General features: G+C 46.9%; 110 protein-coding genes and 4 pseudogenes (2 of these 114 running past the window's edge). 36 read left to right on the plus strand and 78 right to left on the minus strand.

Annotation, left to right across the window (positions count from 1 at the left end):
- Nucleotides 1–515, plus strand: the end of a protein-coding gene (locus MKZ04_RS14310; protein ID WP_026580197.1) for a CDP-glycerol--glycerophosphate glycerophosphotransferase. It extends 649 nt beyond the left edge of the window; 515 of the gene's 1,164 nt are visible here — the last part of the coding sequence; its start codon lies off the left edge, out of view; its stop codon occupies nt 513–515.
- A 19-nt stretch (nt 516–534) separates the two neighbouring features.
- Here the strand turns inward: MKZ04_RS14310 and MKZ04_RS14315 are convergent, their stop codons facing one another.
- The 8 genes from MKZ04_RS14315 to MKZ04_RS14350 all read right to left on the minus strand — a co-directional run bounded on the left by MKZ04_RS14315 (nt 535) and on the right by MKZ04_RS14350 (nt 10,884).
- Nucleotides 535–3,174 (minus strand): N-acetylglucosaminidase, encoded by a 2,640-nt coding sequence (locus MKZ04_RS14315; protein ID WP_095291522.1) that lies wholly within the window; start codon nt 3,172–3,174, stop codon nt 535–537.
- 128 nt (nt 3,175–3,302) lie between these two features.
- A complete protein-coding gene (gene manA, locus MKZ04_RS14320; RefSeq protein WP_095291520.1) occupies nt 3,303–4,253 on the minus strand; it encodes a mannose-6-phosphate isomerase, class I in 951 nt (316 codons plus the stop codon).
- A 375-nt stretch (nt 4,254–4,628) separates the two neighbouring features.
- Nucleotides 4,629–5,075 (minus strand): anaerobic ribonucleoside-triphosphate reductase activating protein, encoded by a 447-nt coding sequence (gene nrdG / locus MKZ04_RS14325; RefSeq protein ID WP_095291510.1) that lies wholly within the window; start codon nt 5,073–5,075, stop codon nt 4,629–4,631.
- Nucleotides 5,072–6,940 carry an anaerobic ribonucleoside triphosphate reductase gene (locus tag MKZ04_RS14330; protein WP_023857167.1) on the minus strand — a complete coding sequence of 623 codons (1,869 nt, stop codon included), beginning with the start codon at nt 6,938–6,940 and terminating at the stop codon, nt 5,072–5,074. Before MKZ04_RS14330 ends, nrdG begins: the two co-directional genes overlap by 4 nt.
- A 158-nt stretch (nt 6,941–7,098) precedes the next feature.
- Complete coding sequence (gene kdgT / locus MKZ04_RS14335; protein ID WP_023857166.1) at nt 7,099–8,094, minus strand: 2-keto-3-deoxygluconate transporter; 996 nt, start codon at nt 8,092–8,094, stop codon at nt 7,099–7,101.
- 85 nt (nt 8,095–8,179) lie between these two features.
- Nucleotides 8,180–8,794, minus strand: coding sequence for a bifunctional 4-hydroxy-2-oxoglutarate aldolase/2-dehydro-3-deoxy-phosphogluconate aldolase (locus MKZ04_RS14340; protein WP_095291503.1), 615 nt, complete (start codon nt 8,792–8,794; stop codon nt 8,180–8,182).
- A gap of 5 nt (nt 8,795–8,799) precedes the next feature.
- Entirely contained in the window at nt 8,800–9,765 is a 966-nt protein-coding gene (locus MKZ04_RS14345; protein WP_341046207.1) for a sugar kinase, read from the minus strand.
- A 102-nt stretch (nt 9,766–9,867) separates the two neighbouring features.
- Nucleotides 9,868–10,884, minus strand: coding sequence for a LacI family DNA-binding transcriptional regulator (locus tag MKZ04_RS14350; protein WP_023857164.1), 1,017 nt, complete (start codon nt 10,882–10,884; stop codon nt 9,868–9,870).
- Nucleotides 10,885–11,139: 255 nt separating this feature from the next.
- On the opposite strand from MKZ04_RS14350, the gene kduI reads away from it, so the two are divergent.
- Nucleotides 11,140–11,967 carry a 5-dehydro-4-deoxy-D-glucuronate isomerase gene (gene kduI, locus MKZ04_RS14355; protein WP_020453163.1) on the plus strand — a complete coding sequence of 276 codons (828 nt, stop codon included), beginning with the start codon at nt 11,140–11,142 and terminating at the stop codon, nt 11,965–11,967.
- A gap of 15 nt (nt 11,968–11,982) precedes the next feature.
- A complete protein-coding gene (kduD, locus tag MKZ04_RS14360) occupies nt 11,983–12,747 on the plus strand; it encodes a 2-dehydro-3-deoxy-D-gluconate 5-dehydrogenase KduD (RefSeq protein WP_341046208.1) in 765 nt (254 codons plus the stop codon).
- A gap of 42 nt (nt 12,748–12,789) precedes the next feature.
- Here the strand turns inward: kduD and MKZ04_RS14365 are convergent, their stop codons facing one another.
- Nucleotides 12,790–13,923, minus strand: a complete 1,134-nt coding sequence (locus MKZ04_RS14365; protein WP_023857162.1) for a zinc-dependent alcohol dehydrogenase — start codon at nt 13,921–13,923, stop codon at nt 12,790–12,792.
- A gap of 141 nt (nt 13,924–14,064) precedes the next feature.
- On the opposite strand from MKZ04_RS14365, the gene MKZ04_RS14370 reads away from it, so the two are divergent.
- Nucleotides 14,065–14,202, plus strand: a complete 138-nt coding sequence (locus MKZ04_RS14370) for a hypothetical protein (protein ID WP_023857161.1) — start codon at nt 14,065–14,067, stop codon at nt 14,200–14,202.
- 56 nt (nt 14,203–14,258) lie between these two features.
- On the opposite strand, the gene MKZ04_RS14375 is transcribed toward MKZ04_RS14370, so the two are convergent.
- Complete coding sequence (locus MKZ04_RS14375; protein ID WP_020453166.1) at nt 14,259–15,632, minus strand: sugar porter family MFS transporter; 1,374 nt, start codon at nt 15,630–15,632, stop codon at nt 14,259–14,261.
- 298 nt (nt 15,633–15,930) lie between these two features.
- Here MKZ04_RS14375 and MKZ04_RS14380 point away from each other — a divergent pair, with 298 nt between their 5' ends.
- Together MKZ04_RS14380 and MKZ04_RS14385 are read left to right on the plus strand one after the other, a co-directional pair.
- On the plus strand, nt 15,931–16,887 hold the full coding sequence (locus MKZ04_RS14380; RefSeq protein ID WP_075212725.1) for an LCP family protein: 957 nt from the start codon (nt 15,931–15,933) through the stop codon (nt 16,885–16,887).
- Nucleotides 16,888–17,075: 188 nt separating this feature from the next.
- The gene (locus MKZ04_RS14385) at nt 17,076–17,936 is read left to right on the plus strand and encodes a Cof-type HAD-IIB family hydrolase (RefSeq protein ID WP_075212726.1); all 861 of its coding nucleotides are present in this window, start codon (nt 17,076–17,078) and stop codon (nt 17,934–17,936) included.
- 38 nt (nt 17,937–17,974) lie between these two features.
- On the opposite strand, the gene MKZ04_RS14390 is transcribed toward MKZ04_RS14385, so the two are convergent.
- The 5 genes from MKZ04_RS14390 to pgsB all read right to left on the minus strand — a co-directional run bounded on the left by MKZ04_RS14390 (nt 17,975) and on the right by pgsB (nt 22,663).
- A complete protein-coding gene (locus tag MKZ04_RS14390) occupies nt 17,975–19,219 on the minus strand; it encodes a C40 family peptidase (RefSeq protein WP_075212727.1) in 1,245 nt (414 codons plus the stop codon).
- Between the two features lie 444 nt (nt 19,220–19,663).
- Complete coding sequence (locus MKZ04_RS14395) at nt 19,664–19,831, minus strand: hypothetical protein (protein ID WP_096748356.1); 168 nt, start codon at nt 19,829–19,831, stop codon at nt 19,664–19,666.
- Nucleotides 19,828–20,997, minus strand: a complete 1,170-nt coding sequence (locus tag MKZ04_RS14400; protein WP_023857158.1) for a CapA family protein — start codon at nt 20,995–20,997, stop codon at nt 19,828–19,830. The genes MKZ04_RS14395 and MKZ04_RS14400 overlap by 4 nt, the downstream gene beginning before the upstream one ends.
- Nucleotides 20,998–21,016: 19 nt before the next feature.
- The gene (gene pgsC / locus MKZ04_RS14405) at nt 21,017–21,466 is read right to left on the minus strand and encodes a poly-gamma-glutamate biosynthesis protein PgsC (RefSeq protein ID WP_003185831.1); all 450 of its coding nucleotides are present in this window, start codon (nt 21,464–21,466) and stop codon (nt 21,017–21,019) included.
- A gap of 15 nt (nt 21,467–21,481) precedes the next feature.
- Nucleotides 21,482–22,663, minus strand: a complete 1,182-nt coding sequence (gene pgsB, locus MKZ04_RS14410) for a poly-gamma-glutamate synthase PgsB (protein WP_023857157.1) — start codon at nt 22,661–22,663, stop codon at nt 21,482–21,484.
- A gap of 819 nt (nt 22,664–23,482) precedes the next feature.
- Here pgsB and MKZ04_RS14415 point away from each other — a divergent pair.
- Genes MKZ04_RS14415 through rbsB form a run of 6 tightly spaced genes read left to right on the plus strand, consistent with a single transcriptional unit; the run spans nt 23,483 to nt 29,150 of the window.
- Nucleotides 23,483–24,463, plus strand: a complete 981-nt coding sequence (locus tag MKZ04_RS14415) for a LacI family DNA-binding transcriptional regulator (protein ID WP_023857156.1) — start codon at nt 23,483–23,485, stop codon at nt 24,461–24,463.
- Nucleotides 24,464–24,465: 2 nt separating this feature from the next.
- Complete coding sequence (rbsK, locus tag MKZ04_RS14420; RefSeq protein WP_179289514.1) at nt 24,466–25,347, plus strand: ribokinase; 882 nt, start codon at nt 24,466–24,468, stop codon at nt 25,345–25,347.
- Nucleotides 25,344–25,739 carry a D-ribose pyranase gene (gene rbsD / locus MKZ04_RS14425; protein ID WP_023857154.1) on the plus strand — a complete coding sequence of 132 codons (396 nt, stop codon included), beginning with the start codon at nt 25,344–25,346 and terminating at the stop codon, nt 25,737–25,739. Before rbsK ends, rbsD begins: the two co-directional genes overlap by 4 nt.
- Before the next feature lie 37 nt (nt 25,740–25,776).
- Nucleotides 25,777–27,258, plus strand: a complete 1,482-nt coding sequence (locus MKZ04_RS14430; RefSeq protein WP_080131519.1) for a sugar ABC transporter ATP-binding protein — start codon at nt 25,777–25,779, stop codon at nt 27,256–27,258.
- Between the two features lies 1 nt (nt 27,259).
- Nucleotides 27,260–28,222 carry a ribose ABC transporter permease RbsC gene (gene rbsC / locus MKZ04_RS14435; protein WP_020453175.1) on the plus strand — a complete coding sequence of 321 codons (963 nt, stop codon included), beginning with the start codon at nt 27,260–27,262 and terminating at the stop codon, nt 28,220–28,222.
- A 13-nt stretch (nt 28,223–28,235) separates the two neighbouring features.
- Nucleotides 28,236–29,150: a ribose ABC transporter substrate-binding protein RbsB gene (gene rbsB / locus MKZ04_RS14440; protein ID WP_025810678.1), complete on the plus strand. Its 915-nt coding sequence runs from the start codon at nt 28,236–28,238 to the stop codon at nt 29,148–29,150.
- A gap of 8 nt (nt 29,151–29,158) precedes the next feature.
- Here the strand turns inward: rbsB and MKZ04_RS14445 are convergent.
- Nucleotides 29,159–30,101: pseudogene (locus MKZ04_RS14445) on the minus strand (LysR family transcriptional regulator).
- A 110-nt stretch (nt 30,102–30,211) separates the two neighbouring features.
- On the opposite strand from MKZ04_RS14445, the gene MKZ04_RS14450 reads away from it, so the two are divergent.
- Nucleotides 30,212–30,979, plus strand: a complete 768-nt coding sequence (locus MKZ04_RS14450; RefSeq protein ID WP_033155066.1) for a class I SAM-dependent methyltransferase — start codon at nt 30,212–30,214, stop codon at nt 30,977–30,979.
- Between the two features lie 82 nt (nt 30,980–31,061).
- Here the strand turns inward: MKZ04_RS14450 and MKZ04_RS14455 are convergent, their stop codons facing one another.
- The 3 genes from MKZ04_RS14455 to alsS all read right to left on the minus strand — a co-directional run bounded on the left by MKZ04_RS14455 (nt 31,062) and on the right by alsS (nt 35,148).
- The gene (locus MKZ04_RS14455; protein ID WP_035338155.1) at nt 31,062–32,492 is read right to left on the minus strand and encodes an IS1182 family transposase; all 1,431 of its coding nucleotides are present in this window, start codon (nt 32,490–32,492) and stop codon (nt 31,062–31,064) included.
- Nucleotides 32,493–32,615: 123 nt separating this feature from the next.
- Complete coding sequence (budA, locus tag MKZ04_RS14460) at nt 32,616–33,377, minus strand: acetolactate decarboxylase (protein ID WP_023857150.1); 762 nt, start codon at nt 33,375–33,377, stop codon at nt 32,616–32,618.
- Nucleotides 33,378–33,429: 52 nt separating this feature from the next.
- Nucleotides 33,430–35,148 (minus strand): acetolactate synthase AlsS, encoded by a 1,719-nt coding sequence (gene alsS / locus MKZ04_RS14465; protein ID WP_020453180.1) that lies wholly within the window; start codon nt 35,146–35,148, stop codon nt 33,430–33,432.
- Between the two features lie 160 nt (nt 35,149–35,308).
- Here alsS and alsR point away from each other — a divergent pair, with 160 nt between their 5' ends.
- Nucleotides 35,309–36,187: an acetoin biosynthesis transcriptional regulator AlsR gene (alsR, locus tag MKZ04_RS14470; protein WP_149169773.1), complete on the plus strand. Its 879-nt coding sequence runs from the start codon at nt 35,309–35,311 to the stop codon at nt 36,185–36,187.
- An 85-nt stretch (nt 36,188–36,272) separates the two neighbouring features.
- On the opposite strand, the gene ggt is transcribed toward alsR, so the two are convergent.
- On the minus strand, nt 36,273–37,850 hold the full coding sequence (ggt, locus tag MKZ04_RS14475; RefSeq protein ID WP_149169772.1) for a gamma-glutamyltransferase: 1,578 nt from the start codon (nt 37,848–37,850) through the stop codon (nt 36,273–36,275).
- A 254-nt stretch (nt 37,851–38,104) separates the two neighbouring features.
- Between ggt and MKZ04_RS14480 the strand changes: the two genes are divergently transcribed.
- Genes MKZ04_RS14480 through MKZ04_RS14490 form a run of 3 tightly spaced genes read left to right on the plus strand, consistent with a single transcriptional unit; the run spans nt 38,105 to nt 39,702 of the window.
- Entirely contained in the window at nt 38,105–38,563 is a 459-nt protein-coding gene (locus MKZ04_RS14480; RefSeq protein ID WP_206761243.1) for an Lrp/AsnC family transcriptional regulator, read from the plus strand.
- Nucleotides 38,564–38,584: 21 nt separating this feature from the next.
- Entirely contained in the window at nt 38,585–39,169 is a 585-nt protein-coding gene (locus MKZ04_RS14485) for a chromate transporter (protein ID WP_023857146.1), read from the plus strand.
- A complete protein-coding gene (locus MKZ04_RS14490; protein WP_096748359.1) occupies nt 39,166–39,702 on the plus strand; it encodes a chromate transporter in 537 nt (178 codons plus the stop codon). Before MKZ04_RS14485 ends, MKZ04_RS14490 begins: the two co-directional genes overlap by 4 nt.
- A gap of 97 nt (nt 39,703–39,799) precedes the next feature.
- On the opposite strand, the gene MKZ04_RS14495 is transcribed toward MKZ04_RS14490, so the two are convergent.
- The 3 genes from MKZ04_RS14495 to MKZ04_RS14505 form a co-directional block, all read right to left on the minus strand.
- On the minus strand, nt 39,800–40,552 hold the full coding sequence (locus MKZ04_RS14495) for a tyrosine-protein phosphatase (RefSeq protein WP_020453186.1): 753 nt from the start codon (nt 40,550–40,552) through the stop codon (nt 39,800–39,802).
- 26 nt (nt 40,553–40,578) lie between these two features.
- Entirely contained in the window at nt 40,579–41,301 is a 723-nt protein-coding gene (locus MKZ04_RS14500; protein WP_096748360.1) for a YveK family protein, read from the minus strand.
- Nucleotides 41,302–41,526: 225 nt separating this feature from the next.
- A complete protein-coding gene (locus MKZ04_RS14505; RefSeq protein WP_020453188.1) occupies nt 41,527–41,670 on the minus strand; it encodes a hypothetical protein in 144 nt (47 codons plus the stop codon).
- 215 nt (nt 41,671–41,885) lie between these two features.
- On the opposite strand from MKZ04_RS14505, the gene MKZ04_RS14510 reads away from it, so the two are divergent.
- Together MKZ04_RS14510 and MKZ04_RS14515 are read left to right on the plus strand one after the other, a co-directional pair.
- A complete protein-coding gene (locus MKZ04_RS14510; protein WP_149169771.1) occupies nt 41,886–43,484 on the plus strand; it encodes an SWIM zinc finger family protein in 1,599 nt (532 codons plus the stop codon).
- A complete protein-coding gene (locus tag MKZ04_RS14515; protein ID WP_149169770.1) occupies nt 43,471–46,236 on the plus strand; it encodes a DEAD/DEAH box helicase in 2,766 nt (921 codons plus the stop codon). The genes MKZ04_RS14510 and MKZ04_RS14515 overlap by 14 nt, the downstream gene beginning before the upstream one ends.
- 38 nt (nt 46,237–46,274) lie before the next feature.
- Here MKZ04_RS14515 and MKZ04_RS14520 read toward each other — a convergent pair.
- From MKZ04_RS14520 to MKZ04_RS14590, 15 genes and pseudogenes are all read right to left on the minus strand, one after another.
- A pseudogene (locus tag MKZ04_RS14520) lies at nt 46,275–47,078 on the minus strand (YwqG family protein).
- A gap of 48 nt (nt 47,079–47,126) precedes the next feature.
- Nucleotides 47,127–48,074: an ATP-binding protein gene (locus tag MKZ04_RS14525; RefSeq protein ID WP_025810669.1), complete on the minus strand. Its 948-nt coding sequence runs from the start codon at nt 48,072–48,074 to the stop codon at nt 47,127–47,129.
- An 11-nt stretch (nt 48,075–48,085) separates the two neighbouring features.
- Nucleotides 48,086–48,751, minus strand: coding sequence for a hypothetical protein (locus tag MKZ04_RS14530; RefSeq protein ID WP_023857140.1), 666 nt, complete (start codon nt 48,749–48,751; stop codon nt 48,086–48,088).
- A 21-nt stretch (nt 48,752–48,772) separates the two neighbouring features.
- Nucleotides 48,773–49,750, minus strand: a complete 978-nt coding sequence (locus tag MKZ04_RS14535) for a tetratricopeptide repeat protein (RefSeq protein ID WP_328056240.1) — start codon at nt 49,748–49,750, stop codon at nt 48,773–48,775.
- A gap of 333 nt (nt 49,751–50,083) precedes the next feature.
- Nucleotides 50,084–50,962 (minus strand): Cof-type HAD-IIB family hydrolase, encoded by an 879-nt coding sequence (locus MKZ04_RS14540; protein ID WP_023857138.1) that lies wholly within the window; start codon nt 50,960–50,962, stop codon nt 50,084–50,086.
- Nucleotides 50,963–50,977: 15 nt separating this feature from the next.
- Nucleotides 50,978–51,748, minus strand: coding sequence for a DeoR/GlpR family DNA-binding transcription regulator (locus tag MKZ04_RS14545; protein WP_023857137.1), 771 nt, complete (start codon nt 51,746–51,748; stop codon nt 50,978–50,980).
- Between the two features lie 142 nt (nt 51,749–51,890).
- Complete coding sequence (locus tag MKZ04_RS14550) at nt 51,891–52,556, minus strand: transaldolase family protein (protein ID WP_023857136.1); 666 nt, start codon at nt 52,554–52,556, stop codon at nt 51,891–51,893.
- 20 nt (nt 52,557–52,576) lie between these two features.
- The gene (srlD, locus tag MKZ04_RS14555) at nt 52,577–53,362 is read right to left on the minus strand and encodes a sorbitol-6-phosphate dehydrogenase (protein WP_023857135.1); all 786 of its coding nucleotides are present in this window, start codon (nt 53,360–53,362) and stop codon (nt 52,577–52,579) included.
- Nucleotides 53,363–53,376: 14 nt separating this feature from the next.
- Nucleotides 53,377–53,748: a PTS glucitol/sorbitol transporter subunit IIA gene (locus tag MKZ04_RS14560; RefSeq protein WP_020453199.1), complete on the minus strand. Its 372-nt coding sequence runs from the start codon at nt 53,746–53,748 to the stop codon at nt 53,377–53,379.
- Between the two features lie 23 nt (nt 53,749–53,771).
- The gene (gene srlE / locus MKZ04_RS14565; RefSeq protein WP_020453200.1) at nt 53,772–54,779 is read right to left on the minus strand and encodes a PTS glucitol/sorbitol transporter subunit IIB; all 1,008 of its coding nucleotides are present in this window, start codon (nt 54,777–54,779) and stop codon (nt 53,772–53,774) included.
- A gap of 16 nt (nt 54,780–54,795) precedes the next feature.
- Nucleotides 54,796–55,344 carry a PTS glucitol/sorbitol transporter subunit IIC gene (gene srlA / locus MKZ04_RS14570; protein WP_020453201.1) on the minus strand — a complete coding sequence of 183 codons (549 nt, stop codon included), beginning with the start codon at nt 55,342–55,344 and terminating at the stop codon, nt 54,796–54,798.
- Nucleotides 55,341–55,784 (minus strand): transcriptional regulator GutM, encoded by a 444-nt coding sequence (locus tag MKZ04_RS14575; protein ID WP_341046219.1) that lies wholly within the window; start codon nt 55,782–55,784, stop codon nt 55,341–55,343. Before MKZ04_RS14575 ends, srlA begins: the two co-directional genes overlap by 4 nt.
- Nucleotides 55,781–56,743: a sugar-binding transcriptional regulator gene (locus MKZ04_RS14580; protein WP_020453203.1), complete on the minus strand. Its 963-nt coding sequence runs from the start codon at nt 56,741–56,743 to the stop codon at nt 55,781–55,783. Before MKZ04_RS14580 ends, MKZ04_RS14575 begins: the two co-directional genes overlap by 4 nt.
- Nucleotides 56,744–56,962: 219 nt before the next feature.
- Nucleotides 56,963–57,310 (minus strand): single-stranded DNA-binding protein, encoded by a 348-nt coding sequence (gene ssb, locus MKZ04_RS14585; protein ID WP_048350529.1) that lies wholly within the window; start codon nt 57,308–57,310, stop codon nt 56,963–56,965.
- Nucleotides 57,311–57,414: 104 nt separating this feature from the next.
- A complete protein-coding gene (locus tag MKZ04_RS14590; RefSeq protein ID WP_023857133.1) occupies nt 57,415–57,786 on the minus strand; it encodes a hypothetical protein in 372 nt (123 codons plus the stop codon).
- A 181-nt stretch (nt 57,787–57,967) separates the two neighbouring features.
- On the opposite strand from MKZ04_RS14590, the gene MKZ04_RS14595 reads away from it, so the two are divergent.
- The gene (locus MKZ04_RS14595; RefSeq protein WP_020453206.1) at nt 57,968–58,381 is read left to right on the plus strand and encodes a YwpF-like family protein; all 414 of its coding nucleotides are present in this window, start codon (nt 57,968–57,970) and stop codon (nt 58,379–58,381) included.
- 39 nt (nt 58,382–58,420) lie between these two features.
- Here the strand turns inward: MKZ04_RS14595 and mscL are convergent, their stop codons facing one another.
- From mscL to spoIIID, 6 genes are all read right to left on the minus strand, one after another.
- Nucleotides 58,421–58,801, minus strand: coding sequence for a large conductance mechanosensitive channel protein MscL (mscL, locus tag MKZ04_RS14600; protein WP_023857132.1), 381 nt, complete (start codon nt 58,799–58,801; stop codon nt 58,421–58,423).
- A 70-nt stretch (nt 58,802–58,871) separates the two neighbouring features.
- Nucleotides 58,872–59,306: a 3-hydroxyacyl-ACP dehydratase FabZ gene (gene fabZ, locus MKZ04_RS14605; protein WP_003185902.1), complete on the minus strand. Its 435-nt coding sequence runs from the start codon at nt 59,304–59,306 to the stop codon at nt 58,872–58,874.
- A gap of 181 nt (nt 59,307–59,487) precedes the next feature.
- Entirely contained in the window at nt 59,488–60,315 is an 828-nt protein-coding gene (locus tag MKZ04_RS14610; protein ID WP_341046222.1) for a flagellar hook-basal body protein, read from the minus strand.
- A 43-nt stretch (nt 60,316–60,358) separates the two neighbouring features.
- Nucleotides 60,359–61,198, minus strand: coding sequence for a flagellar hook-basal body protein (locus MKZ04_RS14615; RefSeq protein WP_023857129.1), 840 nt, complete (start codon nt 61,196–61,198; stop codon nt 60,359–60,361).
- 206 nt (nt 61,199–61,404) lie between these two features.
- Nucleotides 61,405–62,406, minus strand: coding sequence for a cell shape-determining protein Mbl (gene mbl / locus MKZ04_RS14620; RefSeq protein WP_003185909.1), 1,002 nt, complete (start codon nt 62,404–62,406; stop codon nt 61,405–61,407).
- Between the two features lie 185 nt (nt 62,407–62,591).
- On the minus strand, nt 62,592–62,867 hold the full coding sequence (spoIIID, locus tag MKZ04_RS14625) for a sporulation transcriptional regulator SpoIIID (RefSeq protein ID WP_003185911.1): 276 nt from the start codon (nt 62,865–62,867) through the stop codon (nt 62,592–62,594).
- A 336-nt stretch (nt 62,868–63,203) separates the two neighbouring features.
- Between spoIIID and MKZ04_RS14630 the strand changes: the two genes are divergently transcribed.
- The 3 genes from MKZ04_RS14630 to MKZ04_RS14640 all read left to right on the plus strand — a co-directional run bounded on the left by MKZ04_RS14630 (nt 63,204) and on the right by MKZ04_RS14640 (nt 65,557).
- Nucleotides 63,204–63,632, plus strand: coding sequence for a MarR family winged helix-turn-helix transcriptional regulator (locus MKZ04_RS14630; RefSeq protein WP_023857128.1), 429 nt, complete (start codon nt 63,204–63,206; stop codon nt 63,630–63,632).
- Nucleotides 63,633–63,635: 3 nt separating this feature from the next.
- Nucleotides 63,636–64,829 (plus strand): MFS transporter, encoded by a 1,194-nt coding sequence (locus MKZ04_RS14635; protein ID WP_035337863.1) that lies wholly within the window; start codon nt 63,636–63,638, stop codon nt 64,827–64,829.
- A gap of 149 nt (nt 64,830–64,978) precedes the next feature.
- Nucleotides 64,979–65,557: an undecaprenyl-diphosphatase gene (locus MKZ04_RS14640; RefSeq protein ID WP_023857126.1), complete on the plus strand. Its 579-nt coding sequence runs from the start codon at nt 64,979–64,981 to the stop codon at nt 65,555–65,557.
- A 46-nt stretch (nt 65,558–65,603) separates the two neighbouring features.
- On the opposite strand, the gene MKZ04_RS14645 is transcribed toward MKZ04_RS14640, so the two are convergent.
- Together MKZ04_RS14645 and MKZ04_RS14650 are read right to left on the minus strand one after the other, a co-directional pair.
- Nucleotides 65,604–66,533 (minus strand): manganese-dependent inorganic pyrophosphatase, encoded by a 930-nt coding sequence (locus MKZ04_RS14645; RefSeq protein WP_025810664.1) that lies wholly within the window; start codon nt 66,531–66,533, stop codon nt 65,604–65,606.
- Nucleotides 66,534–66,663: 130 nt separating this feature from the next.
- Nucleotides 66,664–67,485: a manganese catalase family protein gene (locus tag MKZ04_RS14650; RefSeq protein ID WP_101561377.1), complete on the minus strand. Its 822-nt coding sequence runs from the start codon at nt 67,483–67,485 to the stop codon at nt 66,664–66,666.
- A gap of 129 nt (nt 67,486–67,614) precedes the next feature.
- Here MKZ04_RS14650 and MKZ04_RS14655 point away from each other — a divergent pair, with 129 nt between their 5' ends.
- The 3 genes from MKZ04_RS14655 (at nt 67,615) to MKZ04_RS14665 (ending at nt 70,003) form a co-directional block, all read left to right on the plus strand.
- A complete protein-coding gene (locus tag MKZ04_RS14655; protein WP_079289446.1) occupies nt 67,615–68,343 on the plus strand; it encodes a YqjF family protein in 729 nt (242 codons plus the stop codon).
- A gap of 118 nt (nt 68,344–68,461) precedes the next feature.
- On the plus strand, nt 68,462–68,977 hold the full coding sequence (locus tag MKZ04_RS14660) for a TetR/AcrR family transcriptional regulator (protein ID WP_035400336.1): 516 nt from the start codon (nt 68,462–68,464) through the stop codon (nt 68,975–68,977).
- A gap of 78 nt (nt 68,978–69,055) precedes the next feature.
- Nucleotides 69,056–70,003, plus strand: a complete 948-nt coding sequence (locus MKZ04_RS14665; protein WP_075212906.1) for an NAD(P)H-binding protein — start codon at nt 69,056–69,058, stop codon at nt 70,001–70,003.
- 81 nt (nt 70,004–70,084) lie between these two features.
- On the opposite strand, the gene MKZ04_RS14670 is transcribed toward MKZ04_RS14665, so the two are convergent.
- Together MKZ04_RS14670 and MKZ04_RS14675 are read right to left on the minus strand one after the other, a co-directional pair.
- Entirely contained in the window at nt 70,085–70,492 is a 408-nt protein-coding gene (locus MKZ04_RS14670; RefSeq protein WP_328067340.1) for a CBS domain-containing protein, read from the minus strand.
- A 60-nt stretch (nt 70,493–70,552) separates the two neighbouring features.
- Nucleotides 70,553–71,509 carry a magnesium transporter CorA family protein gene (locus MKZ04_RS14675; protein ID WP_023857119.1) on the minus strand — a complete coding sequence of 319 codons (957 nt, stop codon included), beginning with the start codon at nt 71,507–71,509 and terminating at the stop codon, nt 70,553–70,555.
- A 160-nt stretch (nt 71,510–71,669) separates the two neighbouring features.
- On the opposite strand from MKZ04_RS14675, the gene MKZ04_RS14680 reads away from it, so the two are divergent.
- From MKZ04_RS14680 to MKZ04_RS14690, 3 genes are all read left to right on the plus strand, one after another.
- Nucleotides 71,670–72,968 (plus strand): hemolysin family protein, encoded by a 1,299-nt coding sequence (locus MKZ04_RS14680; protein WP_149169765.1) that lies wholly within the window; start codon nt 71,670–71,672, stop codon nt 72,966–72,968.
- A 148-nt stretch (nt 72,969–73,116) separates the two neighbouring features.
- The gene (locus tag MKZ04_RS14685) at nt 73,117–74,328 is read left to right on the plus strand and encodes an ammonium transporter (protein WP_023857117.1); all 1,212 of its coding nucleotides are present in this window, start codon (nt 73,117–73,119) and stop codon (nt 74,326–74,328) included.
- A 19-nt stretch (nt 74,329–74,347) separates the two neighbouring features.
- Nucleotides 74,348–74,698, plus strand: a complete 351-nt coding sequence (locus MKZ04_RS14690) for a P-II family nitrogen regulator (RefSeq protein WP_003185936.1) — start codon at nt 74,348–74,350, stop codon at nt 74,696–74,698.
- Nucleotides 74,699–74,745: 47 nt separating this feature from the next.
- Here MKZ04_RS14690 and MKZ04_RS14695 read toward each other — a convergent pair whose 3' ends face one another.
- From MKZ04_RS14695 to MKZ04_RS14705, 3 genes are all read right to left on the minus strand, one after another.
- Nucleotides 74,746–75,318: an ATP-dependent Clp protease proteolytic subunit gene (locus MKZ04_RS14695; RefSeq protein ID WP_026580222.1), complete on the minus strand. Its 573-nt coding sequence runs from the start codon at nt 75,316–75,318 to the stop codon at nt 74,746–74,748.
- A gap of 13 nt (nt 75,319–75,331) precedes the next feature.
- Nucleotides 75,332–75,937 carry an RNA polymerase sigma factor gene (locus MKZ04_RS14700; RefSeq protein ID WP_149169764.1) on the minus strand — a complete coding sequence of 202 codons (606 nt, stop codon included), beginning with the start codon at nt 75,935–75,937 and terminating at the stop codon, nt 75,332–75,334.
- Nucleotides 75,938–76,072: 135 nt separating this feature from the next.
- Nucleotides 76,073–76,948, minus strand: a complete 876-nt coding sequence (locus tag MKZ04_RS14705; RefSeq protein WP_023857113.1) for a M23 family metallopeptidase — start codon at nt 76,946–76,948, stop codon at nt 76,073–76,075.
- Between the two features lie 192 nt (nt 76,949–77,140).
- Here MKZ04_RS14705 and MKZ04_RS14710 point away from each other — a divergent pair, with 192 nt between their 5' ends.
- Complete coding sequence (locus tag MKZ04_RS14710; protein WP_023857112.1) at nt 77,141–77,638, plus strand: GNAT family N-acetyltransferase; 498 nt, start codon at nt 77,141–77,143, stop codon at nt 77,636–77,638.
- A gap of 51 nt (nt 77,639–77,689) precedes the next feature.
- Here the strand turns inward: MKZ04_RS14710 and MKZ04_RS14715 are convergent, their stop codons facing one another.
- Nucleotides 77,690–78,133: a YwnF family protein gene (locus MKZ04_RS14715; RefSeq protein ID WP_025810657.1), complete on the minus strand. Its 444-nt coding sequence runs from the start codon at nt 78,131–78,133 to the stop codon at nt 77,690–77,692.
- 247 nt (nt 78,134–78,380) lie between these two features.
- Here MKZ04_RS14715 and cls point away from each other — a divergent pair, with 247 nt between their 5' ends.
- Nucleotides 78,381–79,829: a cardiolipin synthase gene (gene cls, locus MKZ04_RS14720; protein WP_149169777.1), complete on the plus strand. Its 1,449-nt coding sequence runs from the start codon at nt 78,381–78,383 to the stop codon at nt 79,827–79,829.
- Between the two features lie 52 nt (nt 79,830–79,881).
- Here cls and MKZ04_RS14725 read toward each other — a convergent pair whose 3' ends face one another.
- From MKZ04_RS14725 to btr, 12 genes are all read right to left on the minus strand, one after another.
- Nucleotides 79,882–81,315 carry an MDR family MFS transporter gene (locus tag MKZ04_RS14725; protein ID WP_035337872.1) on the minus strand — a complete coding sequence of 478 codons (1,434 nt, stop codon included), beginning with the start codon at nt 81,313–81,315 and terminating at the stop codon, nt 79,882–79,884.
- The gene (locus MKZ04_RS14730) at nt 81,312–81,536 is read right to left on the minus strand and encodes an MbtH family protein (protein ID WP_023857108.1); all 225 of its coding nucleotides are present in this window, start codon (nt 81,534–81,536) and stop codon (nt 81,312–81,314) included. The genes MKZ04_RS14725 and MKZ04_RS14730 overlap by 4 nt, the downstream gene beginning before the upstream one ends.
- 2 nt (nt 81,537–81,538) lie before the next feature.
- Nucleotides 81,539–88,705 (minus strand): amino acid adenylation domain-containing protein, encoded by a 7,167-nt coding sequence (locus MKZ04_RS14735; RefSeq protein ID WP_341046227.1) that lies wholly within the window; start codon nt 88,703–88,705, stop codon nt 81,539–81,541.
- Nucleotides 88,706–88,719: 14 nt separating this feature from the next.
- The gene (locus MKZ04_RS14740) at nt 88,720–89,646 is read right to left on the minus strand and encodes an isochorismatase family protein (protein ID WP_023857106.1); all 927 of its coding nucleotides are present in this window, start codon (nt 89,644–89,646) and stop codon (nt 88,720–88,722) included.
- A gap of 25 nt (nt 89,647–89,671) precedes the next feature.
- Nucleotides 89,672–91,294: a (2,3-dihydroxybenzoyl)adenylate synthase gene (locus MKZ04_RS14745; protein WP_149169762.1), complete on the minus strand. Its 1,623-nt coding sequence runs from the start codon at nt 91,292–91,294 to the stop codon at nt 89,672–89,674.
- A 14-nt stretch (nt 91,295–91,308) separates the two neighbouring features.
- On the minus strand, nt 91,309–92,499 hold the full coding sequence (dhbC, locus tag MKZ04_RS14750) for an isochorismate synthase DhbC (protein ID WP_242653369.1): 1,191 nt from the start codon (nt 92,497–92,499) through the stop codon (nt 91,309–91,311).
- Between the two features lie 24 nt (nt 92,500–92,523).
- Nucleotides 92,524–93,303 (minus strand): 2,3-dihydro-2,3-dihydroxybenzoate dehydrogenase, encoded by a 780-nt coding sequence (locus MKZ04_RS14755; protein ID WP_035400343.1) that lies wholly within the window; start codon nt 93,301–93,303, stop codon nt 92,524–92,526.
- Between the two features lie 223 nt (nt 93,304–93,526).
- Nucleotides 93,527–94,375 carry an alpha/beta hydrolase gene (locus MKZ04_RS14760; protein WP_075212899.1) on the minus strand — a complete coding sequence of 283 codons (849 nt, stop codon included), beginning with the start codon at nt 94,373–94,375 and terminating at the stop codon, nt 93,527–93,529.
- A gap of 40 nt (nt 94,376–94,415) precedes the next feature.
- Nucleotides 94,416–95,435 carry a FecCD family ABC transporter permease gene (locus tag MKZ04_RS14765; RefSeq protein ID WP_075212898.1) on the minus strand — a complete coding sequence of 340 codons (1,020 nt, stop codon included), beginning with the start codon at nt 95,433–95,435 and terminating at the stop codon, nt 94,416–94,418.
- Nucleotides 95,428–96,432, minus strand: coding sequence for a FecCD family ABC transporter permease (locus MKZ04_RS14770; protein WP_075212897.1), 1,005 nt, complete (start codon nt 96,430–96,432; stop codon nt 95,428–95,430). Before MKZ04_RS14770 ends, MKZ04_RS14765 begins: the two co-directional genes overlap by 8 nt.
- 17 nt (nt 96,433–96,449) lie before the next feature.
- A complete protein-coding gene (locus tag MKZ04_RS14775) occupies nt 96,450–97,406 on the minus strand; it encodes an iron-hydroxamate ABC transporter substrate-binding protein (RefSeq protein ID WP_023857101.1) in 957 nt (318 codons plus the stop codon).
- Nucleotides 97,407–97,497: 91 nt separating this feature from the next.
- Nucleotides 97,498–99,093, minus strand: coding sequence for a bacillibactin transport transcriptional regulator Btr (gene btr / locus MKZ04_RS14780; protein ID WP_023857100.1), 1,596 nt, complete (start codon nt 99,091–99,093; stop codon nt 97,498–97,500).
- A 332-nt stretch (nt 99,094–99,425) separates the two neighbouring features.
- Between btr and MKZ04_RS14785 the strand changes: the two genes are divergently transcribed.
- Nucleotides 99,426–99,812, plus strand: a complete 387-nt coding sequence (locus MKZ04_RS14785; RefSeq protein WP_031305133.1) for a DUF5362 family protein — start codon at nt 99,426–99,428, stop codon at nt 99,810–99,812.
- A gap of 45 nt (nt 99,813–99,857) precedes the next feature.
- Here the strand turns inward: MKZ04_RS14785 and MKZ04_RS14790 are convergent.
- Nucleotides 99,858–99,947 (minus strand): annotated as a pseudogene (locus MKZ04_RS14790) (NAD(P)-dependent oxidoreductase); the annotation flags it as partial.
- A gap of 111 nt (nt 99,948–100,058) precedes the next feature.
- Here MKZ04_RS14790 and MKZ04_RS14795 point away from each other — a divergent pair.
- Nucleotides 100,059–100,571: a GNAT family N-acetyltransferase gene (locus MKZ04_RS14795; protein ID WP_025810650.1), complete on the plus strand. Its 513-nt coding sequence runs from the start codon at nt 100,059–100,061 to the stop codon at nt 100,569–100,571.
- A gap of 73 nt (nt 100,572–100,644) precedes the next feature.
- Here MKZ04_RS14795 and MKZ04_RS14800 read toward each other — a convergent pair.
- Both MKZ04_RS14800 and MKZ04_RS14805 read right to left on the minus strand, forming a co-directional pair.
- Nucleotides 100,645–100,814, minus strand: a pseudogene (locus MKZ04_RS14800) (SOS response-associated peptidase family protein); the annotation flags it as partial.
- A 69-nt stretch (nt 100,815–100,883) separates the two neighbouring features.
- Entirely contained in the window at nt 100,884–101,285 is a 402-nt protein-coding gene (locus MKZ04_RS14805) for an Rrf2 family transcriptional regulator (RefSeq protein ID WP_020453242.1), read from the minus strand.
- Between the two features lie 174 nt (nt 101,286–101,459).
- On the opposite strand from MKZ04_RS14805, the gene MKZ04_RS14810 reads away from it, so the two are divergent.
- On the plus strand, nt 101,460–101,843 hold the full coding sequence (locus MKZ04_RS14810; protein ID WP_224146338.1) for a GRAM domain-containing protein: 384 nt from the start codon (nt 101,460–101,462) through the stop codon (nt 101,841–101,843).
- Between the two features lie 38 nt (nt 101,844–101,881).
- On the opposite strand, the gene MKZ04_RS14815 is transcribed toward MKZ04_RS14810, so the two are convergent.
- From MKZ04_RS14815 to fdhD, 3 genes are all read right to left on the minus strand, one after another.
- A complete protein-coding gene (locus MKZ04_RS14815) occupies nt 101,882–102,361 on the minus strand; it encodes a hypothetical protein (RefSeq protein ID WP_023857096.1) in 480 nt (159 codons plus the stop codon).
- A gap of 152 nt (nt 102,362–102,513) precedes the next feature.
- On the minus strand, nt 102,514–103,539 hold the full coding sequence (gene moaA, locus MKZ04_RS14820; protein ID WP_023857094.1) for a GTP 3',8-cyclase MoaA: 1,026 nt from the start codon (nt 103,537–103,539) through the stop codon (nt 102,514–102,516).
- 14 nt (nt 103,540–103,553) lie between these two features.
- Nucleotides 103,554–104,345, minus strand: coding sequence for a formate dehydrogenase accessory sulfurtransferase FdhD (fdhD, locus tag MKZ04_RS14825; protein ID WP_023857093.1), 792 nt, complete (start codon nt 104,343–104,345; stop codon nt 103,554–103,556).
- 266 nt (nt 104,346–104,611) lie between these two features.
- Between fdhD and MKZ04_RS14830 the strand changes: the two genes are divergently transcribed.
- Together MKZ04_RS14830 and MKZ04_RS14835 are read left to right on the plus strand one after the other, a co-directional pair.
- Nucleotides 104,612–105,874 carry an L-lactate MFS transporter gene (locus MKZ04_RS14830; RefSeq protein ID WP_023857091.1) on the plus strand — a complete coding sequence of 421 codons (1,263 nt, stop codon included), beginning with the start codon at nt 104,612–104,614 and terminating at the stop codon, nt 105,872–105,874.
- Between the two features lie 33 nt (nt 105,875–105,907).
- Nucleotides 105,908–108,259: an FdhF/YdeP family oxidoreductase gene (locus MKZ04_RS14835; protein WP_161517456.1), complete on the plus strand. Its 2,352-nt coding sequence runs from the start codon at nt 105,908–105,910 to the stop codon at nt 108,257–108,259.
- A gap of 50 nt (nt 108,260–108,309) precedes the next feature.
- On the opposite strand, the gene MKZ04_RS14840 is transcribed toward MKZ04_RS14835, so the two are convergent.
- The 8 genes from MKZ04_RS14840 to atpD form a co-directional block, all read right to left on the minus strand.
- Entirely contained in the window at nt 108,310–109,002 is a 693-nt protein-coding gene (locus MKZ04_RS14840) for a VWA domain-containing protein (RefSeq protein ID WP_023857089.1), read from the minus strand.
- A 370-nt stretch (nt 109,003–109,372) separates the two neighbouring features.
- The gene (locus MKZ04_RS14845; RefSeq protein WP_341046230.1) at nt 109,373–110,059 is read right to left on the minus strand and encodes a VWA domain-containing protein; all 687 of its coding nucleotides are present in this window, start codon (nt 110,057–110,059) and stop codon (nt 109,373–109,375) included.
- 316 nt (nt 110,060–110,375) lie between these two features.
- The gene (gene spoIID, locus MKZ04_RS14850; RefSeq protein WP_023857085.1) at nt 110,376–111,392 is read right to left on the minus strand and encodes a stage II sporulation protein D; all 1,017 of its coding nucleotides are present in this window, start codon (nt 111,390–111,392) and stop codon (nt 110,376–110,378) included.
- A 196-nt stretch (nt 111,393–111,588) separates the two neighbouring features.
- Nucleotides 111,589–112,899: a UDP-N-acetylglucosamine 1-carboxyvinyltransferase gene (gene murA, locus MKZ04_RS14855; RefSeq protein WP_020453252.1), complete on the minus strand. Its 1,311-nt coding sequence runs from the start codon at nt 112,897–112,899 to the stop codon at nt 111,589–111,591.
- A 32-nt stretch (nt 112,900–112,931) separates the two neighbouring features.
- Nucleotides 112,932–113,675 (minus strand): YwmB family TATA-box binding protein, encoded by a 744-nt coding sequence (locus MKZ04_RS14860; protein WP_020453253.1) that lies wholly within the window; start codon nt 113,673–113,675, stop codon nt 112,932–112,934.
- 136 nt (nt 113,676–113,811) lie between these two features.
- Nucleotides 113,812–114,045, minus strand: coding sequence for a DUF1146 family protein (locus MKZ04_RS14865; RefSeq protein ID WP_003186001.1), 234 nt, complete (start codon nt 114,043–114,045; stop codon nt 113,812–113,814).
- 382 nt (nt 114,046–114,427) lie between these two features.
- Nucleotides 114,428–114,823 carry a F0F1 ATP synthase subunit epsilon gene (locus tag MKZ04_RS14870; protein ID WP_020453254.1) on the minus strand — a complete coding sequence of 132 codons (396 nt, stop codon included), beginning with the start codon at nt 114,821–114,823 and terminating at the stop codon, nt 114,428–114,430.
- 23 nt (nt 114,824–114,846) lie between these two features.
- Nucleotides 114,847–115,343, minus strand: the 3' portion of a protein-coding gene (gene atpD / locus MKZ04_RS14875; protein WP_020453255.1) for a F0F1 ATP synthase subunit beta. The gene runs 925 nt beyond the window's last position; only the last 497 of its 1,422 coding nucleotides appear in the window; its start codon lies beyond the right edge, outside the window; its stop codon occupies nt 114,847–114,849.

The raw sequence follows: 115,343 nt of genomic DNA on the forward strand, positions 1-115,343 counted from the left end.
ACCGGGACTATTGTTTGACGTCCGTTCGCCTCCCTTTCTCTAAGGAGCAGCTCTCCGGGGAACTGAAGGGAGAATTTCTGCTTTTGGTCAAACTGCATCCGGCCGTGCGGGAACAGGTTACTTTTGAAGAACATGAAGGGCTGATCAAAGATGTATCAGACGTTCCGCTAAAGGATCTGCTGATGGAATGCGACATTCTGATTTCCGATTATTCGTCAGTCGCCTTTGAGTACGCTTTGTTAAATAAACCGATTTTGTTTTTCACGTATGATATGGCAGAATATAATGAAAAGCGCGGACTGATCGATGATTTTGAAGCAGTGATTCCCGGCAAAGCCTGCATGGACAGCGACATGCTGCTGAAAGAAATCAAAGAAATGTCCATCACAAAGGAAGAGATCAAGAGGTTTGCACAAGAATGGCATCAATATTCAACAGGCGATGCCAGCATGCGCCTGTTGAACTTTTTAAGCGAGCATATGACGGCAAATGAAAAAAGACCGGCCGGTTCCTAATGGAACATGGCCGGTCTTTTTATGATGATGACCGATAAACCGGCACATCATAGTACAGCGTATATTGATCGAGCAATGTATAAAGACTGTACATTCTCCCCACCTGCTTATAAGCCCAGCCGACATCTGTCGCATATTGGTGAAGGGCGTTCGGAGACCATCTCATTTTATAGAGGGTATCCTGTTTGTAAGTCGGGTGGTGAATGTATTTTTCACCGATGAATTTGGCTCCGCCCATAATGGCGGCCTCAGGTGTGAACCACCCTTGTTCATAGGCGTATTTGGCACCGTAGTAAAGCGGGTTGCTGTCGTAAGCCCCGACGCCGTACATATTGTAAACCTTTTTGCCGTTGAACATCGTTCCTTTGGCCAACTCGGAAGTTCCGTTGCCCGTCTCAAGGAGCGAGTGCGAAATGAGGTACAGTTCATTGATGCTGTATGCTCTTGCCGCGTCGATGAACGCTTGGCCTTTGCCTGTCAAAATCCCTTTATTATAAAGGATTTTCGCATTGACTTCGGCGGCATTCAAGCCGGCCGTTTGCGAGAGTTTTAAAAATTGGAAGTATGCCGAGCTGTCTTGTGTAAAGTTTTGCGGGTTGACATATTTTTCGACTTCTTCTCTGCTGGCATTACGCCAATTCATTCTGATTTTTGCCCAGCCGTTTTCCTGGGAGATGATATTGACTTTATCCCCTTTTTGCAGCTGTCCAATGATGTTCCCGCTTGTCACAAGGGGGCTTGACCTGATATTCAGCAGATCAGCCGTAACGGTTTGGTTCGCCGTATTGATGTAGCTTAATGAAACATAAGCCGGCGCATCCGTTTGCGGGCTGACTTTCATCTGTTTGTCGACCATCTGGCTGAGCGTGATTCCGTAGTCAGTCGTTGTGATTTGCGGGCCGTTTTTCACTTTGATGACATTCACCGGCCAGCCGTAATTCGTTTTAATCCGATTAGCGGCAGCATCCGCACGGTCTTTCCCTGTAAATAGTTCATTGATTGAGATATGAAACAGGCTGACCGTCTTTGTTTGGTAAGTTGCGCTGATATTGTTCTTTTTAAAGACATTCAGTCCCTTGTCGAGATCTGCTTTGCTTGTGACCTGACCTGCCGTCACCCGGTACTGCCTGTAGCCGTACTCACCCGTTTGTTCAATCTTGCCCGGTATACTCCGCTTGCTGAAAAATTCAAGCGCATGCTGTAATTTCTCCGAGCCGATCAGAGCTTCCGAACTCAGTTTGTACCGGCTGTAATACTGGCCGGTCTTGACGGCCTCTGCGTGAATGCCTGTTTCTTTAAAGAAATTGAGCGCCTTCGTCACTTTGTCCTGTTCGTATACGGACTCCGTTGTCAGCTGATAATGGCTGTACACTTTTTTTCCCGTCGGTCCGGGCGTTCCCGCTGCACCGTTTTTCTTGAAGAATTCCAGCCCTTTATTGATTCGCGCTTGAACGGCTGTTTCGCCGGACGCGATCCGGAAGCGATTGACGGTCGTACCGCCGGCGTTTTGGGCGGAAGCCTGAATGTTTTTGTTTTTAAAAAACCGGATGCCGTCGTTTGCTTTCTTTTGATCTGAAACCGGGACGGAAACGATTCTGAAAGATGTCTGCTTTCTCCCTGCCTTTGCAGCAGTATAACGCCACGTTTTCTTTTTAAAAAAGGCGTCGACTTTTTTAAGGTTTTGGCTGTCTACGCTTTTCATGCTGACGATCCAGAAACGCGTGCCTTTTACCTTTTCCGTGCTTGAGGTGAGACCGGTATTCTTTTTAATTTGGCCGGCGGCATTTTTCGCGGTCTTTTCGTCATTAAAATATCCCGATTTCACATTGTAAAGCTGCGCCGGCTGACCGGCGGCTTCATATGCCCCTTTGACCTTGAGCTCTTTTTCAAACTGCTTCAGCAGATTTTTTGCGTTTGTTTCGCCTTGTATCGCACCTGTCACAATTTTATATCTGGGCTGTTGTTTCTTTACTGTTTCTATCGTTCCTTTAAGAGCGGTTTCTTTTTCAAATTGGACAAGCAGGCTTTTCGCTTTGCTCTCATCTGCGATTTCTCCTGAATAAAGCCTGACGATCGCTTGTCCCGCTCCGTATGGTGCGTACGACGCTTTGAGGCCGGTCGCTTTTTGAAAACGATCGAGGATGGCTTTCGTGTTGTCTTCGCCTTCGATTCCTCCGGTGGCAACCTTCACGTATGCTTCCCTATTCCCTGCAAGTGTATAGGTTGCTTTCAGCCCCGTTTCTTTTTCAAATTGGAGCGCCCATTCCTTGGCTTTTGCTTCACCGGCAAATTCCTTTGATACCGCTTTGGAAAACGGTTCTTTCTGTCCAATCGGACCATAGGACGCCTTCAAACCGGTTTCTTTTTCAAACTGCAAAAGCAGATTTTTTGCTCTGCTCTCCCCTTCTATCCCCCCTGTTGTCAAAACGTAAGTTGTGCCGTTTTTCCCTGAAGGTTTGACCTCGGCTTTCCATCCCGTGTCCTTTTTCAGTTGTTCGGCTGCTTTGAGCGCTTCGCTTTCGCTATTAAACTCTTTTGTTGTTTCGATTTTGTAGACGGAAGTATCGGTATATGCTGCTAAAGCAGGGATTGCCGGGACTGCCGTATGTATGAGCAAAATGATTGCAGCAAAAATAACGGTTTTTCTAATGTTTTTCACATTCTCTACTCCCCTCGACTATAAACCTCCTAATTTCAAAAACTTGCTTTCTCTTTTTATCGGCGAGCCGGACTATTTTTTCACAATAAAAAAGCTTAACGGCCTTCTTTTGAAGACCGTTAAGCTTTTTATATGTGAGACACGATTAATTCGCATGTTCCTTCTATCGTAAAGTCATTCGTTTCCGCCGGCAGGATAAAATTTGCTCCTTTGCTGATCGGAAATAATTCTCCGCCCTGAGTGAGCTTTCCTTCTCCTTCAATCACACTGCATAACAGGAAAGGGGCATCCTGGGTCAGCTCAGCGGCACCGTCGATCTCCCATTTATATACGGAGAAGTATTCGGCTTCTACAAAAGTCTTAATGGTAATCCCTTTTTGAGTTTCTGTCGATTCGTCAACATAGCTGTCAACGTGCGGTACTGTTGTGACATTGATCGCCTGTGTCAGGTGAAGCTCGCGCTTTTCTCCATTTTGATCGGTCCGGTCATAATCGTATACCCTGTACGTCGTATCAGAGCTCTGCTGTGTCTCCAAAACGACCGTCCCTTCGCAAAGAGCGTGAATCGTGCCGCTTGGCACATAATAAAAATCGCCCGGCTTGATTTTGATCCGCCTTAACAGGTTGTCCCAATCACCGCTGTTGATCATGGTGACCAGCTCTGTCCGCGTTCTCGCCGTATGGCCGTAAACGATCTCGGCACCTTCTTTGCAATCGATGATATACCAGCATTCCGTCTTACCGAGTTCCCCGTTTTCGTGTTCGCCCGCATAATAGTCATCGGGGTGGACTTGAACGGAAAGGTCTTGATTGGCATCAAGTATTTTCGTTAACAGCGGGAAACGGTCTCCCTCTGCACCGCCGAACAATTCGCGGTGCTCGTCCCAAAGCTCGGCAAGCGTTTTTCCTTTGTAAGGGCCCGAAGCAACGATGTTCGGCCCGTTTGGATGGGCGGAAATGGCCCAGCATTCACCTGTCAAATCAGAGGGAATGTCATAGCCAAATGTCTCGCGCAAAGCCGCTCCCCCCCAGATCCTCTCTTTAAACTCAGGCTGCAAAAATATCGGTGATTGAGTCATGAAGCCATCTCCTCCCTTAATTCGCGATTGTCTTATGTAAATAAAACGCTTTCTTTTATTGATAGACATGTATGATAAAATATAAACCTTTTCATATTTATTATGACGTTATCTCGATAGAAGTCAATGCCGGAAAGGAAAAACAGAAGCCCCAGAGGCTTCTGTTTTAGATTGTTGACAAAATCCCAAAACGGCTTTTTGTTTTGGGATTTTGTCATCCTTTCAGCGTGATTGAAAACCCTTGCAGTCTAGGAAGGCCGAGCATCGGAGCGGAGCGAATGTTGGAATTCGTGAGCACCGACGCGCAGGCCTGACAACGAATGCGAGGGTTTGTCGACACGCTGAAACAGAAGCCCCGGAGGCTTCTGTTTCAGATTATGCCAGCTCGATAATGCGCTGGTTTGAGCTTCCTCTGTAAAGGAGCGTCAAGTCCCTTTTTTTGATTTCGAACGGGCCGTCTACCAGGACATCACAATAGTCCAGCAAAGCGCTGTGCTTTTCATTTTTCAAGATTTGTTCGTACGTATAGCCGCTGTAAAGCCAGATGTCTTTTTCGGATTGCTGCTTAATTCTCTCAGACAGTTCGATCAGTTCGCCCGCATGCAAAAGCGGCTCTCCTCCTGAATAGGTGACGTTTGTAAGCGGGTTTTTCATAATTTCCTCAAATACTTCGTCTACACTCATATCAAATCCGTTATTGATATTCCAGCTTTGTTTATTATGGCAGCCTTCACACATATGCGGGCAGCCTGCTAAAAACACGACTGTTCTCAGTCCTTCTCCGTCTACGATGCTGTCATGGATAATATTCATCACTTTCATAGGTGCTTCACTCTGTCCTTTTCTTCTTGTCTTTTCGCCGAATTCCACTTTGACATATCTCCGACTAAATATCCCGTAATCCGTCTGATCCGTTCAATCAAAGCCTCATCTCGATTTTTGCACTGCGGGCACTCGTTATCGATGATTCCGGTAAATCCGCACGCCTTGCAGTGGTCGACAGGATGGTTGATCGAGGCGTAGCCCATGCCTGACCGGCGCATGGCGGTCACAATCATGTCCATCGCTTTAATGTTTTTTTTCGGGTCTCCGTCCAGCTCAATGTAGCTGATATGCCCGCCATTGCACATCAAATGGAACGGCGCTTCTTTTCTGATCTTTTCAACCGCAGTCAGCTTATAGTGAACAGGGATGTGAAACGAGTTCGTATAGTAGATCCGGTCTGTGACATTGTGGATCGAACCGAACTCCAATTTATCTTTTTTGACAAATTTCCCTGAAAGTCCTTCTGCCGGTGTGGCGATCAAAGAAAAGTTCAGCTTGTGTTTTTCTGTGGCTTCATCGGCCTTATCTCTCATCGACTGAACGATTTTTTTGCCGAGTTCAAACGACTCCTCGCTTTCTCCGTGATGTTTTCCTGTCAATGCAGTCAAAGCTTCAGCCAGTCCGATAAATCCGATGCTCAATGTTCCGTGCTTTAGCACATCCTCGAGCGTGTCCTCAGGATCAAGCTTCTCGCTTTCATGCCAGATGCCTTGCGAATATAGGAACTTAAAGTCTTTTGCTCTTTTTTTGCATTGAAAGGCGTACCGTTCAAGCAGCTGTTGAATCGTTAATTCCATGTAGCGGTTCAGCAAAGCAAAAAACTGTTCAACGTTTTCGCTGAGCAGCGCTATTTTGACAATGTTGATCGAGGTGAATGACAAATTCCCTCTGCCGATGCTGTTTTCTTTCCCATGAATATTGGACATGACGCGCGTTCTGCATCCCATATAAGCGATTTCGCTTTCCGGTGTTCCGTCATAAAAAGGTTTATTCACGGGCGAATCGATAAAGCTGAAGTTCGGAAACAGCCTTTCAGCGCTCGTTTCCAATGCAAGCCGGTACAAGTCATAGTTAGGGTCTGTTTGATCGACGTTGACGCCTTCTTTCATTTTGAAGATCTGAATCGGAAAAATCGGCGTCTCCCCCTTGCCGAGACCTGCTTTTGTCGCCTTCAGAATATTTTTGATCAAAAGGCGGCCTTCCCTTGACGTATCCGTGCCGTAATTAATTGAAACAAACGGAACCTGTCCGCCGCCCCGCGAATGCATGCTGTTGGCATTATGTATAAAGGCTTCGCACGCTTGGTAAGTTGTGTTGTCCGTTTCTTCCCACGCTCTTTCCCTTATCTCTTCTTCTGTCAAAGTTGTCGGGTATTGTTTGATTTTCACCAGATGCTTTTCGTACGTTTTGCGGACGTAAGGCGCCAGATCGTAATCGAACATCGGAAATGACTGGCCGCCGTGCTGCATATTTTGATTCGATTGAAAAATGATGGATGCGAGTGACAATGCGCTCATAATGTCCTTCGGTTCCCTGAGGGAGCCGTGGCCTGTATGGAATCCGTCTTTTAACAGCCGGCCCAAAGGGATCTGGCAGCAAGTCGTTGTCCCGCTCGGCATATAGTCTAAATCGTGCGGATATATCAAGTTGTCATCGACTGCTTTCTTGATTTCCGGCGACATTAAGTACTGGAGCGCATAATGTCTGGAACTCTCGGATGCAAACCGGCTCATTTGCCCCATCGGAGAGCGGCCGTCTACGTTGGCATTTTCCTGCATAATATCGTGATCTCCATACCCGACGATATCATGAAATGTTTCTGTCAATTGCAATAATCCCTGTTCTTTAAAGCCTGTTGTCATCCTAATCTCTCCTAAAAAGTAGCATATATAGTGCCCGAACTTTCGAAAGACACTACATATTGATATTAGCACAAATGATACCCGTTAAATTTAGCAATTTGGTGACGTTATTTCAAAACGGTCATAAAAAAACGCCCCGGACAAAATGTCCCGGTGCGTCAGCGGCGAAATGACTTGTAATCGATTGTCATTTGTTTCGGAGGTTTTCTTTGTTTTGTCCGTTTTTCGATCCAGACGGTTGCAAGCGGCGTCAGAAGCGAGGTGACAATGACGCTTGTCGCGATGATCGCTGTCGCTGAATCAGCCACCGGCGCAAACACGGGGTTTGCATCGGCAAGCGCATACGGCACGGCTACCGCAGCCCCGGCCGTTGACGATGCCGCGACGCCCGCAACGCCGTCTCCTCTTGCGACAAAGCGGTCCAGCAGGTATAGAGAAGCACCCGAGAGAACGACGACTGATACGCCGACAACAATACCTAAAAAGCCGGATTGGATTAACATTTTAAAATCGAGCGTGTTTCCCAGTGAAAATGCGAAGAATGGAATGATCGCCGGTACGACTTTTCCGAACAAATCGCGCAATTCAGGGTCAAGGTTTCCGAGAATACAGCCGAGTAAAAACGGGATAACGGTTGCAGCCAGCGTCTCCCAGGGAAATGCTGCGAGCCCTGTCACACCGAAAGTGACCATCGTCATAAACGGGCCCGATTCCGTGCTGATAAAGGCGAAAGCACCGGCGTCTTCCTTTCTTCCCATGTGGTTCATTAACGCCAAATACAGACCGCCGTTCGTTTCATTCATAACGGCTACAATAGCAAGCACTGACAGTCCGGCAAAAAACCCGCTTTGAATGCCTTCATCTGGAATGAACTGCGCTGCGATCAAACCCAATAATGCGGCAATGCCGACTTTGCCGATCAGAAGTGTCAGTCCCTTCCTCGCAATATATCCTGAAGAACGAAAATCTATTGTTGCACCAACGCAAAAGATAAATACTCCTAAAATCGGCAGCGTTCCGGTAATCAGGGCGCCTGTAAATCCGCCGAAAAACTCCGCGGTTCCCGGAGCAAACGTATTCAGCGTTGCGCCCAGAAAGAGCGGAATGATCATCATGCCGCCCGGCACACGTTCAATCGTTGCTTTAATTTTCATCATTTTTTCTCCCATTCTAGAAATTAATGAAAAAACAAAGCTGTCGATCTTGCAAAATCTGAAGTCTTTTCACGCTGTGCACGCTTTAATTCTGCCGAATCCGACGCTGAAAGATACGCTGGATATCCGCTTCTGACACTTTGTTCAGCTGGCTTCCCACTCCAACTGCCAATGCTCCGGCATCGAGCCATTTCTCCACATCGCCCGGATGGATCCCCCCGGTTGGTATGAAACGAACCTTCGGAAAGGGGCCCGCGAGGTTTTTCATGTAAGGAATCCCGGAAGTCCCCCCTGGAAACAGCTTAAGAACCCGAAAACCCTTTGAGACCGCTTCCATAATTTCGCTCGGTGTTAATACGCCGGGAATAAAAAATGTATGCAATGAGGCGGCTTCCTCAGCCAATTTTTCTGAAAAACCCGGACTGACGAAGAATTTTGCCCCCGCTGCCGCGGCTTCCCTCGCCTGTTCGCTTTCAACCACCGTTCCGGCTCCGACAAGGAGGCCGTCTTTTCCTGCAAATTTTTCAATCAGCTCAGACGCTCCCGGCGTCGTATATGTGATTTCAATCGCAGTAATTCCTTTGTCGATCAATCTGTGAATGCTTTCCTCAGCAGCTTCCTTATCGCCTGCGCGGACGACCGCGATCAGCCCGGCCTCGGCCAGCTGCTCCTGCACTTTTCCGATCATAGACATTTCCATTACGGTCAACCTCCTGTTTTTTGGTTGTTTGCCTCTGCGGCCATAAAAGCTTTCAATTGATCCCTTGACGGCAGGCCGTCCATATCACCCGGAGCCATGACGGCCAGAGCTCCGATCGCATTTGCCCTCTGAACTGCTTCTTCAAGCGGCAATCCGTCTAATAGACCGCTGATCATGCCGACGGCAAAACCGTCACCAGCGCCAACGGTATCAACAACCTTTTCCACCTGATAACCCGGCACATAACCCTCTTTGTCCGGTGTCCGGTAATAAGCCCCCTCTTTTCCAAGCTTGATGACAATGACCTTGACCCCCTGCATCACATAATATTTAGCGATATCCTCGGGAGAATTGCAGCCTGTCAGGAGTTTTCCTTCATTGATCCCAGGCAGAAACCAGTCTGCTTGCGCGGCGATCTCATGAATCGTGTGAACCATTGTCTGCTGGTCCGGCCAAAGCTGGAAGCGGAGATTCGGGTCAAACGAAATCGTCTTTCCATCTTTTTTCATCTGGTGAACGGCGTGGCGGGCGAAGCCCCGCATTTCCCTTGAAAGGGCAGGAGGTATGCCTGTCACATGCATATGTTTGGCTTCTTTGAAATACTCTGCCGGGTAGTCATCAATGCTCATCGTGCTTGCGGCTGATCCTCTGCGGTAATACGTGACATCAGGGTCCCCGCTTTCAACCTTTGACTTGAGCAGGATGCCTGTCTGTCTGTCTGCACTGCGTTTGACTTCAGAGATGTCGACGCCTTCTTTTTTCAATTCATTTAAAATAAAAGTTCCAAGCGGATCGGCGCCGACCTTGCTCATCCAGCCGACTCGAAAGCCCAGGCGCGACAGTCCGACGGCAACGTTTGTTTCCGCTCCGGCAAGAGCCTTGGAAAACGAAGAAGCCTCATGCAGTCCGCCTGTTTCATTTGCGTAAAACATAGCCATCGATTCTCCGAATGTCATCACATCAAGCGACATGATTTCACTCTCCTTTCGAAATGGTACCGGTTTCAAAAAAAGTTGCAGAAAAACACTCTCCCCGAAATTGTCGGGTGTATGAGTGTCTCCATTTGACGAGTTCTACAGCGACTGTCTGAGAACAAGCTCTGCCTCAAGCTGAATCGTCTGCGGTGCACTTTCATCTCCTTCAATCCGTTTGATGATCCGCTCCATGGCGGCTCTGCCCATTTCATGCGACGGCTGGGCGATGGTGGTAATGCCCGGACCGATCAATTTATACCATTCCGTATCATCAAATCCGGCAATTCCGACGTCTTCCGGAATCGAAATGCCAAGCTCATAAAGGCAGCTGATGATTTTCAGCATCAGAAGCCCGTTGTTTCCAAGAATGGCTTTTTTCCCTTCTTTCATTTCTAAAAAGCTTTTGACGGAATGTAAAAGAGATTCTTTGTCTTTGACATCTGCCTCATATACAAGGGGATTGCCGCCGGCATTGCGTTTAAGCGCGATTTCTGTATAGGCGGAAACCCTTTCCTCCCTTGGACTGATCCCTTTAATCGGCTCGGTAAACAGACCGACCTGGGCATAGCCTTTGTCATACATGAGATTGACGATTTGACTTGTCACTTCGCGGTTGTTCGTTGTAACTGCATCGATTTTGAGCCCGGGCACTTTCCGGTCAACGAGCACAATCGACACATCCTGGCTGATTAAATCCATGAGCACATCGTTATTTCTTCCCGTCGTATTAATAATCAGCCCTTCAATGTAATGCGCGTTCAGCTTGTGCAGCATCTCCCGTTCTTTTTCAGGACTGTTGTCCGTGTTGCAGACCATGATGCTGTACCCGTACTGATCGCAAACCTCTTCCACCCCTCTCAAGGTGGCGACTGAAAACGGGTTTGTAATATCGGCGACCAAAAATCCGATAACCTTGCTTTTTTTCACCTTCAGCCCCTGTGCCATCTGACTGGGGCGGTAATTAAGCTCCTCGATCGCTTTTTTGATGCTTTTCACCTTTTTCGGTGAGATGGCATCAATCTTCCCGTTGATATAACGGGAAACCGTTGATTTTGATACACCTGCATGTGCGGCTACTTCGTTGATGGTTACTTTCGCTGTTTGCTTATCCCTCATTCAAGTACTCCTATGACCTTATGATTTGAAACCGATTTCAAAAACTTTATACCATCAGCATATCACATCATTTAAAATTTGGAAGAGTCTTTTTTAATATTTCAAGATTGACCTTGACAATATTCAGAAAAAAGTGAAAAGACTGTTGACGATTTCCATTATTTACTTTACAATTCATGTTTGAAACCGTTACCAAAAACTTGGGCCCCTTCATTCAAGTCAGTCTAAAAACGTCCAATTCAAGGAGGAGAAGGTATGGAAAATCGTTATTCTGTTCATCCTGAACAAGCGAAACGATTCACAACCGCAGAGCTTCGCGAGCATTTTTTAATAGAGTCATTGTTTGTTGAAAACAAACTGAACATGGTTTATTCGCATGAAGACAGAGTCGTGATCGGCGGGGCCGTTCCAGTGAAGGAATCCATTGCGCTCGATGCCGGCGATTTTTTAAAAACGGACTATTTTCTGGAACGGCGCGAAATCGGAATTGTAAATGTCGGGAAACCCGGTGCGGTCAAAGTCGGTGATGAAGAATACGTACTGGAGCACAAAGATTTTCTGTATATCGGCCTGGGAAATAAAGACGTTTCTTTCTCAAGCTTGAATGAAGGCGGAGCCAAATTTTATTTCATCTCAGCGACCGCACACCAAAAGTATCCGGTGCAAAAAGCTTCGCTTTCAGAGCTTCCATACGATCATTTAGGAGAAGAAGCCTCTTCAAATGTCCGCAATCTATACAAAGTGATTCATGCAGACGGCATTCAAAGCTGCCAGCTGATGATGGGCATTACATTTCTTGAACCCAATAACACATGGAACACGATGCCGGCGCATGTTCATGACCGGCGGATGGAAGCTTATCTGTATCTTGACCTTGCTGAAGATGCAAAGGTGTTTCATTTCATGGGCGAACCGACGGAGACAAGGCATCTCGTCGTCGGCAACGAACAGGCAGTCATTTCACCCGCGTGGTCTGTCCACTCGGGCTCCGGCACATCCAACTACTGCTTTATATGGGCGATGGCCGGAGAAAACTACACATTTAAGGACATGGATGCTGTCCCGATGAATGTCATACGGTAAGGGCGTGAACGTGAGATGGGATATCTTGAATCGTATTTTTCACTTGAAGGCAAAACCGCGCTTGTCACAGGCCCGGGAACCGGAATCGGCAAAGGAATTGCCGAAGCGCTGGCAAAAGCGGGAGCGGATATCATCGGCACTTCACATACGAGCGGGCTTGATGAAACAAAGCGGCTGATCGGAGAAACCGGTAGAACGTTTACGTCTTATCAGCTTGATATGGGCAGCCCTGACGAGATTGAAACCTTTGCAAAAGAGGTGCTTGACCGTCATCAGATTGATATTCTCGTCAATAATGCTGGGACGATCCGCAGAGAAAAAGCGGCTGATTTTTCCCGGGAGAACTGGGAAGCGGTGATCAATGTCAATTTGAACAGCTTATTTTTGCTGACGCAGGCTGTCGGCCGGCAGATGATTGAGCGAAAGCAGGGGAAAATCATCAATATTGCCTCGCTTCTCTCATTTCAAGGAGGCATTCTCGTCCCTGCATATACGGCAAGCAAGCATGCAGTAGCCGGATTGACGAAGTCTTTTGCCAATGAATGGGCGGCGCACAATGTCCAGGTCAATGCAATTGCGCCGGGCTATATCGCAACGAACAATACAAAGCAGATCCGCGAGGACCAAAACCGCAATGCCGAAATCTTAAAACGGATTCCGGCCGAGCGCTGGGGTCAGCCGGATGACATTGCCGGAGCCGCCGTATTCCTTTCGGCGCCGGCATCCGATTATGTGAATGGACATGTGCTGGCGGTCGATGGCGGATGGCTGGCAAGATAATGCACGCAAAAGCTGCCGGTAGCTCGGCAGCCTTTATCATCGCTATGGCTTCAAAATCACTTTAATGCAATCATCTTCATGGCCGTTGAACAATTGGTAAGCGCGGCCGGCTTCTTCAAGCGGAAGCTGATGCGTAATGATTTCCTTCGGATCAAATTGATTCTCTTCGATCTTCTTGTAAATCTCAGGCATCAAATGGATAACCGGGGCCTGCCCCATTTTCAGTGTAACATTTCTGGAAAAGAACGCGCCGAGCGGAAACATATTATAATTGCTTCCATATACCCCCGTAATCTGTACGGTCCCGCACTTTCTGACCGCCTTTGTAGAAATTTGAATCGGTCCGAGCGTGCCGCCCTGAAGCTTCAGTTTTTGCTCCAGGTACTCAAGCGGAGATTTTTTGCCGTCCATCCCCACGCAGTCGATCACGACATCCGCCCCGCCTTTTGTAATCTCCTTTAAATGCTCGCCCATGTCAGGATATTTTGTAAAGTCAAATACTTCGACGCGGTTTAACGCTTCAGCCTGCCTTAGGCGGTAGTCCAAGTAGTCTACTGCAATGACCCGCTTCGCCCCTTCCATCCAGGCAAACTTCTGCGCCATTAATCCGACCGGTCCGCAGCCGAGAACAATGACGGTGTCTCCCTTTTTAACGCCAGCGTGAAGCACGCTCCAATACGCGGTTGGCAGGACATCTGATAAAAACAGGAGCGACTCGTCCTCCATCTCGCATGATTCAGGGATGACAAACGGCGTGAAGTTGCCAAACGGCACTTTTAAATATTCGGCCTGTCCGCCAGGGTGGTTTCCGAACTTTTCCGAGTAGCCGAAATATCCGCCTGAATCATAATGGGGATTGGCATTATCACACTGGCTTTCCAGCTTGTTTTCGCAATAAAAGCAATGTCCGCATGCAACGGTAAACGGGATGACGACCCGGTCCCCTTTTTTCACTTTTGTTACATCAGGTCCTGTTTCTTCTACAATTCCCATCGGTTCATGGCCGAGCTGGAAGCCTTTCGGAAGAGGAAAATTCCCTTGATAAAGATGGAGGTCTGATCCGCAAATTGCCGTAGAAGTAATTCTGACAACGATATCATCGCTTCTTTCTATTTTGGCGTCCTCCACCTGGCTGACTTTAACATGCTGAGGCCCTTGAAACGTTACAGCTTTCAAATCGTCACACTCCCATTATCGTTCAGTTGACTTTAGTATGAGATAAACCCGGGTTCTTATTCAGTTTTTTAAACAAACGTTTCATTAACCGTCATGCAGAGCGGTCATGATTCATACATAGAAGAAAACGGAGGTGTTGGGATGCTGCTGCAAATACTAGTCGGAGGGCTGGTTGTTTTCGTTATTTTCTTTCTCGTGTTTCGGGCGATCAGAACGGGTAATCTGCCGCGCCATGACGATTCGCAGCCAGAAGACGGAGAAAACAGAGATCAGCCATGATTGGCTTGGCTGGCCTCCTCACACAAAAAAGGATGGGGCCATGCCCATCCTTTTGCCTATCGTTCAACCGGCTGCGTGTCAGTTCCCGTGATTCCGCCGTGCCTGTCCCGTAAATCCTGCTCGATTTCTTCAAGGCTTTTGCCTTTTGTTTCTGTTACTTTAAAGAAAACGAACAGGAAAGCCGCGATTCCGATGGCCGCGTAGCACAGGAACAGGTAACTGATGCCCATCGCTTCCATGAGGACCGGAAAACTTAATGTCACAATTAAGTTCCCTGCATGAAGCATTAAAGTCGATACTCCGGTTCCCACCCCTCTGACATGAAGGGGGAACAGCTCAGGCAGCACCACCCAGACGATCGGTCCCCAGCTGACGGCAAATACGACAATGAATACACCTAAACAGATGACAGTCGTCCATGCCGCACCAGTCGTATTGCCAAAAAAGATATTGGTGAAAGAAAGCACGATTAAACTGATGACCATGCCGGCATTTCCAAATAATAAAAGCGGCTTCCGGCCAATCCTGTCAATAAAGCGGATCGCCACAAGCGTCATCAGAACATTGATCATACCGATGCCGACTGTCCCCAAAATGGCCGCCGAATCTTCAAATCCGACATTCGTAAACGTTTTTGGGGCATAGTAAATAATCGTGTTGGTTCCGATAAATTGCTGGAGAAACGCCAGTCCGACCCCTGCGATTAACGCCGGGCGCACCCACGGTTCCAGCAGCTCTTTCAAGCCCCCCTGCTCCTGCTTTTCCGCTTCCTTAATTTCTTTGATTTCCTGATCGACCTGCTTTCCTCCCCTCATCTTGGACAAAACCCGTCGCGCTTTCTCTTCTTTTCCTTTTGTTAAGAGCCAGCGCGGGCTTTCCGGCATGAAAAAGATACCGATTAAAAGGCCGATTGACGGAATAAGAGCCAAGCCCAGCATCCAGCGCCATGCACCTGCATCACTAAATGCATAATTGATCAAATAAGAGACCAGAATCCCGATCGTAATCATCAGCTGATTTAATGAAGAAAGCGCGCCCCTAGATTCCTTCGGCGCAAGCTCTGAAAGGTACAAAGGAACAATGGTCGTTGAACAGCCAACCGCAAGGCCGAGCACGATCCTGAAAACCACCATATATTCCGTGCTTGGCGCCAGGGCCGTTCCGAGCCCCCCAATGCAATACAGCACAGCCGCTGACATAATCGCCCTTCTTCTCCCGAAGCGGTCTGTCAGCCTGCCGGACAAACCCGATCCGAAAATCGCCCCGATTAAAATTGCGCTGACAACCAGCCCTTCTGTAAAGGCATTGAGCCCAAGCTCATCTTTCATAAATAAAATCGCCCCGGAAATGACGCCCGTATCATAACCGTAGAGCACACCGCCCAAGGCTCCAAAAAAATAAAGCCAGGCATTCGATCTTTTTCCCTTCATCAGTATATCCTCCTAACAAGGCTTGTCTTTTATAATCTTTAACCTTGTCTCGCTTTCTTCAAACCTAAGAAACATGGAGTACCATTAAAAGGAATTTAAAAATATGAAACATTTTATCTGTTTCATCGTCTTATTTAAGGCGGCAAAATGATCAGATCCCGCGGAATTTCCAGAGAATCCCCATATGCAAAACAGCAAATATCTTGTAAAATCCAAGATTGGGAAACCATTTTTTTATCAAAATTTAGACTTATTCAACAATTGTACGTTTTAATATAAATAAAAGAGGAGCTTATACATGCTACGATCGCAACGAACGAAGAAAAAGAGACTAAGAAAATGGGTGAAATACTCATTGTTTTTCATTGCTTTAATCCTGACGGCGACAGCAGCCGCAGGCGGCTATGCGTACTACAAAGTGGCGAACGCCTCCAAAGATGCGCAAGTTACCCTTTCCAGAGGAGAACAGTCCGTCAAGCGGATTAAAGAGTTCAATCCTAAAAAAGATAACTTCTCCATCCTGTTGATGGGGATTGACGCCCGTCCCGGACAAAGCATGAACAAAGAACGAAGCGATGCGATGGTTCTCGCCACGTTCAACAGAAAAAATAAATCAGTGAAACTATTAAGCATCCCGCGGGATTCCTATGTTAACATCCCTGGACGCGGCTTTGATAAAATCACGCATGCCCACTCATTAGGCGGGCGCGACCTCAGTACAGAAACCGTCGAAAACCTGCTCGACATTCCGGTTGATTACGTCATGGAAGCCAATTTTTCAGCTTTCAAAGAAGTAGTTGACGAGCTCGGCGGTGTACCGATCACAATCAAAGAAGACTATATTGTCCGGCAGATTAAAAAGGATACGAAAGGCAAAGTCAATCTCCAAACAGGTGAGCAAACGCTAAACGGAGAAGAGGCCCTTGCTTATGTAAGAACGAGAAAAGCCGATACGGATTTGAAGCGCGGCGATCGCCAGATGGAAGTCATCAAATCGATTATCAACAAATCCAAATCGCTTACTGCCATTCCGGCTTACGACGATATCCTTGATACAGTCGGAAAGAACGTATCAATGAACTTGTCGCTGAATGATGCTATCGGACTTATCCCGTTTATGACGTCCATTCAAACGATCGATACCCTTCAAGTGAAAGGGAGCGATTATCAACCGGGCAAAGTCTACTATTTCCAGCTTGACCAGGAAAATCTCAACGAAATCAAGCAGGAATTAAAACAACAGCTGGATGTATAATTAGAAAAAGGATGAAGATGATTCATCCTTTTTCTCTTTAATGAAACTCAAGATTTACTATTGAAAAAATCTAAATTTAGGTTTAGCCTTTTACATAACATGTCCTTTTAGGGAATACTGCCGAAGAGAGCTGTTTTTCGCCTCCCGAAAAACGGCAAACTGCTCTTACAGGAGGTTATCTTTACATAATGAGGTTAATTGCGATCGATTTAGACGGGACTCTTTTAAATACCGAAAGCCAAATATCCGCAGAAAACCGGGCCGCTATCAAAAAGGCGCTCATCTCAGACTGCATCGTAACCATTTGCACGGGACGGGCCACATTTGACGTCAAAGCGCTTCTGAACGATTTGGATATTCCGATTATCGCCGCAAACGGGGGAACGGTTCACGATTTCAACTATAAACTCCTAAGCAGAACGTTAATGGACAAGGAAGCGGGAAAAAAGGCCGCCCAATACTTAACAGATCATCAAATCTATTTTGAGGTTTATACGGACGATGCGCTGCTTTCTCCTTATGACGGAGAGCAGAAGCTTGAAGCAGAGCTCGATATCGTCACAAGCGCCAACCCTGATGAAGACAGGGATACGCTTTGGCAGGGCGCACTGACTCAGTTTAAACAATTCGGCATCAAACCCGTCCCCGACATTCGCGAGGTTTTTAACGAAGACGAACATATTTATAAGCTGTTGTGCTTCTCATTTGATATGGAAAAACTGAAAAAAGCAAAAGAAGACCTTGCAGCCTTTCCAAAATTGGGACTCACATCTTCCGGAAGACATATCATCGAAATTCTGCCTGATGAATCCGGCAAAGGCCGCGCTTTAAAAGAACTGGCCCGCCACTATGGAATCGAGAAAAAAGACATCTACGCGATCGGCGACAGCCCGAACGACCTGTCAATGTTTGAGGAAGCCGGCCATCGGATCGCGATGGGCAATGCAATCGATGAGCTGAAGCATATCAGCACGTTTATCACGAAAAGCAATGACGAAAACGGCGTCGCTTACTTCATTAATAAACTGCTGGAAAATGAATATCAATAATTAGAAAACCGCTCGAAGATGACTCGAGCGGTTTTCTGCTACTTAATTCTGACGCTTCCGGCGTATTTCTCTTTCCAATAGGCGCTCGTCTCCATATCTGCTGTCGTCACACCGGCAGACAAGGTGACAAGAACGACCTGGCCATTTCCGATATAGATGGCGGGATTCAGAACAGTGGTTCCTTTAAAGAACACGATGTCTCCAGGCTCCAGCTCCTTTTTTGTGATTTTCTTACCTGTACTGTATTGTTTATCAGCGTACCGCGGAAGTTCCACTCCTGCCGCCGTTTTATAGACATATTGGATAAAACCCGCCGTATCAAAGCCTTCTTTAGGCGATGTGCCGCCTTTTTGATAACCGACTTCGCCGATATGCCTGATCGCTTCAGATACAATCGGATTTTTCGGCAGGGACATGTTGTCAAAACGTCTGACTCCTGTGAACTTCTTCTGCCAGTAGGAAGCCGACAAGTAAGAGATCGTCACTTTATTTGAACGGCTCGCATGGATAAACCGGCCGCCCCCGGCATAGATGGCGTTATGGGATATTCCCGGTTTGTACGTATTGCTGAAAAACAAAACATCACCCGGCCGGATATCTTCAAGCTTCACCTTTTGACCGACCGCCCATTGCTGTTCCGCCGATCTTGGCAAATAAACACCGAGCACCTCTCTGAAAACGTATTGGGTCAGTCCTGAACAGTCAAACCCGAGATCCGGAGAGTTTCCTCCAAATACATATGGAACACCGACATAGCTCTTCGCTTTTTGAACGACCGGGTCCATAGAAATCTTAGGCTCTTTTGTGATCCTTTTCGCTTTAAGATACCCCGAGCTCCAGTAAGAACTGCCTTCGAGCTTTGTCACGACAACTCCGTTTGATTTTGTGCTGTGGATGATTTGATCATTTCCCATGTAGATGGCGACATGAGTCGGTCCGTCCGATTCCAGCTCGGCATTCTTGAAAAAGACAAGATCCCCCTTTTCGAGCTGCTGACGGCTGACGCTGCTTCCAAGGGTCGATTGCTCCTTTACCGTTCTCGGGAGCGTAATATCGAGCGATTGAAACACATATTGTACAAAGCCTGACGAGTCAAACCCCGTTTTCGGCTTCTCTCCGCCGTAGCTGTATTTCGCACCCTCAAGATGTCTGGCGGTTTCTGCTATTTTCTCGCCGATCGTATCGGCGTATACGTCATTGTGATTCGTTAAAAATAAAGACATCAAAAACACCGCAATTCCACAAAACAAAACCAACTTTTTGTTTGCCGCTTTTTTTATCAATTGTTCTGTTCCTCCTCTTCTTTCCTCTTTCATCGTCATTCAATTGAGATATTTGAAGGACTTTTTTTGCGTGTACAGCAGCGTCATACGAGAAGAAACGCGCAGCACAGCATGATCAGCTTTTTCACCTAAGCGCGGATTAAATGGATGAAGGGAAATATTCTAAAGAGGTCATGAACATGAGTTGCAGTTCCCATTCCGAATTGGTCAGGTGATGCATGTTTGAAGCTTAGTCGAAATTTGTCAGTTTTTATTCCCTTCAAAAGAATACAATAAACACGAACCCCAAAACCATGTATATATTCTCCTGATTTTCTATAAAACTTTATACACTGACCGATTAAGAAAATTGTCGTGTTTCCCAGCCGCTTTTCACAGGTCTTTTATAACCGGAATCAGCACACGCAAAAAGAGAGTGCCGGCGGCACTCTCTTTTCTGCACTGTTATTGTTGGTTTTCCGTTGTTTGATCCTGCTGATTCACTTTTTGGATTTCCGTTGAGATTTTAGCTTTTTCATCGTTTGACAATTCATCAGAATACTTGAAAGCAGACATGAATGCAATGATCAACACTAAACCTACGAACGGCCAAATGGCTCTGGCAAATTTCATTTGTTCACCACTCCGTTTTTGTTATTTTTCAGTTTGTCCGCATGATCGACTTCAAACGTCAATTTTCCGTTCTCTTCTTTCCAGTCAAGGTTTGTTCCTTTTGTCAATTGACGGAAGATCGCTTTTCGTTTTAAGAAATCGCTTTTGCCTAAAGGCGTCGGCGTTGCTTCACGAATGTTGAGAGGTGTTACCTCAAAGCGCCCTTTGCCGTCATTCATTAAATGGTATTGTACAAGCGCGCTGTCCCGTGTTCTTGACCAGCCCTGATCAAACACAAAGTTACCGAGGCTGTAGAAAATCACAGTACCGTTATACACTTCAATCGGTTCGAGAACATGGGGGTGAGCGCCGATGATGACATCTGCTCCGGCATCCGCAATCGCTTTGGCCAGATCCTTCTGTCTGTCGTTCGGTTCATTGTCATATTCTTGTCCCCAGTGCACATGAACAAGGACAAGATCCGCCTTTTTGGATGCTTCCGCGATCATTGGAATAAAGATTTTCGGGCTGAGCGGCAGCACTCCGCCTCTGTTCTTTTTGGCTGTAAAGTTCTTCGTGTAGACGTCTGTAAAACCGAGCGTTGCGATTTTAACACCGTTCACATCCTGATAGGATACGTGCTGTTTCGCGTCTTTGAGATTATTCCCTGCTCCGACAAGCTCCAAGTCCTCATTTGAGAATTTATTCAGTGTATCCTTCAAACCGTCTTCCCCGTAGTCCATCGCATGGTTGTTGGCAAAGTTCAGTACGCTGAAGTTCAGCTTTTTCAATGTTTCGACTGATTCTTGATTCGTTTGCAGATGGATGTTCTTTTCTGCCTCTTGATAGTCCTTTGCATTGGTTACAGGGTTTTCAAAGTTTCCTGTGATAAAATCTGACACATTAAAGTATGGCTTCACATTTTTGAAGACACTTTCCGAACCGTGCAAGTTTGTCACTTTTTCTACGTTTCTTCCCATCATGATATCGCCCACAAAAGTAGCTGTAAGCTTGGCATCTTCTTTTTTGTCCATTTGCGAAGGAGTTTTGGCGCTTCCGACCCAAGTAAAGACAAACATTAAACAGAAAATAACGGGCAATACGATAAAGACGTGCTTGTTTGTTTTCTTTTTCTCCTGCTTCGTCAGCTTCAGCAGTTTTTCCTGAAAGTTCAGTTGTTTTTTCATCGATTTGACACACCTAACTTTAGATTAGATAGTAAGCATACATAATGACGAATGTTGCTCCGCTCAATAAAAGCGTACTTCCAAGCGTAATCGTTAATCCCTGTCTTTGAATGGTATTCGCGATCAGCCCCGGCACAATAATTCCGATTCCCCTGAATTCGGCAATCTCAAACGGCATCACCGGATATATAAAATCAAAACCGATTTTCAAAAGAATTCCCGTTATCAACATCGCTGCGAATTTTCTGCGTCCGTATAGAATCATAATTTTGGAAAGTCCGAATTTCACGATGACATACGTCAGCAAACTGACAAAAAGAACGAGTAACATGAAAATCGGCTGATTGAACACAAGTCCCAAATAACCCGGTACGACGAGGCCGGCTGGTACAATTCCCGTTTTCTCTGCAAAAATCAAACTGAGTAAGACTCCTAAAATGAGGGCGATATATAAATCTGATCCAAACATTGTGTTTTCTTCCTCCTAGCTAACGAGCTGCTTAATCTTGTAATCTTGTATTTTTTCAATGAGAGGCTCCGCTGCTCCGTGGATATTTCCGACTCCGTAAATGACGCGGCCCTCAAGCTTGTTTTTCAGCATGAACATGATTTCTTCCGTTGATTTGTGCTCAAAATCAAACAGCTTGTCCGCAGGAATTTTGCCTGCTTCATATGCTTTGACGATCGGCTCTGTTGTTTCTCCAATCAGCACAAGTTCACTTGCTTCAATATAAGGAAGGACATCATCCGCAAACTGCTGTGTTCTGTCTACCCTGTCGGCGCGGCAGTTCATAATGACGATCGGCTGATCCGTAGGATAGCCTATTTCTTTTACACGCTTCCATATGTTTAAAGTGGAAGCTGCGTCATTGGCCGCAAAACCGTTGACGAAATGTCCGGGATTTTTGGCGTTCATCAGCGGCAGAATTCTCATGGCTCCCGGATCAGGCGGCGCATTCAGCATGCCTTTAAAAGCGGTTTCTTCGTCAATGCCCAACGCTTGAGCCACACCGAGCGCAAGAGACGCATTATCAGGGAATACCATGTACTCAAACTGTCTGAGGTATTCATCTGTTATTTTAGAATTGTCTGCGACGATGACTTTTGTATTCCTTTCTTTTGCAATCTGCTTAAAGAAATCGGTATACTCACTATCAGTGATAACTAAATGTCCATTATAAGGAATGGTTGCTGTAAAAGCTTCTGCAATTTCATCCAAAGTCGGTCCCATCACATCCATGTGATCTTCCAGCACGTTCACGATCACGCCGATATTAGCCTGAAGCAATTCTTCCTGAAAGATGATTTGGTAATCAGGGTTAACGGCCATACACTCACTGACAATCGCATTGGCCCCTCTTTCCACCGTTTCTTTCATAACCTCTTTCTGTTCTCCGATATTCGGACCTTGAGGTTTCCTTTTGATCGGTTTCTCTTCCGGTGTGTCCCAATAAATCATCCTTGCGTCTGTCCCGGTTGTTTTTCCTACTGTTTTGTAGCCTGCCTCGATTAATATCCCTGTTGTTAATCTTGTCACCGTGGACTTTCCGCGTATCCCGTTGATGTTCACTCGGACAGGCAGCGCATCGATGTTTTGCTGGTGGCGCCTTTTTTCATAAATGCCGATCCCAACAACGATCACACAGGCTAATAGCATTACCCACATTGTTTGTCTACATCTCCTTCTTGGAATCTGATATGTAAATTCATTCATCAGTATATAGGTTCACTATGAAATCACAATCGGCATTATGTAACAGAAGACGACGAAATTTTCCGTGACAAAGATCACCTCGTCCGAGTCAATAATGCCTATCTTTTTATTGATATTTTTGGCAATCGAAAGTTCTTAATTCCTATCAGTTTTTTGTCAGCGTTTTAAGTATGCGCTTTCAAAATTCGACATTATGATTTTTGTACTTTTCTCCCTATTTCTGATGAAAGATTGAAGGATGAATTCAGGGTCTCTTTTTCCCCCGGATGAAATCCCCTAGAAACGGGCTGTCAAACGGGATATCCCTTTTATTTTTGTATTTTCGCTCTTTTCCAACAGGTTAAAAAGTCACCAATGTGCCCTCTTCAAAACAAATACGTCCTATGACAATCAGATTACCTATTAAAAAATGAAAATCTTTATTAGCATAAAGCGGGATTCATTAACAAATCCAAATTTTTTGTGAGCCGTTCGATTCACCTTGTTTCTTCAGATTTTAGGTTAAAATCCTAAGATTTAAAAAGCCATTAATTTTTTTCAACGATAATTCATCAAACTTTAACATTTTTAATTTTTCTTACTATTCTCATTGTTACTGTATTCGCCAATTTATGCCGAATGAATGTTATTTTCTATTCAACACAACTGTATATGTCTCTATATCCCAACCCGGCTAAAAATTTCAGTGCCGGACCTTTTTTTATTGAGATTTTAAAAGGATCATGATAATCTTTATGTAAACGGTTACACAAATAGAAAGGAGAAGTCTTTTTGGCTACGATTAAAGACGTCGCACTTGCTGCAAAAGTATCTGTCGCTACGGTTTCCCGGGTATTAAATGAGACGGGATACGTCCATGAAGACACGAGGACACGCGTGTTAAAAGCGATGGAAGAACTGAATTACCACCCGAATGAAGTAGCCAGGTCTCTCTATAAAAGGGAGTCCAGACTGATCGGACTGCTCCTGCCGGATATCACAAACCCGTTCTTTCCTCAGCTTGCGCGCGGCGTTGAAGATGAAATCCACCGCCTCGGCTTTCGGCTCATCTTCGGAAACAGCGATGAAAATTTGGAAAAAGAGCTTGATTATTTGCAGACGTTTAAACAAAATCATGTGGTCGGAGTCATTTCAGCGACCAATTATCCGGATGCGCCAAATTATCAAGACTTGTCCATGCCGATCGTCTTCCTTGACCGGACGGGCGAGAATGCGCCGGCTGTATTCGCGGACAGCCGCGAAGGCGGCAGAATCGCAGCGGCTGAAATGGTCAGGAGAAACGCGAAACGAATTACGCTGATTAAAGGACCGGCCCACCTTCAGACTGCAAGAGACCGTTTCAACGGAGCGCTGGAGATGCTAAGCGGGGCCGATATCGATTTTCATGTTATGAAAACCGAGACATTTTCATTTCCGGAAGCTCAAAAACGGGCAGCGGAGCTGTTTGCCACCTATCCGGAAACAGACGGCGTAATCGCAAGCAATGATATTGTGGCGACAGCCGTTTTGCATGAAGCCTTAAAACGGAAGATCAAAGTTCCCGACGAACTGCAGATTATCGGCTTTGATGACATTCCGCAAAGCGAATTGCTTTTCCCTTCTTTATCAACGATCAGGCAGCCCGCCTATGAAATGGGAAAAGAAGCGGCAAAACTGCTGCTGAAATTAATGAAAAATGAATATATTGAACAATCGGCAGTGCAGATGCCGGTTGCCTTTATTGAAAGACAAACGACAAGAAAGGCGGAATGACAATGAGTAAAATATGCGTGATTGGCAGCTCTTCGATGGATTTAGTCGTGACATCGCCCAAGCGGCCGGCTGCCGGAGAAACGGTGCTTGGCGAATCTTTTAAAACGGTTCCGGGCGGAAAGGGCGCCAACCAGGCAGTCGCTGCGGCCCGGCTTGGTGCAGAGGTCCATATGATCGGCTGCGTCGGCGATGATCATTACGGAAAAGCCATCCTCGACAATTTTCAAGCGAACGGTGTTTTGACAGACTATGTGGAACCGGTTACAGGTCAGGAAAGCGGCACCGCACATATCGTTCTCGCAGACGGCGACAACAGTATTATCGTCGTCAAAGGGGCAAATGACCATGTCACACCTGAATACGTTCAAAAAGCGCTGCCTGCGATTAAACAGGCAGACATCGTTCTGATTCAGCAGGAGATTCCGGAAGAAACCGTCGATTATGTCAGCGGACTGTGCAGCTCACTCGGCATTCCTCTCCTGCTGAATCCGGCACCAGCCCGTCCGCTTTGCCCGGAAACGGTCGAACATGCGGCCTACATCACACCAAACGAGCATGAAGCTTCGGTACTGTTTCAGGGCATGTCCCGGGATGAAGCGTTAAAGCGCTATCCGGAGAAGCTGTTCATCACAGAAGGAAAAAACGGGGTCCGCTATCACAATGGTCTGGAAGAAAGGGTCGTTCCTTCATTCCCTGTCAATGCGATTGATACGACGGGAGCCGGAGACACCTTCAATGCGGGGTTGGCCGTTGCGCTTTCCGAAGGACAAAGCATCGAATCTGCCTTGCGCTTTGCGAACCGGGCGGCTTCCCTCTCGGTTTTGAAATTCGGCGCGCAAGGCGGCATGCCGAAACGCGATGAAGTGGAGCGTGAATTGTCATGAAAAAACACGGGATTTTAAACAGCCATATCGCAAAATTACTGGCCGATCTCGGGCATACCGACACCGTCGTCATCGCGGATGCCGGCCTGCCCGTTCCTCCCGGCGTCCCCAAAATCGATCTTGCACTGACATTGGGTACGCCCGGATTTCAAGAGGTCACAAAGCTCATCGCTGATGAAATGGCCGTCGAAAAAGTGACGGCAGCCGAAGAAATAGAAAGCGTCAATCCTGATCAAGCCGCGTTTTTAAAAGCGGAATTTTCAAACCAAAAAATTGACTATATTCCCCACGAAGCATTCAAAAAAGCGACGAGCCATGCAAAAGCGGTCATTCGCACAGGGGAAGCAACACCTTATGCAAATTGCATCTTGCACGCGGGAGTGATCTTTTAGATGTTTACATTCTACATCTGGAAAGAAGGGATAGCCCATGCATATTAAAATGAAGGACATTTATAAAGCTTTTGGCCAAAACCAGGTGCTGTCCGGCGTTACTTTCGAACTTCAGGAAGGTGAAGTCCACGCTTTAATGGGAGAAAACGGCGCCGGAAAGTCGACACTCATGAATCTGTTGACTGGACTTCACAGGCTGGACAGCGGAACGATCGAGATCGACGGAAAAGAAATGTATTTTTCAGATCCAAAAAAAGCCGAACAGAACGGCATCGCCTTTATCCATCAGGAGCTGAACATTTGGCCTGAAATGACCGTTTTGGAAAATTTGTTTATCGGCAGAGAGCTTTCTTCCAAACTTGGATTTTTAAATAACAAGAAAATGAAAGCGCTAGCAAAAGAGCAGCTTGAAAGACTTGGGGTCTCGATTTCTCTTGAAAAAGAAGCCGGAGACTGTTCTGTCGGACAGCAGCAAATGATCGAAATCGCAAAAGCCCTTATGACAGACGCGAAAGTGATCATCATGGATGAACCGACGGCAGCGTTGACAGAAAGAGAAATTGAAAAACTGTTCGGCGTCATTAGAGCATTAAAGAAAAACGGCGTCTCCATCGTCTATATATCCCACCGCATGGAAGAAATCTTCACGATTTGCGACCGGATCACGGTGATGCGCGACGGAAAAACAGTCGACACGAAACGGATTCCCGACACCGACTTTCATGAAGTGGTGAAAAAGATGGTCGGACGGGAGCTGACCGAACGCTATCCTGAAAGACAGCCAAATCCGGGACGCGTCGTTCTCGAAGTCAAGCAGGCATCCAAAAAAGGCGTCTTCCAAAATATCAGCTTTACCGTCCGCTCCGGTGAAATCGTCGGGATTTCAGGACTGATGGGTGCCGGGCGCACCGAGCTGATGAGGGCGGTTTTCGGGCTCGATCCGCTTGATTCGGGAGACATTTTCATCGAAGGCAAAAAAGCGACGCTCAAAAAACCGAGCGACGCCGTTCAAAAAGGAATCGGTTTTATTACTGAGAACCGCAAGGATGAAGGACTTGTGCTCGAAACGTCCATCAGGGAAAATATCGCCCTTCCGAATCTCGCCAGCTTTTCACCGAAAGGATGGATCGACAAAAAAAGCGAGCAGGAATTTGTCGACCTTCTGATCAAGCGGCTGACGATCAAAACGGAATCGCCGGAAACCCACGCGCGAAACCTTTCAGGAGGGAACCAGCAAAAAGTGGTCATCGCCAAATGGATCGGAATCGGTCCTAAAGTGCTGATTTTGGATGAGCCGACGCGAGGCGTCGATGTCGGCGCGAAAAGGGAGATTTATCAGCTGATGAACGAGCTGACAGACCGCGGCGTCGCGATCGTCATGGTCTCTTCAGAGCTGCCCGAGATTCTCGGGATGAGCGACCGCGTCCTTGTGATCCATGAAGGAACGCTAAGCGGTGAGCTATCAAGAAATGATGCCACGCAAGAACGAATTATGACACTCGCTACAGGAGGGCGGTAACATGAAAACTCAACCGGCTGTAAAAAAAAGCCTTAATGTCGATTCTGTAATGCAAAAGCTCGGTCCGTTTCTCGGCCTGATTATTCTCGTCGTCATCGTATCAGTATTAAACCCGAGCTTTTTAGAACCGTTAAATATTTTAAACTTGTTAAGACAAGTCGCTATTAATGCGCTGATCGCGTTCGGCATGACCTTTGTCATTTTGACCGGCGGCATCGACCTTTCCGTCGGAGCGATTTTGGCGCTGTCGAGCGCATTGATCGCCGGCATGATCGCCGGCGGCATCGATCCTGTTTTTGCCGTCATCATCGGCTGCCTGATCGGAGCCCTGCTCGGCTTGGTCAACGGGCTGTTAATCACGAAGGGCAAAATGGCCCCGTTCATCGCAACACTTGCGACAATGACGATTTTCCGCGGATTGACGATGGTTTACACAGACGGCAATCCGATTACAGGGCTCGGCAATCACTACGGCTTCCAGCTTTTCGGACGCGGCTACTTTTTAGGCATCCCCGTCCCTGCGATAACTATGGCGGCCGCCTTTATCATCCTCTGGGTGATCCTTCACAAAACACCTTTCGGCCGCCGCACGTATGCAATCGGCGGAAATGAAAAAGCGGCCCTGATCTCGGGCATTAAAGTTCCGCGCGTCAAAATGATGATTTATTCTCTTGCCGGCCTATTATCCGCGTTGGCTGGAGCCATCTTGACGTCACGGCTAAACTCAGCCCAGCCGACGGCAGGCACTTCCTATGAACTCGACGCCATTGCCGCGGTTGTATTAGGCGGTACAAGCCTTGCCGGAGGAAGAGGACGAATTGCCGGCACACTCATCGGCGTTCTGATCATCGGAACGTTGAACAACGGCTTGAACCTGCTTGGCGTCTCTTCCTTTTTCCAAATGGTCGTCAAAGGTGTCGTCATTTTGATCGCAGTCCTGCTGGACCGCAAGAAATCCGCTTAAGGAGGGCATACTGATGAAAAAAACATTAACGGTTTTCACCGCATTGGCGCTTCTGTTTCTGTCCGCCTGCTCGCTGGAGCCGCCGGAATGGGCAAAGCCAAATAAAGAAAAAGGAACGGATATCAAAATCGGTTTATCTGTCTCGACTTTGAAAAACCCGTTTTTCGTTTCATTAAAAAACGGAGTTGTCAAAGAAGCCAAAAAACAAGGGATTGAAGTGATTGTCGTCGATGCACAGGATGATTCAGCAAAGCAGACGAATGATGTCGAAGATCTTCTGCAGCAAGGCGTTGACGCTTTATTGATCAATCCGGCCGACTCCTCCGCCATCTCAACGGCAGTCCAATCGGCCAATTCGCTTGGCATCCCGGTCGTCACCCTTGACCGCTCCGCCGAAAACGGAAAAGTAGAAACGCTCGTCGCTTCAGATAACGTAAAAGGCGGGCAAATGGCAGCAGACTTTATCGTACAGCAACTCGGCAAAGGCGCAAAAGTGGCTGAACTTGAAGGCGTCCCCGGCGCATCGGCAACAAGGGAACGGGGCTCAGGGTTTCATAAGACCGCTGACGACAAGCTGAATGTGATCGCCAAGCAAACAGCCGACTTTGACCGGACAAAAGGGTTGAACGTCATGGAGAACCTTCTTCAAGGAAATCCTGATATTCAAGCGGTTTTCGCCCATAATGACGAAATGGCGCTCGGCGCGATTGAAGCGATCAGAAGCTCAGGGAAAGAGATTCTTGTCGTCGGCTTCGACGGCAATGAAGATGCGGTTAAGGCGGTTAAGGCCGGAGACATGTCGGCCACGATTGCCCAGCAGCCTGAATTGATCGGCAAGCTCGCCGTACAAGCGGCCCGCGATATTTTGAACGGTAAAAAAGTTGAAAAAACGATACCCGCACCGCTCAAACTGGAAACGAAAAAGTAACGACAAAATCAGACCTCTTCATACATGGAGGTCTGTTTTTTTTTGGCCATCTCCATAAACGCTTTTGCCGCCCGGCTCAAATAGCATGTTTCCGAATAAGCAAACACAAGCGTCCGGGACGGATCGGATTGTAAAGGAACATAGACGATTCTGTCAGACTCTTTTCGCATGACCATCCGGGGCACGACCGTGACCCCCATTCCGTGTTCAACGAGAGATTGGGCGGTTTCAATGCTGCTTGTTTTGAAGGTCACTTTCGGTTGAAACCCTTCCTCCGCACATAAATCGAGTACCATTCTACGGAAGCCGTAGCCTTCTTTTAATAAAATAAACGGCACATCAATCGACAGTTTTCAAAGCAAGAGGGGAATTTTCGGGATTCGACCGGACCGAATCGATGAGCTTCCGCAATTGGCCGGTCATCCAGCTCTCCCTTTCATTTGGAATCGCCAAAAAAAGCGGCTCGGTCAGTATCGGCCGGATCGCGAGCCTGTCATTTTCAATCGGCAAAGGGAGAATCGACAGATCCACCGCTCCGTTTTCCGTCATGTTTTCCAATGCCGCCGGCGAATCTTCTATCAGCTGAACCTGTACGTTCAGATGCTTTTTCAGAAAGGCTTTCAGGAGCGGCGGAAGAAGATATCCTCCCGTGACAGCGGGAACGCCGATCGATAATTCCGTCCCCATTTCCTCGAGCTGATCGCGCATTTCACACAGCAGTTCATCTCTTGACCGCAAAATATCCTGTGCTTTTCGGATGAAGCGCATCCCTTGAGGAGTCGGCGAGACCCCCTCTCTGTTTCTGTAAAACAGCGGAAAGCCAAGCTCGCTTTCCAGCTTTTTTATTTGCTGGCTCAGTGAAGGCTGAGCGATATGCAGGCTGGCAGCCGCCTTTGTAAAACTGCCTTTTTTGAAAATCTCTGCCGCGTATTCAAAAAGCCTCATATCCAATACCCGCACCCCCATAGTTTCCGCCTATCATTTTCATACATTTTATATCTTAGACTGATGGCTGTCGACTCCCCTAATATAAATACATAGCCGATAGGAGGATGATACAAATGAAAACTAGCGCGCAACGGCAATTTTCAAAAAACCCGGAGCAATATCGCGATGAGCCGCTGTTCTCATCGGGAAAAGATCTTGATGCCATGGTCAGCTGCCGAAATCTGACCGGTGGTGAAACCCTGCTTGATATCGGAACCGGAGCGGGACATACGGCCATTGCCTTTTCGCCTTTTGTCAAACATTGCACAGGAATCGATATTACAGAAAAAATGGTTCAAACCGCCGCTCAATTTGCCGAACAGAAAAATGCTGAAAATGTGGTTTTTCTTCAAGGCGATGCAGCACAATTGGATTTTGCAAGCGAGTCTTTTGATATTGTCACATGCCGGTATGCAGCCCACCATTTTCCGGAGATCAGCCGGTCCATCCAGGAAATAGCGCGCGTCTTGAAAAAAGGCGGCTCCTTTCTCCTCATCGATCATTGTGCGCCGGAGGACGAAGCTTTAGACCGATTTATAAATCGGCTCAATCAATTGAGAGACCCGTCACACGTAAGGGAATATTCAGAGAACGAATGGCAGAAGCTGTTTGAAGAGAACGGACTCGATTTTGCCGTCCTGGAGAGATGGAATCTTCCGATCGATTACGAGAGCTGGCTTCGAAGAGGCGCCGTGCCTGAACAAAGAAAGGCAGCCATCCATGCCCATTTGTCAGAACCGTCCCAGTCTTGCCGTGACATGTTTAACATCGTCCACGATGAAAACGGGCATCCGGTGTCTTTTTGTCTGAAAGCGGTTTTGATTGCCGGAATGAAAGCATAAGCTAAACGGCCCGCCGGATTCCGGACTTTTTCGCAACCGAATTTTTAAAGAAGAAAAAGCCCCCTTTTTAAAGAGGGGGCTTTCAGACCGTTGACAAAATAGGTCGGATTTTTATAATCCGACCTATTTTTGTCCAATTTATTCTGTTTTTTCGATGAGAATGCTGGCGAATTGGACTTTTCCAAGTCCAATTCGCCAGCTTTTTGAGATTCATGGCAGCGAAAACAAGCATCGCCTGCATGGACAATTTTTTCTTTCCCCGCAGGGTTGTCCAGCGCAGGCCATGCTTGTGTTTTAAATCCGCAAAAACTCGTTCGATCGTTTCTTTGCGTTTGGCGTAGATTCGCCTATTCTCATCCGTGTGGCGAAGATGGTCGGCTTCATCCAAATGATCCTGCCAGAGATGCCTGTGAATCATCTTTCGATGATTTCGACTTTCCGTACATTGCTTCAGAAAAGAACAGTGTTCACATCGGTTTGGATCTGATGCATAAATCCGATAGCCTTCACGGTTGGTTGTGCGATATGTCAGAACGTGATCGTCAGGGCAAATATAAGCATCGTAATATTCATCGTATACATATTCATGTTTTCTCATGAACCCTTTTTTAGTTTGTGGTCGAGTGTAAGGCATGACGGGACGGACATTTTGATCACTTAGAAACTTTGCGATAAACGGCGTTTTATATCCGGCATCAACTGCGACTGTATGAGGCTTAGCGACGTGCTCTTTCACCTGTTGAAACAGGGTCGTGAACACTTGGCTGTCATGAATATTGGCAGGCTCAACAACCGCCCCCAGCACAAATCCATTCCGGTCACAAGCTGTATGAAAACCATAAGCAAAAAGACGTTCCCGTTCACCTTTTACAAAATAACCGCTCTCAGGATCTGTCGTACTTTCTTTTATTTCCCGTTCTTCTGAGCATTGCCTGGGCTTTAAGGGCTTTTTGCCGTTGGCTTCGCGATCGGCATTAATTTCTCGATCTAATTGTTCCTGATAAGCTCTTGTTTCTTTTCTCACAATCTTCTTCACAAACTTTTTCTTATTCGCATTGGCTTTGACATGGGTTCCATCGATAAAGGCGACCGACGGGTCGACAAGACCGAGATCCATGGCCTGACGCAAGATTTTATAGAAGATTGTTTCAAATAGGTCCGTATCATGAAAACGGCGCTCATAGTTTTTACTGAAGGTTGAAAAATGAGGGATTTTTTCAGAAAATCCATATCCAATAAACCAGCGATAAGCGACATCGGTTTCGATCCGTTTAATGGTTTCGCGCATCGAGCGGTGGCCAAACACGTACTGAATCAGAACCATTTTGATCAATACAACGGGATCAATGCTTGGGCGCCCTTTTGAAGAATAAAGGGGAGCAACTTTTTCATAAATAAAAGAAAAGTCCATGGCTTCTTCTATTTTCCTGACCAGATGGTCTTCCGGGACAAGTTCACTTAAGGCAAAGACTTCAAGCTGTTCGCGCTGATCTTTAGAGTGCTTAGACAACATGGAAAAACCTCCAAAAACTAGATTTCACTCACATTTTAACAAAAAAAGCTTGTCGATCAAGCCACTTTTTGTGGCTTTGTCGACAAGCTGAAAGCCCCCTTTTTAAAGAGGGGGCTTTTTCATTTACTCGGGATTGCCTTCGGCCGCTTCAATTCCGGCTGCAAGATCATGTTTATTGAGATCCGCTTTAAAGAAATCTTGCGTATTCGGCAATCTGAGATTCATATTAAGTTTTTGAGAAATTTGTACCGTGCATTCTTCGATTTCATAATCGAAAACGTGTCCGCCGACATTGCGGTCTTCATCAATAAAGTGAAGATGGAAGCCGGAAACTGCGATTCCGTTGGCATATTGCGGCGTCCAAAAGCCGACGATCGTCCCTTTAATATCATTAAAATCAAAGATTGGCTGCGATTTTACCGCATCGACCATCGGCACGTACGGTTTTTCCTGCAGTTCAACCGTTCTCGTTTTGACTTTCTTAAAGATTCCGTCCATGCGGATCGCGTAAAACAGGTTTTCACTCGGCATGATCCGTTTCATTTCTTCCTCGAACGCCTTAAGCGGCATCCGCTGCTTGATTTCGTGATAAATATCTGGCCGGAAGAAAGCGAGCGAGCAAAACGGAGAACAATCGCTTCCTTGAACAGGATAGGCTTTGCCATCGGAACGAAGACGGTAAAACTCACCGTCAAAACCGATCAGCTCACCGTCGAGCCGATTGAACGTTCCGATTCCGAAGTCTCCGTGATCCTTTGCTTCAGACATGTAAAAATCCCCGTCATAAATTCCGTCCAATAACGATATCATCGTTGAGACCTGAAAGACCTGGTCAAGGTTCTTGTCAACGGGCTGAACCACTTTTTGTTTGCTTGCACTTTTCATTTTCCTCGTTTCACTCCCTTGATTTTGTTTGTTATGACTGGACTTGCTGTGATCAAGATTGCTTAGAGGCTTGTTTACTAAAATGTTCCTCAAAGTTTTTTGGAAAACGCTGATCAGCCAAATGAACGTTGTCGCTGTAATCAACCGGAATATCAATGACAACCGGACCCTCTGCATCAAGACCAGCTTTAAGCACCTCTGCCAATTCGTCAGGCGAATTGACCCTTAAACCTTTTGCTCCAAAGCTTTCAGCATATTTTACAATATCGATTCCGCCGAAGTCGACTCCGGACGTCCGCTTGTATTTCATCTCCTGCTGGAACGCAACCATATCGTATGTGCTGTCATTCCAGACAATGTGAACGATCGGCGCTTTCAATCTGACCGCTGTCTCAAGCTCCATCGCGGAGAACAGGAAGCCTCCGTCCCCGGAAACAGACACGACTTTCTGTCCCGGATTGACCAGTGTTGCTGCGATCGCCCACGGCAAAGCAACGCCCAGCGTCTGCATGCCGTTTGAAGTCAGCAGTCCATACGGACGGTATGTGCGGAAATATCTCGACATCCAAATCGCATGGGAGCCGATGTCGCAAGTCACTGTTATGTCATCACTCAGCAAATCACGCAAATCGCGAACGATTTGCAACGGATGAACAAGATCCGTTTTTGTTTCTTTAGGGGGCTCGCTTTGCTCCTCCAGCGCTTTCTTCAAATAATCAAGCACAGGTGCAAATGATTCATCGATGGAAACCGGCAAAGAATCATGTTCAATATGGTTTAATGTCTCTGCGATATCACCGATCAGCTCAATTTCAGGCTGATAGTCATGATCGATATCGGCTTGTATTTCATCAAGATGAATCACACTGCGCTCGCCTTTTCCGTTCCAAAAGACGGGGTCGTATTCAATCGGATCATAGCCGACTGTCAAAACGAGATCCGCTTTTTCCAACAAAATATCTCCGGGCTGATTGCGGAATAATCCGATCCGGCCGAAGTACTGGTCTTCCAAATCGTGAGACAGCGTACCCGCTGCTTGGTATGTTTCAACGAACGGCAGTTTCACTTTTCTCAGCAGACGGCGGACCGCTTCAATCGCTTCAGGTCTTCCGCCTTTCATCCCTACAAGCACGACGGGAAGGTTCGCATTGTGTATTTTGGCGATAGCCGCGCTGATTAGTTCATCCGGAGCCGCGCCGAGCTTCGGCGCCGGCATGGTTTTCACCGGCTTGGCAGTTGCCGGACCGGCCGTAACGTCCTGCGGAAAGCTGAGAAACGCTGCCCCGGCCTGTCCGGAAGCTGCCGCTCTGAATGCATTGGTTACCGCCTCAGGGATGTTGTTCGCATCTTCCACTTCTGCGCTATATTTTGTAATCGGCTGAAACAACGCCGCATTATCCATCGATTGATGAGTTCTTTTGAGACGATCCGCTCTTTTTACAGCACCCGCCAGGGCAACAACCGGATCTCCTTCTGTATTGGCTGTTACAAGACCGGTCGCTAAATTAGACGCTCCCGGACCCGAAGTCACCAGGCAAACACCGGGCTTTCCAGTCAATCGTCCGACTGCCGCCGCCATAAATGCTGCATTCTGCTCGTGACGACAAACAATCAGTTCAGGCCCCTTGTCTTTCAATACGTCATACACCGCATCGATTTTCGCTCCCGGAATACCGAAAACATGAGTGACACCTTGCTGAATGAGACTATCCACCACAAGCTCTGCTCCTCTTACAGTAAGAGTTTCATTTTTAGCGGCTACATTTTTCAAAGCCCTCACTCCTCCATTTTCATTCGTTTACAATGAATTTTTAATAAAATTATTGTATTATTAAATATACATCTTGTGGAAATTGTTTTCCAATACTTCTTTGTCTTACAATTAATATGTAAAACGACTGAAATCGCATTCAGAAAGGAATGAGTGAATAATGGAGCTGCGCCATCTTCGTTATTTTATGGTTGTTGCCGAAGAACTGCATTTCGGAAAAGCAGCTCTTCGGCTGAACATGACTCAGCCTCCGCTCAGCCAGCAGATTAAACAGCTAGAAAGTGAAATAGGCGTCACCTTGCTGAAGAGGTCAAAAAGAGCCGTCAGGCTGACGGCGGCAGGCGGGGTCTTTTTAAAACAAATCAAGGAAGGACTTTCCCAGATTGATCAAGCCGTCGACATGGCTCAGCGGACGGCCCGCGGGGAGCTGGGCAGACTCGTGATCGGCTTTGTCGGCTCCGCCACATACGAGATCATGCCTCCCATCATCAGAGAATACCGAAACCGGTACCCGTCCGTCCAGATTGATCTTCGGGAGCTTTCAACCCCCAATCAGGTCAATGCACTGCTAAACGGACACATTGACATCGGAGTGCTGCATCCCCCGTTGGGAAACGACGAGCTAAAGTCATACACAGTGAAGAAAAGCCACTGTGTCCTTGCACTTCCAAAACACCACCCGCTGTCAGAAAAACACCGGGTACATTTGAAAGATCTTGAAGACGAATCGCTGATCGTCATTGCCAAAGAAGCGTGGCCCTCTTTATACACGGAATTTAATTTCTTGTGTGAAAAAGCCGGGTTTATCCCCAACATCGCCCAGGAAGCTACAGAATACCAAATGGTGATCGGCCTCGTGACAGCCGGAATGGGAATCGCCGTTGTGCCTACAGCGGCTAAACGATTATTTAACCTCGATGTTGTATACAAAGAAATCGAAGACTTTCCCCTTCGCGCAGAATGGATTACCGCACATCGAAAAGACAACCGCAATCCGGCGCTTAAGCATTTCATCGAAATCTCGGATCAATACTCATAGCCGGATAGAAAAAAACCCGCGGACAAATCCTCCTTGTTCACGGGTTTTTTTCTCATATTGACGTTTGCGCGTTTTGAAAACGGAGTTAACTACCGATTGCCGCTCCATCGCTTCTCGGATCGCTTCCTCCTCTCAGGAAACCTCGATCATCAATCTCGATGATGCCGGCATGACCCATCACACCGTCAAAGTCGCCGACAACGGTTACATGATGCCCATGCTTACGCAGTTTTTCAATCACTTCGGGCGCCACTCTGCTTTCTATTCTTACACCTTCCACCCGTTCTCCCCATGTTCTGCCCCACAGCCATCTCGGTTCATGAACGGCTGTTTGCGGATCCATCCCGTAATCTATCATTCTCGTGATAAGAGCCGTCTGTGTCTGCGGCTGTCCTTCTCCCCCCTGCGTTCCGTAAAGAAATTTCGGCTTGCCGCCTTTGAACGCCATGGCGGGCATCAGCGTATGAAAAGTTCTTTTTCCCGGCTCCAGTGTATTGACATGGTCAGGATCAAGCGAGAAAAACGACCCTCTGTTCTGCAAAATGACGCCGGTATCTCCAGCTGTCACACCTGAGCCGAATTCGAAATACAAACTTTGGATAAACGAAACAGCATTCCCGTCTTCATCTACTGCTGCAGCATAAGCCGTATCACTGCCGAGCGGCCGGCTCTCCGCCTGAAGAGCCGACAGTCCAATTTTTGCGGCCAGCTCCCGCGCATACCCTTTGTCAAGCAGGCGCCCCAGCGGTATTTGGGAAAATGCCGGGTCAGTCAATACTTTATTGCTGTCGGAAATACTTAATTTCAATGCTTCGATGAGCAGGTGATAATATTCGAAAGAACCGTGCTCGATCATGCCAAAGTCGTAGTTTTCCAAAATATTCAATGCCATAAGACCGGTAAATCCTTGTGAATTCGGAGGCATTTGATAGATCGCATATCCTCTGTATGTAGAGGAAAGCGGAGACACCCATTCCCCTTGATGCCGCTCGAAATCTTCCAGGGTCAAGATGCCTCCGTTGTTTTGCAGATAGGCTGCTGAAGCTTGGGCAATTTCCCCTTTATAAAAGGCGTCTCTTCCTTTCTCAGCGATCATCGCCAAAGTGCGCGCGAGCTCTTTTTGCACAAAGCGCTCACCTGGAGTGGGCGGGTTTCCTCCCGGAAGATAAATATCTGCAGTGATCGGCATACCGGAAAGCCACTCAGCGTTTTTCACCGTGTTTTGACATTGATCGGGCGAGACCGGGAAACCCTTTTCTGCATACATGATCGCCGGCTTCAGCACCTCCCGAAGCGATAAACGGCCGTATGCCGCCAGTATTTCGGCCCAGCTGTCCGCCATCCCCGGCACGGTAATCGCACTGCTCATGCCCCTGACCGGAATGGCACGCTCTCCTTTATACTGATTCCGGTCCGCTTTCCGCCCCGACCGCCCGCTGCCATTGTATCCTTTGATCTCACCACTTCCTTTGTGATACATCAGCCAAAAAGCATCCCCTCCGAGTCCTGTCATATGCGGATAGACAACAGCAAGGCACGCGCTTACTGCCACAGCCGCGTCAAACGCGTTTCCTCCCTTCTCCATGATGCTGTTCCCTGCAAGCGAAGCGAGATAATGAGGACTGACAACCATTTGTTTCGAACCGATCTTCAGTTTCTCCATAGCTCTCTTCCTTTCTTTCAAGCATCCATTTGTCTTTGAAGTATAGTGGCCCGTTTAAGGAGGCGCTACTTTCAGGGAAGAAAAACTAACAACCCTTTTTCAATAAGTATTAAAAAAACGTTAAAATGATTCATATCGAAATCCGTATTATGATACAATTTACAAAATGTTCATTTATAACGCGATTGACAAGCAATTTCGTATGATCATGACCAAACAGAAAGGAAGGGACATTTGTGAGCCTCGACTACCATATGCCAAATTTAATTCTTGATGAAACGGATAAAAAAATCCTTTCGATCTTGCATGAGGAAGGAAGAATCTCTTATACGGATTTAGGAAAGCGCGTGGGACTTTCAAGAGTTGCCGTACAAACGCGGATCAACAACTTGATTGAAGAAGGCATCATTGAAAAATTCACAGCCGTCATCAATCCAGTCAAAGTTGGAATTCATGTATCGGTGTTTTTCAATGTTGAAGTCGAACCCCAATATTTAGAGGCTGTTGCCGTTGCTTTAGAAAGAGAGCCCGCCGTGACAAGCCTCTATCATATGACAGGGCCGAGCAAACTGCATATGCACGGCATTTTCGCAAATGATCAGGAGATGGAGGAATTTTTGACGAAGCGCCTGTACCCTCTGAAAGGCGTCGTGAGTGTCGACTGCCAGATGCTGATTAAACGATATAAGAGCCGAATGGGAATGAAGCTTTAACTGAATAGGAGGAAACGCGAAATGAAGCACCCTTACCGGGAACTGATCATCGCAATGACAAGAACGGGGATATTGGGATTTGGCGGCGGACCGTCCGTTATCCCGCTGATCCGTCATGAAGCCGTTTCAAAGTTCAAATGGATCGATGATGATGAATTCGGGGAAATTTTGGCGATTGCCAATGCGCTGCCCGGACCGATCGCTACAAAAATGTCGGCATATTTAGGTCATAAAGTCAAAGGCGTTCCGGGCGCTGTCGTGGCTACAGCGGCCCATATCTTGCCGACGTGCGTTGCGATGGCCGCCTTGTTCGCAGCCGTTAATGTGCTCAGCCACTCCAAAATCGTAAGCGGCATGATCGGCGCTGTTACCCCTGTCATCGCCGTCATGCTCGGCATCATGGCTTACGAATTTGGGCAAAAAGCATTGAAAGGCTTCGGGTTGCTTGCCGGCGTGCTTTTCTTTATTCTTGCATTTTTGGGTCTTCAGGTGTTTTCCATCCATCCCGGCATCATTGTCATCCTGTTTTTAACGTATGGCGCGTTCCACTTTAAATTAAAAAGAAAAGCGGCCCGGGAAAAGGATAAGGGAGTGTCCGCTTCATGATCATCTTTTATTTATTTTGGGCTTTCTTTATTGCAAATTTATTGGGCTACGGGGGCGGTCCGGCTTCAATTCCGCTTAATTTTGAAGAAGTTGTTCAGCATTTTCACTGGCTGTCAAAAGAAGAATTTTCAAACATGCTTGCGCTCGCAAACGCGCTGCCGGGTCCAATCGCGACAAAAATCGCCGCTTATGTCGGCTACAGCGTGCTCGGATGGCCCGGTGTCTTCATTGCTCTTATCGCAACTGTGCTGCCTTCGGCCATCGTGCTCGTTTTGCTGCTCAAGCTGATCGGCCGCTACCGCCAGTCGCCGGTCGTCAAAGGAATGACTTTGGCGGTTCAGCCGGTTATCGCCGTGATGATGCTTATTTTGACATGGGAAATCGGCGGTGACGCGATCCGGTCGATCGGCATGGTTCAATCACTTGTCATCGCGCTGATCTCTTTGGCGGCCTTGACGAAGTTCCGCGTCCATCCGGCTTTCCTGATCGTGGCCGCCTTCGCTTACGGCGGGCTTGTCATTCCGCTGTTGTAGAGAGGGATGTCCGGTCGCTTTCAACGGATGATATAAAAAATCAGCGCCGCATAACCGGCGCTGATATTCTGGCTGACGGGCTTTTGTGAACAACCTTTCACAGCAGGCCCATCAGCTTTTTCTTTTTGACGGGACGGGGTGTTTCTTTATGAATCTCCCGGTTTTCCAGGAGAAGGCCCGCGTTTTTTGTAAACACGTATAAGAAATCGCGGCCGTAATCGCTTTCCACTGCATCAAAAAAGAAAGATCGGCTCGTGAGGTTGTGGGCGTCTGATGCGATAAAGTGGACGAGGTTCGCTTCAAGAAAGCGGCGGGCAAGCCGTTTCACGCTTCTGCCAAAGCGGCCTGTAAGACTTGAACATGTCAGCTGGGCGCACGCGCCGTTTTTGACGAGGCGGTACAGCAGATCAGGATTCTCCATCAATTCAAGGTTCCGCTCGGGGTGTGCGATAATCGGAATGTAACCATTTAACTGTAGATCGAACAACAGCTTTTCGGCATATCGCGGAACATGGTGGTAAGGAAGTTCAATCAGCAAATACTTTGTGCCGGCGAGGCTGAGCAGTCTGCCGCGCTCAAGATCACGCTTCAATTCGCCGTACAGGCGGATTTCCTGTCCGGGAGCAATAAGCACCGGGATGTTTTCCTTTTGCACCCGCGTCTTTAAACTCGAGACAGCTGCCAGAATGGCCTCTTTTTGGTGTTCGTATACACCGTTTCGGTGGTGAGGTGTGGCGATAATCGTATGAATCCCTTGACGGGCGGCTTGTTTAGCCATTTCTATACTGTCATACATACATGCTGCCCCATCATCAATGTCCGCTAGAATATGGCAATGAATATCGATCATAGGCGGCCTCCCCGTGTTTTCCCGTTTTAGATCGTATGGTCTTTACCGATAAAGCTTTCCAGCTTCCGGGCTTGTCCTTTTTTCGGTTTTACATACAGAATATTTCCCAACACGTGAACGTTCAGCTCTTTTTCGATGTCTTCTTCATTTCGAACGGTATTTTTCAAAAGCTCGAGTAAAAATGCAAGCCCTGCACCAAACAGCAGGCCGAATCCTGTAGAAACAGCGATGTTGAACTTCTTGTTCGGGCTGACGGGAGCAGGCGAATGTTCGGGGTTTGCTTTCGCAACAAGGCTGACTTCGGTATTTTCACCCATAATGCCGTCAATGTCCCTTTGGAATACGGCGACGACCGTGTTCACGATGTCCGCCGCCTTGGAATAATCCTTGTCAGTCGCGGAGATACTGACAATCTGTGATTCATTTTCGCTGATAACCGTAATTTTTTGCTTCAGGTCTTCAGCCGTTTCCGGCAGGTTTAGTTCGTCTTTAACCTTATTTAAGATGAGCGGGCTTTTCATAATGACGTTATAAGTGTTGATTAGCTCAAGGTTGGTCTGAATATCGGTGAAGTTCGACGTTTGACGGCCGTTGATGAGGATTTGGGCGGATGCCTGGTAGACGGGTGTGAGCCAATAAAAGTTGACGGCAGCGCTGGACAGAGCGGCCGCAATGGTGATCAGTGCGATCAGAACGAATCTTTTTTTCAAAACGATGAACACATCTTTAAAGCCGATATGATCTCTCATAAAAGCCTCCCTCTAGGATTCGCGTATTTATTTAAATTTTCAGCAAATTAAACACCTCCCTTTGATTATACATGGTTCTTTCGTTTCCGAAAGAAATGAATCCTGACAAATAACGGGAGATACCGGGGAAATCGCGTCTTTATATGGTATTAAATATCGACTTTTGCAGGACCTGCGCGCTTTTTGCTGAACGAAAAAGTGTGCAAACCGAAGTTTGCACACCTTTTACGTCGTATATCCATTTTTGATATGAAGAATGAGATCTTCAAGAAGTTCTTTCGTCGTTATGTCTTTTGATTTTTCACCAATGTCATACGCATGCATAAGAATTCTCAAAAATTCTTCCTGATTCAATTCCTTGTCATCCATATCCTTTTCCTTTCAGATTCCATAAATTAAAACATTTCTGATTATATTTCAAATTATATGATGTAAAGAATCAATTTGCCATAGTCTATTACATTATTCGACAGCCATCCGTTTTTATGTCCTTTTCCTGAGAAAATCTTTTTTGGACGGATTGATTAAGCTATAATAGAGAGATTGGAAACTTTTTAAAAGCCATTCGGTTAGGAGCGATAGACATGCTTCAAGACATGATTTCAAAAACGGTTGTGATGGATGCAGCTGAACAGTTTAAGCATGTACTGCCGTGCACAGAAGCTAACATTCAGCTCATGAAAAAAGCCCTTATTTTATACAGACAGGATTCCGTCTATCGGGTCAAGCCGATGAGCGGGCATACGGTCAGTGCTTACGTTCAGGATGTGGTCCCGGTGAAGGTCTTCATCGACCTCGCCGACGTTAAAAAAAGCAGCTGTTCCTGCCCTGCTCAAAACATCTGCCGGCATGTGCTTGCCGTTTATTTATATCTGTATGCACAATATGATCGATTGGGAACGTTTACGGAGTTTTGGAAAGAAGCGCAAAAACGCCGCGAAAACAGGGATATTCTCGGACAGCTTAAGCGTGGAATGAAACCCCGCAGCCACACGCTCGATCAATGGACATCGTTTTTCAAAACGGAGTTCAGACGATGGGAAGAGCATACGCCTAAAAACCAGCAAACGATGCAATACCTTTACTACGGGTATTTTTCAGCTTTAAAAAAGCGGACGCCTGCGGAGCCGGAGCTGAAAAAAATGTACCAAATCCACGCGGCTCTTGCGACATGGCTTGCCATGCATTCGCTCGTCGAGAAAGGGCGCATTGATCCTGAAAAAGATTTTTACTCGCTGAATCCTTATATCGAACAGCTGATGGACACGATCTACAGCTCAATCGATGAACTGAAAACATATGCGCTATCATTCTCCCTTGATCCGTTTTTAGAAAAAACCCCCGGCGCGATTCGGGAACTGCTGCTCAAGAAAGACATTTTTCAGTATGAAAGGCTGCGGATTTTCGGGGAAATCTGGAGTGCACTTCTGTCCCGGCCAAACTGGCTGAAGCGGGAGCTCGATGTGCTGAACGATCTGGAGCCGTCGCCTGAAATACAATTCGGCAGGCTGCATCTTGAATTTCTGCTGAAAAACGACGATGTGATTCTTGATCAAGCCGGATCGTTTTCACCTGAGATTCTTCCTTATACATTTCAATGGCTCAGTGTCATGACCGCCAAAAAAGACTGGAAGCGCCTTAAAAAATGGTACGAACACCTTGAACAGCTTGCATCCGGCTTCTGCAGACTGGATAAACCGTACCGGGAAATACGCGATGTTTTAAGCGAATTCTTCCTGTTTCTGAGCGATTACAGCAAAAACGCAAAAGAAGAGCATGTATATGAACGGTACTGCAAAAAGTGCCTTCCTTATACGTTTACTGAATACAGCCATTTTTTATATAACAAAAACCGCTTTACGGAGTGGATGGAGATCCACAGCCTTGTCGGTTTTTCTATCTCTGAGATCGGGCAGAACGCCTTGAAAGATATCGCAGCAGCAGCCCCTGAAGCTTTGATTCCTTCCTATCACAGAGAAATTTCCGGGCTGGTTGAACAAAAAAACCGCTCAAGCTACAAAGAAGCCGTCAAACAATTAAAAAAGCTGCGCACCCTCTATAAGAAATCGAAAAAACAGGATGTCTGGAACCGGTTTATGGAGCAGTTTTCAGCTCGCTATAAACGGCTGAGAGCCTTCCAGGAGGAACTTAAGAAAGGAAAGTTGATCGATGGCGAGTCTTAAGGAAATCGTGATACATGTCGAACAATCAGAAGACTATACATTCATTTTATCTTGTCATGACGAGGATCATCAGTTTCTTACGCGGAATGAAATGGAAAGGTATTTGTTTCAGTGGCACGAATCGTCTTTTTACGGAACGTTTCTCGAAGATGCCGGTTTAGAGACTCCAGCGGTTCTGCTGTCTCCGTGGATGGCGGTCGAATTTCTCGGCAAAAACTCATTTAATTCGTACAGCGACATCAATCTCACCGAGGAAACCGAACCTTTGATGAAAACGGCTTCCACCATTTATGAGTTTATCGCAGATGAAGATTTTCTTCCCGACTATGAAGCATGGAAGCAAGAGGTGCTGCGTTGGAAAGATAAAGAAGGGATTTTGGAAGGCTATACAGCTGAATGGTTTTCACACGCTGTCGAAGACTACATCAACTACAATGACGAGTTAAAAGCAAAATGGGAATCGATTGTCGCACATTCTCCCGCCGTCACCACATTTCAGGGCCACTTTCTTGATGAAGACGATTTTCTTGAAACGATCGGCTGGCATGAAAACCCTATGCCGTTTACTGTCGGACTCCGCTTAAATGAACCTGACTTTGACGGAGACGATTGGAAAATCGAACTGTTTTTGCGCGACAAAAAAAGCGGAGCCATTCAGTTCTTTGAAGGCTTGAACAGGCTGAAAAAATCGTGGCAGGCATACGCTGATAAAATCGCTCGGGAACAAGACAGATTCCGCCAAATCGTGCCGTGGCTAACGATCGACTCGGGAACGACGCTTTTAACGGAAGAGGAAGCATGGATCTTCCTATCCGAAGCAAGCGAAACTCTTGTCAGCATGGGGATTGAAATTTTGCTACCGTCATGGTGGCAAATCGTCAGAGACAGCAACATGCTGCTGAAAGCGAAAGTGTCATCGGCTCCCCGCGGCGAGTCCTTTGTCGGAATGAATGCATTGATGGACTTCAACTGGCGTTTTGCTACGAACGGAATCGAACTCACAGAAGAAGAATTCGAGCAGCTTGTCGCCAATAAAAGACGGCTTGTCAACATACGCGGGCAGTGGATTAAAATCGATCCGAATTTTATCAAACAAATGAAAAAGCTGATGGAGCGAGCAGAAACAGAGGGGCTTCATATGTCTGACATCCTGGCGCGCGAGCTGACGGAGCGGAGCGAAACCCGCGAGGATGATGATCTGTTCGATGCTTCCGCATTCAGCGAGGTGCGGTTTGAACTGTCCTATCAGCTGAAAAACATGATCAAAAAGCTGAGCCAGCGCGATGATCTCCCGTCATACCCGGTCAGCAAATTTTTTGACGGAACGCTCAGGGCTTATCAGGAAGACGGTTTGAACTGGCTGATCTTTCTCAGAAACTGCGGCTTCGGCGCCTGCCTGGCAGACGATATGGGTCTTGGAAAAACAATCCAGATGATCGCCTATTTCGCCTATTTAAAAGAACAGGGACAACAAACGCCATCTCTCATCATTGCGCCGACTTCCGTCCTCGGGAACTGGCAGCGCGAACTTGAGACCTTCGCGCCCGACCTGACGGCGGCGCTCCATTACGGGCCAAAACGCCCTAAAGGTGAAGCGTTTCAGGAATGTTACAAAGATGCAGATATCGTCTTGACGTCATACGGCCTCGCCCAATCCGACTTTGACGATCTCAGCAGCGTCGCCTGGAACTGCATCTGCCTTGACGAAGCCCAGAATATTAAAAATGCGCACACGAAACAATCCCGCTCAATCAGAAAGCTGAAAGGCATGCATCATATCGCGCTCAGCGGGACTCCGATGGAAAATCGCCTGACGGAGCTGTGGTCGATCTACGATTTCATGAACAAAGGCTATCTCGGAAGCCTTGGCAGCTTCCATAAGCGATTTGTCCTGCCGATTGAAAAAGACCGCGACGAAAAACGTATCGAACAGCTCCAGCAGCTGATCAAACCGTTTTTATTAAGGCGGACAAAGCAGGACAAGGAAGTCGCGCTTAACCTGCCTGAAAAACAGGAAGAAAAAGAGTTCATCCCGCTCTCGGCAGAACAGGCCTCACTATATGAACAGCTTGTCAAAGATACGTTTGAACATATGTCAAGCCTCGCCGGAATGCAGCGTAAAGCTCTCATCTTAAGCATGCTCGGCAAGCTCAAACAAATCTGCGGCCATCCTGCCCTTTACTTAAAAGAGACCGGGAGCGAGCTCCTTAACGGAAGGTCAGTCAAGCTCGAAAAACTGTTGGAACTGACGAAGACGATTCGCGAAAGCGATGAAAGCTGCCTGATTTTCACCCAATATCTCGGGATGGGAGATATGATGAAACGCCTGCTCGAGAAATCATTCGGCGAACCGGTCAAGTTTCTGAACGGCAGTTTATCCAAGCTAGAACGGGACAAAATGGTGGAGCAGTTTCAGAACAAGGAATTTCCGATTCTGATCTTATCATTAAAAGCCGGCGGCACAGGCCTCAATTTGACGGCCGCCAATCACGTCATCCACTATGACAGATGGTGGAATCCCGCGGTTGAAAATCAGGCGACAGACCGCGCCTACAGAATCGGACAGAAACGGTTCGTCCACGTTCATAAACTGATCACCACCGGCACAATTGAAGAAAAAATCGACCACATGCTCGAATCGAAGCAATCGCTGAACGATCAAATCATCCAAAGCGAAAATTGGATCACCGAGCTTTCCGAACATGAACTAGAAGAGTTATTTACCCTGAACGCTTCGGCTATTACGGGTTAAACAAAACAGCTGTCTGAAATAGACAGCTGTTTTTTGTGTTAATGACAGTCCCAATTATATAATACGTTTGAAAAGTCCTTATTCTTTAAATCATCAGGCCTTATAAAAAAATTGGCAATCCCGACATCTCCCCACATCGCGTCAATGTTCTCATCAGAATCAATTTGCAATAGCAGAACGGTATGATCCGGATAATCGCCTTCCCGCGGATCATCTTGCGTAAAGGCTGCGTAGCCCCCGATCTTATGGGAGAAGCCGCCGTACATTTCACTGTATTCTTCGAACACCGTTTCCTCTTGATCGCCGAATTGCTCAAAGAACGTCCAAGCATCCTTTCCCGCGTATCGCTCAAATTGAAAGTCGGACGCAGAGACAAGTTCAGACCCTGTGTCAGGTGTGAGTGAGGATTCGCATCCAATCGGAAAGGCCAGCTCATCCTCAAGCTTCACAAACGAAAAATCGTCGACAAGCTCGTCTTCATTTTCGATGACATTCTCAAAATACTTGATGCAAAAACTCGACTGTTCACACGGATCATCAAAATTCAATCCGTAAACATCATCACTGACAGAGATAAAAAAAAGCAGAATACCGGATTCCGGGAAATTCTCAAGGCGGGGCATGTCTGAAAAATTAATTTACGCAAGCAGTTTCATCGGTTTTCCCTGTGAATCGACAGGATACTGTTCAGACTTTGGAAAATAAGGATCTCCGGCCAGTTTGCTTTCATATCGGCCTGTTTTTCCTTTTTTCGTATCCAGCTTCAAAAAATCCCGCGCTGATTGTTCAAATTGCCCGCGGTATCGGGCCATTTTTTCGGACAATTGAAACGGCTTTTTCATACTTATCATTCTCCTTGACCGGGTGACACTTTAAAATGCGGAGGTCACCTATTTGAGCTTATTTCTCTTCATATAATCAAGAACGGATTGATATGCTTTATTCGCATCACTAAACATGGCATAGTTTTTCGCTGTTGAAAACCATTCAAGCGTTGAAGGCACTCTCCCTTGAAGGCTGCTTTCAAGATCTGTCTGATGGACAGGCGACAGCTTTCCTTGCTGAAGCGACCGTTCGATCGCCTGATCTAAAGCATCGCTGACCAATTGTTCTAAATCAGCCCCCGAAAAATGGCAAGTCTTTTTGGCAATTTTCAGTACATCAATCTGATCATGCGGCTTACCGGACAGCTTTAAATTTAAAATGTCGACACGTTCTTCTTCAGATGGGGGCGGCATAAATACCATCTTATTAAATCTGCCGGGACGGCGTAAGGCAGGATCTAAATACCACGGTGTATTCGTTGCACCGATCACATACACACCGTCATTAAACGTCCCTAAACCATCTAATTCTATCAGCAACTGATTGACCAGCACCCTGTCATGATGCTGGCTCATTCCCTGCCGATTCCCCCCGATCGAATCAAGCTCATCAATAAAAAGAACGCAAGGACTGTTATCACGCGCTTTTTCAAAAATATCATGCAGATTATGTTCGCTCTGCCCAACATACATGGACAATATCGCTTGAAGCTCCAAGTGTATAAAGTTTGCTTTGATCTCGCCGGCAATCGCTTTCGCGATAAATGTTTTTCCGCATCCCGGCGGGCCAAACAGAAGAAGACTTCCCCCCGTCGCTTTTCCAAACGCTTTAAAATATTCAGGATTTTGCAAAGGCAAAATAAAGTCCATGTTGATTTTCTTTTTAATATCTTCTAATCCGCCGACATCAGCAAAAGTTTCACAGTGTTGTTCTAATTCGGTTAAAGCATGTTGATGTTGATCAAACTGAATGACTTTCACCTTTGCGCGTTTTTCCGTATCATCCCTCTTCATATTTATCCTTCCTATCTATGATTTGTACCGGTTAAGATCCTTTTCACCACTTTATAGTTCGCCTTGGAACCCGCATGTTTTTCTAGCTGGGCCTGATCTTTCTTTTTGATTCCGCTTCTTTCAATATGTATTCCTTGCCGCTGCAGGAGCTTATCAAGTTCATCAGCTTTATTGTAAAACTCGTCGGACAAGGCGGCATCGATTTTTTTTCCGTCATTTAACGTCAGATCATACTTCAGGTAAAGTGCCCCTTTTAACCCTTTTTGATAATAGGCATGGACAGAAGTGACATCTTCCATATCGTAATGTTTGGTGCTGGAAATTAGCCCTTCTCTCATGACAATGCTGTTTTTCCCGATATTTTGATATTGAAAAAAAGCATTGCATAGCAGCGTCAGCCCTACCACTAGAAGAATCAAGGATAAAGGCAGCTGCAAGCGCCCCTGATAGCCTTTGGAAGTTATCACTTTTCTAACGGTGTAAGGTATACAAATGAAGGTCAGCAACAGGCTGTAAAATATGCTTACATCAGAGCAAAAAAGCAAGTTGTCGGAAGCCGCCAGCATTTTCATTTGAAGATTCCCAAATCGGTCATACAAAGACATCGTGCCGACAAAACTGAGCAGTCCGAAAAAAACAAAAAATAGAGTTCCCGGTTTATCTTTATGTATTTCCATTATTTCCACTCTTTCATTCATTTAAAATATCAATCTGTATAAGAATGATATGATCCCTATCACAATAATCAGCAATACAAAAAGGATCCAAATCGGTGTGTACTTCAAAAATGTGAGGACCGAACTACCTCGCATTTGTTCGGGCAATTTTCGCTGCATGAAGGCTCCCGCCAGCCCGTTCATCATATAAGGTGTACTGTAGACGACAAACAGGTATGGAATCGTAAGCCACTTGAAGACCAATGTCACGATGACTAGAAGCGGCCAAAACAACACCGGTTTTTTAACACGCAGCTTCTCATGGAAGCGCCTGACTTTCAACGGGTATTTCATAAACCAAAAATTACACATGTTGTATAACGCTAAATTGGGTACAATTCCTGGATTGTTCGGATTGATTTGTAGAGCTGTTTTGTTTAAAGTCAAGGCTTGTGCATAATCTCCTCTTCGATACGCCGCAGAAGCGGCCATTCCCGTGAACATGGCATTATCAGCATTTTGGGCAAGCGCTCTGTCTGAACACGCTCTTGATAATCGATCCTCAAAAAACACCGCCAAAATTTCACTGTATACGACAAGAGAAAATGGATCGTCAGGTTCTAATTCCACTGCCTTTTCTATATAAAAACGCGCTTTTTCATACTCATTTTTATCATGAAAAAGAAATTGAGCGTGCATTGCATAAGTGTAGTGATTATCAGGGTACTGTGAAATCAATAATTCATTTATTTCCTCATGCTCTTCGTACATTCCCAATTCATAGTATGCGAGAGCCAAGATAACCAAAATTTCAAAGTTCATCGGATCTAAATTTAAAGCCTCTTTTGCAAACTGTACCGCTTTTTCATATTCTTTCGCATTAAAATATATATTTGAAAGCAATTGATAGCCTTCTTGTGAGTCGGGGTAACTGGATAAAAACTGCTCTGCTTCCTTCAAGGCTTCCTTTGTTTTCCCCCACTTTGAAAGCCGCTCTGCTTTCTCATACATTATGCTCATTTGATTATCCAAATCGATCACCTGTTATTTACTCTTTTTCAATGAGTTCTAGTATCTTTTTCTAAATTCGAGGATTTAAACTAATGATAAAGTCACCTTCCATTCTTGGAATTTGAAATAATAGTTAAATAGTAACAAACATCACCACATCAAACAATGAATAAAAAGTAACGAAAATAATACTTCATAGTTCACGAGTCAGCGTTAAAATAAATAAAGGCCGCCGACATTGTCGGCGGCCCGCGGATCAATAACATCCGCTGCTTAACCGCACTCCTTCAATCGTTACGCTGCCATGTACCGGCATCACGCCGATTTGAAAGGATGTACGAATTAAACCGGTTTGACTTGTTGTTCAATCAGCTGATTCAGGATGTGAGCGACGCCATTTTCATCATTAGTGAGCGTCACCTCATCAGCCATCTCTTTAATGTCTTCGCGCGCATTGCCCATGGCAAAGCTTTTCCCCGCGATCTTCAGCATCGAAAAATCATTGAGACTGTCTCCGACGGCAGCTGTTTCCTGAAGGGAAATGCCGAGCTTGCGTGAAAGCTTTTCCAACGCCAGCCCTTTTGACGCCTGAAGATGCTCAATTTCAAAGTTATGCTCGGCTGAAGTGACAAGCGTAATATCTTGCGCATCGTTAAATCGCTGCCATCCCGTTTCCAGTTTTTCTTTATGAAAAGAAAAAGCTAATATGTTATATACATTGACATCTTTTCCCGCTAAAAACAGGTCGGTATAGGAGCTGATGTACGCGTATCCGTTTTGACTGAGCTGCTGTTCAGCAGCGAGTTCCAGTCTTGAAAGATCGGCCCCGGGATTTGCGCTTTTCAAGCGGTCCAGCTCAATGTCAAGCAGCTCGCGGCCGTTTTGCGGCGTGAAGATCGCTTCATCGCTGAATACCTCATAATAGTAATTCTTTTCTTCAAGCCATTGAAGAATTCCTTCCGCCCGTTTCCTGTCAAGCGGCACCGAGTGGTAAAGGCGGCCTTCAGGATCATGAATCACCGCTCCGTTGGCACTAATAATCCATGTTTTAATACCTGTCGGCTCAAAAATCGTTTGAACATCGAAGGATGCTCTCCCTGTGGCAACTACTACTTCAATCCCGTGTTCCCGCGCTTTTTTAATCGCATCGATGTTTTCTTGTGAGATCTTGCTTTCACTGTTTAACAACGTCCCGTCTAAATCGACCGCAATCATTTTCATCTGCTGTTTTCCCCCTTAAATATCGTGATGTTCAGCCACGAGCAGCTCCACATCATGTTCATCAAGCAGTTTCTGAAACGGTTTCGGCGGCAGCCGGTCTGTAATGAGAAGGTCGATGTCACTGAGTTCAGCATACCGGTAAAAATCCGTTCTCCCGATTTTCGAATGGTCGGCAAGCGCTATGACTTGTTTCGCTTGGGAAATAATTTTCCGCTTCACCATTCCATCCTCCTCATGGGCAATTGTAAGCCCGTGTTCGGAAACCCCCACCACGCCGATCAGCGCTTTATCAACATGATAGCATGACAGCTTTTCAATGACGGAGGCGCCGTACAAAAAGCGGTGCTCTTTTTGAAGCTTCCCTCCAAGCAGGTGGATATCAGCACCTTTTCTTGAGGAAAGAACCTCCGCAAGGTTAATCGAATTGGTGATGATCGTGCAATTGACATCCGGCAAATGCTCGGCGCACGATTGGACTGTCGTGGAAGCATCCAAAATCATACGGTCGCCTTCTCTGATTAAAGAAGCGGCTGCTTTTCCGATCATGCTTTTCTCTTCGGAAACCATGCCCAGCCTGCCCGAATAGTCTTTGACCTCATCATGAACGGTAGGCAGAATCGCCCCTCCCCTTGTTCTGATAATAGCGCCTTGCTCCTGCAGTTTGACCAGATCCCGCCTTGCCGTATCTCTTGAAACTCCGAATAAAGAACAAATTTGTTCAACGGAAATCCGTTTACGCTCTTTTAAATAGTCGATGATGGAAATTAACCTTTCCTCTTGATACACTCGATCATTCCTTCTTTACACAAGTAAAATTCATTATTTATAAGTGATTATAAGTTATTACACAGAATAAATCAAGAACACATAAGTAATTATAAGTAAAAATAAAGCCTGAGTCCGGTTTCCCGATCCTCAGGCTCGCATGCTAAAATGAAAATGATCCATATTGAGAGTGCCAAATTTCACGAAACGCATGGATATCACGGTCTACAGCCGGATGATCAGCCAAATGGCTTAAAAGCTCAGGGCTGATTGTCGCCTCGTGGCTCCCCGCTTCCATGACGGCAAGAATTTGACGGTTATGTTTAAAGCTTGCCGCAAGCACTTTGCAATTTAAACGGTATGTGTTAAATAAGTCGACAATTGTTTTGACAACGCCCGCCCCATGACCATACTCTTGATCAATACGATTGACATACGGCGCGACATAGGAGGCGCCGGCTTTTGCGGCCAGAACAGCCTGTGCAGCGGTATAAACCGTTGTCCCGGTGGTCTGGATGTTTTCAGCCGCGAGCTCTCTGATCGCGTAAAGTCCTTGAGCCGTCACCGGAATCTTTACCGACACGTTTCCATCCAGCCAGTTATAGAGCGCCTTCGCCTGATCGGCTATATCCCGCCAATGGTCGGCGATCACTTGGGCATGGAGAGGCAGATGCTCGGGAAGGAGCCGCCGAATATCTTGAATCTGCTGTTTAAAGGGCTGCTTTTCCCTTGCGATCAGCGCCGGGTTTGTCGTGACGCCGCCAGCGGGAAATGAATCCAGCAATCTTTCAATCTCCGGTATATGCGCTGAATCAATCAGCATGTTCATCATCGCTTCCCCCTCGTGTTTTAATGCATGACCTGCCCTCCGGTTACATTAATCGACTGACCCGTCATATAGGATGCTTGATCAGAAGCGTAAAATAAGATGGCATTGGCGATGTCATCATACGTACAGCCCCGTCCGAGCGGCACTTTTTCGGTGTACACGCGCTCTACTTGGCTCTCTGGAATGCCGAGCTTTTTCGCGTATTGCGGAATCAAGCTTTGGAACATCGGCGATTTCAACAAATTTCCCGGCATAATGCTGTTCACGCGAATGTTGTGTTCGGCAAGATCGAGCGCGAGGCTTTGAGTGAGACCGACACCTCCAAATTTGGAAGCTGAATAAGCTGTATTATGTTTGCTGCCGACCTTTCCCGATTTGGAGTTAATTTGAATGATTGACCCGCTTCCCTGCTCAATCATGACCTTCGACGTTTCCCTCGCGCAAAGAAAATACCCGGTTAAATTGACTTCGATGGTCCGTTCCCAGTCTTCAAGCTCAAAATCTGTGATCTTATTGCTTTTGGCGATTCCCGCACTGTACACCATCACATCGATTTTATTGAATTCCTCCGTGATCCTGCCGATCATTTTTTCCACATCGGCTTCTTTTGTAAAATCTGCTTGAATCCACAGCGATTTGACCCCGTATTGACCGGCTGCATGTTCAGCCGTCCTTTCGGCGTTCTCGCCGTTGATGTCTGCGACCGCGATGTTATATCCCGCCTCTGCCATGCGGTAGGACAGCGCTTCTCCGAGACTTTGGCCGCCGCCGCATATCAATGCCACTTTTCCTTTATTCATCTCCATATTGCACCCGCTCCTTATGAGAATCTTTTAACTTGAATACAGTCTCCTGCTGAAACCTCCGGCAGTTGTTCCTTTCGTTCAAGGTACAGCGTTCCCGGCAGCTCGGCTGAAGCCGATCCGTCAAATTTCAGCGTAATATGCCCGAGATTCGCCAGGTTCTGGCGAACGGCTCCCCCAACGGCTGTGATTTTGTAGGACTCGCCGCCCAGTATGAGCTTATCGCCTTCATTGAAGTCGCCTTCTACAGGCTTTATATCAATTGATAAACAATAATCTTTCAATTCATCCGGAGCGCCTTCGCCGAATAATATAAGCATCTTTTCATCTGAAAATGCCGTTGCTTGATCTCCGATTCTGTTTATTTTTGTTTCATACAGCATGACCATAATTCTCCCTCCTTAAGAAAACCTCAGCTGTCATACATGCCAAAGCTGGCCAGCCAAGCAATGAAAACGGTTGGCGCCCCAGTCAAAAAACGCGAATACAGCACCGACGGCACCCCGACTTCAACCGTTTCGACTTCCGCTTCCGCAAGACCCAGGCCGACCGGAACAAAGTCGGCAGCTGCTTGCGAATTGATCGCAAATAACGCCGGCAGCGCCAAATTCGGCGGAATGTTTCCTTTGCCGATCTCAACGCCGATCAGCGAACCGACAACTTGTGCAATCACCGCCCCGGGTCCAAGAAACGGGGAAAGCAGCGGAAATGAACAAACAAGCGAGATTAATAGCAATCCGGGCAGTGACCCTGCAAATGGTGATAAATATTTGGCAAAAATGTCTCCGATGCCTGACTCTTTAATGATGCCGATCAATAGAGCCACAAAAGCCATGAACGGAAGAATTGTTTTGATAACGGTTTCAATCGCTTCCCGTCCAGCTTGATAAAACGTGCTGACGACCGATCCCATGGCCATCCCGATTGTCGCCATCATCCCTTTCGGCGACTGCTGTTCACTAATTTTTTTCTCTGTGCTATAATGGTTTTGTTTATTTTGCATTTGTTTTTCTTCTGGAATATTAGACTGTTCAGGCTCCTCCACAGCTCCCAGCAGTTTAATATTCTCTTTTTTTACTCCGGAAACATATATATCTTCTGTAATATGGGCGGCAAGCGGCCCGCTTTTTCCGGTCGCCATCACATTGATCGTCGGAATTCGCTTTTGCGGGTAAAGTCCGCAGCGCAGCGTCCCTCCGCAGTCGATGATCACAGCGGCCATTTCGTTTTCGGGTACTGTCGTTTTAAAGCCGTCGACCAGGGTGCACCCCGTCAGCTCAGCTAAATGATCCGCAAAATCGGGTTTGTTTCCGCCGGTGACGTACACGATTTTATTTCTCTCTTCATCAGGCGTGATCACCAGAGGCCCGCCAAACCCTCCCGGCCCTTTTGAAACTTCAACCGAACGATAGGAACTCATCTGTAAACCGCCTTTCTTATTTAAGATCAATCGAATCTTTCAAGGCAATGCCCTGCTGTTTCGCGACATAAGCCGTTGTCATATCCGTTACCCAGCCCCTGAGAAAGTTTGTTACAATCCCGACCAGAAGATAGCGGAGAGCGAGCTCGGTCGTTTCATGCCCCAGCGTCGTAATTCCTGCGGAAATCCCGAGGAAAACAAACAGCTCGCCCGGATTCACGTGCGGGAAAAGTCCGTTATGCGTGTGACAAGAATAGGATGCAGCCGCATAATAGCTCGGTTTGTATTTTTCAGGCAAGAACCTGCCAAGCGACAGCGTCATTGGATTTGCAAGCATGAACGTACCAATGACAGGCAAAACCATGTATCTCGTTAATGGATTTTTTCCCGACTTCCTCGCGAGCGCTTCGACGCGCTTTTCTCCTATCAGGCGTATCAGGGCATTCATGGCGACAAGAAGCATAATCAATAAAGGAACGATGTCTGTAAGCATACTGACAAACACTTCTCCGCCATGTCTGAATAAGTCCATAAACTTCTCCGCAAGCCATGTTACGTTTTTCATAATTCACCTCTTTTTTTGATTTGAAAGCTCATCAGTTTTTGAAGCCGCGTTTTCTTCTGCGGGACATCACCCCCTTTCGTGATGATGTCGAATGTTTTCAAGGCATCTTCAATTGCGAGCCGTGTGAGGCGGTCGTGCCGGACAAGCTCCGCTTGTCCGATCTTCAACAAATACTTTCCTTCAAACCCTTTTAAAGGCTTGATTCTTGAAAAGACAGTGACACCTTGCATTTTTGACGCCTTTAAAATTTTATTGCGCTTGTCAATGACAAACAGGACGACCGTTCCGGCTCTGAATAAGCCGGTCTTCCTTCCGACCGCGACTCTTCCCATACATCTGTATGCGGCGAATGTTCGGTTGAAATGCCTGATTTGCAAAAAACCAAAAATACTTTGGAGAAGCCATACAGCTCCAAGGGCGATGATAAAGTAAATGATCATAATTGGTTTCTTACCTCCTCGGCAATTTCTCTGGCTGTTTCGGCAGTTGTCACCAAAATATTAATATAACGGCCTTTTGCAGCCCCGATAATAGAAGGGACTTTTTCATGGGATTCAGCAAGACCGATGGAATACTCCAAATTCTTTAACCTCTTGATGTCTATCGCGATGGTTCTGTCATGAATCTCTGTTTCTACCAACGCTCCCGACCGATCAAAGAAACGCGAGCATATATCTCCGACCGCCTGCTTTTCTTCAAGGCGCTCGATATCCTGATCGCCGTAAAATCCGGTCCAGATCATATTTGAAGAACTAAGCGGCGCTCCGATCCCGACGGCTGCCACGGTAAGGCCGTTCCACAGACTTTCTATTTTTTTAAAATAGTGGGACTTGACGATTTCCTCTTTCGTTTCTTTTTTTTCGACAACGGCTGCCGCGTCTATAAAGTAAGGCGTTCCTCCAAAGTCACCGGCAATGCTGTATACGATGCTGTTCACGTGATATTTCGTATCCATGGCGCCCGGACCGCCGACAAGCGGCACAAATGAAGCGCTCCGTTTTTTTACGCCGTGAAACTCCCCGATCATTCCCGCCATCGTCGTCCCCCATGCAAAGCCTACCGTATCTCCGTCTTTCACGACGCGTTTTAAGATTTCGGCACCGGCTTTGCCGACGAGTTTCTTCTTGTCTTCAGATGTTTGTTCCGGTTTTGCGTCGCATATGTACACTTCTTTAAGCCCAAGCAGCTGTTCGAGCTCCCGTTCCAAATCGTAGTGTGTCCCGACATGGTCATCGATCGTGATTTTAACGATTCCTTCCTCGCGCGCTTTTTTCAGCATACGTCCGACAGTTGTTCTGTATATCCCTGTTGCGTTTGCAATCTGGCTCTGTGTCATATCCTCTTCGTAGTACATTTTGCAGACTTTGATCAGAAGGCGTTTATCATCCTTTATTTCCATAAGATCACCCTTCTTTTGCACATTTGTGCAAGCATTTGTCATTTGTCGTTGTATCCGCTTACATTATACATACGGAATTTTTGGGCGTCAATTTAAATTTGTCTATTTTTTGTCTAAAATAAAAAAACCGGTCATTAAAAACCGGTCATAAGGGGGATAAAATTGGGGATAGTAATTGATTTTTTTTAAGAAAGGCGTTTGCAGAAGGAATTTTACGGTTTAAGCTTCCGCCGGCTCATGGGCTTTTCGGCTTTCTCCCAAAAATCTGACTGATCGGGCGACAACTTCTGTAATAAAGACGCGTTCGCCTTCTGAATTGACGTATTGGCGAGTCTGGATTCTTCCGCTCAGCCCGATGATGGAGCCTTTTTCGCAATATTCGGCTGTATTCACGGCAGTTTTGCGCCACAGGGTGCAATTGACAAAGTCCGCTTCAATTTCGCCTGCTGCATTTTTGAAAGGCCTGCTGACAGCCAGCGTCACATTTGCAACAGGGACACCGTCAGATGTGTACCGAAGTTCGGGATCTTTTGTCAAACGCCCGACCAGCATGATCTCATTAAACATTTCGTGCCTCCCTTCCTGTTCGGGTATCCCCAGTTTATAAGAGATCGGTATTTAAGGAAAATCATCATAAAAGAAAAATAACCTGGAAAAAACCCGGGTTCGCGTCATAATTTTTGTTTCTTTCTGCCATTAATTAAAAAAATCATCTCATTGTTATTTGAGAAATACGTATTTTTCAGAAACTGAAAAAAAACAGGAGATGCCAGCCACCGCTCTGAGTATACGCGGACATATGAGCCCCCGTCCCAAGCATACAAACGGAATGACAACTCTTTCTGTTTAATCGTTACTTGAAATTCGTATATTTCCATTCTGTCTTTTGTTTCATAGCGAAACACGATGCCTTCATTGGCATACGTGCTGATCTCGTGCTTTTTGTTTCCGGCTGAAAAGCAAATCATAGGCATATATTGACGGCAGTCAGCAGCTGGATTGCTTGCGATCACAAATACTTCTTTTAAGAAAAAATGGTTCATAAGTCACCTCCTGCTCAATATCACCTAAAGTATAAATAAAAATAAAGCATTATAAAATACTTTTTGCAAAATTTAAAATACGAATATGCTCCTATTGCATAAACAAACCAGGGTCAAGAGTTCTTCCAAGCGAATGTGCTATAATGGTTATACAACTATGGAAGCTTGTGAGGTGATACTAGTGAAAACCTTTAGGCTTATTGATTTAAAAATTGTCCGCCAGGATGAAACTTCAAAGCGGCTCGAGGAGTTCCCGCTGATCGACGGCCTTATCATTAATAAAGAAGACGGAGAAAACCACTGGATGGTTGAGGGGCTGGTTTCGAAAGAGTACCGGTATTTTTTCGAATACCTCCTTCAGGAAGGCAAAGAAGTGAAAACATATGTAACGATCACGAAAAAAAGCAACCGCCCCGCACAGCTGTTAGCGAAGGTCAAAAAGATCACGGTACTAGGCGAGCATGTTTCCGTCTTATTGGACGGCAAAATGGTCAGCTCAAAGCTGAGGAAAGGCTCCGACAAGATCTTGGAAGATTTAATGAAAGAAGGATATTCCGGAGACCGGCTTCTTGAAGCATTTAAACAAAATATATAGAAAAGGCTGTCTTCGCCGGACAGCCTTTTCGCTATAGCTCTAAGAGCGTTTCGTCTGCTCTTTTAACAAATCCCGTATTTCCTTAAGCAATTCTTCCTGCGGATCAGGAGCAGCTTTTTCTTCTTCGGCATCCTTCTTCTTCAGCTTAGAGATATAACGGATAAATAGAAAAATTGAAAACGAAATAATAAAGAAATTGACGATCGACTGAATGAACAGCCCGTATTTAATGTCGGCATCAACAAATGTGAACGACAGCGCTGAAAAATCCAGGCCTCCTAGCAGAAGACCGAGGAGCGGCATCATTAAATCATTGACAAGCGAAGTCACGATTTTTCCAAAGGCGCCTCCTATGATAACCCCGATTGCAAGATCGATTACATTTCCACGAATCGCAAAGCTTTTAAATTCTTTCCACATGAATGATCACCTTTTCTCTTTTATGATAAAAAAACAAAATGGGCTTTTACGGAAACCCATTCTGTTTGCGTTATTCCTGTTTTTCGCCAAGAGAAAACATCAATTCGGCTTCACACACCACTTCTCCATCCACTTTCGCGACTCCTTTTCCTTTGCCGATGGAACCGCGGAAACGAAGCACTTCAAGCTCAAGATGGAGCTGATCGCCCGGTTTGACCTGCTTTTTGAAGCGGCAGCTGTCGATTCCCGCAAAAAACGCGAGCCTTCCGCGGTTTTCTTCCTTCATCAAAAGCGCCACGGCACCCACTTGCGCAAGCGCTTCAACAATCAAAACGCCAGGCATCACCGGATAATCCGGAAAGTGTCCGTTAAAGAATTCTTCATTTACTGTCACATTTTTATAACCCGCTGCCCGTTTTCCTTCCTCTACTTCTGTCACACGGTCTACCAGCAGAAAGGGATAGCGGTGGGGAATGATTTCTTTAATTTGCTGAGCATCAAGCATTGCCTTGACATCTCCTTTTTCGAAAAATATGTATAGAATGATATGTCAGTGCCTTATTCTGTACATCTGGAAGTATATTATGAAACGGAATCTTTTTCAACAAAAGATGAAAGACAACGCTGAAAATGAAAATAAAAAGAGCCTGAACCAATCGTCGTTTGGCCGGCTCCTATTTGCTTTGCTAGCGAACTGAATTGATCAGCCCCATCATTTGATCGCCCATCGTGATGGCGCGGGAATTCATTTGATAAGACCGCTGCGAAGAGATCAGGTCGGTCATTTCCTTCGATACATCGACATTTGATGATTCGAGGAATCCCTGTTTTAGAGAAATGTCCTGCCGCCCGGCTCCGTTCAGATTGATGAGAGCCGTTGCTCTCAATTCATCGCTGACAGAAAAAAGATTGCTTCCTTCTTCCGTAAGAGCCTGAGGTTTGACAGCCCGAACGATTCCCAAGTTAAAACGCAATGGCGTTTCACCTTGATTGTCTGACGAAACGGTGACACTTCCCGAATCGTCAACTTTGATGTGTTTATAACGCTGATTGAAACGGATGGGATTTCCGTTTTCGTCAAGAACAGCATGCCCTTCTTTCGTCACCAGCTGCATCTGGTTGGCGTTGCCAGCCGCAGGCGTCAGGTAAAATGCTCCGTCTCTTGTATATTGCACTTCCCCGTCGACATTGACCTGGAAGTACTGATAAGGAGAAGTCAGTGCGATATCAAGATCGCGGCCAGTTTCTTTAAGGCTTCCCTGTTTATGTGTCAGCCGGTCGGTCATCACGGCTCCGACGCCGAGCCGAAGTCCGGGCGGCGTCTTTCTGCTTGCCGCTACTTCATTATTTTTCTCGTTTACCTGTTCAATCTGCTGCCTGATCAGCTCCGAAAAGCTCGTGTTTTTCGCCTTATATCCCGTTGTATCGGTATTTGCAAGATTATGGCTGATATTATCAATTTGTTTTTGCAGTTCAAACATTGTGTTTGAAGCCGTGATCATGGATCTAAGCATCGTTTTTCCACATCCTCCATTTACGCTGATCGCGATCGGTCATTTATCCGATCCTTCCAATCTCATTGGCCGCCTTTTCCATGCTTTTATCATAAGCTTGAAGAACTTTTTGGTTGGCTTCAAACGAGCGGTAGGCAGCGGTCATTTCCGTATAAGCTCTCGTCACGTCGACATTCGACCGTTCCGTCATCCCCTGCTTGACAGAATAAGCGACTGCGGGATTGCCGACTGCGCTTGGCAGCGCCTCACCGTTTTCAGTACGATACAGATCATCGCCTTCTCTTGCTAAATTTCTCGTATCGAGCGCGATTCTGACATCGATCCTTCCAAGGTTTTGGCCGTTTTCAGTCACCGTTCCGTCCTCAGCGACTTGAAAATTCTCGCTTCCCACCGTAATCGGCTGGTTTTCCGTTGAAAGGACGAGTCGGCCGTTTATTGTCAATTGATTATTTTCATTTAAAGAAAAACGGCTGCTTCTTGAATAGCGTACATCCCCATTTTCAAGCCGGACCGCGTAGAAAAGCGCTGCTTTATCGTTTGTTTCCCCATTGACCGGAACTTCGGTTTCGCTGATTGCAATATCCGTCGGCTCATTCGTGCTTTGCAGATCGCCTTGCGAGAATTGAGGCTTCAGTTCCTGCATGTAAACTCCTGTATTGATAGAACCGATCGGCGTCTGTGTTGAAAACGAACGCGAAGCGCTGCCGGCCTTGACAGAATCGGATTCAATCCGGCTCAAAAGCATTTCCGGGAAAGAACGGATTGACCCTTGGTCTTCTTTATATCCCGGCGTATTTGCGTTCGAGATATTATTCGTCAGCATCTCTGTGCGGCGCTGCTGGGTGATCATTGCAGAAGTCGCTGTATAAAGTCCTTTTAACATCATTTCACCTCAAATAAGTGTCATGCTCCAGAGTTTCTCATCGAAAAACCTCTTTTGCGAAAGGCTTGCAATTTATATTTGCTAACACAGAACATTTGTTCTATAATGGTATTCAAACATACTACTCTTTTTATCGGCAGCCATTCGCTTCCTTTAAAGCATTTCACATAAAAAACCTCATTCTAAATAAAGAATGAGGTTTCTGATCAGCTCAGTTTGCGCTTAGGTAGCTTGTCCATGTTATCAAGCATGACACCCGTACCAACTGCCACACAATCCATCGGATTTTCGGCAACGAGAACTGGCACTTTCAGTTCTTCGGCAAGAAGCTGGTCAAGACCGTTTAACAACGCGCCGCCTCCTGTAATGATAACGCCTCTGTCGATAATATCGGCTGACAGCTCAGGCGGCGTTCTTTCGAGCACCTGCTTGGCAGCCTGTACAATGACAGATACAGATTCGCGCAGCGCTTCTTCCACCTCTTTGCTCGTTACCGTAATGGTTCTCGGCAATCCTGTGACCATATCGCGGCCGCGGATGGAAATTTCCTCGTGACGTGCGTCTGGGAAAACAGTTGCGACTTTAATCTTAATGTCTTCGGCTGTCCGTTCGCCTATGAGCAGCTTGTACTCGCGTTTGATGTAGTTCAAGATTTCAAGATCAAACTTGTCCCCAGCCATTTTAATAGAAGAGGCGGTGACAATATCGCCCATTGAGATGACTGCGATATCTGTCGTTCCACCGCCGATATCAACTACCATGTTTCCGCTTGGCTGGAAAATATCCATTCCCGCTCCGATTGCGGCCACCTTAGGTTCTTCCTCCAAATATACATGCTTTCCGCCGCTTTTCTCGGCAGCTTCTCTGATAGCCTTCTGCTCCACAGAAGTAATATTTGTAGGGCAGCAAATCAGCATGCGCGGCTTTGAAAAAAGACCTTTCACATTCAGCTTGTTAATGAAATGCTTCAGCATGGCTTCCGTTACTTCAAAATCGGCAATGACGCCGTCTTTTAATGGACGTATCGCAACAATATTCCCAGGTGTACGTCCTACCATTCTCCTTGCTTCTTCACCGACAGCGAGCACTTTCCCATTGTTTTTGTCAAGAGCAACGACTGATGGTTCATTTAAGACAATACCTTTTCCTTTGACATGGATCAGCACATTCGCTGTACCAAGGTCAATACCAATATCCCTTGCAAACATCTATCTATATCCTCCTCGAAATCTGTTTCACAGCAATGTCCACATTCTGCCCTAATTATATATTTTATCATAAATATTAGAAAAAAAAGAGAGCTTATTAAAGTTCTTCATAAAATTTTTGTGGCTTTTTACGGAGGATACCGGGAAATTCTGATAAACGGTGCTCGTTTCTGAGCCATTATTCCTTATTGCACGGGTTCTCTTTCAAAGATTTCCTCTTTCTTATATTTTAGTTTTGTCGCTTCTCCGCCCCGCAAATGTCTGATTGATTTATGATAATCAAGAATTTCTTTTACTTCATTGGCCAGGTCAGGATTAATTTCAGGCAGCCTTTCTGTCAAATCCTTGTGAACGGTACTTTTGGAAACACCAAACTCCTTCGCTATCACACGAACTGTTTTTTTCGTCTCCACGATGTACTTCCCTATCTTGATTGTTCGCTCTTTGATGTAATCGTGCACACCACTCGACCTCCCTAAAATGGATGTGAGAAGTGTGAAATGAGATCCGTCTTGTGAAAAAATTCGCTATTTGCGCAGCTTCTTCGTTTTATGCTTTTCCAAGTAGAATTTTGAAATACTCCCACGATCCCTCACCTCAAACACTCTCTTTGTTAGGTTTGTATCAGTGTATTAGCATTCAAATGGGATTATGCTAAAAACTCAAGGAGGACAAGGGGTTTCTCTGATAATTTTATTTCGGGTTTCAAAAATTTTAACTTTACACTAATCTTGGCTTCCGGTAAAATGAATAAAGTTTATTATTTACCTAGGTAACTATTTTGAAGGAGTCCGGGAATGGAACATATCAATCGAAAGATTATTCACCAGCTCAATCAAAGCACGCGGATGGTTGCTAAAAAAACGAATGAACAGCTCGAAGCATACGGCCTTTACGGTTCACAGTGGTCGATCCTATACTGTCTTCACACCTGCGGACCGATGACGCAAAAAGACATTTGGACTTACTTGCACGTTGAGGCGCCGACTGTGACGAGAACCGTCAGCCGCCTCGAAAAAAACGGCTGGGTAGAACGGATACAGGGCGATGACAAACGGGAAAAAGTCGTCAAAATGACAGAAGAAGCCAAAATTAAATATGATGACATTCAATTAAAAATGCAAGAATTTGAAGAGGAAATGCTTTCCGTATTTGAAGAACGGGATAAAAAAACATTTCAAAGGCTGTTAAATCAATTATTAGAAGGACATCAGGAGGAGTTGTAGCCTATGAAGCAAACTGAACCCATTTGGACCAGGGATTTTATCATGGTCGTTTTGATTAATTTATTTATATTCGTCTATTTTTACGCACTGTTGACCGTGCTTCCGGTCTATGCAATGCAGGAGCTCGGCGGTTCCGAGTCAGAGGGCGGCCTTTTGATCAGCGGCTTTATGCTGTCCGCGATTTTTGCGAGGCCGTTTTCGGGAGCCGTTATTGAACGTTTTGGCAAAAAAAGAATGGCGCTCATCAGTGTCGTGCTGTTTACTTTAGCATCATTTCTTTATATCTATATTCACGATATCTACCTGCTGCTTGGTATTCGCTTTTTCCAAGGCATTTGGTTCAGCATCATCACGACAGTGACGAGTGCAATTGCAGCCGATTTAATTCCGCCGGCCCGCCGCGGGGAAGGTTTGGGCTACTTTGCCATGTCGATGAATTTGGCGGTGGTCATCGGTCCGTTTATCGCGTTGAACCTGCTGGATAAAATGAGTTTTTCCGATCTGTTTATTTTATTTTCAGGAATCGTCACTGTGGCCATCCTTTGCACGGCACTGGTCAGGATTCCTAAAGGAAGCGACATCCGTTCGGCTGTGTTCAGGTTGTCTTTTTCCAACATGTTTGAAAAGGGCGCGATTCGGATTGCCACGGTCGGATTGTTCGTGTCGTTTTGTTATTCAAGCGTCATTTCCTTCATCTCTGTTTATGCAAAATCTCTCGGCCTTATTGAAGCAAGCAGCTATTTCTTTATGGTGTTCGCAGTGACAATGATGATCACGCGGCCGTTTACGGGAAAACTGTATGATAAAGTCGGCCCCGGAGTCGTCATTTATCCGTCCATTATCATTTTTTGCGCCGGGCTTTTCCTGCTTGCTTTCACAAACAGCAGCGGGATGCTCTTGCTATCCGGAGCTGTCATCGGCATGGGCTACGGATCTATCACGCCGTGCCTTCAGACCTTGGCGATTCAAGCTTCGCCGCCTCACCGGAGCGGCTATGCAACGGCGACTTATTTTACGCTGTTTGATACCGGGATCGCAGTCGGATCCTATGTTTTCGGGTTGGTTGTGGCACAAGCCGGTTTTTCAAACATCTATTTATTCTCAGGCGTTTTTGTGCTCATCAATCTGTTTCTGTATACATGGAGCCAAAAACCCGCACTCGCAAAGGAAAAGCGGGATATATCAATGGCTGAATAAGCCGTTCAACCTCGCCGGGCCGGGATTACCCGGCTTTTTTCATGCCGGCTGATACAGTCCGATCTGTCATTTAATGAAACTTTTGCAAAATCAAATACGTCTCCTAACTGTCTGACCAAAAACTACTACTCTATTAAAAAGGTGATTTTTTGAACTATTGGCTTTTTACACGTATTCATCAATTATCAAACCACAACCACATCCTGGACAGCGCTATGATTTTGATTACAGAAAAAGCAATTTACATGTATGCGCTCATTTTGCTTTTGATCTGGATCTTCGGAAACCGTTCTTATAAAATAAGCGTTCTTCAGGCAGGTGTGACGGGTATTCTCGGATTGGCGGCAAATTATTTGCTGTCATTGGTTTACTATGAGCCGAGACCGTTTGTCGCTCACCATGTGGACGTATTAATTCATCATGCGGCCGACGCCTCGTTTCCCAGCGATCATACAACCGGGGCGTTAGCCATTTCGATCGCTTTTTGGCTTTATCATCGGAAAATTGGAACCTGCCTGATTGCTTTCGGGTTGTTGACGGGCTTTTCCCGTATTTGGGTCGGACACCACTACCCTGTTGACGTTTTAGGCAGCATTTTGGTCGCTTTATTTGTATCACTCGTTATATTTAGATTCTCAGCGTATGTGCAGCCGCTTTTTGAACGTATCATCTCACTCTACGAATCGATCTTGCGGAAATTGCGGAAAGCCGTATCCAGAACGGCATAAGAAAACACCCGAATCTCATGATTCGGGTGTTTTTCATTTCCTTTCCTTAACCTTTTAAGGCTTCGGTTAACGGCGGAACAATTTGTTTTTTGCGGGATACAACGCCTTTCAGTGTTGCTGTGTTGTCTGACAATGTGACATTGAACGCTTTCTCCACTGCTTGTGCAGCTTGTCCTGAAGCGACGACAACCGAGTCGTTTGTTAAAATGTCGGTTACGACAAACACAAATAAATCCAATCCTTTTTCAGACACCACTTTTGCAAGTTCTGCTTCAACTTCTGCTTTGCGGGAGAGAACGTCGTTTGTATCAACAGTGTTAACTTGCGCGATCTCCACTTTATGGCTTCCCATCGTAAACTCTTTTGCGTCAAGAGAGAGAAGCTGAGGAATCGTTTTTGCGCTCAAATCTGCTCCAGCCTTCAGCATATCGAGTCCATAGCTGTCGGCATCAACGCCAGCAATCGCAGCCAATTCTTTTGCAGCTTTGACATCTTCGTCCGTGCAAGTCGGAGATTTGAATAAGAGGGAATCTGAGATGATCGCCGACAGCATCAATCCTGCGATATCTTTTTTAATTTCGACGCCGTTTTCTTTATAGAGCTTGTTTAAGATCGTTGCCGTGCAGCCTACAGGCTCTGCGCGATAATACAGAGGATCGCTCGTTTCAAAATTGGCGATCCGGTGGTGATCGATGACTTCAAGCACGCGAACTTGATCAAGGTCATCGACGCTCTGCTGGCGCTCATTATGGTCAACCAGAATCACGCTGTCAGTTTCATTCGCAACAGTGTTCACAAGGCGGGGTACTTCTGCATTGAATTTCTCAAGCGCGAATTCGGTTTCGCCGTTGATTTCGCCGAGGCGGACGGGTTCTGCGTCCATGCCGAGCTCCTTTTTTAATTCGGCATATGCAATCGCTGAACAAATCGTATCCGTATCCGGATTTTTGTGGCCAAAAATAAGTACTTTACTCATGATATAACTCCTTACTGTTGTTTTTATAGTAAGCTTACCTGACAATAAAAAAATCTGCAAATCTGTCACTTATTTTAATATTTACGGAGTGTTTTGTCATTTTAAAAAATAAAAAAAGAGCCGTTTGGCTCTATTCTCCATAGTCAGGTGTATTGTGGCTTCGTTTTGGAGCGGGCTTCAAGACCGGTTTTTCTCCATATGCGACAGGGCCGCTCTCGTAGTGGAATTCCGCTCCGTCCGGCGCCTTCTCTTTCAGCCAATCAAACTGCGCGCTTTCTTCTCCATCCGAGAAATTGTATAAAGTATGCGCAATGTCTTCTTTTTCATTTTCATCCGAAACCGTGCCGGGCACGATGACGCCTTCTTTTTCTTCCAACTCTTTGATTGCGGCGATCCACTGGTTTTGGTGCATCGTGTCTCTCGCTAAAAGAAAACCGAGCATATCTTGTACACCATTGTCATCCGTCATTTCGCGCAGCCGCGCGACTTGCAGTCTGCCTTGCGATTCAGCGTTGACATTTGCGCGCAGATCGGCCAGAAGGTTGCCGCTCGCTACAATATAGCCTGCATTCCACGGAACGCCGGTGCTGTTTTCAGGCATGGCTCCCAGTCCCGAAACGATCGCATGGTGAGGGTTCATTCCGCCCATAATTGCACCGATGACAGGATCGTCTGCGGCTTTTTCCTGCTCGTAAACCGGTGCGTCTTCAAGCAGGCGCGCGATCATCGTCGCAATCATTTCGACGTGTCCGATTTCTTCTGCCGCCGTATCCATGAGCAAATCTTTATACTTTTCATTTCCCCTTGTATTCCACCCTTGAAAAAGGTATTGCATGGCCACAGATATTTCTCCGTACTGACCGCCGAGTATTTCCTGCATTTTCTTGGCGAAGACAGGATCGGGTCTTTCAGGTTTTGCAGGGTACTGCAGCACTTTCGTATGCTTGAACAAATCACATCACTCCTCCGTTTTTTGTATCCTCGTTTTTGAATTAACCGTAAAGGGAAATGATAAAACCGTACAACAGGCTCGGGATGTGTTGCAGACGGGTCAACATTCGAATCGAAGGAGTGCTGTTCTATGATTAAAAATACTTCACACCGCCCTTTTCCGCCGCCTGAAGGACCGTGGGTGATGACGCAAACATGGAATCATGTATTATTTGCCCATTGGGCTGTTGATTCTGAAGCCATTCGCGGACGAATACCGGCGGCCTTGGAACTGGAGACATTCAATGGAAAAGCATGGATCGGCATTTTGCCTTTCCTGCTGACAAATATGCGCCCCCGTTTTTTGCCCCCCTTTCCTTTCGTCAGCAGATTTCCCGAGCTGAACGTCCGGACATATGTATCATATAAAGGCATACCGGGCATTTATTTTTTCAGTCTTGACGCCGCTTCGCGCTTAGCCGTCGCCGGCGCGCGCGCAATGTTCCACTTGCCTTATTTTCACGCCGGGATAAACTTTGTAAAAGAAAAAAACCATATTGAATTTTCCAGCAGAAGGGATGATTCAAAAGCGGCCTTCCGCGCCAGCTACCGCCCGCTGTCAGATTCCTTTACCGCCCAAAAAGGGTCCATCGAATACTGGCTGACTGAAAGATACCGCCTGTACACCACGTACAACAACCGGGTCTACTATGAAGACATTCATCATTCTCCATGGACGCTGCAGCGGGCCGAAGCCGAAATCCGACAAAACACGGTGCCCGGAGCAAGCGGTCTCATATTGCCTGATACCGCTCCGCTTCTCCATTACGCCAAACGGCAGCACGTCTTATTTTGGCCTTTGCAGCGGGACCGGGGATGAAAACTGTTGCACCAATAGATACATGTTTTAAAAATTACGTGCTTGAATCTTGAATCGAAATCTGTTACGATCTCAGTAAGTAATCAATCAATAACAAAATGAAGGGAGGCGGCATATCATAAGACAGAGTAAGGAAAACCGAAAGGAGCAAATACTTGAAGCTGGATTAGAAGTGTTTGCAGAAAAGGGATATTATAATACCACGACAGCACTCATTGCTGAAAAAGCCGGTATTTCCCAGCCCTATATATTTAGGTTTTATAAGACGAAGGAAGAGTTGTTCGTTGCCGCGCTCGATCGGGCCTTTGAAAGAATCCTCCAAACGTTTCAAAATGTCGAATCCAGCTCCGAACAGATCGTAGCAAACATGATCAAAGCATATGAAGAGTTGTCTGTATCACACCCTAATGAAATAGCCTTACAGGTCATCGGACTATCCGTTACGGAGGAATCGATCAGAAATTGTTCAAAAACGGGCTTATCACGTATTAGAAACTATACGCTGGAAAGGTTCCAGGAAGCGAATGTTCCGAATGCAGAGAGGGAAGTTACGACTTTCCTGGCAAGAGGGATACTTTGCAACATTTCCTATTTCTTGGATTTGCCGGAGATCATGCACGGCCAAACAGAATAAAATAACCGATTTGTTTCGGTTTTTTATTTAAGCATTAGTTATTGATTGATTAATAACTTACCCAAGGGGGAATTTTCAATGGAAAAAGCAATTGTTTTAGGCGCAACAGGTGGAACAGGTCAAGTGATAGTTTCAGAATTGCTGTCAAGAAATATTCCGGTTATCGCTTTCGGCCGTTCTGAAAATAAACTAAAGAATCTCATAAAAGAACATCATTCAACACCGCTATTAACATATCAGCTTGGCGATGTCTTTGATGCACAGACCATCAGTGAAGCAGCGAAGGATGCAGATGTGATATTTCAATGCGCCAATGTTCAATATCATGAAATGGCAGATAAACTCCTGCTTCTCGGTGAAAGTGTAATGAAGGCTGCAAATATTTCAGGCAAGAAAATCGTGATTGTGGATGGAATATATGTTTACGGCCGACAAATTGCCAAAGGAGACGAAAATCATCCGAAACTGCCCCATACAAAAAAAGGAAAGCTAAGAGTAGACTTTGAAAACTTAATATTCGATAAGAAATGGAAAAATGCCAAACCATTAATCGTCAGACTGCCCGACTATTATGGAAAAACTTCGCAAAATTCTTATTTACAGCCTACATTAACCGGAATGGCAGCAAATAAAATAGCTGTTTTTATCGGCAATCTAAAAACCCCCCGGGAGTACGTATATTTGCCTGATGCCGCAAAAATGATTGTGGAAATCGCAAGTAAAGACGATTCTTACGGTGAAAACTGGAACATTCCCGGCGCCGGACTGATTTCAGGTAAAGAAATCATAAAAATCGCACGCCAAATTACCGGAAATAATAAATTAGTAATACCATTAAATAAACTTGCCATTCGTATAAGCGGATTATTTGATCCAGTCATGAAAGAAGTAGTAGAAATCATGTACTTAACTGAAGAAACATTCATTCTAAACGGGGAAAAATATGAAAAGAGGATAGGAAAAATTCCCGCGACACCTTATCAAGAAGGGCTGAAAGAAACATTGAAATGCTTAATGAAAACTTAAGCTGAATTTTAGTTATTGATCAATCACTAAATATTGCACTATAAAAAAGGAAGAGCTGAAAACGCTCTTCCTTCAACCTGTTTAAGCCGGTTTTGAAATTTCGCTTAAAGCTTCTCCCGCTTTCTCATCCGCATGTGAGACGGAGAGATCCCCCAAAGCAACGATTCCGACAAGACGGCCATCTTCAACAATCGGCAGCCTGCGAATTTGGTGTTCCGCCATCAGATCACCAGCCTCTTCAGCAGACATATCCGGGCGCCCTGTCACCATCTGTGTGCTCATGATATCCCGAGCAGCCGTATCTGTTTCATTTTCAGCTACACATCTGATAACAATATCCCGGTCTGAAACGATCCCCGTCAATTTTCCGTTCTCGCAGACCGGAATTGAACCTACATTGTAATCACGCATCTTCCCGGCAATTTCCGCAATCGGAGCAGAAGGTTCGCAGCATTCGGCATTGGTTGTCATGATGTCCTTTAGTTTCATTCGGAATTCCTCCTTTACTGGGGTTATTATGTGCTTTTCCGATATCCCACGGGCTTAAACCTATTTAAAAGAGCCCTTCCTTTTCATATATCGTTTTTTATCCTTCAATAAATCGCCGGTCCACCCTTTCTTCCTCAAATACCAGTACACAAGAACGGTAGAAACGGCAATTAAAATAAGCGAAAATAAATAGCCGTACTTCAATGAGAGTTCAGGCATGACTTCGAAGTTCATTCCCCACAGGGCGCCGAAAGCCGTCATCGGCGTAAAGATCGTCGTGAAAATCGTCAGCGCTTTAAAGATTTCATTGCCTCTGTGGGATGTCACCACTTCCTCGGAATGAAGCAAATAATTGATTTCATTCGCATACTCTTTGATCAATGACATGCCTCTGTCGATTTCATAAAACGTCCTGCGCTGTTCGATTTCGTCAAACGATTTGCTTAAAAAAGTTTCTTTAAGGCCCATTGCTACCTTTTTCATCGATAAAATTAAACTTCTTATGACGAGCAGTTCGTGACGCCGTTTATGAATCAGTTCAATGATGCTTTTATTGTTGTCATGGTGAAATCCCCATCTTACTTTTCCAAGGTGAACTTCAAAGTGCTCAAGTTCCTTTAAATACATTCTCATTAGTTCGCCCAGCAGAATCAGAAACACTTCTGGGGCGTCTTTGCATCGCTTTAAGTGTTGATCGATCGGCCTTCTGTTTGTCTCTTCAAATTGCGAGATATCTAAATTCATTGTGAAAAAATAGTCTTTCGTTAAGTAAAAATGAAATGCTGTCCGATTTTGTTGAACTTCCGCTTCCTGATCGTAAATATATGAACCGTAGATCGCTTCCTTGCCTTGAACGGCAGCATTGATATCAATGCAATTGATATTGGCCGATGGAACGCCTTGAAACCAGTTTCGGCATTCCGGCCAATGATCGGGCTGGATCAGCCCTTGTGCTGTCGCTTTTTCGTGAGGGCCGAGCTGATACCATGTCCAGCCCTCTCCCTGAAAAACTCTCATATTTCGTCTCCTCCTCTTCCGGCCCATTCGTTTTATATTTCTTTGCCCGCCCTCCGCGTAAATAAACATCATGTTTGCCGCGCTGCGGCACGTGGTATGAAGCCAGTATGAGTTTTTCATAGAAAAGGAGGTGGCGCCTTCTTTTTGAGAAGGCGGGGCATTGGAATTACTGAAGCTGATTGCAGTGGCAGGATTAATCGCATTAACGGGCTTTTTCGTCGCGGTCGAATTCGCCATCGTCAAAGTAAGGCGGACAAAGATCGACCAATTGATCATTCAGAAAAAAAAGGGCGCGCTTGCCGCAAAAGAAGTGACCTCACACCTTGACGAATACTTGTCAGCCTGCCAGCTTGGAATCACCGTGACGGCATTGGGCCTCGGCTGGCTTGGTGAACCGACGATGCAGACCTTGCTGCATCCCCTTTTTTCCAAAATCGGCTTGAACGAGTCGATGACACATATTCTTTCATTTTTGGCCGCTTTTTTATCGGTCACTTATCTCAATGTTGTGATCGGAGAGCTGGCGCCAAAAACGATCGCCATTCAAAAAGCGGAAACCGTTACTCTGCTTTTTGCACAGCCGATGATCTGGTTTTACAGAATCATGTTTCCTTTTATATGGCTGCTCAATCATTCAGCCCGCATGATCACAAGTCTGTTCGGCCTGAAGCCGACCGGTGAACACGAATTGGCGTATTCGGAGGAAGAGCTGCGAACACTTTTATCTGAAAGCTATCAAAGCGGGGAAATCAACCAGAATGAATTGAGATATGTAAACAACATTTTTAAATTCGACGAACGTACGGCAAAAGAAATTATGGTGCCCCGCAATGAAATGACCGTCCTGTCTCTTGACGACAGTGTAAAAAAAGTGAAGCAGCTCATCAAAGAAACAAAGCACACCCGCTTCCCCGTCATGGAAGAAGACAAGGATCACATCAGCGGAATGATCAATATAAAAGAACTGCTGCTGGCTGAGCTTGCAGGCGGGTTTTCTTTAGAAACAAAACCGTTAAAGCCATATATCCATCCGGTTATCCATGTGATTGAAACGATTCCCGTCTACCAGCTGTTCGTCAAAATGCAAAAAGAGCATACACATATGGCGATTCTCGTAGATGAGTACGGCGGAACATCCGGCCTTGTGACGGTTGAGGATATCGTCGAGGAAATCGTCGGCGATATTCGCGATGAATTCGATACTGAAGAAGTATCGGCTGTTCAGAAACTGGAAGATGACCATTACATCCTCAGCGGTAAAGTACTGGTCAGCGATGTAAACGACCTGCTCGGAATTCATTTATCAGATGAGGAGATTGATACAATCGGCGGCTGGATGCTGACGAAGAATATTGAGAGCAAGCCCGGAACGGCGATCGAAAGTGAAGGATACCGTTTCAAAGTAAAAGATATGGACGGACATCGAATCGTTGCAGTTGAGGTTGAAAAAACCGATTAATCCCCCTTTCAGCCTCTCCCTGTCCGCTTTTCTTCCTAAAAACCATGTGAGGAAATCTGACATGTTCATCATGATATCTCCCTTTTGTCACTATAATGAAAGAAAAAGAGATCTGCTCTCAATCTAAATGACTACGGAGGAATGAAACATGCAGATGGGGGATACAGTATTTATGTTCTTTTGCGCTTTGCTCGTATGGCTGATGACGCCGGGCATCGCTTTATTTTACGGAGGACTTGTCAGGAGCAAAAATGTGCTCAGCACCGTTATGCACAGCTTATCTTCAATTGCCATCGTTTCCATCATATGGATTTTGTTCGGCTATTCGCTCGCTTTCGCTCCCGGAAACCCATTGATCGGGGGTTTGGATTGGATCGGACTGCAAGGTATCGGATTTGAACCCAATGCCGATTATTCGGAGACGATCCCGCATACGCTTTATATGATGTTCCAATTGACATTTGCCGTACTGACGACTGCGATTATTTCCGGAAGCTTTGCGGAGCGAATGCGCTTTCCGGCCTTTATTCTTTTTTCGGTGCTCTGGGCGGTTTTCGTTTACTCGCCGGTCGCCCACTGGGTATGGGGTGGAGGCTGGCTTGACGAGCTGGGAGCGATCGATTTTGCCGGCGGCAACGTCGTTCACATCTCTTCCGGTGTAGCCGGCCTGGTTGTTGCGATTGTTCTCGGTAAGCGGAAAAATATCAGCGATACCGCCCCTCACAACCTCCTTCTGACTTTGCTCGGGGCGACTTTGATCTGGTTCGGATGGTTCGGGTTCAACGTCGGAAGCGCCCTGACGATCGATGAAGTCGCCATGACCGCTTTTATCAACACGAATACGGCTGCGGCTGCGGGGCTGATCGGCTGGATTTTGGCAGAATGGCTGATCAATAAAAAGCCAACGATGCTCGGCGCCGTCTCGGGAGCAATCGCGGGACTTGTCGCGATTACACCGGGCGCAGGCTTTGTTACGCCTTTCTCATCCGTATGGATCGGGCTCATCGGTGGAATCGTCTGTTTCTGGGGTGTGTTTTCGCTGAAGAAAAAATTCGGCTACGATGATGCGCTCGATGCCTTCGGACTTCACGGGCTCGGCGGAACATGGGGCGGAATTGCGACGGGCTTGTTCGCGACGACATCAGTCAACGCAGACGGAGCAAACGGGCTTTTTTACGGAGACATCAGTCTCCTTTGGAAACAGTTGATTGCGATTGCCGCAACATATTTGTTTGTCGCAATCGTCACATACGCTATTATTAAGATAGTCAGTATCTTCTTTAAACTCCGTGCCTCAGAGGATGAAGAATCATTGGGCCTCGATCTGACGCTGCACGGCGAAAAAGCGTATCAAGATTAATTTGTGGAGGAGTGATGGTATGAGCGGTCAAATGTATAAGGTGGAAATTGTAACTCGTCCTACAAACTTTGAAAAGCTAAAAACGGAGCTGGCCAAAATCGGGGTAACGTCCATTACGTTTTACAATGTACACGGATGCGGCCTGCAAAAAGGGCATACAGAGCTTTACCGCGGGGTCAAACGCGAAAGCAATGTATATGAAAGGTTAAAAGTCGAAATCGTCGTCAGCAAAGTGCCTGTCGAAAAGGTGGCCGAGACGGCGCAAAACGTCCTGAAAACCGGGGAACCCGGTGACGGCAAGATCTTCATATACGAAATTAAAAACACCATCAACATCCGCACAGGCGAGGAAGGTCCTGACGCTTTATAAAAAGATCGAAGCTCCCGGCTGAAGTTAAGCCGGGAGCTTTTCTGATGTTATAAAACGGCGTCAATCACACCGTATGCCTTCGCTTCGTCCGCATCCATAAAATAATCACGTTCCATGTCGGCTTTTAGTTTTTCAATGGGCTGGCCCGTTCGTTCGTGAAAAAAGTGCTCGATTTTTTCCCTCAGTTTGATGATCCGCTTCGCTGAAATCTCCATGTCTGTCGCCTGTCCTTTGACGCCGCCGAGCGGCTGATGGATCATGATTTCGCTGTTTTTGAGCGCATACCGTTTGCCTTTTGTTCCGCCGGCGAGAAGAATCGCTCCCATGGAAGCTGCCATTCCGACGCAGATCGTGCGGACATCCGGCTTCACATAGTCCATCGTATCCAAAATCGCATATCCCGCGGAAGTTGATCCGCCCGGGCTGTTGATATAGATCGAAATGTCTTTTTCATTGTCTTCGGCTGACAAAAACAGCAACTGGGCGGTGACCCGATTGGCGAGGTCATCGTTGAATTCAGAGCCGATCATAATGATCCGGTCTTTTAAAAGTCTGGAAAAAATATCGTACGATCTTTCACCGGCAGCCGTTTTCTCAATGACGTAAGGTATGGTGTTCATAGCCTTTTTCCTCCTAGGCAGCACACCTCATCATGCTGATGCAGGACGGCTGTGAAGCGCCGAAAAGCCATGTCTGTTTGGCAAATTCGAGCAGAGCATCGGGGTTGTGATACAATATCGCCCGAACAAGCAGGTCAATGTGTTCGTCATCCCGGTCCGCCGCTTCCCTTTGCAGAACATCCGGAGAAAGCCTTTTTAATCGCTGACGCGATCTGAATAAAAGCGATTTGACGGATGATTCGGGCTTACCGAGCGACTCGGCGATTTCGTGCAGCTGAAAGGAAAACACATCTTTGAGCAGAAAAATCGTTAATTGCTTCGGCGTTAAAATACCGGAAAGCTGTTTCAGCAGGTGCTCGAAGTCATCGGCCGCCTTCATGCGCTCTGCCCTCCCGTCTTCCAGATTGTCTTCAGACAGAAAGATTTCGCGTTTCCTTTTTCTGAGCAGGTCAATCCATTTATGCTTTGCCACCGTCTTTTGATAAGCATGTGAGGCGTCTGTTCGATTGATTTCGATTAACTTCAGGATGGTATCCTGGATTAAATCCTCGGCATCCCATTTATCACCTGTCATTCTCATGCAATACTTCATCAGCGCTTGCTGTTCTAGCTCATTCATGAATGCATTCACACTCCTTAAAAGAGGCCTCTTACTTAATAAACGGCTGGCTCTGCAAATTTGATACGGGTTTTTTATGATTGTAACAAAAAAGGCGCCTATCGTATTTGATAGGCGCTCTGAGGGAAGCGTGCCTTATGACTGGCTTGAATCGTCAGACTGGGTTCCGTCTTGATTTTCTGACCCTTCAGACGAATCTTCCCGTTTGGTTTTGTCGTCTTTTCCACCTGTTTGATCTTTCGCTTTGTCTTCTGTTTTTGACTTTTCTTCAACAGAAGGCTGAGCAGGTTCCTTCATTTCAGCCGCTTGTTCCTCCACCGCTTTTTCGATGCTGGAGACCGGCTTGTCCATGAAGTTCAACGGGTTTAGCGCAACACCGTCTTTGCGGATTTCAAAATGCACATGGTTTCCGCCTTCTTCATTGTAAAGGTTTTTGCCTGCTTTTCCGATGACTTGATTTTGTTCAATCTTGTCACCTTGTTTGACGCTTACTTCAGAAAGAGACTGATACACAGTTGATAAACCATTTTCATGTTCAACTTCAACAACGTAGCCCAGTACAGGGTCTTTTGCAGCTTTGATGACCGTACCGCTGAGAGATGCGGAAACATCGAATGTTTTTCCGTCTTTCTCAGCCAAGTCGATACCTTTGCTCATGCTGTACGTGTTATTATAGTTTACAAGTGCTGCTTCTTTCTCTTCTTTAGTTGCGTCAGTTTCAAAGAACTTTTTAACGACAGAAACATTTTCAGAATCAGCAACCGGCATTGCGACATTTTCGACTGGTTTGCCTACTTCTACCGCGTCATCCCGGTTATCATAGGCTGATTTCTTACCATCGTCAGCAAGCTGATCTTTTACATCGTTGTTAGAAGCCGATTGATACCAAAGAACGGCGGTTAATACAACGACGGCACTTGTCAAATAGATGGCCGGAAATACCCAGCGTTTACGAAAAAACTGTTGCAGCTTTGTGATTTTGGAAGTACGATTCTTTTCTTCCTCTTTCATTACTCATCACCTCAGCAACATTCTGAACACTTTTCAGAAAATATATACATTTACAAAAAACTTTTTTTAAGTTAGTCTGCACCGGCTGCTTCGTTTTTATGTAAAAACCGCCCTAAAACCTGAAATTTCACCAATGTGCATGATAACGGGAAAAACGCCGAAGATATAACATATGAAGAAAGGACAGAGAGAATGAAACTACGGATCGCCAATCGGGAAGACCTTCCCGCAGTAGTCGATATTTACAACTCCACCATTGCGTCGCGAATGGTTACGGCAGATACAGAACCCGTCACACCTGAAGAAAGGCTGAACTGGTTTTTGAACCATACCGAGGCAAGGCCTCTTTATATTGTGGAAAATGAACAAGGGGATATCGCCGGCTGGATCAGCTTCGAATCATTTTACGGTAGGCCCGCCTATAACAAAACCGCCGAAGTCAGCATTTACCTTCATGAAGACCACCGCGGCAAAGGGGCGGGTTCAGCGGTGCTTGAAAAAGCGCTTGAAGTCGCGCCAAAGCTTGGAATCCGTTCTTTAATGGCGTTTATTTTCGCCCACAACGAACCGAGCATCAAGCTTTTCAAAAAATACGGCTTTACCGAGTGGGGACACTTTCCCGGAATCGCCGAGATGGATCGAATACGGTACGATTTAAAAATATTAGGAAAAGAATTGAATGAAGCCTGATCATCATGGCACGAAAAAAAAGAGCTGTCATGCAGCTCTTTTTTTCTTTCATCATTCAGCCAGCCTGCGCCTTCTGATCTCTTCTTCATTTAAAAATTCCAAAAAGCTTCTCATCACAGTAAACGGCTCTTCTTTGACCGCCTGAACGTACCGGCTTTTCCGTTCATCGGAAAGCACTTCGCTTGTTTGCATCCGTTCCAATATATATTTCATCACCGATTGCTGAACATTTCTTTTTTGGTAAGACGACTCTCTGAACAGCGCCATGCCGAAAGCTGCTGCTGCGGCAGCGCAGCCGATTTTTATCATTGAATCGGTTCCATAGGATGCCTGCCCCCAAAAAGAAGAAAGATAAACCAATGAAGCAACAAGCAGCGGAATCGCGATAAAAAGAAATATCAGCCTTTTCTTTAAGAACGGCGCCGCCACATGCTTGAGGTTATCCATTTCTTCTTTCATAAAAGCCGGCATTTGATGGAAACGTTCCATATCCATAATCAATCCCTCCCGATTTGGTTAAAGAGGCGTTGTTTCGCTGATTAAATCACGCTTTTTATATGTATATCGTAACTTAGATCCAACATGTTTTACAGTTTTTTGCCTTTCCCCTTTTTATTAGGAACTTTCCGTCCCCCGCCCCGTATAACATGAGATAGTTGCTTGAAAGGGGAGTAACTGTTATAAATGGAATGTATAAAAACAAATCCGTCTTGTGAGGTTCAATATGGATATTATTAAAAATATCAGCATCACATCGATATTTCTCGGCTTTATATTAGTTTTAAACACGCTATTGGCAATCGTTGTGATCTTTAGGGAACGCCGGGATGCAAGCTCCTCCTGGGCCTGGCTCTTGGTACTCTTCTTTATTCCCGTTCTTGGCTTTATCCTCTATTTGCTCTTCGGCCACAATTTGAGCAGGAATCACCTTTTTCAATGGGAAGACCGAAAGAGGATCGGGATGGAAAAAATATTGGAACAGCAGCTGACCAAGCTGAAAAACCGCGAGTTTGAATTTCGCAATAAAGCGACGGCGGACAGCAAAGACTTGATTTATATGCACATTCTGAATAACCACGCCGTTTTCACGGAAGACAATGCGGTCGAGCTGTTAACGGACGGACGCCAGAAATTCGACAGACTGCTTCGCGACATTGAAAACGCCAAAGACCATATACATCTTCAATATTATATTTATAAAGGCGATGAGATCGGAAAAAAGCTGCGGGACGCGCTGATCAAAAAAGCAAAAGAAGGCGTTGAAGTCCGTGTTTTGTATGATGAATTGGGATCAAGAAGCCTCAGGAAAAGCTTTTTCAAAGAGCTGAAAAAGTCGGGAGGATTTGTCGAAGTTTTTTTCCCGTCGCGTTTTAAATTTATCAATTTGCGCATGAATTACCGCAACCACCGCAAGCTCGTCATCATCGACGGCGTCATCGGCTATGTCGGAGGATTTAATGTCGGGGACGAATACCTCGGTCTAAATCCGGCTTTTGGCTATTGGCGGGACACGCATCTCAGAATCAAAGGAACGGCAGTCCATTCGATTCAAACGCGTTTTATCCTGGATTGGAATCAGGCCTCGCACCATCACGATATTACATATATGCCAAACCACTTTCCTGACATCGATTCCAACGGAAACATCGGCATGCAAATCGTCACCAGCGGTCCCGATTCAGAATGGGAGCAGATTAAAAACGGCTATATTAAAATGATATCAACGGCAAAGCGGTCGATTCTTATACAGACGCCTTATTTTATTCCGGACGCAAGCCTGCTCGATGCCCTCAGAATTGCTTGTCTGTCCGGCGTTGACGTGAGAATCATGATTCCTAACAAACCCGACCATCCTTTTGTGTACTGGGCTACCTATTCTTACATCGGCGAACTTTTAAAAGCCGGCGCTTCCGTATTTATTTACGACAACGGATTTATCCATGCGAAAACAATCGTTGTAGATGAAGAAATTTCATCAGTCGGCACGGCAAATATTGATATGCGCAGCTTCAAGCTCAATTTTGAAGTGAATGCTTTTTTATACGATGAGGAAATTTCGAGAAGCCTTGTCCTATCATTTGAAAAAGATCTGCAAGTCTCAAGGGAGCTGACCTATGAGGAATATTTAAACAGAAGCAAATCGATCCGCTTCAAAGAAGCCATTTCGATCCTGCTGTCGCCGATTTTATAGCGCGCCATTCATGCGGTAAAAAAATCCTCCCGGAAACGGGAGGATTTTTGTTTTACTTACCGGAAGCCGCCGCACCTTTGGAAACTGAAGCATGCTTGTCCATTTGACGTTCAGTGTCAGCGTCCTTGAGCTTGAGTGCGATGAAAAATGCTGCCATGAGGAAGCCGGCTGCACCGAGCAAAGCGGTCCGGTAAGCTGATAAATCGGGCTCTATCCCTGCGCCAGGCTGACTGAGCACGGCAAGGACGCACGACATGACGGCAACTCCAAAAGCAGATCCGAGCCGGTTTTGCACATTAAACAGCGTCGTTGCCCGACCCATTGATGAAGATGAAATGTTGGCAAAACAAACAACCTGCGCCGCGCCAACCGCATGCCCCAGAAAAAAGCCCGCCGAAAACAGCAGCAGCCTGAGAAGCCACAGATTTGACCCGTATCCGGTCAGGCTCAGCAGCCCAAACAATACAGCGGCGCCTAAAAGCGCAACGGAAATTACCCGCCTCGGCCCGAGCTTATCTAACGACCTCGGCATCAGCTGGGAGGCCAGCATCAAGCCTAATGCTTCGGGAAACGTGATCAAAGCGGTATCGGTCGCAGAATAGCCGAGTGCTTCCTGGCACAACAGCGGAAATATATAGAGCATGCCAAGGAGTCCGCCTGCTGTCAAAAGCGAAATGACGCTCATCATTCCAAAAACCCGGTCCTTCAATAAGCGCAGTTCAATCAGCGGATGCTCAGCCTTCAGCTCGACAAAAACGAGAATGGCGAGGAGAATCACTCCCCCGGTTCCTGAAACAAGCACATTCGGAGAGCCGAAGCCCTGCACAGGCCCCTGGCTGAGTGCAAAAACTGCCAACGCCATTCCCGGCCCAGCCAAAAGAAATCCTAGCCAATCAAATCTCCCCGCTTTCGGCTCCATATGTTCATGAAGATATAACAGGCCAAACAGCAGAATGATCATACCGATCGGAATATTAATGTAAAAAATCCAGCGCCATGACAGCTGATCCGTCAGAAACCCGCTGATGATCGGCCCAACCGCAGGCGCGACCGCAATCGGAAGGACGAGAACTCTCGAAATTTCAGCCCGTTCGTGCGGAGGAAACGTCCTGAACAAGATTGCCATTCCCACTGGTGTGATCAATCCGCCGCCGGCTCCCTGGATCACGCGAAATACGTTTAATGCCGCCAGATTGTCAGCGATTCCGCATAATGCGGATGCAGCCGTAAATATGGAAAGCGCGGCAAGGAAAACACGCTTTGTCCCAAAGCGGTCTCCAAACCAGCCGGCTGCGGGAAGAAAGACCGCCAAGCTGACTAAGTATCCGATGTTAATTGTGCCTGCAGCAGACGGCAAAGTTTGAAATTCGTTCATGATGGCGGGCAATGCCATGTTAATGACACTCGCATCCATTGCAGCCATAAACATGGCCGTTACATATACAATGCTGACAACCGTCCTTTGATTGAACGGCCTTCTCTTCATTGCTGACCGCCGTGAACTTCTGCAGCCGGCTTCAAGCTGTTCGGCGAGAGATCGGTCCAATTCGAGCTGATATAGTCGATGCAGGCGCTGCGGCTCGTTTCCCCGCAGACAATCTCCCACCCTGCCGGAATATGAACAAAGGCGGGCCAGAGTGAATACTGGCCTTCCTCATTCATTAAAACAACATATGTGCCCTGTTCATTTTCAAAAGGATTTGTCATCGTTATCTCTCCCTACTTGTCCGTATCTTTTTCAAGCCGTCCAGTTTTTCCGCAACATGACGTCCGATTTCGGCCAGCGGCTCCGGCTGGCACAAATCTTTATGCCGGCAATCCATATCATGAATATCAATGTTTCCGTTCAGATAAGGAAGCCATGACTCCGGATCGATCGGATCAAACCATTCCGGTATCACGGTAGATTTGAAGAACAGGATATCACCATGAAAGACGCGGGGCTTATATTCGCTTAAAATCCGGACGGAATTCACATAAGTCTCCTTTAAATTCAAGATCGCAGCCTCATCCAGGCTGGCAAGCGCACTGCCGTCTCGGCGCAGTATATCGATCGCACTGGAAAGTTTCAGCGGTTCCCCGTTAAGGCTGTCCGGATCGTATCCTCCCAATGCCAAGAGTGCAATCAATGCTTCCTGCTCATCAGGTGCATCTTTAATTGGAAGGAAGTGATTCGGGTATGCATCAAGCATGACAAGAAGCGAAATGTCTTCCCCTTGTTCCTGCAGCTGAGTTGCGATCGCATGTACAACATTGCCTCCGAGAGACCAGCCGAGAAGACGATAAGGCCCTGTTGGCTGAATCGTACGAATGTGCCTGATATAATCCGCGGCCATGTCGTCGAGCGTATCAGGAAGCTCTTCCTGCCTTGCGATCCCGCGAGCTTGAAGGCCGTATATCGGATATTCCTTCCCGAGTGCCGTCATTAAACCGGCATAACACCAGCTGAGGCCCCCGGCCGGGTGCACACAAAACAGGGGATCCTGACTGCCTCCGGTTCTCAGCGGAAGCAGTACATCCAGCGCACTTTGCCCGCCGCCGGATTCAAGCCGTTCAGCGAGTCCGCTGACAGTAGGCGCTTCAAGCAGGTCGCCGATGCCGAGCTCGACGCCGAGCGCTTCACGAATGCGGCTCATCAGCTGTACGGCGAGCAGAGAATGACCGCCAAGTTCGAAGAATCCGTCATCAATACCAATCCGCGGCACATTGAGGATTTCTGAAAAAAGATCACATAAGATTTCTTCCTGCGGTGTTCTTGGCCCCCGTCCTTTAACAGCCGCGGCAAAATCAGGCTCAGGCAGCGCTTTTCGATCAAGTTTGCCATTTGGAGTCAATGGCAGGTCTGCAATTTTTACAAATGCAGAAGGCACCATGTACTCCGGCAGAGTGCCTGAGGCAAACCGGCGCAGCTCAGCCGGATCAGTTTCTTCTTCAGACGTCGGGACAACATAGGCGATCAGGCGCTTGTCCCCGGGCTGGTCTTCCCTTACAACTACAGCAGCTTGATTCACCTTGTGATGGCGGACAAGCACCGCTTCTATCTCGCCGAGTTCGATTCTAAAGCCGCGGATCTTGATCTGCTGATCGGCCCTGCCCATATAATCAAGAGAGCCGTCTTGGCGCCTGCGGGCAAGATCGCCGGTTCGGTACATCCGGGTTCCGGGCGGACCAAACGGATCAGCGACAAAACGGTCTGCCGTCAAATCGGGTCTGCCCAAGTAACCCCGTGCGAGGCCGCCCCCCGACACATACATCTCTCCGGTGACGCCCGGGGGTACCGGTTCAAGGTATTCATCAAGCACATATACACCTAAATCGGGAATCCCTTGACCGATCAGGCTGTTCGCTTGAAGTGCTGCAGTCTGCTGATCGAGGGAAATATAGCTGACATGTACCGTCGTTTCTGTAATTCCGTACATATTAATCAGCCGCGGGAAATGCTCCGGATGGCGTTCATACCAATCTTCAAGCCTCTTCAGTTCGAGCGCTTCCCCTCCAAAAATGATAAAGCGCAAGGAAAGGCACTTTCCTGTCTCAGCATTGTCCCGGTCAGCCTGCATCAATTGATAAAATGCGGAAGGGGTCTGATTGAGCACAGTCACTCCCTCGCGTACGAGAAGATTGAGAAAGTCGGCCGGCGAGCGGCTGATTGTATGAGGCACCACGACAAGCCGTCCCCCATTGAGCAGCGCTCCCCAAATTTCCCATACCGAAAAGTCAAATGCGTAAGAATGAAACATCGTCCAAACATCGTCAGAGCCAAAATGAAACCATTGGTCAGTCGCTCCGAACAGCCGCACGACATTTTGATGTGGAACGATCACTCCTTTCGGCTTGCCGGTCGAACCGGATGTGTAAATGACATACGCCGGGTGAAGAGGCAGCAAAGGCTTCGTACGGTCGGCATCAACCGGATTCGCAGAAGCGCATCCGTTCAGTTCCTCTTGTATGCAAGGGTCATCAAGGACAATCCGTTCAACAGATGCGGGAACAGAAAGGCATGATTCGACCGCTGAACTCGTAACGATGCAGGCAGGATGTGCATCATTCAACATAAACGCTATCCTTTCTGCCGGGTAGTCCGGATCCAGAGGCACATATGCCGCGCCAGCTTTCAGCACTGCAAGCAGTCCGACAACCATATCCAAAGATCTTGGCAGCGCCAGGGCAGCAAATTGTTCGGGACCGACCCCTTTGGCGATCAGGAGATGGGCAAGCCGGTTAGCGCGTCTATTGAGCTCGCCGTATGTGAGCGAGTCATTTTCATATATAACCGCAACGGCTTCCGGGTCCTTCGCAGCCTGCTTTTCAAATAAAACAGGCAAAGATGAACAAGGTATGTTGTTGGACGATTTGCTCCAGTCAGCCAGCATGTTTTCACGTTCGGCCGGAAGGAGAATATCAAGTCTTCCAATCGGCTGATCAGGGTCGGATACTGCTGAATCCAGCAGTCTGACAAGCCGTTCGGCCAATGTTTGAACCGTATTTCGCTCAAATAAATCTGTGCTGTATTCCACAAATCCGCCGATACCTGCGGGTGTTCCATCCGCTTTTCGATGTTCCCGAAGCTCAATCGTCAAATCAAACTTGGCTGCGCCGACACTGCGAATGTCAATGTCTGATTTAAGGCCGGAAAGTTCAAGCTCAGGTTCAGGCGTATTTTGATAGGCGAGCATGATTTGGAACAGCGGATGTCTCGCTCTTGACCTGGCAGGATTGAGCACTTCAACAAGGCGCTCGAACGGAAGGTCCTGATGCTCATATGCTGCAAGATTTACTTTTCTAACTCTGTTCAGAAGTTCCCGAAAACTTGGATTACCCGATGTATCTGTTCGGAGCACAAGCGTATTAACGAACAATCCGACAATTCCGCCTAAAGCATCATCGTTTCTTCCCGCTATCGGGCTCCCGAGCGGAATGTCGTGGCCTGCTCCGAGCCGTGTCAGCAGTGAGGCAAGGGCCGACTGCAAAATCATGAACATGCTGACTCCGGTGCTGCGGGACAAACCGAGCAAACGGCGGTGCAGCTGTTCGTCAATGCTGAGATCAATCGTACCGCCTCTGTAGCTTGATTCCGACGGACGCGGGTGATCAGTCGGAAGCTCCAGCTGATCAGGCAGATGTTCCAATGCCTTTGACCAATACCCGAGCTGCTTGGCAATCAGACTGTCCGGATTGCTCTCATGTCCAAGCAGATGTTCCTGCCATACGGCATAGTCGGCATATTGTATAGAAAGCGGCTCCCAAGCAGGTGCCTCACCATTCAGACGCGCATTGTAGGCGGTTTCCAAATCGCGGGTCAGCGGCGTTAAAGACCAGCCGTCGCCAATCATATGGTGCAAAAGCAGAAGAAGAACAAATTTGTCCGGTCCGAGTACGAATAGCTGGGCGCGAAACGGAGGTTCCTTTTCTAAATGAAAACGGTGCCGAACAGCCTCAGCCAGGACTTTTTCCAAATCATGTTCGCTGACATGGGATACAGCGAGTTCGGGACGCGCTTGATCCGCTTCCAATATCAGCTGGTGTGTTGTCCCCTGCTGATCCGGAAAAATTGTTCGAAGCGGCTCATGTCTTGCTGCTACATCGCTCAGAGCGGTTGTCAGCGCCTCTCGGTCCAAACGTCCGGTTAAATGAACGACAACCGGAATATTATAGGTCGGGCTCGGTCCTTCCAAACAGTGCAAAAACCATAGGCGCCGCTGCGCGAAGGACAGCGGAATTTCTTCCCGGCGCTCTCTTTTACGCAATGCCGGACGGGCGCTCTGCGCCTGATCAAGCTGTTTGGCAAGCCCGGCGGCTGTGGGCTCATCGAATAAACGGCCGATTCCGAGTTCGACGCCAAGCGTTTCCCGAATCCGGCCGACAAGCCTGCCTGCCAGAAGCGAATGTCCGCCGAGATCAAAAAAGCTGTCATCAATACTGACTCGCGGCACCCCCAGCACTTCAGCGAATAAATCACACAATATTTCCTCTTGAGGTGTCCTTGGCTCACGTCCGCCTGTATGCATACTCAATGCCGGAGCCGGCAGGGATTTGCGGTCAAGCTTTCCGTTCGGCGTAAGCGGCAGTTCATCAAGAATGACAAATGCAGACGGAATCATATAGTCGGGCAGTGTTTCACCAACGTAGCCGCGAAGCTCGACAGGATGAAGGCTTTCTCCCGAAGCGGGAACGACATACGCAAATATACGCGGATCACCGGGCTGGTCTTCACGAACAATAGCAGCAGCTTGTTTAACAACCGGATGATTTGCAAGCACCGCTTCTATTTCTCCCATTTCAATGCGGAATCCGCGAATTTTGACTTGATGGTCCGCACGGCCGATATAATCAAGCGACCCGTCTTCGCGCCAGCGCACGAGGTCGCCCGTCCGGTACATCCTCGATCCAGGCGGCCCGTATGGATTCGCAATAAAGCGTTCAGCCGTGAGAGCGTGACGGTTCAAGTAGCCGCGCGCCACTCCTGTTCCTGCCACATAAAGTTCTCCAGCCGCTCCCGGAGGCACGGGCTGCAATCCGGCGTCTAGAACATACAGCTGCGTATTCCAAATCGCACGGCCGATCCCCGGAGATTTCGTGCAGTTGCCTCCCAGCGCGGCGGCTGTAGACCAAATCGTTGTTTCCGTCGGTCCATAAAGGTTCGTTAATGTGCATCCAAGCTGCTGCAATTGCCGGGCCAAGCTGGCTTGCAGAGCTTCCCCTCCGACAAGCGCACGAAGACCTTTAAGCTTCTCCGGAGCGCTCGAGGCCAATGCATACCAAAGGGTCGGTGTTGCCTGCATCATTGTGATTCCGTATGTTTCAATCATTTTAGCCAATGCGGAGGGGTCTTGTACCGTCTCCTTCTCGGCAAGAACGACTGCTGACCCGCTGATCAGTGGCAAATAAATTTCGAGTGCTGAGATGTCGAATGCAATCGTTGTGACGGCCAGCAGCCGGTCGTCTTGATTAAGCGGGAACATATCCTGCATTGAAAGCAAAAAATTGAATAAGCTTTCAGCTTGTACAACTACGCCTTTAGGTCTGCCGGTTGATCCGGATGTATAAATCATATATGCCGGCTGAGCGCCGGAATGCTGTCTGCCGGGATTTCCTTCAGAACATCCGGAGATTTTTTCCATAACAGTTTGTTCATCAAGGATGAACTTCGGCGTTTGCGAACTGATCATGTCTTGTGCTTTTTTGCTGGTGATGACAAACAGCGGCTGTGCATCATTGAGCATATACTCGATCCTGTCAGCCGGATAATCGGGATCTATAGGTAAATAAGCCGCTCCAGCCTTGAGAACGGCGAGCATGCTGACAATCATTTCCGCTGAGCGCGGCAGGGCCAAAGCAACGAATGTCTCGGGTTTCGCCCCCTTATTGATCAGCAGATGAGCCAGTTGATTTGCCCTTTTATTTAATTCGGAATAGGTGAGAACCTCATCATTGGAAACGACTGCCGGAGATTCAGGGTACTCCTTCGCCATCATTTCAAATCGTTGCGTAAGACTCTCATTTGGAAGACCGCGGTCTGTTTGATTCCATTCGATCAAAATTTGAGCGCGTTCTTCCGGGAGAAGAATATCCAACGTCCCCACCGGCTGAGTTTGCTCGCAATCGGCAATCGTTTTCAGAAGAGTAAGAAAACGATGAATATGATGTTCAAGTTCATCCGCATGATAAACAGCGGGGTTTGCATCCATGTTTATTTTCAACCCGCCTCCGTCCGGGCGGCCGTAAATGTTGATTGACAGATCGTCCACAGGTCCTGTGGCAAGATTATGCACGATGCCTTGACAGCCGGCAAAATTCAAGCGTTGCTCAAAAGGCATCAAATTAAGCTGCGGACCGAACAGCCGCTGATTTTCGCCAAGCAGCTTGAGTTCCCGGCGCAGTTCTTCGTGGCGGTAATGCTGATGACGCCTCAGCTTCATCATCTCTGCTGAGATTTGCTTGACCAGCTCTCCTACGCTCATGTCCGGCTGCATGCCAATCCGAAGCGGAAGGAGATTCATGACCATACCCGGAATATGGAGAGCGGCTGACCCAAGGCGGCACATCATCGGCATCCCGAGAACGACGTCATTTGCCCCCGTCAGCCGATGAACATATATTGCAGCTGCTGCCATCACGGTTTCGTGCCAAGTTGCCCCCATTCTGCTTGCGGCAGACAGAAGACGCTCAGCATGTTCACTCGGCAGATAGTCAGACCTGCGAAGAAAGCTTGAAGAGGTGCGCGGCGCCCTTTCGGCAAGACTGACTACCTCCGGTTCATCGCTGAATCGCTCAAGCCAAAATTGCCGATCTTCCTGATACTTCTCTGATGCGCGGTAAGCCGTTTCCTCCGCGAGAATCAAATCGAGGGAGCCAAAGGCTCCGCTCTGATCGATCGATTTGTTCTGCATCAATGCGGTATATATTTTTGACAGCCGCTCGGCGATCAATGTAAAGCTGAACCCGTCCGTTGCGATATGGTGAGTTCGCTGATACCAGAAGTAATGATCCGGCGCCGTTTTGAAAAGCGCTTCTGTAAAAAGCGGACCGCGAGTCAGATCAACCGGACGGGCAAGGTCATCCTTCATCCAGCTTTTCGCCGCCTGTTCCGGATCGGTTTCTGAGCTGACATCAACATAATGAATCGGAAAATCTGCCGACGGAACGATCACTTGCCACGGTCCGTCTTGATCTTCTCCAAATCTGGCATGGAATGATTCAGCTTCTTTCATGACATGGCGCAGCGCTTTCTCGAAAAGCTCTTGATCAAGCGGGCCTTTAATTTCAACGTATTCAGCTGTATTGTAGATCGGATTTTCCGGATCAAGCTGCTGAGCAAACCAAATGCCGGCTTGCGCTCCTGATAATGGCTTTCGGTTATGTTGACATTCAAGCATTAAGGCGACCTCCTTCATTGATAGTCTGCATTTGGCAAGGGTGCTTCTTTAGAGGAGGACAACAGCCTCCACCAGTTTTCAATCGAAGGGTCCTCCGCAAGCTCCACAAATGACACCTCCCGCCCCGCTCGGCGCCAGCGCTCCGCGAGACTCATGATTCTCACGGAATCAAGTCCCCTGTAAATCAAATTTTCGCTGTCGCTTATCTTTTCCGGTGATTCAAGAAGAAGCGATGCGACCTGTTCGCGAATGATCTGTTTTGTCAGTGCATGAGAGCTTTCTTTTGCGTGTTCATGGCTTGCGTCATCTTTCAGCTGGCTCAAAAGCTGTTCCGCAGTGATTGTGACGCTGCAGCGGTCAGCTGCGTATGTGATGGCCATTTCATGATGCTTTAATGAGAAATCCGCCACCGCATCGGCGACAAAAAACGTTTCAATATCTTGCATAAACGCATCACATGCCGTCATCAAGCAGCCGATATGGGCATAGATGCCGGTGATGATGAGCTGATCCCGACCTTGCTCCTCCAGCACACCTAAAAGGTTGGTTTTTCTGAACGCATTGTACCTCCACTTGGTCAGAACGATGTCGCCTTTATTCGGTTTCAGCTCATCTACAATCTTCTGCTCATCGGGATCAGGACCGATTCCGGGTCCCCAAAAATCTTGGAGAAGCCCCCGTTCTTCCGGTGTCTGAGCGCCTGGCTGAGCCGTGAAAATAACCGGAATGCCAAGCTCGGCACATCGCTTCCGAAGCTTCTTAATATTAGCCAGCAGATCTGTTACCGGAGACTCGCCGCAACGGTAAGCGTTGAGAAAATATTGCTGCATATCATGGATGAGAAGTGCAGCACGCTTCGGATGAGGAGTCCATGACACCTTGTTTTTCGGCATATTTGATGCTTCTGGCATTTGGTACGGTAAGATGGCAGGAATGGCCATCAAATCACATCCTCTCATTTTTTTATCACGTGATATTCTTAGCTGCAGACATTTTTTCAGCAATCGCTGTACGCAGTTCTTTTTTGCTGACTTTTCCTACGCCTGTCTGCGGGAATGCTTCAACCATTTCCACCCGGTCAGGTATTTTGTAGGCTGCAAGGCCCCTTTCTCTCAAAAACGATTGCAATTCAGCCTGAGCAGGTGCAGCGCCGCGTGGGATAACATACGCACACGTTCTTTCGCCGAGAAATTGATCCGGCATCGAGACAACCGCCGCATCGAGTACGGCGGGATGTGCGAGCAGGTGGTTTTCCACTTCTTCCGCGGCAACCTTCTCCCCGCCCCTGTTGATCTGGTCTTTGGCTCGTCCTTCAACAATCAAATAGCCTGATGAATTGACTTTGACCAAGTCGCCCGTACGGTAAAACCCGTCTTCTGTGAACGCTTTGGCATTATGTTCCTCAGCTTTGTAATAGCCGCGGATCGTATAAGGACCTCTTGTCAGAAGCTCCCCGGTCTGTCCGGGTCCAAGTTCGCGTCCTTCTTTATCCACAATTTTAATTTCGTCAAACTGAGACATCGGTCTGCCTTGTGTGTGAACGATCGTGTCTTCAGGATCATCAAGTCTGGTATAGTTGACCAGACCTTCTGCCATGCCATAAACCTGCTGCAGTTTGCAGCCAAACACCGATGTGACCCGTCTGGCGGCTTCGGCACTGAATTTCGCTCCGCCGACTTGAAGGACCTGGAGACTTGACAAGTCGTCCCGGCGCGCCGGAGCAGCGTCAAGCCAAATTAGCGCAAGCGGCGGTACGAGACCTGTGATCGTTACCCTCTCCTTTTCGATCAGAGGAAAGGTTTCATCCGGGCTGCCTCCTGACGCAAGAACGACTCGGCCTCCCGCATAGAGTGTACCGAGCACTCCCGGCGAACTGAGCGGATAATTGTGAGCAATTGGAAGAGCGGCAAGATACACGCTGTTGTGATCAAGCCTGCAAATCTCTGCGCTGACCCTCAAGCTGTATATATAATCATCATGCGTCCTCGGGATCAGCTTAGAAAGACCTGTGCTTCCCCCTGACAACTGAAGAAAAGCGACATCTTCTGAATGGACGTTCTGCGGAGGTGCAGGCTGATCATAAAGGCCCGACAGCGCTTCAAACTCCTCCGATTCGCCGGCGACAATGACATGACGAAGCCCCCGCAGCTTTCCCTTTACCTGTCTCGCCAGCTTGCGGTAGTCAAACCTTGCGTGATGATCGGGAATCACATAAGCAGCAGCTTCAGAAAACTCGCAAAAATACGTGATCTCGCTATGTCTGTGCGATGGAAGCGCAAAGACAGGCAGAGCTCCGATTCGGAAGAGTGCAAAGCAAACTTCAAAAAACTCGATGACATTCGGCAGCTGGACAACGACGCGGTCATTTTTTTTGATCCCAAGCTTTAAAAGACCGCCGGCCAAAGAGTCGGCTCTCTTGTCTAACTCTTGATAGCTTAAATGGGTATCTCCGTATGTAAGGGCAATGCGGCTGCCATGTTTTTCGGCCCGTTCCCTCAGCATTCCCCCAAATGTTTCGCCTCGCCAGCATCCCTCCTTCCGATATTTATCCGCAAACTCCTTCGGCCATGTTGGGCACCCTTTCAACATCCTTTATCCCTCCGTTATTCACTGTTCATTCCCATCGCAAGAAGCATCGTCCGAAACTTTGCAGACGTTTCTGCAAGTTCTTCTTCAGGCTTCGATCCGGCGACAATTCCGGCGCCTGCGTACAGCCGCAGCGCGTGTTCCTCCGCCTCAGCACAGCGAATCGTTACGACCCATTCACCGTCACCGTCCGCGTCACACCAGCCGACCATACCTGTGAAAAATCCGCGGTCAAACGGCTCAATCTGTTTAATCGCTTCTTTCGCCGCATTCGTCGGCGTGCCGCAAACAGCGGGCGTCGGATGAAGAGCGGCGGCGAGCTCTAATGATGATACAGAAAGATCTGTAAGCTCTCCCTTCAATTCAGTTGAAAGATGCCACATCGTCGGCGTGCTGATCAGCGATGGTTCCGGCACCTCCAGCTTTCGGCAAAACGGCTTGAGCGCGGAAGCAACCGCTTCGACTACGACCGCATGTTCGTGACGGTCTTTAGGAGAAGCAAGCAGTTCAGCCGCCCTTCTTCGATCTTCTTCAGGATCATCGCTTCGAGGTCTTGAACCTGCTAAAGGATTTGCCGTAACGCGGAACCCGGACCGTGATACAAGCAGCTCAGGACTTGCGCCTATCAAAGTGGTACGAGGCGCTTCCGGCGACTGCCCGGTTAAATCAACGGCAAAGTTGTACCCGCTTGCATTGCGGCGGGCAAGATTTCGCAGCAATTGATCGATATCGACTTTGATCGGCGAGGTCAGCTGCAAAGACCGGGAAAGGACGATCTTACTGTATTCTCCTGCTGCTATACCTGCCAACCCTCGTCTGACCCCGGTCATATACGCTTCCGGGCTTGGAATCTGCTCGATATCATAGGGGTACAGGGCAGGTTCAGGCTCCTCTTTACCGTCTTCTTCACATGTCAGCGGCCCCGCCTGCCACGCTTCGACCGGCACGGTTAACTGCGCCGGCTTTGCATCGTCAAACGGCACAGCTCCGACCACCATCGGATTTTTCTGCCCGTTCTCCCTCGCTTTTTTTAGAACTTCCGCAGCCCGCTGAGCAAGGCTTTGCTCTTCCGTTTGAGAAACAGAAGCCAAAACACCTTCCGCCAGAATGGTCCGCTCAGGGGAAGAGAAAAAGAATGAAGCTCCGGCCTGATATTCCTTCAACAGCTGATCGGCAAGCGCTTCTGACACGACATGACGTTCTATCATCATTAAAACCTCCTTTAGATTGAATCAGGCTCCAAGCGTTGCTCCGCCATCGACGCGCAAATCGTGCATCGTAATATGACGAGCCCCGTCAGACAGCAAAAATACTACAGCATCTGCAATATCAGCCGGCGAAGCCAATTTTCCGAGCGGGATTCCCGTTTTGAATGTTTCAAGTGATCCTTCAATTACGCCTTGCGCAGCTTCCTCACCTTGCCATAGCGACCGCTGCATCGGCGTATCGGTTGATCCGGGCGATACGATATTGCAGCGGATATTGTACTCGGCAAGTTCAAGGCCGAGACATTTCGTAAACATTAAAGCGGCCGCCTTAGAGGCCGCATAGGCGGCCATATGCATACGCGGCACTGCCGCCGCATTTGATCCGACAGTCACGATCGCTCCAGTTCTGCGCGGAATCATCCGGCGGGCGACGGCACGCGATACGTTAAAAACCCCGGTAGAGTTGACGCTGAACGTCTTCTCCCAATCTTCATCACTCAATGAATGGATCAGACCCGTTCTGAGCACGCCGGCTACATTGACAAGCATGTCTATCGGACCGATCTCGCGTTCAACATGGGCCACAAGCTGATCGACGGCGGCACTGTCGCCCACATCCGCGGCAAAACCGGAACCCTGCAGATCTTTTCGTTCAAGTTCGGCTTCAAGTTCAAGCAGCCCTTTTCGATTTCGATCAGCTGCGGCAACAAACACCCCGCGTTCAGCAAGCGACAGAGCCACTTCTTTGCCGATTCCTTGCGAAGCCCCAGTCACCAAAGCAACCTTGCCTTTCACTCTTATCATTTCCTTTCTTAAAAACGGCAGCTCCCAAGTCTCAAAGAGTCACTGCCAAAGCTAAATTCTTAATTGATAATGATAATCATTATCGTTCAAAAATATAATATACCAATAAATGCAAACGGTCAAATCGTTTTCGATTGTTTATCCGTATCAATGCTCATGGTATATTATCTGTTATCCATTCTTATCTTTTCTTAAAGCTCGGGGCGCCGGAAGCGCCCCGCTGTCAATCAGGCTTGAAGGCAAACTGGAGCGCTCTGCTGATTAACACAGGCAGAACCGATATATGACCTTCCCCTTTAAATTCATGGTACTCCGCGCGAATCCCCTGCTTTTCCAAGGCGGCCAAGCGGGCGGCCAGCCTTTTTGCATTGTCGTTCATTCCGCTTTTATGCGTCTTTTCAAGCTCTCCCGCCCCGAGCAATACCTTTACATCGCCATCCGCTTCCTGCAGCTTCGAAATAAAGTCATGCTCCTCATCAAAAAAGGACGGATGCCAATGGATGGACGGACTTCCGGCGATATATGTCTGGAACAGGGCCGGTTTTGTAAACAGGGTCTGCAGAACAAAAAGTCCGCCAAGGGAATGACCGAAAATCGCCTGCCTTTTCACATCAATCGTGAATTCCTGTTCGATCTCCGGCTTTAACTGCTGTTCGATGAAGGACAGAAAAGCTTTCGCCCCGCCCGGCTCCGGCCAGTCTGCTCCATCAGGTCTCCTGGGCAGCTCGGCGCCCGAATCCGGCAGAGTAAAATCGTAATATCGCCCCCGGTCAAAGGGAGCGTCGGTTTCATAGCCGATGCCGACGATAACGGCCGGCACGACGCCGGTTTTATCGGGACGACGCGACTGCATCCGCAATGCCTCCACCATTGTTCCAAACACGGAATTGGCGTCAAGCAGATAAATTACGGGATATCCTGCGGGCGGCGGTTCCCCAAATGGTTTCGCAATAAAAATCCGGTATGTGCGGCTCCCATCCGTTGAACGCATGCACCGCTGTTCTGTCCCCGGTATCGCCACCGGAATACATTCAGCAGCATTGACAGACTGCTGAAGTTTTTCTTGAGCCATGTGATTCTCCCTTCCCCTCTTTGATTGAGCTAAAAACAGTCTAATGAACCGTCTTTTTTTGTTTAAACAGTAAAAATAAGAAGTAAGGCACACCGAAAATGGCGAGGATGATACCCGCCGGCACTTCGGACGGCTGGAACAGCAGCTTTCCGGCAAAATCGGCGCACAATACGAGAAACATCCCGATCAATCCGCTTAACAGCAATGAGTGGCGGTGCAGAACGCCGACGAGCCTCCGCGAGATGTGCGGAGCAATCAGGCCGACAAATGCCATGCTTCCAGAGATAGCCACACAGGCGCTGATGATGCCGACACAAGCCGTCAGCAGCACCACTTTTTCAACATTGGCGGATACGCCGAGACTCTTCACCGTATCTTCATGAAAGCGAATGGTATCGAGCAGGCCGGATTTTGTCAGCAGGAATGGGATGAGAAGCAGCAGCCACGGCAGTGCCGCTTGAATATACGTCCAATTCGCTGACCAGATGCTTCCGTTTTTCCAAACCATGGCCATTTCGTGGTCATTCGGATTCATCTTCAATGACAGGTACAGCGAAATAGCGCTGAAACCCGAATTGATCGCGATCCCAACGAGAATAATTCTTCCCGAATCCAAGTTGCCGCCATGCCAGGCAAACATAAAAATGAATATCGCCGCCAAAATGCCCCCGATCAAGCCGAAGAATGGCATCCCCATTGCAGCGAGCAGGCTTGTCGTTTCAGTCTGGCCTTGAAAGATCAGCATGTAGCCGACGATTGCTGCACCCGCACCGGCATTAATCCCCAGGATTCCCGGGTCAGCCAGTCCGTTCCTTGTCATCGCCTGGATAACGGAACCGGCAATGCCGAGCCCAAGACCCACGAGTGCTGCCGTCACAATCCTTGGAAGACGCAGCTCAAAAAGAAGAATGGCGTATTGCTCATTCGGATTGATGTGAAGCAATGTTGATAACAGCTCAGCCGGATGTGCGACAAACGATCCTACTGTTATGCTGAGATAACAGATTGTGAGAATCAGCACAATAAAAACAGCATAGATGACTGCAACCTTTTTAGGCACGCTGCTCCCCTCCTTTTCTTTTGATCAAATAAAGGAAGAAAGGAACGCCGATCACCGAAGTGACGACTTCAATCGGTGTCTCAAACGGATAGTTGAGCAGCCGGCTGAGAAGATCGGCCAGCGTCAAAAAAATGCCGCCGAGAACGCAGGAGCATGGAATCATCCGGCTGTAATCCGCCCCGACGAGAAAACGCGTAATATGCGGTACAATCAGTCCGACAAAAGCAATTTTTCCCGCCATGGCGACGGAGCAGCCTGTCAGAATGACAACCGCTGCCATCACTGTCCATTTGACGGCCTGCTTTTTCTGGCCGAGGCTTTCGGAAATGTCATCTCCCAATGATAAAGCTGTCACTTTTTTGCTGAGAGAGAGCGCCAGAATGATGCCGATCACAAAAAACGGCACAGCATACTTCAGCAGCTCGGGATTCAATTGATGCAGCCTGGCGCTGTACCAGAAGCTGACGTCCTGGGAAATTTGAAAGTAAATCGACATCGCCGCTGACAGACTGCTGAGCAGCATGCTTGTGACCGTTCCGATGATGGCAAGCTGAACCGGCATAAAACCGTTTGGAATCACCGAGGCGAGGCCGAAGACGAGGCCGGCGCCAACGGCTGATCCGATAAACGAATAGCCCATCATCTCCAGGGAGGTCGAACCCGGAATCACCACCATCAGCAGCGTGATCACAAATGCTGATCCGTCGGAAACGCCCATAATCGACGGAGAAGCTAAATAATTTCGGGTGATACCCTGCATAAGCGCACCGGACACCGCCAGCGCCGCTCCGATTAAAAGAGCGCCGGCAGCGCGCGGAAGGCGGGAATGCCAAATGATTTGATGATCTGTGTTGCCCGGATCAAAATGCAGCAGCGCTGAAAAAATCACTTCGGGCTCAAGCTGTTTTGCACCGTAACATACCGACAGAAAAACGGACAGCAGTATGGCAAACGGAGCAGAAATCATAATGATGCGGGTCATTTGCTTTGAATGCATAGCTCAAGGAACCTTTTCTATTTGTTCTGCGCCAATTTCTCAGCTGCAGCCTTTAAAAATTCAACCTTGCTCCATGCCGTGCCGCCCTGCGCAAGCGGATCTACAGCATTGACAAATACATGGTCATTTTTCACTGCAGAAATGCTTTTCCAAATTGGATTATTCTCTAGATCTTTCAACGCATTCGGCTTGTCTGCATTCTCATCGTCGGAGAATTGAACAAACATATAGTCCGGATTCATTTCGCTCAGTTTTTCTAAAGAAACCAACTCCTGGGCTTTTGCCGCCTTGACTTCTTTTGGAGCTGTGAAGCCGAGCTCGCCGTATAATGTGGAATTAAAGAATACGTCTTCCGGATAGATAAAGACATTGCCTTGTCTAATTCTGACAACGAGCGCTTTTGTATCTTTGGCCGTTTTCTCAAGCTTTGTTTTTGCTTCCTTAAGGTCTGCTTCATAATCCGAAATAATCTGCTTCGCTTTATCTTCTTTGCCTGTCAGTTCAGCCAGCAGATTTAAATTGTCTTTCCAGTTTGAAGAAACGTGGGAAACAGGAATCGTCGTCGCGATGTTATCCAGTTTTTTCACCACTTTTTCCGGAAATTTCGTTGAAGCCAGGATGACATCCGGTTTAAGCTCAAGAATTTTCTCCAGATTCGGTTCTGTTTTTTCACCGACGGCAGCTGCTTTGTCAGTAATGCTCTTGAACAGGTCCGGGAACTTTCCGGAGAAGGAAATGGCACCGGCCGGGTGAACATCCAGAAGCTTGGCATCTTCCATCGATTCCACGCTTCCCGTAATGACGATTTGTTCGGCCGGGGTCTTCACCTTGTATGTATGATCGAGGTACTCGATGCTTTTCTCAGCTGATGCTGAGCTCTTGCCATCGCCGCCCGCCTTTTCTTTGCTGTTCCCGCATCCCGCTGCGCCAAACGCGAGAAGGAGAATAAATAATAAGATTGATAGTTTTCTCATCTGACTGAGACCCCCTGATTTAATTGATAACTATTATCAATTAAAATTATAGGGTTGCCTCTTCGATAACACCATGGATTATATCCGGCAATTAAAATGGATTTTTTCCGGACAGCAGCCGAACCGCCTGGCGAATGATTCGTTCATGGCTGCATGCGGAATATTCCCGCCAAGGATCTGAATTCACCTGATACACCCGGTGATGCCGCACCGCTTTCAAATCCTGCCATGCAGCCGACTGCTGCAGCTCCCGGTAGAATGCCAGCGTCTCGGGCTCTTTAAAAATGAAAATCATGATGATATCCGGCTGATATGCCGCAATCGTTTCGATGGAGACGGACCGGTCAATCGGTTCTTCCAGCGATACAGCAGGTTCAAAGCCAAGGTCGCCGAAAAATACATCTTGAACAGAGCGGTTATGCGCCAGATAAATCTCGTGTTTATGCAGGCGCAAAAACAAAAAACTTCGGCGTCCGCAGATTGGATAAAGCGTTTCTTTTGCGGTTTCGGTGAGACGCTGGTAAGACAGCAGCCATTTCTGAGCCTCCGCTTCTTCATCCAAATGGGATGCGGTCAGCATAAAATGCCTCCTCCATTGTTCCTGTGAAGGCAAAAAGAAGACATCGGCGATCGACTGGAGTTGTTTCCGTTCCTCGTGAGACACGCTGTCCATGCTGATAATGAGCTCAGGGGCAGCCGATGACAATGTCCGCAGGTTTTCTTCCCACGGCTCGTGAAAGCGGTAAGCGCTCAGATGAACCGGAATATCTGCCGCGTAATGTTTATAGTAATACGATGTCCACTTCGGATGCAGAGAAGCTGCGTAAGGAATGAGGTGCAGCGGTATCAGCTGACCGATCGTATTCTGGCCGTAGGCCGCCAGTTTCCTGCGCCTTTTTTTCATATAAACGGTCGGGGATAAGCCCGTATGCTTCTTAAATGTCCTGCTGAAATAAAATTCATCCTGATACCCGATTTGGCTTGAGATTTCCCTCAGCTTGTAGCTTGCTTTTGCCATCAGCTGCTTTGCTTTCGTCATCCGCGTCTCAGTGATAAACTCTGTCACGCTTCGACCGTACAGCTTTTTGAACGTTTCGCTGTAGTGCTTCGCGCTGATTCCGGCCATTTGCGCGAGTTGATCAAGCGTCAGGTGTGCATCTGAATGCTCTTCAATATACTCCTTTGTTTTTCCTATGGCTGATGCGGTGTTTTCGGGATGGGTCAGTTTAGCCGAATAGATATCGTACAAAAGCTGCTGCAGGTCTGCTTGGCATTTCAGCTCCTGGAGTGCTGAAGATGCCGGCCATAAGGCGGAAAGTTCCTGAAGGCGGGAGGCCAGATTTCCGACAGAATGGACATTCATCATCTGAAGGTCGGAAAAAACGTCAGGATCGGTGTCTGCTTCAAGTGTCAGGCGGCGGTCGTCATAGCTGTAGGGCTGCAGCCTGATGAGATACCCGCTGATTTCAGCTGACGAAGCTGTGATTCCGAATGTTTCATAAGGCGGAACAATATACAGCGTTTCTTTTTGGAGCGGACTGCCTGATGCCTGTATATCAATTCTCCCTTCACCCTTCAAGTGAAAGATCAAAACAAAAGAGTCTGCCAGCTGCTGTTCATCCGGAAGATCGCCGGGCTTTCTTATATGATCGACTTGCAAGAGACGATAGAAATAAGAAGATTTCATAGAAAAACCGCCTTTCTTAACACCAGTAATATCACAAAAATAAAAATGCCCCTAAAACAATATGGTAAATTGGTTGCGGGGTTCTGGTCCGGCACAAAATACCAGTTTGCAAGGTGCATTTCACATCACTTATAGCAATATGCTTCTTACGATTTACTATAACACAGTCGCTTTTATTGGGGAATAATGTTGTCAGTGCGGTCATTTGCCCAATGTGCACTTTAAAATATAATAAAAAATCAATACTTATCATTTCAATATCTTTTTGCCTGGTGTATAACTATAGAGAAATGACTATATTTAAAGGGAAGGCGTGACTTCTTATTTTGGAAATGACATCCAGCATGAAAAAATCGCTTGATGCGATTGCAAAATGGGGGAAAATAACCGGCGTTTTTATGATTATCGGCGGAGGCATCTATGCTTTCTTCGGAATTTCTTTGCTTATCATCGGAGCCGCTCCAGGTGTGCTGATGATTTTTTCGGGGATCTACCTTATAAAATCGGCAAACGCCGCTCAGAAAATGAGTGATGACATGCCGCAAGAACCGCATGAAGCCTTGCTTGACAACTATGTGAAGTTTATGAAATGGCAATTTTTCTTCTTACTATCCATTATTGTGATCTTTATTTTATGCATAGTCGCCTTTTTCTTCCTCATCTTTTTAGGTATTCTTACTGATTTACACAGCGGATATGATCCTTATTATTATGAATGAAAATCAAAAGCCTGTCTCGGGAATTGATCCCAAGACAGGCTTTTATTATTCGGCTTCACCGACAACAGTGAAACGCTCATTGATATGCTCGCCTTTTTCAGCCTCGTCCACCACTGCAATGGCATAGTCTGCATGAAGATACAGGCTGAGCTACTTGCTTTGTGCCAGATTGTTGAATAAAGATCGTCTTTAAAGAGGTCATTGTTGTCTTAATATCGAAATAAAGAGTGATGGGAGGTTCGTTTCATGCATATCACAACAGAAAGGTTATTGATACGTGAATTTGAATTTAAAGATTGGCAAGCTGTATATGAGTATACATCAGATATTAATGTGATGAAGTATATACCGGAAGGCGTTTTTACTGAAGAAGATGCAAAGGCATTTGTAAATAAAAACAAAGGGAATAACGCTGAAAAATTCCCTGTCATACTAATGGATGAAGATTTACTTATAGGCCATATTGTTTTTCATAAGTATTTTGGTGAACATACATATGAGATCGGGTGGGTGTTTAATCGTAAATATCAAAATAAAGGGTATGCTTCTGAAGCAGCAGAAGCTATCTTGAAATATGGATTTAAAGAAATGAACTTACATAGGATTATAGCTACGTGTCAACCTGAGAATATTCCATCATACCGAGTGATGGAGAAGATTGGAATGAGAAGAGAAGGCTTCTTTAAAAAATGTATTCCCAAAGACAATGAATGGTGGGATGAATATTATTACGCTATTTTAAAGGAAGAGTGGAATTGAACGATGTTGAATTGGCGATACAACAAAATATCACCGACTACTTAGAACATAGTAGCTAAGCGAAGGTGATATATTAAGCGATATGCTTCCCTACATCAGCATCATATGGCTGCAGCAAGCTTTGTAGATATGCAGTTTTAAGTGAGCCCTCCCTTTTCATTCTCATCAGTAAGGATAACCGGCATACGATCATGAATGTCCACCATAGGCCTCATAAGGCTGTGTTGTGATGATTGTGGATGTGTCATCAATAATATTTCCTTATTTGTAACAAAATAAGTTACATGTTGATGATGAAACATCATCTCTTATTTAAAAGAGATGAGTTAAGACGTCTTTAAGAGACTTGCTGGCCAATTCGTTCTCCATCGCCTGCTGAACGCTGTGAAACGTTTGGTCAAGCGTTGTTTGAATTTGTCTTCCAACCGGACAGTTTGGATTCGGCTTGTCATGAATCGCAAACAATTCCTCTTGCGGCTGAACCGCGCGGTAAATATCCAGCAGAGATATATCTTCAGGATCTCTTTTAAGGGTTGCCCCGGCCACTCCCGGCCGCGACGTCAGAATACCGCCTTTTTTGAGCTGGCTGATCATGCGTCTGATCACAACCGGGTTCGTATTGACGCTCCCGGCGATCATTTCCGAAGATTCCCGCGGGTTTGCAGCGATTAGAGACAAAATATGAATGGCCACTGAAAGACGGGTGTTCACCATAAGTTTTCACCACCGATGTAATTATTATAGTTACAGGATAAGTTTTTTGTCAACTATTATCATATCCTTAATAATCGTAAGAATAAATAAAATTTTTTTCAAACCACCTTCATGTCTCACTTTGGAACTTTTTCATAGGATCTTTCGTATTGATTGATGAAAGGAGTGTTTTCAATGAAAGAGATAGCAGAAGGAAAAGCAGCTTTGGATGTCCGGCTTGAGCCGAATGAAGAGATCAGATCTATTATTCTTTGCGCTTATAACGCGAGACTGTCTGCACGTTACACTCCTTACAGAGGCGTGCTTGCGGCCACTGACAGGAGGCTCATGTTTTATTCTTCTCTGTTTGGCGCCCCTTTTCACCTTGACATCCGCTATGATACCATCTCCTCGTTCCGCCGCGAAAAAGGGCTGATAACAGGAGGCGATCACCTCGTCGTGATGAACAACGGGGATCGGGAAGCATTTCAATATTTTAGCGGCTGCGATGTTTTGGAAACCTTCATCGAATCCGTTCGAAAGCTAAGGAAACTGCCTGAAGACATCATGCATGTCTGAAAAACGCCGGCTTCGGGTTGTGCCCGCAGCCGGCATACTCAATTATTAATCTCGTACTTCTCCCCATATCTCAGCACTTTATAAATTGCCATTCCATCAGATAGATGATTTTCGGAATATCTCACGGGAATCAGAGCAAAAAATACATAATAGGTTGAAAAATAAACAAACTGGTAGAAAAAAATATTTTCGGGTATGATGTCTTTGATAATCAGCAGATTGACAATAAAAATAGACGCTAAATTAAACAGCGATCCGCCGGCATAAATCATCGCATTTGTAAAACGGTTATCGTATTTCAGATCTCCGTATTTGCAGAAGGAATCCATGAAGTAAACACTTCTGATTTGCACAGGGCCGATTTTCAGCAATTTTTTGCCCATCCCGATTTCAAGCGAAGATTTCCCGCCGAACAACACCGCCATGACGCTGTGGCCCAAGACATGAAGCACCGACACGGCGGGAAAAACGATCAAGAACGACCAGAAGAATTTGACAATATCCTGCAGTCCGAACATTCAATCATCCTTTCTGTTTCAGCCCATGTTTTTTAAAGAATTTCCGCTTTTCCCCCCGTATCAAACCTGTCAATATGCAAGTCAAGCCGGCCTCTGAAGCATGAAAAAAACCGCCCATCTTTTCAATGGACGGCTCTCTCCAAGGCGGTCAATTATCCTCCTATATAGGACATTTCAACCTTTTTCCGCGGAGCCGCTTTTGAAAGAGCGCGGTCGAGCGAATACTGGTCATCGCGATTCCGCCAGACGGTGCCGATCGCCTTAGCCAGCTCCTGATCGGTCTGCCCGCTTCTGATCAGAGTTCTTAAATCAAACCCGCTCGATGCGAAAAGACATGTGAAAAGCTCGCCTTTCGCTGATAGTCTTGCTCTGTTGCACGTGCTGCAAAAAGCATCGGATACAGAAGAGATAAAACCGATTTCTCCTGAACCGTCCAGATATCCGTACCGTTTGGCGACTTCTCCTTTGTAGTTCGGGTCGATCGGTTCAACCGGCATGTCTTCATTGATGATCCGGATGATATCCGCTTTTGTCACCACTGACTGACGGTTCCATTCATTTGTGTTCCCGACATCCATAAACTCAATAAACCGCAAAATATGGCCTTTTTCTTTAAAATAGCGGGCCATCGGCAAAATATCCTTTTCATTGACCCCTTTTTGGACGACCATGTTGATCTTGACGCCGAGTCCGGCCTCTTTCGCCGCTTCAATTCCGGCCAGCACCTTGCTGACGGAGACGCCTCTGCCGTTGATCGCTTTGAAACGCTCGTCATCCAGGGAATCCAGGCTGACCGTAACCCGTTTCAGCCCCGCTTTTTTCAGCTTGTCAGCGTAAACCGGCAGCAGAACGCCGTTCGTCGTCATCGCAATATCGCGAATCCCTTTGATCTCCGCAAGCTTCCCGACCAATTCCGGCATATCTTTTCTCATCAACGGCTCGCCGCCGGTGAGGCGGATTTTTTCCACCCCGAACTGATGAACAAACAGCTTGGCCAATCGTTCAAGCTCTTCAAAGGACAACAGTTCGCCTTTTGGCAAAAACGGATAATCCTGTCCAAAGATTTCGGCAGGCATGCAATACGTACATCTTAAGTTGCAGCGGTCGGTGACAGAAATTCTTAAATCCCGAAGCGGCCGGCTTTTCTGATCCAAAACTTGTTCACTGTTGTTGTTCACGCCTGTTGCCTCCTTTATGTTAACTGAATTCGCTCGTGATGCGTATATACATTAAATGACCGGTTCCTGGCAAAACCAATCGTCATGATATTCAGCTCCTCTGCCATTTGAATGGCCAGCTCGGTCGGCGCCGACTTGGAAATGACCGCGGAAACCCCGATTTTTGCGGCTTTAAGCAGCACTTCCGAAGAAATTCTGCCGCTGAACACGATCAGCTTGTCGCGCACAGGGACCTGGTGAAGCAGACAATATCCGTACAATTTATCAAGCGCATTATGTCTTCCGATATCAGATCTGACTGCAATCAGCTTGTCAGTGCTGCACAAAGCGGCATTATGAACGCCCCCCGTATGGCGAAAAAGCTTGCTGTTTTTCTGCATGTCGCGCATCAGCGCCAAACAGTTCTCAGGCGTAATGGTCACGCCGTCAATCGCCGTTTTTGCGGTTTTGACGTCCTGCTGGAAATAAAAATGCCGCCCTTTTCCGCAGCAGGAGCCGATCACCCGCTTCGTGTAATCCTTCAGTACCAGCTTTTTTGAGCTGACAAGGTCGACATATGCGAATCCGAGACTTTCATCTATTGTAAACCTTTTAATCTCATTTTTAAATCGGATCACACCTTCAGACGCGAGAAATCCGATCACCAGTTCTTCCAGGCTGTCCGGCGAACAAACAAGCGTGACAAATTCCTCACCGTTCACCATGACAGTCAGGGGGAATTCCGTTGCCATCTGATCTTCTTGCTGTGTCATCTCTCCATTATCATAACGGAAAATTTTTCGGCTTGTTGTGATGTTTTTCCCCATGAATAAACCCCGCCCCTTTGTTTCTTATCATATCTATTACTATACTCGTCTATCATGCCGTTTCACAACCGTCAGGTCAAATTTGGAAGCTTCATCTTGTTGATAGCTTGAAAACATGATATTATTTTTTAAAAGTTCAAAAAATATACACTTTTCAAACAGACTGCCTTTCTTCGCAGCAACCCCGGAAACCGCTTTCAAACAATCGCTCCCCGGCAGCCTTCTGTCTTTATGACAAGCCTTTCTTTTCCACAGGAGGTTCTCGCATGAAAAAAGTGAAAAACAGGTGGCTCATTGCTTTATGTGCTGTAGGTATTCATTTGTCTATCGGGTCTGTATACGCATGGAGCGTCTTTACAAACCCGCTCGCTGAAACCTTCGGCTGGAGCCTCAGCCAGATCAGCCTGACGTTCAGCATCGCTATTTTATTTCTCGGTCTTTCAGCCGCATTTTTGGGGCACTTCGTCGAAAAGCACGGCCCTAAAAAAGCAGGCATGCTCGCCGCTCTTTTCTTCGGAGCTGGCGTGACGTTTTCAGGCTTCGCCGTTCAGATCGGCTCCCTTCCCCTGCTTTATTTGTTTTACGGCGTCTTCGGAGGAATCGGACTCGGCGTCGGCTATATTACGCCCGTATCTTCGCTTGTTAAATGGTTTCCTGACCGCCGCGGCTTGGCTACGGGGCTAGCCATTATGGGATTCGGATTTGCGGCCTTGATCAGCAGCCCGATCATACAGATGCTGATCTCAGCGGTCGGTATAGCCAATACCTTTTTTATTCTCGGCATTTGCTACTTTCTTGTGATGATGCTGTCTTCGCTTTACCTCGCTCCGCCGGAAGACGGCTGGAAGCCTGAAGGATTTTCAACCGAAAAAAACGGAAAGGCGCAAAGCGCCGATATTTCCCAGCTGACGGCAAATGAAGCCATTAAAACGAAACGCTTTTATTATTTATGGCTGATGCTTTTTATTAATGTTACGTGCGGAATCGCCATCATATCCATCGCTTCGCCGCTGGCGCAGGAAAGTGCGGGCATGTCCGCCGCCGCTGCTGCCGCTCTCGTCGGCGTTTTGGGCGCATTTAACGGCTTAGGGCGGATCGGCTGGGCCTCAGCATCTGATTACATCGGCCGGCCGAATACGTATACCGTCTTTTTCGCTGTACAGCTGATCGCCTTTCCGCTTTTGCCGTTTATTTCTGACAAGGCCGTATTCTCTGTTTTGATGGCATTGATCTATACGTGCTATGGAGGCGGGTTTGCCGCAATTCCGGCTTATATCGGGGATTTGTTCGGAACAAAGCAGCTCGGTGCAATTCACGGATACATTTTAACGGCATGGGCGGCGGCAGGACTTGCGGGCCCGATGTTCTCTTCTTGGGTGCGTGATGCAACAGGAAGCTACAGCCAGAGCCTGACGGTTTTCGCAGCACTGTTCGCCATCGGCCTGTTCATTTCGATCTTCATTAGAACCGACATTAAACAGTTGCGAAAAAAAGCGGCGGTTCATGTCTCAAACTCGATAAAAGGATGATCTGGCAGTATCCGCTGGAAAGGAGAGAATGGAATGGGAAAAACAAAGCATGAAGGTCCGATGAAGCTGAATAAAAAACCCGCGCCAAAACTGTGGGCGTCTTGGGCGCCGCTGGGACTCGGAAAGGTAAAGCCAAAGCATATCAGAGATACGATGAAAACGGCGTGGGACAATAAAGACAACCTTTCGTACGCCTACAGAATTTTGACGCAAGGCGTGTGCGACGGCTGTGCGCTCGGTGTATCCGGGCTCCGTGATCAGACGCTCACAGGGCCTCATCTATGCACGACGCGGCTGAACGTCCTCCGCTTAAATACGATGCCTGCGATCGAGGACAAATGGCTGTCCGCCGACATTGAACAGCTGAGAAAGCTGGATAGCACCGAGCTGAGAAAGCTCGGACGTATCCCTTATCCGCTGTCGAGAAAAAAAGGAGAACGGTCGTTTTCGAGAATTTCATGGGACGAAGCACTCAGCCGAATCGCGGACAAAATCAAATCGATTGATAAACGACAGCTCGCCTTTTATTTAACGGCCAGGGGTATTACGAATGAGGTATACTATACAGCCGCAAAAGCGGCTCGGTTTATCGGCACAAACAACATTGACAACGCCTCGCGGATCTGCCACTCGCCAAGCAAAACGGCTTTAAAAAGGTCCCTTGGCATCGGCGCCTCAAGCTGCAGCTACCGAGACTGGATCGGGACGGATGTCCTCGTCTTCTGGGGATCTGTCGCCGCCAATAACCAGCCGGTGTCAACAAAATACATGTATGCCGCCAAAAAAGCGGGAACAAAAATCATTATGATCAACCCGTACCTGGAACCTTCGATGGAGAAATACTGGATTCCATCGATAGCTGAGAGCGCCCTTTTCGGCACCAAAATCACTGATGACGTATACCAAGTCAATATCGGCGGCGACATTGCCTTTATGAACGGGGTAATGAAGCACTGGTTTGAAATGGAACGGGAGGCCCCCGGTTCAAGCATTGACCGCGCTTTTATCGAAGCACACACAAACGGATTCAATGAGCTTAAACAGCATATCGAAAAACAAAATTGGAAGACGCTTGAAGAGTCATCCGGCATATCGAAAGATAGAATGAAAGAATTCGCCATCTTGCTGGCCCGGGCGAAAACCGGCGTTTTCATTTGGAGCATGGGACTTACACAGCACCGTTTTGCGACCGACAACATTTCACAGGTGGCAAATCTCGCCCTTTTACAAGGATTCATCGGCAGAAAGCATTGCGGCCTTATGCCGATCAGAGGGCACAGCGGTGTGCAGGGTTCTGGCGAAATGGGTGCCGATCCTTTCGTCCTGCCAGGCGGTGATTTGGACGAAGAAACTACCGCACGGATCGAGAAGATTTGGGGCTTCCGTATACCGACTTGGCAAGGCGATACGATCGGCCAGACAATCGAAAACATGCTGCTGCCGAACGAAAGCGAAAGAAAAGTAAAAGTGTTTTATACAAGCGGAGGCAACTTTTTGGAAACGATGCCGAACCCCGATTTTATCAAAAAAGCATTACAGGAAGTTGAGATGAGAGTCCATCAGGACATCATCTTCAATACTTCCACCCTTGTCGATGCCAAAGAAGAAGTTATCATTCTCCCCGCAATGACAAGATATGAACAGCCTGGCGGAGGAACCTCGACCAGTACGGAACGGATGGTCTATTTCAGCCCTGAAATTAAAGGACCGCGCATCGGAGAAGCCCGTTCTGAATGGGAAATTTATATGGATCTTGCCAAACGGGTTCGGCCCGCAGACAAAGAACTGATCCATTTTGACGACGCTGCAGATATCCGTGAAGAAATCGCTGCTGCCAACCGGAATTATGACGGGATTCAGCATTTAAAAAAACGCGGAGATGTCTTTCAATGGGGCGGCGCCTGGCTTTGTGAAGGCGGGATGTGTCCGACGGCAGACGGTAAGGGTAACCTGATCCCCGTCGATCTTCCTGAAAACAGACAAACTGAAGGACGCTTCCTCGTGACGACAAGGAGGGGAAAACAGTTCAACTCGATGATTTATAGTGAAAAAGATCCTTTCAACGCGGCAGATCGCCGGGATGTCATGATCAATCCAAAAGATGCCGAGGAGCTTTATATTCAAGATGGAGAAGCGATCGTTCTATTCAACCGCTACGGAACTTTCCAAGGCCGGGCAAAATATGCCACCGTACAACGCGGAAACACGGCGGTCTACTGGCCGGAAGGAAATGTCCTGATCCCTAAAGGCGTATACGAAAACCATGCCCGTATTCCGGAATACAACACGGCGGTCATGATTGAAAAGGCGGAGATTTTCCATTCAAGAAAAGATCCGCGCTATGCAGAAAAACGAATCGAAGAACTCGAAATGTCGACAGATTAGCTTAACAGAAGGTCGGGACGGCACTGCGGCCGTCCCGCTCTCGTACGGAGTTACTGAGACAGTTTTACGCCTTCTTCTTTCCATACCTTTTTAAAATCAGAAGCTGAGTCGGCTTCAATCAATTTTCCGCCGCCAGCAGCAGCTACTTTTTTAAGCTTAGCTTTTTCTTTCACGGTTTTCACATCAAGTCCAACAATGTTGACGATTGTTTTAATGTTGGATTTGCGCAGATCTTTCGCTGCCTGAACAGGGTCTCCTCCGCATGTTTCTTCACCGTCTGTCACGATGTAAACATAATTCTTACCATCTTTATCGGCAAGATCTTCTTTTACATCATAAAGAGATTTTGCAATCGGAGACCAGCCTGTAGGCTTAATTCCGCTTAAAGCGTTTTCGAACGAGTTGGAAGAAAACGGCTGCAGATCATAGACGGTTTCCGTCGTACCGCAAGATAGTTCTTTTCCGGAGTTTTTATTGTTGCCTTTATGTCCGAACACATTCAGCATAACATTCGCATCGCTTGAAAGCAGGTCAGCAAAGTCGGTTACGGATTCTTTGGCAATATCAAATTTTCTTTCTCCTTCAACCTTTTGTGCCATGCTGCCGCTTGCATCAAGCACAACTGCAACATTGACATCTTTTTTGCTGTTGTCCGCATTTCCGTCTTCAGCCGCGAAAGCAGCAGCCGGAGCCAATGACAAAAGCATGGTGAACGTTGTTAACAGAGTAAACCTTTTTTTCACCTTTCTCACTTTCCTTTCCGCACTTTTTTTCGGACCGAACTTCCGCATGAGATCTAGTCCACCAACATCGTAAAAGAAGGCTTGATAGAAATAAATAGGCCGGATCTCCTTTTCAAATTCACAAATTCTTCATAATCCTTACGATAATCGACCGACACTTCCACTTAAGTCCTACCAAAAAAGTCCGCTAAAAGACCGTTTTCGTCCCAATAAAACAACAGTTACGACAAATTACCCCTCCAAAGGATTCAGCGGGGTTCAACGTTCTGAAACAATAACTTAATATTTGTAAAGTGTTTTACTTGACTTTTGACAATCTTTTCATCAAAAAAGGAAAGCTGCGGAAACATGTCCACAGCTTTTTTCCAGTTTATTTAGAAAGCTCGATTGCTTCCTGAGTGAAAATTCTTTTGATGTCATTTTTGGTTTTTGCTTGGAAATATTCACCGCCGCCAGCTGCTGCGATGCTTGTCAATTGTCCGTGAAAATCTCCTTCATAATCAAAGCCGATTACGTTGACAACCGCATTAGATTTGCGTAGTTCTGTTGCGACTTTTACCGGGTTGCCTCCACATGTTTCCTCACCGTCTGTCAGCAGATAGACGACGTTTTTCCCGTTGTTGTTCTGCTGGTCAAGCGCGTTTTTGGCATCTTGCAGCGCGTTTGCGATCGGTGTCCATCCAGTCGGTCCGATGCCGTTTAATGAATTGCGGAAGCTTTGCTCGTCATACGTTTGGAATCCGTACACTCCTCTGATTGCATTGCAGGATTGTACTTTTCCGGAGTTTTTATTGTTTCCCTCTGAACCGAAAACCCTCATGAGCACGTTAGCATTTTCAAGCTTAGAACCAAAGCTGAACGCCTCATTTTTGGCAAGCTCGTATTTTGAGACTCCGCCGATCTTTTTAGCCATGCTGCCGCTTGCATCAAGCATAATTGCGATGTTAGGCGAATCTTCAGCAGCTGTTACCTCCTGTTTTTTCTCAGCTGCGAAAGCAGGTGAACCAAGGCTAAGAACCATAGCGGTCAAAATCCCTAATGTCAGCTTCTTCTTCATTTCTCCCTTTCCCCTTTCTGAAATAAAGTCGTTAACACATTAATATCGTAGAAGAACAACAGGGAGAAATAAATAGGGCATGTCTCCTTTTCCTCGTTATTCATTTCAGCATACAACAAGCAGATAAAATAGACTTTATAACCTGTGAACCCTTATATTGACAAGAGATTCACGGCCTTTTGACGCTGTTCAGCAAGCCCTCCGGCACATGATTCTTGAAATATTTGTATAATATTTTGGTGTACAACAACTTCATAAGAATGCCAAATTTGATGACATTCAAAAAGACGCCGCCAATAAGGCAGACGTCTCTTTATTATTTCTTCGCCATGTATTTATTTAAAAATTCATCAGCATTGGATACGGCTGTTCCTTTGTAATAATACTTGACGATGGCTTCCGCTTTCTTGCCGTCTTTCGCCATATAATGCGCGCCGTATTGGCTCATTCCTACTCCATGTCCAAAACCCCTCGTCGTGACGGTAATCTGATTCCCGTCGCGTTTCCAATCAAAGTCTGCCGATTTGAGGCCGAGCTTTTCACGAATATCTCTTCCCTCAAGCTTCTTTCCATTAATGACAGCAGTCGCTACGCGTTTTCCCGGCGTCCTTTCAGTGATCTTCCCAATGCTGTTTGAGCTGGGCAGCTTCACGCCGAGCTTTTGTTCAAATTCAGTGACAGTAAACGTTTTGTGGTTCAGGAATTTCGGCGACTTTGTATCCCAGGAGCTTTTCACGCTTTGCAGGTACGGAATATCACTTGTCCAATAAGCCCCCGCATTCTCGGTGTACCCGTTGCTCGTCGAGAAAAACGAAGCGTCAATTGGCTTATGATCATAGGTTAAAATTTTGCCTTGCGTACTGGCGACAGCTTCGGTCACTTTTTTGATTTTCCAATCGTAATCTTTCTTCCACAGCCTGCGGAGCTCTTCTTTGTTTTTATACACCTGGAACATCTGCGTATCATCGACGAGCGAGCCCTTCGGCGATCGGACAGCCTGCTCTGATACCATTTGCCTCACAATATATGTGCGGGCCGCGAGCGCTTGTGCTTTTAAAGCTTCGATATCGAAATCAGCCGGCATTTCCGAAGCAACGACACCAATGACATACTCTTCAAGCGGAATGTCTTCAACTTTCCGGTCAGCCGTTCTGTAGACCGGAATTGAAACGGGAGACTCTTTTAAGGTGACTTTCTTTTTTTCCTCGTGTTGCTGAGCGTGCTTTTCTGTTTTGATTGCCCCCGGTCCCCCGTGAAAAGGGAGGACAAGCAGTGTTGGTATGAGTAAAATCAGCATGCAGATTCCTGCTAGTACAATAAATAGCTGTTTCAAATCAGTGCCCCCATTTCTGTTTTGTCTCTTTCATTTTATGGGCGGGGACAAGCTAATATGACTGTACTTTTCAACTGCGGCTGCGTATTTTAAAAGCCATTCTTGTGCATAATGATAAATATGGGAGGCATACTGATATAGAATACTTGAAACATAAAAATCAGTATGCCGGATGACATACTGATTTCACGTTGATTTATGCATTTAAATCGGATACAACTTCTTTATTTTCAATATGAACCGCTTCTTCATCGTTAACGCGCTCAATATCAGCACCGATACCGGCAAGTTTTTGGTGGAAGTTGACATATCCCCGGTCTAAATGTTTTAATTCGGTTACGCGCGTATGACCGTCAGCGACAAGGCCAGCAAGGATAAGAGCTGCGCCGGCGCGAAGATCCGTTGCGGCCACCTCAGCACCTTGAAGTTGCACAGGACCATTAATAATGACAGAACGGCCTTCGATTTTAATATCTCCGTTCATACGGCGGAATTCTTCCGCATGCATGAAGCGGTTCTCAAAGACGGTTTCTGTGATCATGCTGGTTCCATTTGCGCGCATCAAAAGAGCCATCATCTGAGACTGCATATCAGTCGGGAAACCTGGATGTGGCATTGTTTTTAAATCAATAGGCTTCAATTCAGAAGGACCGATGATCCGAAGACCGTCTCCTTCTTCCATGATTTGAACGCCCATTTCTTCCATTTTCGCAATTAAAGATGTTAAGTGCTCAGGAACCGCTCCCTTTACCAGTACGTTCCCTTCGGTAATCGCAGCGGCAACCATGAACGTACCCGCCTCGATCCGGTCAGGAATAATGGTATGTTTTGCACCATGAAGCGCCTTAACGCCTTCAATTTTAATGGTGCCTGTACCGGCACCCCGAATTTTACCGCCCATTGCATTGATATAGTTAGCCAGATCAACGATTTCAGGCTCTTTAGCAGCATTTTCGAGCGTTGTCGTGCCCTCAGCCAAAGCTGCAGCCATAATCAGGTTTTCAGTTGCTCCGACACTAGGAAAATCAAGATAAATTTTTGCGCCTTGAAGGCGGCCTTCTACAGTCGCTTCAATAAAGCCGTTTCCGACTTTAATTTTTGCGCCCATTGCTTCAAAGCCTTTCAGATGCTGATCGATCGGTCTTGAACCGATTGCACATCCTCCAGGCAAAGCCACTCTCGAGTGACCTGTGCGAGCAAGAAGCGGACCCATCACCAATACAGATGCGCGCATTTTACGAACATATTCAAACGGAGCTTCCGTAGACAAAGTGCGAGATGCATCAACCGTTACTGTATTATTTTCAAAATGTACACTTGCGCCTAAATGACGTAACACTTCGTTAATCGTATATACATCGGAGAGCGTAGGCACATCACATATTACGCTTTTTTCTTCACTGGCTAATAAAGATGCAGCGATAACTGGTAAAACGGCATTTTTTGCTCCTTCAACTTTGACTGTGCCGTTTAACTTTCGACCGCCGCGGACGATGATTTTTTCCAAGGTATTCCCCTCCGCGTCCCAATTTCTCTATATTAATATTCAGTCGTGACGATTGGTGTGCCAACCGTGACGGTAAGTTTTTCGCCCATTCCCGCATTTCTAAGCGAGACTTGCAGATTCATACGGTGTTTTTCTGTCTTGATGGATTCTTTCCACTCGTTAGTGTAAGCAGAAATAGAAACGAAATTTGGTTCGATTAAATCTTCAACTGACTTTGCATCAAATTCATGTACTAGTTCATTTGCTTTTTTTTGCAAAACAACATTCATCATACCATTTAAATGGCCCTTTAGACAAGTAAAAATTGCGGTCTTTTCTCGCATTATGTCGAATGCATCCCGTTCAAACTGCTTATATGTAGTATTCCAGTTTTCCCGTGGTCCCGCGCCTTTTTGCTCATACAATAAATACGAAACAAGTCTCTGGTTTTTGTGGGTGGATACCAAATGTATTTTGGAATTGATGTGATTTTTTTTGTCCTGAAAAACACCTGTTGCTTTAACTGTATCATCGTCTTCCCGCGTTATAGTCCATTGATATTGTCGATGCTGTTTCTTGAAATGTTTCAGTTTTGCAAAAAAATCTTTTTCACTTAGGGTAAGCTGCTTTTTTGTGTGCAGGGTCCATTCTTCAAGCTCGACATCATGGCGGCTCAAACCTTCCGCCAGCTGTTCCAGCGGCGTATTGCCCGCTGCTTCAAGCGATTGAAAGACATGAACAATTAAAAATAAAACCACAATAAAAATGAGGGCATTAACCGTTTGTTTTGTCTTCATTCCGCATCATCCTCTCCTACTCTCCATTGTTGACGGATCGTAGGAAAAGCATACGTGGAAAAACAAGGTCCCCCGCTGATTTTGCGGAATGCGGCGTTACCCACATTTGTCCATTCCCAAAAATTCTTTTACTCAATCATGAAAATAAATTTTGAAGCTGTCTGGAATAATAAAGATAGTCCAAGAAAAAATTGCTGACGGTGGAGCCGACGGCGATTGTAATGATGATCATTAACACCCTCGCCTGAATGACTTTTCCTTTCCTGATAAGCGGATCAATATTGACCGCCAGAAGAGCCCACCAAGTCAATGCAATAAAAAAAAGATGAACGATGATACTGACAGCAGCCTGTTGTCCGATCTCTTCCATTATTGATGACGCCTCCTTACGTTCCAGCCGGTTTGGTGGCTCCGGCCTGCCTAGTCTCTTCTGCTGTGGGATAAAGGAATGATGCCGGTCATTTCAAGTCATTTTAACAGTTTTGATGTTTCATGTTAAGACGTTCATGGATAGAACTTTTTCCCATAGATGGAGTGATCCTCTGTTGCCTGAGGCCAATGTTGAGGAGTTTGCTTGAATGTCTTACATCCTCTTTCTGGCGGAAGAGAACATAGCTTACTATTTTGTATTATAGATAGATTCAAACTAAAAAGGCGAACAATTTGTGAACTTTTTTCAACATTTTCAATTCTGTTTAATCATGAATATAAAAGAACCCTTCCCATCCTTAATATGGGAAGGATCCTCATCTTTATCTCGCAACATCCAACCGGTTAATCGCGCGTTTTAAAGCAAGCTCTGCCCGAATAATGTCAACATCTGGCGTATGCTTTTGCAAACGTTCCTCGGCACGCCGTTTTGCGGCCAAGGCGCGTTCTTTGTCAATTTGTTCAGATGTTTCCGCCGTCTGGGCCAGAATGGTGACATGGTCAGGGCGGACTTCAACTATGCCCCCGCTGACGGCAACCAGCTCAGTTTGACCGTCTTTTTTCAGACGGACTGCAGCAATTTTTAGCGGAGCAACCGTCGGAATATGGCCGGGTAAAATACCAAGCTCACCGCTCTCTGCTCGAACGCTTACCATTTCTATATCCGCATCGTATACTGGGCCGTCGGGAGTAACGATATTGACTTTTAAGGTCTTCATGCTTTTACCCTCCTAGGACCAGATTATACTTCTACACCCATTTCTTTCGCTTTTTCGACAACTTCTTCGATTCGGCCGACAAGACGGAAAGCGTCCTCTGGAAGGTGATCATACTTACCTTCAAGGATTTCTTTAAAGCCTTTTACCGTTTCTTTGACAGGAACGTAAGAACCTTTTTGTCCTGTAAACTGTTCAGCTACGTGGAAGTTTTGCGATAGGAAGAACTGTACGCGGCGCGCACGGCTGACGACAAGCTTATCATCGTCAGAAAGCTCATCCATACCGAGAATCGCAATGATATCCTGAAGCTCTTTATAGCGCTGCAGGATTTGCTGTACTTGGCGGGCCACTTGATAGTGCTCTTCTCCGACGATTTCTGGCGCAAGTGCACGAGAAGTTGAAGCCAGAGGGTCAACCGCAGGGTAAATACCCATTTCAGACAGCTTACGCTCAAGGTTTGTTGTCGCATCCAAGTGAGCGAACGTTGTTGCCGGTGCCGGGTCAGTATAGTCATCGGCAG

Origin of the sequence: Bacillus sp. FSL W7-1354 (assembly GCF_038002405.1) — a bacterium.
In the GTDB taxonomy this organism is placed as follows: Bacteria; Bacillota; Bacilli; order Bacillales; family Bacillaceae; genus Bacillus; species Bacillus paralicheniformis.

Coding starts and splice junctions, on each gene's coding strand:
- MKZ04_RS14350 (WP_023857164.1), bottom strand. CDS start 10,884: ATGAGGGATAAGCAAACAGCGAAAGTAACCATCAACGAAGTAGCCGCA.
- MKZ04_RS14760 (WP_075212899.1), bottom strand. CDS start 94,375: ATGGCTCAAGAAAAACTTCAGCAGTCTGTCAATGCTGCTGAATGTATT.
- ssb (WP_048350529.1), bottom strand. CDS start 57,310: ATGTTTAATGAGATCATGCTGGTCGGGCGTTTGACAAAAGATCCCGAA.
- srlA (WP_020453201.1), bottom strand. CDS start 55,344: ATGAAAAACGTAACATGGCTTGCGGAGAAGTTTATGGACTTATTCAGA.
- mbl (WP_003185909.1), bottom strand. CDS start 62,406: ATGTTTGCAAGGGATATTGGTATTGACCTTGGTACAGCGAATGTGCTG.
- rbsB (WP_025810678.1), top strand. CDS start 28,236: ATGAAAAAAACATTAACGGTTTTCACCGCATTGGCGCTTCTGTTTCTG.
- MKZ04_RS14745 (WP_149169762.1), bottom strand. CDS start 91,294: ATGTTGAAAGGGTGCCCAACATGGCCGAAGGAGTTTGCGGATAAATAT.
- MKZ04_RS14860 (WP_020453253.1), bottom strand. CDS start 113,675: ATGAAGACAAAACAAACGGTTAATGCCCTCATTTTTATTGTGGTTTTA.
- alsR (WP_149169773.1), top strand. CDS start 35,309: ATGGAGCTGCGCCATCTTCGTTATTTTATGGTTGTTGCCGAAGAACTG.
- MKZ04_RS14655 (WP_079289446.1), top strand. CDS start 67,615: ATGATTAAAAATACTTCACACCGCCCTTTTCCGCCGCCTGAAGGACCG.
- MKZ04_RS14735 (WP_341046227.1), bottom strand. CDS start 88,705: ATGCTTGAATGTCAACATAACCGAAAGCCATTATCAGGAGCGCAAGCC.
- manA (WP_095291520.1), bottom strand. CDS start 4,253: ATGACTCAATCACCGATATTTTTGCAGCCTGAGTTTAAAGAGAGGATC.
- dhbC (WP_242653369.1), bottom strand. CDS start 92,499: ATGATAGAACGTCATGTCGTGTCAGAAGCGCTTGCCGATCAGCTGTTG.
- MKZ04_RS14530 (WP_023857140.1), bottom strand. CDS start 48,751: ATGGAAATACATAAAGATAAACCGGGAACTCTATTTTTTGTTTTTTTC.
- mscL (WP_023857132.1), bottom strand. CDS start 58,801: ATGTGGAAAGAATTTAAAAGCTTTGCGATTCGTGGAAATGTAATCGAT.
- MKZ04_RS14345 (WP_341046207.1), bottom strand. CDS start 9,765: ATGTCGCTTGATGTGATGACATTCGGAGAATCGATGGCTATGTTTTAC.
- budA (WP_023857150.1), bottom strand. CDS start 33,377: ATGAAAAGTGCAAGCAAACAAAAAGTGGTTCAGCCCGTTGACAAGAAC.
- MKZ04_RS14700 (WP_149169764.1), bottom strand. CDS start 75,937: ATGAATGAGCTAGAACAGCAAGCGCTGATGAAGTATTGCATGAGAATG.
- MKZ04_RS14550 (WP_023857136.1), bottom strand. CDS start 52,556: ATGAACATGCTGATTGATTCAGCGCATATACCGGAGATTGAAAGATTG.
- MKZ04_RS14505 (WP_020453188.1), bottom strand. CDS start 41,670: ATGGATGACAAGGAATTGAATCAGGAAGAATTTTTGAGAATTCTTATG.
- MKZ04_RS14675 (WP_023857119.1), bottom strand. CDS start 71,509: ATGAGAGTTTTTCAGGGAGAGGGCTGGACATGGTATCAGCTCGGCCCT.
- MKZ04_RS14770 (WP_075212897.1), bottom strand. CDS start 96,432: ATGCATTCAAAGCAAATGACCCGCATCATTATGATTTCTGCTCCGTTT.
- MKZ04_RS14685 (WP_023857117.1), top strand. CDS start 73,117: ATGCAGATGGGGGATACAGTATTTATGTTCTTTTGCGCTTTGCTCGTA.
- MKZ04_RS14490 (WP_096748359.1), top strand. CDS start 39,166: ATGATCATCTTTTATTTATTTTGGGCTTTCTTTATTGCAAATTTATTG.
- kdgT (WP_023857166.1), bottom strand. CDS start 8,094: ATGAAAATTAAAGCAACGATTGAACGTGTGCCGGGCGGCATGATGATC.
- MKZ04_RS14695 (WP_026580222.1), bottom strand. CDS start 75,318: ATGAACACCATACCTTACGTCATTGAGAAAACGGCTGCCGGTGAAAGA.
- MKZ04_RS14705 (WP_023857113.1), bottom strand. CDS start 76,948: ATGAAAGAGGAAGAAAAGAATCGTACTTCCAAAATCACAAAGCTGCAA.
- MKZ04_RS14730 (WP_023857108.1), bottom strand. CDS start 81,536: ATGACAAATCCTTTTGAAAATGAACAGGGCACATATGTTGTTTTAATG.
- rbsC (WP_020453175.1), top strand. CDS start 27,260: ATGAAAACTCAACCGGCTGTAAAAAAAAGCCTTAATGTCGATTCTGTA.
- MKZ04_RS14560 (WP_020453199.1), bottom strand. CDS start 53,748: ATGGTCATGCTGTATGAAACAAAAATAAACAGAATCGGAGATCAAGCA.
- MKZ04_RS14755 (WP_035400343.1), bottom strand. CDS start 93,303: ATGATAAGAGTGAAAGGCAAGGTTGCTTTGGTGACTGGGGCTTCGCAA.
- fdhD (WP_023857093.1), bottom strand. CDS start 104,345: ATGGGGAAAAACATCACAACAAGCCGAAAAATTTTCCGTTATGATAAT.
- srlE (WP_020453200.1), bottom strand. CDS start 54,779: ATGAGTTCCTATCGTTCGGTTGAAGTTTCAAAAGGGCCGGGAGGGTTT.
- pgsB (WP_023857157.1), bottom strand. CDS start 22,663: ATGTGGGTAATGCTATTAGCCTGTGTGATCGTTGTTGGGATCGGCATT.
- MKZ04_RS14615 (WP_023857129.1), bottom strand. CDS start 61,198: ATGTTAAAAGGACTTTATACAGCGACTTCTGCAATGATCACCCAGCAG.
- MKZ04_RS14865 (WP_003186001.1), bottom strand. CDS start 114,045: ATGGAAGAGATCGGACAACAGGCTGCTGTCAGTATCATCGTTCATCTT.
- MKZ04_RS14710 (WP_023857112.1), top strand. CDS start 77,141: ATGAAACTACGGATCGCCAATCGGGAAGACCTTCCCGCAGTAGTCGAT.
- MKZ04_RS14370 (WP_023857161.1), top strand. CDS start 14,065: ATGCTGCTGCAAATACTAGTCGGAGGGCTGGTTGTTTTCGTTATTTTC.
- MKZ04_RS14455 (WP_035338155.1), bottom strand. CDS start 32,492: ATGTTGTCTAAGCACTCTAAAGATCAGCGCGAACAGCTTGAAGTCTTT.
- MKZ04_RS14870 (WP_020453254.1), bottom strand. CDS start 114,823: ATGAAGACCTTAAAAGTCAATATCGTTACTCCCGACGGCCCAGTATAC.
- MKZ04_RS14485 (WP_023857146.1), top strand. CDS start 38,585: ATGAAGCACCCTTACCGGGAACTGATCATCGCAATGACAAGAACGGGG.
- MKZ04_RS14805 (WP_020453242.1), bottom strand. CDS start 101,285: ATGGTGAACACCCGTCTTTCAGTGGCCATTCATATTTTGTCTCTAATC.
- MKZ04_RS14630 (WP_023857128.1), top strand. CDS start 63,204: ATGGAACATATCAATCGAAAGATTATTCACCAGCTCAATCAAAGCACG.
- MKZ04_RS14785 (WP_031305133.1), top strand. CDS start 99,426: ATGACATCCAGCATGAAAAAATCGCTTGATGCGATTGCAAAATGGGGG.
- MKZ04_RS14400 (WP_023857158.1), bottom strand. CDS start 20,997: ATGAAAAAACAACTGAACTTTCAGGAAAAACTGCTGAAGCTGACGAAG.
- MKZ04_RS14635 (WP_035337863.1), top strand. CDS start 63,636: ATGAAGCAAACTGAACCCATTTGGACCAGGGATTTTATCATGGTCGTT.
- MKZ04_RS14670 (WP_328067340.1), bottom strand. CDS start 70,492: ATGAAACTAAAGGACATCATGACAACCAATGCCGAATGCTGCGAACCT.
- MKZ04_RS14515 (WP_149169770.1), top strand. CDS start 43,471: ATGGCGAGTCTTAAGGAAATCGTGATACATGTCGAACAATCAGAAGAC.
- MKZ04_RS14740 (WP_023857106.1), bottom strand. CDS start 89,646: ATGGCCATTCCTGCCATCTTACCGTACCAAATGCCAGAAGCATCAAAT.
- MKZ04_RS14510 (WP_149169771.1), top strand. CDS start 41,886: ATGCTTCAAGACATGATTTCAAAAACGGTTGTGATGGATGCAGCTGAA.
- MKZ04_RS14580 (WP_020453203.1), bottom strand. CDS start 56,743: ATGGAAATAAAGGATGATAAACGCCTTCTGATCAAAGTCTGCAAAATG.
- MKZ04_RS14430 (WP_080131519.1), top strand. CDS start 25,777: ATGCATATTAAAATGAAGGACATTTATAAAGCTTTTGGCCAAAACCAG.
- MKZ04_RS14665 (WP_075212906.1), top strand. CDS start 69,056: ATGGAAAAAGCAATTGTTTTAGGCGCAACAGGTGGAACAGGTCAAGTG.
- pgsC (WP_003185831.1), bottom strand. CDS start 21,466: ATGTTTGGATCAGATTTATATATCGCCCTCATTTTAGGAGTCTTACTC.
- MKZ04_RS14815 (WP_023857096.1), bottom strand. CDS start 102,361: ATGTTCGGACTGCAGGATATTGTCAAATTCTTCTGGTCGTTCTTGATC.
- rbsD (WP_023857154.1), top strand. CDS start 25,344: ATGAAAAAACACGGGATTTTAAACAGCCATATCGCAAAATTACTGGCC.
- MKZ04_RS14795 (WP_025810650.1), top strand. CDS start 100,059: ATGCATATCACAACAGAAAGGTTATTGATACGTGAATTTGAATTTAAA.
- MKZ04_RS14725 (WP_035337872.1), bottom strand. CDS start 81,315: ATGAAGAGAAGGCCGTTCAATCAAAGGACGGTTGTCAGCATTGTATAT.
- nrdG (WP_095291510.1), bottom strand. CDS start 5,075: ATGAAAGTGATGAATATTATCCATGACAGCATCGTAGACGGAGAAGGA.
- MKZ04_RS14575 (WP_341046219.1), bottom strand. CDS start 55,784: ATGATCATTTACTTTATCATCGCCCTTGGAGCTGTATGGCTTCTCCAA.
- MKZ04_RS14450 (WP_033155066.1), top strand. CDS start 30,212: ATGAAAACTAGCGCGCAACGGCAATTTTCAAAAAACCCGGAGCAATAT.
- MKZ04_RS14690 (WP_003185936.1), top strand. CDS start 74,348: ATGAGCGGTCAAATGTATAAGGTGGAAATTGTAACTCGTCCTACAAAC.
- MKZ04_RS14590 (WP_023857133.1), bottom strand. CDS start 57,786: ATGAACCATTTTTTCTTAAAAGAAGTATTTGTGATCGCAAGCAATCCA.
- MKZ04_RS14330 (WP_023857167.1), bottom strand. CDS start 6,940: ATGACAACAGGCTTTAAAGAACAGGGATTATTGCAATTGACAGAAACA.
- MKZ04_RS14645 (WP_025810664.1), bottom strand. CDS start 66,533: ATGAGTAAAGTACTTATTTTTGGCCACAAAAATCCGGATACGGATACG.
- ggt (WP_149169772.1), bottom strand. CDS start 37,850: ATGGAGAAACTGAAGATCGGTTCGAAACAAATGGTTGTCAGTCCTCAT.
- MKZ04_RS14375 (WP_020453166.1), bottom strand. CDS start 15,632: ATGAAGGGAAAAAGATCGAATGCCTGGCTTTATTTTTTTGGAGCCTTG.
- MKZ04_RS14535 (WP_328056240.1), bottom strand. CDS start 49,750: ATGAGCATAATGTATGAGAAAGCAGAGCGGCTTTCAAAGTGGGGGAAA.
- MKZ04_RS14495 (WP_020453186.1), bottom strand. CDS start 40,552: ATGATCGATATTCATTGCCATATTCTAGCGGACATTGATGATGGGGCA.
- MKZ04_RS14610 (WP_341046222.1), bottom strand. CDS start 60,315: ATGCTTAGATCCATGATCACGGCTTCAAACACAATGTTTGAACTGCAA.
- kduD (WP_341046208.1), top strand. CDS start 11,983: ATGGGATATCTTGAATCGTATTTTTCACTTGAAGGCAAAACCGCGCTT.
- MKZ04_RS14540 (WP_023857138.1), bottom strand. CDS start 50,962: ATGAAAATGATTGCGGTCGATTTAGACGGGACGTTGTTAAACAGTGAA.
- MKZ04_RS14340 (WP_095291503.1), bottom strand. CDS start 8,794: ATGGAAATGTCTATGATCGGAAAAGTGCAGGAGCAGCTGGCCGAGGCC.
- srlD (WP_023857135.1), bottom strand. CDS start 53,362: ATGGAGATGAATAAAGGAAAAGTGGCATTGATATGCGGCGGCGGCCAA.
- fabZ (WP_003185902.1), bottom strand. CDS start 59,306: ATGCTTGATGCTCAGCAAATTAAAGAAATCATTCCCCACCGCTATCCC.
- MKZ04_RS14830 (WP_023857091.1), top strand. CDS start 104,612: ATGAAAAAAGTGAAAAACAGGTGGCTCATTGCTTTATGTGCTGTAGGT.
- btr (WP_023857100.1), bottom strand. CDS start 99,093: ATGAAATCTTCTTATTTCTATCGTCTCTTGCAAGTCGATCATATAAGA.
- MKZ04_RS14810 (WP_224146338.1), top strand. CDS start 101,460: ATGAAAGAGATAGCAGAAGGAAAAGCAGCTTTGGATGTCCGGCTTGAG.
- MKZ04_RS14845 (WP_341046230.1), bottom strand. CDS start 110,059: ATGAAGAAGAAGCTGACATTAGGGATTTTGACCGCTATGGTTCTTAGC.
- MKZ04_RS14395 (WP_096748356.1), bottom strand. CDS start 19,831: ATGAAATTTGCCAGAGCCATTTGGCCGTTCGTAGGTTTAGTGTTGATC.
- rbsK (WP_179289514.1), top strand. CDS start 24,466: ATGAGTAAAATATGCGTGATTGGCAGCTCTTCGATGGATTTAGTCGTG.
- MKZ04_RS14775 (WP_023857101.1), bottom strand. CDS start 97,406: ATGAGAAAACTATCAATCTTATTATTTATTCTCCTTCTCGCGTTTGGC.
- MKZ04_RS14385 (WP_075212726.1), top strand. CDS start 17,076: ATGAGGTTAATTGCGATCGATTTAGACGGGACTCTTTTAAATACCGAA.
- MKZ04_RS14380 (WP_075212725.1), top strand. CDS start 15,931: ATGCTACGATCGCAACGAACGAAGAAAAAGAGACTAAGAAAATGGGTG.
- MKZ04_RS14835 (WP_161517456.1), top strand. CDS start 105,908: ATGGGAAAAACAAAGCATGAAGGTCCGATGAAGCTGAATAAAAAACCC.
- MKZ04_RS14480 (WP_206761243.1), top strand. CDS start 38,105: ATGCCAAATTTAATTCTTGATGAAACGGATAAAAAAATCCTTTCGATC.
- MKZ04_RS14715 (WP_025810657.1), bottom strand. CDS start 78,133: ATGGATATGGAACGTTTCCATCAAATGCCGGCTTTTATGAAAGAAGAA.
- MKZ04_RS14500 (WP_096748360.1), bottom strand. CDS start 41,301: ATGAGAGATCATATCGGCTTTAAAGATGTGTTCATCGTTTTGAAAAAA.
- kduI (WP_020453163.1), top strand. CDS start 11,140: ATGGAAAATCGTTATTCTGTTCATCCTGAACAAGCGAAACGATTCACA.
- MKZ04_RS14525 (WP_025810669.1), bottom strand. CDS start 48,074: ATGAAGAGGGATGATACGGAAAAACGCGCAAAGGTGAAAGTCATTCAG.